The sequence below is a fragment of the Psychrobacter sp. 1176_08 genome (assembly GCF_052850615.1).
Genome location: NZ_VXCU01000002.1, coordinates 288,357 through 403,699 on the forward strand (window position 1 = coordinate 288,357; position 115,343 = coordinate 403,699).

Genomic DNA, 115,343 nt, shown 5'->3' on the forward strand with positions numbered 1-115,343 from the left:
CGCTCGTTAATCTCTTTAAAGATTTTTTCAGCAACTTCGCCTTTATGACCGCCAATCTTGAGGGTTTTATAATAATCGGCAGCGTCTCCGATAGAGAGCTTAACGATTTCGGCAATGGTTTGGTCGTCTACACGCACGTTGCGAGAGATTTCATTCAGACGCGCGCCATCACAGACATTACAAGTGGTATCAGCCAGATATTTGGCCAACTCATCACGTACAAGGTTACTTTGTGTCTTAGCATAACGACGCTCTAAGTAAGGCAGCACGCCTTCGAATGGTACGGTCTTATTAGTCTTACGACCGCGCTCATCGGTAAAGTTAAAGGTGAGTTTTTCTTTACCAGAGCCATGCATGAGGATGTCTTGCTGCACTTTTGGCAAGTCATGCCATGGCGCATCCATGTCAATCTTAAAATGATTGCAGACCGTAGACAGCAAGCCAAAGTAATAGGCATGACGCTTGTCCCAACCATTAATGGCGCCTTGGTTAAGCGATTTTTCATGATGAGTAATGAGTTTTTCGGCAGCAAAATACTGACGTTTACCTAGACCATCACAGCTTGGACACGCCCCGTATGGGTTGTTAAAACTGAACATACGTGGCTCAAGCTCAGGCACTGCTCGGTCACAGATAGGGCATGAGTGCTTGGCTGACATGACTTGGTTGTCATCACCACCTTCTTTTGGATTGCCATCCATAAAGTGCAGCGTGACCAGTCCTTGACCCAAACGTAGTGCCGTCTCTAAACTCTCTGCAACGCGGTTACCTAAGTCATCACGGACTTTAAAGCGATCTACCACCACTTCAATAGTATGTTTTTTCTTTTTATCGAGTGTTGGTAGCTCATCGGTATCGTACACGTCGCCATCGACACGTACACGGACAAAACCTTGACCAATCAGCTGCTCAAGTAAAACAGTGTGCTCACCTTTACGCTCACGAATTACGGGTGCCAAGATCATAATCTTGGTGTCATCAGGCAATGCCATGACTTGATCGACCATCTCGGTGACCGACTGTGCGACCATGGGTTCACCATGTTCAGGACAATATGGCGTGCCGATACGCGCATAGAGCAGACGCAAATAGTCGTAAATTTCGGTGATGGTTCCCACCGTTGAGCGTGGGTTATGGTTGGTCGATTTTTGCTCAATCGCAATCGCAGGTGATAAACCTTCGATACTATCGACCTCAGGCTTTTCCATTTGCGAGAGAAACTGGCGCGCATACGCCGACAAGCTCTCGACATAACGGCGTTGTCCTTCAGCATAAAGCGTATCAAATGCTAGCGAAGACTTGCCTGATCCAGATAGGCCAGTGATTACCACAAATTTGTCTCGGGGAATGTCTAAGTCGATATTTTTTAGATTGTGGGTGCGTGCACCACGTATTGCAATATGGTCATGTGCCATCGTTTATGGGTTTCCTATTTGCTAAAATGGTATGTAAAAAGATGTCGAAAATATAAAAGGGTCAATGAAAATACATTCATTGATCAGTCAAAAGTATGAATGGTTGTTTTTATTTTAATTTTACTGAACGAATTTAAATCAAATAAGGGTTAAGTAACAGGAGGTGTTTGTTATAGATTTAAACAAACAGTGTCATTTTATCGGGGTATTTGTCATAGGCAGTATTTGGCAATAATGCTTACGACGCCTTACTTTATGGTCATGATGGGTACATTATTCAAGGTGTGATGACGTACCAAAGGCACTTGGTAACAAAATTATTCTGTTACGTTTATGGTTTGGCATAGGTCTAGCCGTGGGCGTTGTATTGGCCATGGTATAAAGACAAAAGTCTCGGCAACATGGCGACGAATACCTTATACTAGGGAGCTTGATTTTTAGGGTGATGCCTTGATAAAGCAGCAGTGCCAGTGTTAAAACATCAATGTAAAGCCAGTAGTGTTAAACCAGCGATGATCAATCAGTGAGGCAAGTATGAATAGCGTAGAAAAGCGAGCAATCCTCGGGGTCGGCGGTATTTTTGCCTTGCGGATGATTGGCTTGTTTATGATTGTGCCCGTGTTTTCTGTCTACGGTAACAATTATGCGCATGCCACCCCGTTTTTGATTGGTCTGGCAGTTGGTATTTATGGCCTAGGACAGGCAATCTTTCAGATACCGATGAGTCTGGCGGCTGATAAGTTTCCGCGTAAACCCATTATATTTTTGGGGTTAATCTTATTTGCTGTCGGCGGTATGATTGCGGCAAATGCGACAGATATTTATGAGGTTATCATCGGTCGTGCGCTGGCAGGTAGTGGTGCGGTCTCTGCTGTATTGATGGCACTATTGGCAGATGTGACCCGCGAAGAGATGCGTACCAAAGCAATGGCGACAATGGGTTTGACCATTGGTACCTCTATTATGCTTGCTTTCGCTTTTGGTCCCCTGTTAGTGGGTGCGCTTGGCATCTCAGGATTGTTTTGGCTGACCTCAGGTTTCGCTGTCTTAGCCATGGTGCTATTGCTCATGGTTCCCACGCCTTTGCGTGTGCTCAAGCACAATCTAGACAACAAGTCGATTCGTGAGCAGTTAGCGACTGTCCTTAAGATAGGCGATTTAAACCGCTTACATATCGGTGTCTTTGCGCTACATCTAACCATGACCGCGATATTCGTCATACTACCGCACCAGCTCAAGGACGTCATGGGTTTGTCGGTGAGTCAACAAGGCATGGTTTATTTGCCGCTCTTGTTTGTTGGTTTCGCAGTGGCGATTCCTTTTATCATCATTGCCGAAAAAAAACGTAAAATGCGCCAGGTATTTTTGAGCGCCATTGCAGTAATGACTGCAGCCTTGGCATTTCTTGCCTTTGGTAGTCAGATTGGTGTTGGTATTATTTTTGGATTGCTGCTGTATTTTATGGGGTTTAATCTGCTTGAGGCCACGATTCCTTCATGGATCTCTAAGCGTGCGCCCGTTGCCAATAAAGCGACGGCGATGGGGTTAAATTCATCGAGTCAGTTTTTAGGCGCGTTTGTTGGTGGTGCGATGGGTGGGTTGCTACTCAGTCAGCCCAACTTGGTGGCATGGGGCCTGCTGGCAGTTGTCATGGGCGCTGCGCTATTTTTGATTATACCAATTGCTCAACCACCTTATTTGTCCAGCACGACGGTGACGATTCCCAAAAACATCAATATTCAAGACTGGTCACGCCAGATATTGGCGGTAGAAGGGGTGGATGAGCTGGTGGTTATGGCAAAAGAGCAGGTCGCTTATTTAAAACTCGATAAGGCGCAGTTGACCGATGATTCGCGACAAGCACTGTCGCATTTGGCACAAAAACCCCTAGATATCTAATATGCTTTATAGGGAACTCATTTTAAAAAGAGAATAGTTCTACTGAAGTCAATTTTGCGTAGCCTCTGTCTGAAGGCACAGCACGCAAGAATATATAGACAGAATTGAGTAGACAATAACACTATAGGTTATAGGTAGCCATTGTTAATAAGTGAACGCCAAGTATTTATCTCTATTTAAAAGGAATTGATATGAGTAAGTTTAAAAAGCTGGCGATGGGTTTTGGACTGTCAGCCACGCTATTGGCTTCTGGCTGCGCCACGCAAAATATTCAGGCCTATCAGAACACTACGCCAACGCTCGATATGCATGAGTTTTTCTCAGGGAAAATTGATGGTTGGGGAATGTTTCAAGGTCGTAATGGCGAGGTCAAAAAACGGTTTTATGTCGATATCAATGCGACTCACGAAGGAGATAATGTCATCGTTTTGGATGAAAAATTCTCGTGGGCGGACGGGTCAAAATCGCAGCGTATATGGCGACTGACTGAGCAAAGTAATGGCGTCTGGGTTGGGACAGCAGGAGATGTCATCGGCGAAGCAACAGGAGAAGTAGTCGGTAATACCTTGCATTGGAATTACGTATTGGCTTTGCCTGTTGAGGACAAAACCTACCAAGTCGATTTTGACGATTGGATGTATCTTATCAATGACGATGTCATGCTCAATCGATCAGTGATGAAAAAATTTGGGGTAGAGTTGGGCAGTGTGACTCTAAGCATGCATCGCAAAGATCCTGACACAAAATAACGTAATAATTAGGATTTTACTTAGAAATGATAAAGGTTGATGGTGTTCATTAATCGCTTAAAATGGCAAAATAGTGGCACTCTCATTTTTTAACCTTTAAATATAATGATATACATATCTAAGCGACATACATTGTCGTCTCCAGCTGATAGTCTGTAGATATTTGAACAAAAATTGGTTAAAGTAACGTCATATCATTAATAGAATTTACGGGTTCTATTAAATAATATTTGAGTAAATTATTCATAAATAAAAGGACGGTATCATGCGCGGAGTTAATAAAGTTATCATCATCGGTAACCTTGGAGCAGATCCTGAGGCACGTCAATTTAGTAATGGCGGTAGCGTGACCAATATTTCGGTTGCGACGTCAGAGCAATGGACAGACAAGCAAAGCGGCGAAAAAAGAGAAGCGACAGAATGGCATCGTATCTCACTATTTAATCGTCTGGGTGAAATCGCTGCACAGTATTTGCGTAAAGGTAGTAAAGTCTATATCGAAGGCAGTTTGCGTACTCGTAAATATCAAGATCCAAATGGTCAGGATCGTTATATTACAGAGATTCGTGCTGAGCAAATGCAAATGTTAGATGGTCAGAGTGGCGGTCAAGACAGCAGTAATTTTGGTGGTCAGAACCAAGTGCAAGGTGGTTATGGCAATCAAGGCGGCCAAAGCAATCAAAATAACTTTGGTCAACAAGCCAATAATCAGCAAGGCGGCTATAATCAAGCAGTTGGGGCGAGCCAAGGTGGCCAGAATAGCTTTAATAACCAAAATGCGCCTGCTCAGCAAAACCAGTTTAACCAACCGACTCAACAACGTCCCGCACAGTCGAAGCCTACTGCCATGCCGGATGGTCCTGTAGACGATGACATCCCGTTCTAACTTATATAATAATAGAATATTGTATTTATAGATATTTAGCTCGTTGATAATATTATCAACGAGCTATTTTTTTAAATACGATTTGCTTAGAAAAACAAGACTCTGCTATTGCAGAGTTTTTTAATGCCAAATGATAAATAATATGAAAATATTTGATTTTAAGTAATTAATAAAATTTATATAGAAAGAAATAAGTTTATATATTTCTTCAAAATTAATAATTTATAGAACATTTGTCTGATTTATTCCAGATAACCGTCTTCTTTTATAAGTATATGTTCATACGTATTTATAGATTATTTAATGTCACTAAAAGATAATAAGTGTTTTATATAAGAAAAATGATAAATATTGTATTGGTGTTTTTTAATAAATTTTGTCTTGAAATTTATAAAAAGTACCTTTCATACGCTATATCAACCGTCTATTCCATTGGTTTCAATTAATGCTAGTAGTTTATTAAAAGTGGTTGATATAATCCTTGTAAATGAAGAGGTTAGAAAATATAAAGATAAGTATTTTTATAAAAGTGTTTTTTAGGGTTAATGAAAACCTACTGTTTTACCATTTAGTGCTAAAACGTAAAATTTATTGGGTGAGAGGTTTACGATAAAGCGATACTCTCTTTATCGTTATTGGTAGGGATAAAGCATGAATAGTAGTGATGTGTTTGTGAAAACGGATTTAGGAAGAGATGAAGTAAAGTCTCAAGGTCTGGGTATATTACCACGAGAAGCAAGAACATTACTCATCATGATTGATGGTAAGAGAGATTATCAAAGTTATCTTTATGCACTAAACCAGAGCAAGATGTTCGCAAGTTTTGGCGGCATAACATCGTTACTCGAATTGCTTTTAGAGCTTGAGTATATTGAGATCGTTAGTGCCAACAGTACCTTGATAGATACTCAAACCCAACCAATAAACCAGTCCTCTGATATCAGTATTGAGTCAGCCATTGATCGTGCTTTCAATCATAAATCTCCCAAAAGAATGAAAGCAATTGGCAATATTTTTAAAACTAAGTTATCTGCGGCAAGATATGAAAACATAAAGTCAGATTTGGCAGTTTATATAGAAAGAAATGCGTCTGCGGCAGAGGCTTGGGGCTATTTACTCTTGCTAGAGCAATGTGTGAATAACTCACAACTGTTGATTTTGGCACAAGAGATACAACGTAAAAGTCATGGCGATCTATCGCTTGGTATGACCAGTTTTATAAAGCGAATTGAGCAATAGTATTGGGGCTATTTCAATCTCAGCTCTATAGTACTTCTAATGGATCTAGTGATCGCCAAAAATAGATAAAAAGTACTTTATAGTTAAATATAAGCATTAAACCTCTTGAGTCAGCTAGAGGTTTTTTATAGATTTATGTTTATTTTATTATAAATAAACTATTTAAAATTAGAGAAAAATCATGCTTGCCAAGTACTGATTTATAAAAATTTATTTTATTTACTTATGTTTGCTTTTTAATATTTTTGTTATATGGTCATAATAGTGCGCTATTGATTTATGATAAGTTTTTGTTTATATTGACGAGCATCATAAAAATGATAATTAATAATTTTTATATATTTAATATTTTAGTGGTTTATTCATTCTTTTAGAAATGAATGAATAATTATTTATCAGTGCTTAATAGCGATTAATATATCTATTAAGTTGATCTTTATTTTATTTTACAGTTGGATTTATTATGAGCAAGAATAACGTAATCGACTTGGACAACCTAAATGTAGATGAGCTACGCGCCATCACAGAAAACGCTCAGCAACTTATTGCCAAAAAGCAACATCAGCGTTTGTATGATGCTTATATGCAGTTCGAGAAAATTTCAGAAGACAGCAATGCGACTATCGAAGAGATTTTGAAAGCGGGCGAAAAGCTAGAGAAAAAGCGCAGTATCAAATATCGTAACGCAGATAACAATGAAGAGACTTGGACAGGACGTGGTCGTAAGCCAACTTGGTTGGTTGAAGCGTTAACGGCAGGTCGTGATCTCGAAGATTTTGCAGTGTAATAGATAATATTGATGCCATCACTTAGGTAGTCATAGGCTACCTTATCTATAAAATCAATGGACACAGCTTAGGTGTAACCAGTAAATTTTATTGTACGCAGTGATAGCGTTTATAATAGACGAAGCCAGTATCTTTATTGCCAGTATTTTGGCAAAAAAGATACTGGCTTTTTTTCTGTCATCTGTATGCCATTGTTTGTTATGATAATGACATTTTCGTCTCATAGAAGAGTTATGCCACTGTGCCCCAAGTTTCTGCATCGTCTCATAAGCGTCCTCGCAAGTTATGGTGGCTGGTTGGGATCATATTGTTTGCACTATTTGCTATCTTGCAGATGCCAGCATCGTGGCTACTAGAGAAGTATGCGCCTGATACGCCTTATGTGCAGCACGTGTCTGGTAACTTATGGCAAGGCTCAGTTATTTGGCAAATGCCTGTGTCAGCGATACCACTCACAGGGACGGCAAAATGGTCATGGCAGCCGTGGCACCTATTATTGGGCAAGTTAGGTGCTGAGGTTGATATTCAAGCAGACCAAACCCGCTTAAACGGACAAGTAAAAGTAGGGGTCAACTCGTGGCAAGTTGATAATATGAGCGGTAAAATAGCACCTGAAACGCTAGCCAGTGTGGTTGATTGGCAGTTGCCCAATACACCCATTCAAGTCAACAACGTATCATTGCAACTTCAGTCTGGCTCAAGTGCAGCAGACAATGAGTCTAATAAGGCACTAGCTGGATTTACTCAAGCGGACGGTCAGTTGACATGGGTTGGCGGTGAAGTTGGCTATCCGAGCGGCGGTAAGATTTTTTATATTACCATGCCAGTGATGCGAGCTGAGCTGAGTGCCGAGCAGAAAAACAATCAGAACCTGCTGCATATCAATTTGCTCAATAACCAAGATAAGCGTTTGGGTGACTTATATGTTGATGGCGATATGATGTTAGATGTCAGTTTGACCCAGCGTCTATTAGAAAATATGCCTGAGTATAAGGGGCAAGCACCGCAAGATACACCAGTCGTCAGCGTACGTCAGCCACTATCGGCTGGACTGGGGATGCCCTAAATGATGAATGTGTCTGCGAACTTCAAGCCTGTTATTAAAACTCTCAATCGCTTCTCGGGTTGGTTGCTATTATTGACCATCGCTTGGTTGTGCTGGACAGCCGCGCGATTATTGTGGCTATTATTAGCGCCACCATTAGCGCCTTCATTGCCGTTAGCGACTTTGCAAAACACGTCTAGTGCCAACACTGATTCTGGTAGTGTATTCGCTATTTTCGCTGAGCCTGATCCCATTGCTGCTGCCGTACAGCCACCACCCAATATTGGTCTGAAAGGCGTATTACTGGCCATACCGGAGAGCCTGTCTTCAGCCATGCTGGATGTTAACGGTGAAGTAAAAAACTATCGCATTGGCGATCGCTTAAAAGACAGTGGCTATACTTTAATTGCAGTCGACTGGAATGAGATTGTCATTGCCGATGCAAATGAAAAACAAACCGTCATTCAGATGCCAGAAGCCATGCCATTAGACCAAAGTGATATGATAGCAGGCGGCATTAGCAATCAGCGTTTGCCGAATAATAACATGCTGCCTACCACGCCTCAGCCTATGGAGAATATGACGCCTGAAGCCCCCGAAACGGGTGAGACAACCAGTCCGCAATCTGCGATAGAAGAAGCCGTTACGGCATTACAGGATAATCCTGCCAGTTATCTGAGCAGAATGGGTGTCATGGCATCTGGTGAGAGCTATCAAGTGACGGCAGCGATGCCTGCTAAATTGCGTAATCGTCTAGGCCTTGAGCCAGGCGATCAAGTGTTGACGGTCAATGGTCAGAGCGTGGGTAGCAATCCTGCACAAGATGCTGGTGTGCTCCAACAGATACAGCAATCGGGCGAGGCGCAGATAGAAGTGCGCCGCGGTGAGCAAGTGATTACGATTCGTCAGCAGTTTTAGAGAAATGCAATGATATTAAGTATCCTATTTAAAAGAAACAAGACTTTGATTAGTGCTATTGTAAGCCACCTGCTAAGGGATCACTTTTAGCACACAATAAGGTTAGTACATCCTAAGCGACATCATTTTGGGTAAACATGAATATGGTAAGTTCTCGTAATTTTTCAGTCACGCCTTTGCACCATGTATTACAGCGTTTGATGCGCCTGTGTCGTCCACTTTGCATTGCAGTGCCACTATGGGCTGCTGGTACTGGTCTTGCAAGTGCTGAAAGCTGGAAGGTCAACTTACAAGATGCTGATATCAAAGCTTTTATCAATGAAGTTGCGACCATCACTGACCAGAACTTTGTTCTTGATCCCCGTATCAATGGTAATGTGACAGTGATCTCTAACAAAGCCTTATCACGGGATGAAATTTATCAGCTGTTTTTGAGTGTGATGCAAGTCAATGGGGTAGCGGCAATTGATTCGGGTACGACCATCAAATTGGTGCCAGACAATGTTGCCAAACAATCTGGCGTGGCCGTAGATTTGCGTGGTAATAGTGTCGGCGAGACGCTAGCAACGCGCGTTATTTATTTGACCAACACCCAAGCAGCAGAAGTGCTGGGCGTTATTCGACCATTAATGCCACAATCTGCCCATGCGGCTGCTGTACCAGGCGTCAATGCTTTGGTCTTGTCCGATCGTGCTGACAGTCTCAACCAATTAACAGCGCTTATTCGCGATTTAGACAGCAATGTTAATGACAGTTTGCACGTGATACCGTTACGCCATGTCGATGCCGAACGCATGATGGACTTAATCAGCTCGCTAGTGATGACAACGGGCGGTGGGCAAGCACAAGGCAGTAGCAACCAGCTTAAGGTTATTGCTGATGCGTCGAGTGACCGACTGTTGGTTAAGGGCAGTCCTGAAATGATTGCCAAAGTACAAGAAATGGTCAATCAGTTAGATACCACGCCATCAAGGCGTTTGAGTGGGTTGCGTGTTTTTCGATTAAAGTATGCCAGTGCGTCTCATATTGCAGAAATGCTACGTGGGTTACTTGCCAATCAATCCATCAATAGCGCTGGGGCAGCTTCTTCATTAGAATCAGCATCATTGAATGATACGCCTAGTACAGGCGCTGCATTAACTGGCGAGACGGGTGGTATCAATACCAGTGCCGCCAATTCAATTGCTGCTAGCCCAAGTTCAAGTGGAGGCAGTGGTTCGGATGTGGGTGGTCGACCCTTTAGTATCATCGCGGATGAAACTCAAAATGCGGTCATCGTCAATGCCGCACCTGAGCTGATGTTTGAAATTGAAGACGCCGTTAATCAACTAGACAATCGCCGTGCGCAAGTCTTAATTCAAGCCGCTATCGTAGAAGTGTCTGGTGATGATGCGACCCAGCTTGGGGTACAGTGGGCACTTGGTAACGCCAATAGTGGCTATGGTGTGGTTAACTTTAACAATGTGGGCGCAAGTGCCGCTTCGCTTGCCGCGGCCGCTTTATCTGGTGGTGGATCAGCGGGTATCAGTGCAGCAGCAGGTTCGATAGCAGGTGCTCTGATTGGTATTGGCGATAGTAGCAAAGACAGTCGAGGAAATACCCAGTTTTATGGGGCTATCTTGCAAGCGCTTGATTCCTCTACCAGTGCAAATCTGCTGTCTATGCCGTCTATTCTGACATTAGATAATGAAAAGGCCAGTATTCTAGTTGGTCAAAACGTGCCGTTTGTGACAGGTTCTTTCACTACCAGCGGCAATAACTCAAATAACCCCTTCCAGACCATCGATCGCCAAGACATTGGTATTAATCTGAACGTTATTCCGCATATTGGGGATAATGGCACGGTACGGTTGGAAGTCTCACAAGAAGTGTCATCAGTTGTACCAGGCAGCACAGGCAATGCTAGCGGCTTAATTACTAATAAAAGCCTCATCAATACGACCATCTTAGCCGATGATCAACAGACCATTGCGCTAGGGGGACTTATGCGCGATAACACCACCACGCGTCAACAAAAAGTACCGGGTTTGGGTAATGTACCAGTCATTGGTCGATTATTTCGCTCTGACAATGATTCCACTCAAAAAAGCAATTTGATTATATTTTTACAGCCAACCATCCTTCGTGATGGCGGCGCAGTCGCTAGCGTTACAGAACGCAAGTTCAATCAGATGCGTGTACTACAGCTAGTCATTGACAAGAACGGCACTATCAAACAATTACCGTTGAGTGGTACAGAAGGGTGGAATGGTGATGTCAGTGCAGATTACGAACTAATGCCACTAAACCCCCTTGTCCCTAAGCGAGATCAAACACCACGGGCAGCACCTCAGGGTTTTACCAAAGTAGATGCGCCAAGCACGGGCATAACAACCTATCCTCTAAATCGATAAGCATGCACCATACGGTTTTTCATAACGCGTATATAAAATGACAATGTCTTAATTTTATCTCTTAAATGTACGGCTTATTTAACTCATAATATTCCGTACATTAGCTTGCGTATTCATAACATAGAAAAACATAGCGATTCTTATATCTTAGTATACTAAATAGTATTTAAATACTATTCTATTTAAATACTTGGTGTAAATCGTTGTAGATAAAATTTACAGACTATTATGGGCATATAAAGGTCATGGTAATGGAAATCAGAAATGTTAAAAAATGGGTTACGTTAGCGGGTGCTGCGACAGCATTATTGATCGTCCCAAGACGTAGTAGTCAGAAAGCCAGTATAAAGCCTTCTATTGAACTTGCCGAAAAGAAAAACGGTAAGAAAACTGCCGAACACGATTAAATAATTACGATATACTGCTAAAAATAGGTAGCCATTTATTTTTATTTGTGAAAATATATTATATTGATAATAAAATAATTATTTATAGATAGTTTTCTATTTAATGTTTCTAAAAGATAATAAATAATGAAGTATTCGGTTAAAAAATAAAAAATTTGGAGTCTATGAATGACTCTTGTAGGTTTTTCTACTATGTCTAAAATGAATGAAACTAATTCCTATCCACTAATTGATACTCATACACATTTTGATGCACCAGTGTTTGATGAGGATAGGGCGCTGCTCACACAAAAAGCTTATGAGAATGGCGTCCAGCATTTGATATTGGTCGGCTACTTGTATCGGTATTTTGAACGTATGTACAAGACCAGGCAACGCTATAGTAATCAACCGAACAATAAAGAGCAGATCAAAACGCTATCACCGCGCTCTACGCAACAAGACGTTAGTCAGGATGAGGCAAGTACCAATATTTATATTGCTTTGGGCTTGCATCCTTTTTATATTGAGCAGCATAGCGATGCCCACCTTGAAGATATGGCAAAAATGGTTGCTAAAGATCGACCCATAGCGATTGGAGAGATTGGGTTAGATACGTTTACCGCGGCCATGAAGGTGCCAGAGGTTTACGCCAAGCAGGAGCGGTTTTTTAAAGCGCAATTGGATATCGCAGTAGCACATCAGTTACCAGTGATGTTGCACATTCGTAAAGCACACGCAGAAGCATTGGCGATATTAAAGGCGCATGATTATAACGCCCATAAGCTTGGTGGTATTGCCCATAGTTTTAGTGGCGGTGTACAAGAAGCAAAAGCATTTGTAAAACTGGGCTTTAAACTTGGTGTGACGGGACAGGTAACCAATCCTAACGCCAAAAAATTGCGCTCAGCAATTCAAGCTGCTGTTCAAGAGTATGGCATTGAGTGCTTGGTGATTGAGACAGATTGTCCAGATATGATACCTGTTATGTGCCGGACAACGATAAAAGAGTCATCAACACTTGAGCAAGGCTTACAGCAAAAAGACAGTAGTGCACCTATTCAAGATAGAAATGTACCAAGTAACCTACCATGGGTACTAAAAAGCTTGAGTAAGTTACTCGATATTTCATCTGATGTGCTTGCTAAGCAGTTATGGTCTAACAGTTGCGCAGCTTTACAAATGACATGGAATTATCCAAAATGAGTGATAGTACTATTAATGGTTGTCGCTAATCGTTAAAGTAATTGTAAAGAATAACTGCGTTAATATAAGAGAGTATATAATTGGTATGAGTGAAACACGACAATTTGAGCCATTACTGACAGTGCCTGTCGCTACTGAGAGTGCCGTTATAGAAGACGTTGGTGAAGCCAATAGTGATCAATATGATCGTCGTTTTCAGGGTACAAAAACGCTTTATGGACAGTCGTCAGTTGATATATTTGCAGCCTCCCATGTTTATATTATTGGTGTAGGGGGGGTCGGTACTTGGGCAGCAGAAGCCTTGGCTCGAACGGCAGTAGGTACTATTACTTTAATTGATTTGGACGTATTGGTCGCCTCAAACGTTAATCGGCAGCTGCCAGCATTGAACAGTACCTTTGGCCAAAGTAAAATTGCAGCGATGGCATCACGTATGCGCGAGATCAATCCCAAAGTGACCTTAAATTTAATAGATGACTTCTTGACAGTAGATAATGTAGAAACGCTATTGCCAAGCCGTCAAGACGCAAAAACAGCTGCTGCTCAGGGTAAGCCTATTGTGGTGTTAGACTGTGTAGACGATATGAATGCTAAATTGGCCATTGCCCTTCATTGCCGTTTTAATAAGCTCAAGCTGGTTTGTGCAGGTGGAGCAGGTGGTAAAATTGACCCAAGTCAAATTAGAGTCAGTGATTTACGTGAGAGTTATCAAGATCCATTACTGGCCAAACTACGCAACAAGCTCCGTCACGAAAAAGGTATCAACAGTACACTAAAAGAAAAATTCGGTATCAAGTGTGTTTATTCTACAGAGCCCCCTCGCGTGGATAAGAGCTGTCAGACAGGTGGACTGCACTGCGGTGGTTATGGCTCAGCAGTGGTTGTCACATCGGTGGTAGCGATGATAATGGTAAGCGAAGCATTACAATTGCTGATAGCACAGGCAAACATAAAATCGGGTGTCTGATATTATTTAAGGGAGTCTATCTTGTCTATACTTAACTCACCTAGACACAGTTACCCAGTGGCGGTAGATGAGGCAGAGCGTATCAATAAGCTGAAAAAATACCAAGTGCTCAATGACAATGATGAGCCAGCATTTAGACGCCTTATTGATCTTGCAGGGCTGTTTTTTGATATGCCTATCATTACTATTGCCTTCATGGATGAGGAGACGCAGTATCTAAAATCAGCTCATGGACTTGGGGGTATTTGCCGGACACCACGTGAGATATCTATTTGTAATTATACGATGCTGTCTGATGAAGTCTTTATTGTGCCAGATTTGGCTCAAGACAGGCGTTTTAGCCAAAATCCATTGGTGACAGAAACGCCTTATTTACGATTTTATGCTGGCGCGCCCATTATTTTGCATGAAGATAATATTACCTATCGTTTAGGCTCTTTATGCGTAATGGATACGAAGCCTAATCATAGCTTTGACGAACAACAGGCAAAGATATTGGCTCAATTTGCAATGATAGCTGCAGATGCCTTGCAACTACAGGACAAGCAGCGTGATGCCAAACGTGCCAATGAGATTAAATCAGACTTTTTGGCCAATATGAGCCATGAAATCCGTACACCGATGAACGGTATTATTGGTATGGTGGAGATGCTAGGCGACACGGATCTTAGTGTTGAACAGCAAGAATATATAAATAATATTAAAGTGTCTAATGAACACTTGATGTCAATCATCAATGGTATTCTAGACTTATCCAAAGTAGAGTCTGGAAAAATGACAATTGACACGGTACCAGTCAATTTATCGGCTTTATGCAATGAAGTTGTCAGTCTCTTTGCGATTAAAGCGCGTCAACGTGGATTAATTTTGGATTATCATTATACAGAGTCGTTATCGCCTTATATAAAGGGAGACCCTGTCCGCCTTAAACAAATTTTGGCGAATCTTGTCAATAACGCAATTAAGTTTACGCGTGAAGGTGGGCGCGTGAGTATCGATGTTAAGCATTTGTTAAACTGCGATGATGAAGACATAGATACAAACACGGACTCCGACGATGTCATGACACTGTGTATTGAAGTAAAAGATACGGGCGTTGGGATCAAAGCAGATTCGTTAGAAGCAATATTTGATGCCTATGATCAAGCAAATAAGTTCACACATCGCCTTTATGGTGGAACTGGTCTTGGACTCTCTGTCTGTAAGTCTTTAGTCGGCTTAATGGGTGGTTACATCGAGGTAGATAGTGAAGTTGGTGTGGGTACTACGTTTAGCGTCTTGCTGCCTTTGACTATCATAAGTGCAAACCAGTACGAGACGTGGCAAGCGTCAAACGACTTTACTTTGATTGAACCCAGTCATGAACGAGCCGGTCATATCTTATTGGTAGAGGATGATACAGTGAATGCCATTATCGCCAAAAAGGCTTTGACCAATAGTGGGCATATGGTCACACATGTCACAGATGGACAGCAAGCTATTGATATGTTTGCTTTATTCCCTAACCGCTACGATGTGATTTTGATGGATCATCATATGCCTATCTTGGATGGCGTACAGGCCACCATCAAACTGCATGAGCTGTATGATCCTAAGTCACTGCCGCCTATTATTGCTTTGACTGCCAATGCGATGGATGGTGAACGCGAAAAGTACTTAAAGGTTGGTATGCAAGATTATTGTACCAAGCCTTTTAAACAAGAACAGCTCAATGCATTGGTCCAGTATTGGCTTATCCAAAAGCAGCTAGATGAAGACGAAGAAGAATAATGTTTTAACATTAGCTAATGATGAGAGCTGCAAACGTATATCATGAGATGATTCTGTTGATTGCTATAGAGAATTTATAGACACAGCAGTAATGATCATTATAAATACAAAAAAGCTGAACCGCTTTATAAGGGGTTCAGCTTTTTTATGGAAAAATAAATAGTGACTGTCTTATAGAAATCCATGGTTTTGAGACAATGCTCTCAAAACGATGCTCTTGAAACAATGTTTTGACCGCTATCTATCTTTTGTAGATATTAAGCTTTATATACGCTGGGCTTCATAAATACTTAGTTGACACGAGTTTGGTAGTCACCAGTACGGGTATCAACACGTACCACTTCACCTTGCTGCACAAATAATGGCACACGTACCACAGCACCAGTTTCTAGCTTAGCAGGTTTACCGCCACCGCCTGAGGTATCACCGCGTACACCAGGATCGGTTTCAGTGATTTGTAGCTCAACAAAGTTAGGCGGAGTGACTGACAAAGGCGCGCCATTGAACAAAGTAATGGTACATAATGCATTACTGTTCTCTTTTAGCCATTGTGGGGCATCACCAATGGCGCTTTTATCCGCTTGGATTTGCTCAAAGCTTTCAGGGTGCATGAAATGCCAAAACTCACCATCGTTATATAGATAGTTCATTTCCGTATCCATCACATCAGCGGCTTCTAAGCTGTCACCTGATTTGAACGTTTGCTCTAACACTTTACCACTACGAAGATTACGCAACTTGACGCGGTTAAAGGCTTGACCTTTACCAGGTTTGACAAACTCGTTTTCAAGAATGGCGCATGGATTGCCATCGAGCATAACTTTTAGACCAGCTTTAAATTCATTAGTAGAAAAACTTGCCACAAGAGACTCCTAGGGGTTGTAAATATGATGATAAGTAGCGCTTACTGTACAAAAAGCTGCTGTTACGCCAAGTGCTTAAAGGGTAACGGGTATACTTTGATAGGGTACACCTTAAAGGCGTATAATACCGCCTTTTAGGCACAGATAGTAGGCTGTCATGATAAACCATTTAATCACACAAAAAAACTGGCAAACGCAATTATCCGAAGCCATTACGTCCATCGATGAGCTATTACATCTCTTAAAGCTTGAATCATTACGTGCAGATGTCTATGTGCCTAAGCATTTTGAGCTACGCGTGCCGCGTGATTTTGTGGCAAAAATGAGAGTTGGTGATCGCAATGATCCTTTATTAAAACAAGTATTGCCAGATCAGCGTGAACAAATGAAAGTAACAGGCTATGTGGCTGACCCATTAAGTGAAAATACGCAAAACCCAGTCAAAGGTATGCTACATAAATACCAGTCAAGGGTGTTATTGACCATTACGGGTGCTTGTGCGATTCATTGTCGTTATTGCTTCCGCCAACATTTTGACTATAGTGCCAATATGCCCACAGCGGATGCAAAAGAAAACATCGTCAACTATATCACGGCGCATCCTGACATTAATGAGGTAATCTTGAGTGGTGGGGATCCATTAAACGTCACAAACAGGCGTTTATTCGCTTGGTTAGATACGCTAGAGTCCATACCGCAATTGACTACCATTCGGTTGCATACTCGCTTACCGTTGGTGATTCCAGCCCGTCTAGATGAAGCATTACTAGGAAGGTTGTCCCAAAGTCGCTGCCATATTGTGATGGTGATTCATTGTAACCATGCCAATGAAATTGATGCATTTACCTCGGAGCAGTTGCAACGCGTTCGTAGCGCAGGAATTACTTTATTAAACCAAGCTGTCCTATTAGCAGGAATTAATGATAGCATCGAGGTACAAAAAAAATTAAGTCAACGTTTGTTTTCCGCAGGTGTTTTGCCTTATTATCTGCATGTACTAGACAAAGTTGCTGGCGCAGCTCACTTTGATAGTGACGAGCAGACGGCAGTTGAGCTTTATTGGTCGCTGTTAGCAGTGCTACCAGGTTATCTTGTACCAAAGTTGGTCAGAGAGCTACCAAATAGGCGCTTTAAGGTACCAATCGATATTTACAATAGATCGTAATGTAAACACGGTAGTTTATTAAAAAACGTATAAAAAAATAATGATTGTGGTAGCGTAGGAGAGTCATTGTTTTTGAATGCATTTTCTATTTTAATTATCAGTTTTATATGTGATTTATAAAGGTTGGCTGGCAGGTGTTTTTGATGGTTTTAACGTAGGATATTTAGGGATGATCAGATATAGACATTCATTTCATCCAGCCAAAACCAGCTCGGTTTGTGACAAGTAAAATAGTGTTAGGTATTGGATGATACGCAGATACTGTCTGCGATTCTATTGAAGTTCGATTAAAATCTGTCTTATTTTATGGAAAAAATGAGGCCATACCCTAGTTCTTAGGAATACCGATGATAACTTTATCAACGTTTCAAGAATATCTGTCTTCTAAAAAGTCCATTTCTCAAGCGCAGCCACCTTCTATGAGTCAATCGGCCAATGGTCAAGAGCACTATTTGCTCAAACTGTTGGCAACTTTGCCTTCTCAAACGCCTATACAGCAAGCAGAACAGCTAGAAAAGATACTCACCGTATTACGTGAGGTCAATATCAAGGAGCAACAACGTCTCAAACTACTAGCGCAAGTGATAGATGCCTCAGATCAACTCATTGCCACGCTAAGACAACACTATATTTATGAGACTGGTGCGCTAAATGACGTGCCGTTGTCTCATATGGATCAGGTAAAGTCATTATATTATCTCATTATTATGGCTTATGACAGAGTGATACATGATAAGCAAGCATTGCTACAAAACCGGAAGAAGCCTCCTTCTAGCAAAGTCTGGAAACGATATTTCAAGGTTAGTAATGATTCATCGGTATTGCTTGCTACTGCTATTTATCAGACGTTGTTAATGTACCAAAAATTACTGGGCGAAGAGGTGATCTGTTATCAAAAACCATCACCTTATTTGTGGTACAAAACTAATCGGTTATATGCTCTTGCTCATCAACATCACGTGTTGACTGTTAATCATATTGAGACTACAGGCAGTTTGCGTGCCAGTAATATACATCAATTGTATTGTCAAATTTGTCTGCACAGTTTGTTAAATATGCGTGCCATGCAACGCCAGACTGTTTTGCTTGTCCAACGCTTATTGCCTGAATGGGGCAAATATATTGTTGCAACGATAGAGCCAAAAACTGAGACACGGGTATTCGTTGATTTACATAGTGATAAGCCGCCTGCCTATTTAACGGCCAACTCTGATATCAATCCTTATGAAGATCACCATCATTGCTTGTTTATAGAGCTTGGACCATTGCTCGCGTATTTTGAAGCACGCGTGCAAGCTTTGATTGTAGAGGGTAGTGAAGGCGCTGAATGCTATTTGTTAAATAAACTATCGATGACAATGAGGTATCGATATTTGCAAACACCGCTCACACCAGCGACCAAATATGTTATCAAAAAAGAAGCTGTACTAATCACGGGCTTCAATAATATTCATTATCGCGTTAGTGGGTCACAAAGTTTTGCCAATCTGATTGCTGTGAATGATTTGCCAGAGGAGCAGCGCCCTCGCTATGAGACAGGCAAACATAAGCGGGGCGGCGATGAAACCGTCATTCACGAGATTTTAAGTAATAGTGACACGTCTTTATTTCGCAGATTACAATTGGTATTCCCAGCAGATCATTCGCAGGCGACAAATAAAGAAGCTATATTAAATAAAGACACCATATCAAACTATGGTGAGATAGTGACAGATAGTGGCATTGCCCAGCTTAAAGAGTTGCCCAATCAAGAAGGCGTTGATCTAGGCATTGTTGACCCTAAGTGGACGATGACAGCACCGCTATTAGTATCTACTATGAGTCTTTTTTTAATTTGTCGTTCTGATAGAAATGCATCAACTGATTGGTCAATAGGCGTGGCACGCTGGTTGAATCCTGATGACAAAAACCTAGAAGTTGAGTGGCAGGTGCTTGGACATGCAGTCGTTGCTTGCGGCATACGTTTGGAAGGTAGAGAAACGCGCAGTCAACATTTTGTACCAGCATTTATCCTTGGTGGGGATGAGCAGCTGCAAACGGCAGGTACACTAATAGTACCAACCGCTTACTTCCAACCGCATGACAGAGTAACGATGCGTATCAACAATAAACAAACGCCTTTGCGTTTGGAAAAAAGAGTATTATTCACGGATGAATTTAGCCAGTATGAGATAGTAAAAATATAACTGGCTTGTTTTATCATAAAAATAGAGACGCAGACATGTGTAAAAATTATTACTTATATTTTTATTTAAATAGTCTGACTAAACAATGAAGCGGGTAAGTTAACCTGCAACCCATTAAATTATTGTCTATAATGACGATGATGGTTACCCTAATCTATGTGATACCTTTGGCTCCTGAGCCTGACATTTTAAATCAAAAAAATATCAGAATCATAAAAGCCGCTAAGCCCATTCTTGATAGTACGTTCTATATGATTGTATTTTTGGAAAAGGTGTATGGTATCTAACGTCCGATATGAAAATAACATCACAAGATTCAAAAGGCTTCTTTATGCGCACTCAATCCATCTTAAATCTATTAGTCATCGATGATGACCAGCTTTATGCTGAACGTCTCGTAAGTTTACTAGAGGGGTATTATGACACCGTAAATTTGGGATTTTTGGATGACAAAGAGGAGTTTTTGAAGGCGTTACGGCAGCCTTGGGACACTTTGGTATTCGGTAAAGCTTATGATATGAGCTTTACGGATGCGGTAGGCATCATCCAAGAGCAAGGCGTAGATCTGCCCATGATTTGCCTACTGACCGAAGAGGTGTCAGCGACAGCCAATAACGAGCAAGGTTTGCCTAGCGTTATCAGTGGCATCATGGTGAAAGCGCTGCGAGCTGATCAAGAAATGGCAGTGGTGATGTCTATTTGTTTGCAGCACGATAATTTGCGCAGTCGCCGCGAACTCAAAAATTTACGGCATGTCATCTCTGAAGCGGAGCAGCGCGCCAATGTATTGATCAAAAACTCTAAAAGTGCGGTTGCTTATATCGATCAAGGGGTTCATATTTTCGCTAACGACCCTTATCTCCAGCTTTTCGGCTTTAATTCAATGAGTGAGGCTATCGGTGTGCCCATTATTGATCTGATTGCAGGCGGCGATAACGTTAAAGGTTTTAAACAATTTTTACGTCAATTTGATAAAGGCAGTCGGCAAGAAGTAGAGTTTAAGTTTGAAAGTGTGCGTACAGACGGTAGCACCTTTGAAGCAAAGTTGCAGCTGGCGGCAGCGACTTTAGAAGGCGAGCCTGTGACTCAGGTTATTATCCAACAAAACCACAATAATAGTGCAGAAGTGGCTAAGCGTTTAGCGGCCGCTGAGCGTCAGGACAGTTTGACTGGGATTGATAACCGCCGCGGTTTTGAAGAGCAAATAGAAATCGTATACCAGCAGGCGCAGCAAGGGTTACTGACCGCAGCATTATTATATGTTCAGCTGGATAATGTCGGTAAAATTAGTAGCAGTTTGGGATTGCAAGGTATCGATGCGACCGTCAAACAGGTGGCTTATACATTGGATGAGATGGTGTCAGATGGGTATGTGAGTCGTTTTAGCGATACCGCTTTTACTATATTGGTAGAGAATAAGACAACGTCAGAGTTAGAAGATCTGGCAGAAAATATCGGTTCTCGAATTGGCGATATGCTGATTGAAGTAGATAAGCGTACGATCAGTACCACCGTCAGTATTGGTATTACCAAGATAGAAAGAAATACCGCAGAACCTGCTATCTTACTAGAACGTGCGATACATGCCATTAGTCAAATCATGATAGAAACTTCCAATCATGGTGGTACGTATCATCTGTACGATCCAAGCGAGCATGCCAATAGTGACGATCATGCCCTTGCTGAGTCATTGATTGATGCCATTGCCAACAACCGCTTTGAGCTGTCGTTCCAGCCGATATACGACATCAATCATGATCGCAGTGACTTTTTTGAAGTATACCTACGTCTGCCATTAGCAGATGCAGACAATACAGTATTGACCCCTGATCAATTCATGGCTGTTGCCAAGTCACACAAATTGCTCGAAAAAATAGATCGTTGGGTATTGATCAATGCTTGCAAAAAAATCAATGACATTCGCAAAGTCAGTTCTCAGGCCAGATTGCTTATACAATTGACCAGTGCCTCTTTAATCGATAAGAAGTTACCGGATATTGTGAGTCAACTTATAAAAGCAGTAGGGGGTGCTTCTGGTATGCTGACCATACAGTTTGTTGAAAACGATATCTCAGACCATTTGACCTTAGCAAAAAATCAGTTCATCGCTCTAAATCAAGTTGGTTGTCAGATTGGCATCAATAATTTTGGTTCTTCTGCCAAGTCGGTAGAAATTGTCAGCTTTGTGCAGCCTGATATGGTACGTTTGGCTCATAACTATGTAGAAGGTATTGAGTCAGCGGAAAACCTAGAAGCGGTCAAATCTCTTATTGGTCGTACCAATGAGGTTAAGGTTGATGTACTCATGCCTTATATTGAAGATGCAGCAACGATGTCCGTTGCATGGAGTGTGGGTGCGCGCTATTTACAAGGTTATTATTTAGAAGAGCCGAGCACCACGATTAAGCTTGCGAGTTAACGGTTTTTTTATTTGCTTATGGTCTAGATTATCGTGACGCTATGAGCATTTTCTATTGATATGAATGCCTATAGACAACGCTATGTGTTTATAGGCGACTATGATTGACTTGATACTATTTATATTTACTCCTACGTTGTAGCCGATAGTATTTATCGTAGCTGACACCCTTCAACCAAAGATTGTTAAAAATGCCTATCTCTAGTAAATGTTACATCAGTGGTCTTTTTTCTGCCATTTTATTACTGACTGCGTGCGACCATACACCACCTGACCACCGCGCCCCTGTCACATTACCTGTGTATACCAAAGGTGATGCACGTAAAGGGGCTACCATCTATAAAGAAGCTTGTGGCCAATGTCATCAGCTCAATGCAGGTCTCAACAAAAAAGGCCCGCAGTTGATGAATATATACGGTGCACCAGCTGCTCAGTTAAAAGATTATACTTACAGTGAAGGTTTGGCGCAGTCCGGTTGGGTATGGAATGCAGAAACGCTAGATCCCTATATTGCTGATGCCCAAAAAGCGATGCCAAATTCAAAAATGCTCTCAGATCCTATGCCAGATATCAAAGAGCGTACTGATTTGATCGCATATTTATCAACGCTTCGCGCCGCAGCACCAGTAGTAGAAAATAATAAAAACAACTCCTGATCTACCATACTATCCCTATAAAAATGAGCCAATACATTACTATGACCGATTCAGCGACCGACTATCTTCACAATCAGCAGAAAATTGCACAGATGATGATACAGTTAAACCAAATTGTGCTGGATAAGCCGCAAGCAGTCAAACTGGCGCTCAGTGGCATATTGGCAGGTGGGCACATATTACTGCAAGACTTGCCAGGTATGGGAAAGACGACTCTGGCACAAGGGTTGGCACAACTGCTGGGATTGAGTTTTAGTCGAGTTCAGTTCACCAACGATATGTTGCCAGCAGATATTTTAGGGATGAGTATCTACGATCAAAGCAAACAAAAATTTGAGTTTAGATCAGGACCTATTTTTACGCAACTGTTACTTGCTGATGAAATCAATCGCTCTAGCCCTAAAACACAAAGCGCGCTGTTAGAAGCGATGGAAGAGCGACAAGTCACGCAAGACGGGCAAACTTATCGCTTACCGCAGCCCTTTTTTGTGATTGCAACGCAAAACCCTTTACAGCAAGCGGGCGTATACCCTTTGCCAGAGTCGCAGCTTGATCGGTTCTTGTTGTGCTTATCACTAGGGTATCCTTCTCCTACAGCGGAGCGTGAGCTGTTAAAAGGTCAGGACCGCCGTGAGCTGTTAAAAGATTTGGATGCTATGCTTGATACAGAGACTGTGATATTGGCTCAGCAAGGGGTCAAACAAGTTTATGTTGCTGATGTGGTCTTGGACTATCTACAGCGTTTGGTGGCAAAAACTCGCTCAAGCCAAGAGTATCACGGTCTCTCACCACGTGGCGTATTGTCGTTACAGCGTGCGGCTCAAGCCCATGCATATGTCTCTGGTCATATGGAGATAACACCTGAAGACATCCAAGCGGTGTTTGCCGCAGTCACTGATCATCGTTTGGGTCAGCGTTTTATACCAGCCCATGTGACAGGTGGGGGACAAGCGCCGCTGACTATCGCTCAACGTATCTTGGCAGAAGTGCCTGTTATTGCCTAAAAGCCTATTTAGCAAAAATGACTATTCAAAATGTTTGCTGAATGCTCGTAATTCTTTTAATTCTATGGTGAGGATAGGGCAACTATGCGCCTTTTGCCAAAAGCCTTAACGGCTCCTATCACGTCGATATTACGCCGTTGGTTTGACGCGCGGGCACCCAAAAGTGATAGCGCAACACTCAATTTACGTAATATCTATATCTTTTTTAGCCGTGAAGGCTTGTTGTTTGCAGTCTTACTAATCATCACTTTCATTGCTGGTATCAACTATGGCAACAATTTGGTACTAGGACTGTGTTTTTATCTTGTGAGCATTTGGTTGATTAGCTTTCATGTGACGTTTGCGCACATCTCAGGATTAAAAGTGGTTCTACTAGAAGTGACGATGACAGAAGCAGGTACGCCTGCTTGGGTCACATTGCAACTACGTAGTGATAGTAGGCAACCAAGGCGGCAGCTATTATTTGGTTTTGAGCAATCCGATAAAGAAACCATAAAATCTACGGACAAAAAAAGCCAAAACAACCATGAGGGTCAGCATTCTGTACTGGTCACTCAGCTTCAAGGCGAGCAAACAATTCGCCTGCCTGTTCAGACAGATTTTCGCGGCGTGCTTGAACTGCCACGATTAACCATCAAAACGGTATATCCTTTAGGTATCATGCGCGCATGGTCTTATGTGTATTTTGCCCGCACCGCTTGGGTGTATCCGAAGCCAGAAGTATTTGATTGGCAAACGTACTATTCAGAAGCAAGTCTAGAAGATTTGCCAACAGGTGGGCAGTATCGACAAGGTCAAGATGAGTTTGAGCGTCTCGATAACTACCGAGAAGGGGAGTCGCTTGCGCGTGTGTCTTGGGGGCATGTTGCGCGCGGTCAAGGTATGTTTACCAAGCATTTTTCTGATCCTGTCGGTCATGAGCAAACTTTAGACTATATGGATATGCCGGCCGCACACCATGAACAAAAGCTTTCACAGCTGGCCTATGGCGCGATGGCACTGGGTCAATTGGGCGTGCCGTTTAGAATGCGCTTACCACATGATGCGCCCTCGGCAACCCCACTTGGTGAAGGCGACAACTTTGCGCAAACGTGCTTACTCAGATTGGCGAAAGCACCATGACGGATTCTCAACGCTTAGCTAAGCGCTCTTCGGTTCACTCGTCTACAGATAGCGTAAACGCTGCCAGTTTTGAGTATTTGGCCGTAGGTCGGTATATTGATACTCAGGATAATCTTGTCAATAGCAATAAATGGTACCGCAAATTATTGGCGTTGCCAGCCTATTATTGGGTATTACTGGCTCAAGTCATTGTTGTTTTGCCTCATGCCGCTCACTTGCCATTGTGGTTGATAGGCTTTGCCGTCGTCAGTATTTGTGCTCAGTTGCCAAACATAAAGGCGCGATTTAAAGAGAGACGGCATCTAAAGCGGGTGTATCAAGGCATGCAAATGCTGGGTTTCTTGCTGGGATTGGCAGGGTTGTGGCTGACTTACAATACCGCATTTGGACTGGATATGGGGGTGGCGTTTTTGGTGCTGTGCCTCGTTAGTAAGCTGTGGGAGTTATATAAGCGCCGTGATGCGTATGTATTATTAAATCTATCCTTGTTTGTGCTTGCTGCGCTATTTTTGATGGATCAAGGGTTGGTAACGACGCTAGAAGTGGTCATTGGCGTGATTGTCGTGTTATTGGCATTTATTGCGCTCAATGATGATGGCAATGCTCGCGGTGACGGTCGTCTGCGTACGCTCGGCGTTTTGGGTATTGGGGCATTGCCGCTATTGGTTGTGCTGTTTTTGTTTTTTCCTCGGCTGCCACCTTTATGGTCAGTGCAGCTATCAAGTGGACAGGCGACCACTGGCGTGTCCGACAGCATGTCGCCGGGTGATTTTGCCAATTTGGGACAATCCACTGAATTGGCTTTTCGAGTAGAATTTGCGGATAATCGTCCACCGCAGCAGGAGCTGTATTGGCGAGGATTGGTGTTTAGTGATTTTGACGGTGTGACTTGGCGGCCAAGCCTGCAACAAAGACAATGGCGAGCGTCACCGCAAATGCCGACTTGGATTGAAAATGCCTTTGCCACGGTGCCTGACGCAGCAAAACAGTCACCTACAAATTATACGGTAGTTTTAGAGCCTACTCAGCAAAACTGGCTATTTGGACTTGATTATCCTTTTACTCAGCAGCAAGACATCAGTGTGACATCAAATTTTACCTTACGAAAAGATGAGCCCGTTACTCAGCAGCTGCGTTATGAAACTCTACAATTCACGCCAATGCAGATCGACTCTATTTTGACTGATGAACTGCGGCAACTCAATCTTGCATTGCCAGCTGAGGGTAACCCCAAAGCGCGGGCATTGGCCAAGGAGTTACTTGTACAGTCGGGGTCAGATCCTATTCGTTATATGAATGCTATCGAGCGCTGGATCAATCAAACCGAATTTCGCTATACGCTATCACCGCCGCGATTGAATGATGATCGCATTGATGAGTTTTTATTCGACACCAAAGCGGGGTTTTGTGAGCATTATTCCTCAAGCTTTACTTTTATGTTGCGAGCCGCAGGGATTCCAGCGCGGGTCGTGGCTGGATATCAAGGTGGCGAGCTGAGCCGCGGTGGCAATGTCTGGGAAGTGCGACAAAAAGATGCCCATGCTTGGACTGAAGTTTGGCTTGAAGGCCAAGGTTGGGTAAGGGTTGATCCAACAAGCTTTGTCGCGCCTGAACGCGTAGAGCAGGGGATGAATGCGATAACAGAGTCACGAGGCGCGGCCATGTTTGGTGATGGCGCTGGTGCTCAAATCAGTTATCAGCAGTATCAGATGCTACAAGCCTTGCGGCGCTTATCCGATCAGGCCAGTTACTACTGGCAAAAAGATGTGGTTGGTTATGACCAAGATAAGCAGGCCGATTCGCTATTGAAATGGTTTAATATTCGCTCAGTCATGGGGCAGATTATTTGGTTGGCAACCAGCGCTGTTGTTGTGATGGCTGTCTTGGTATTGCTGATTTGGCAGCGCCGCCGTAAACGCTGGCATCCAGCAGACAGGCCATTGGCTCAGCTCTCAAAGCGTTTGAGTAAACGCGATAAGTTGCTGGCACGAGCAGAGGATGAAGGTCCGCTTTCTTGGCTTGATCGTGTGACAGCAACGATGGATGGTCAACAGAATCAGGTACATACGCAGACTGATACTAATCACCATCATCAGCCGATAAATAGAGTGGATTTAGACACGCTACAAGCAAAAATTACGTCTATTAAGCAAGATTATCGACAGCTGCGCTATGGACGATTGAGTACATTAGATCATAGTCATGCTGAATACCAACACGTACTGGCGCAGTTAAAAAAGAACGTGCGAGAATTGTTTTAACAGTTTGAAAGATAAGAGGGGTAAGTCATGGCGATATATGTGGACTTTGTATGTATAGAGTTTAGAGGCCATAAATGGTGTCATATGCTGGCCGATACCTTACAAGAATTGCATGAGTTTGCGGCATTGATTGACGTGGACAAGCGCCTGTTTCATCGTAACGCCAGCTATCCTCACTATGATGTGACGGTACAAATGCGAGAAACTGCAATCGAGTACGGCGCACTGCCTGCCGATAGAAGAAAAATTATTGAATGCGCGAAGAAGCTAAAAATAGAATTACATAGTAATGTAACTTAATGGCATTTTAAGCCAAATGTGCTGCTAAATAATCCACGAGCAGCCTGATTTTTGGCGATAGATGACGGTTGTGCGGATAAATGGCCCAAATACTTTCTTCAGGTTCTCTATGGCTGTCCAATATACTAACGAGCTCGCCTGATGCCAAATATTTTTGTACATAATAGTCAGGTAACTGGACAATACCTAGACTTTTTAATGCCGCATCAACCAAGCCATGACCGCTGTTATATTGCACGGTTCCTGTTACCTGTAGATTTTTTTCTTCGCCTTTTTCAACAAAATGCCAATAATCGCGTGTGCCTAATAGACAATTATGCTGACCAAGATCCTTTAACGTACGCGGCACACCGTATTGGCTAAGATAAGCTGGTGTTGCACAGACAAAGTTGGTGCGACGACTGAGTTTTTTTGCCATCATCATCGAATCGCTTAATTTACCAATCCGAATGGCCAAATCATAACCACCCTCAACCAAGTCTATTTTTTGATTACTCAAAAAAGCAGTCACTTCGATATCAGGATACTGCACCATAAAATCATTGAGTAGCGGGACTATTTGTTGTTCGCCATAAGTCACAGGAGCCGTCAGTTTGATCCGACCTTGCGGCTTTGATTGCAAATTACTGACTGCTTGCTCGGCGGCGTCCAAGCCATCGAGCACACCGCGACAATGCTGATAAAACACGCGGCCTTCTTCTGAGAGAGATACTTTGCGCGTTGTGCGGTACAGAAGTTTAATGTTCAGGCGCTTCTCCAGCGCACTGATCTGTCGACTGACTTGCGCGGTGGATATTCCAAGCTCTTTTGCCGCACGCGTAAAACTCTCGTACTCTGCCACATAAACGAATTCGCTAATACCATCCCAACGCATGATTATTACCTGTGTGTAAAAGATATTTGCAAATATAGCATATTGTTATCGTTACAGAAAAAACTATAATGGTCATTATCATGGCAAAGAGAACAAATCCATTGCCTCGCCGCTTGCCTACACTGGGTGAGCAAGATAAGCTAGCGGAATGATCATTTGAATCAGTCAGTATAGGTATTTCAAAATAAAATCGATACATTGATAGTTAAAAGCGATGATAGTCACAGGCGACTGGTATAAATGTTACTTACTTGCTGCTAATCTATAGGCGGCGCAACATTCATTCCAGTCGCTCTTAAAGTGAATCGACTACTCCCCATAAAAACAATTTATTAAAAACAATCCATTAAAAAGAGAATATGCATATGTCAGATAAATTTATCAAATCTAAAGCCGCCATTGCGTGGGGCCCGAACGAACCACTGTCTATCGAAGAAGTGGATGTCATGCTACCCAAAAAGGGCGAAGTGTTGGTCAAAATCGTGGCAAGTGGCGTTTGCCATACGGATGCGTTTACCTTGTCTGGTGAAGATCCAGAAGGTGTTTTTCCAGCAATCTTAGGTCACGAAGGCGGCGGTATTGTTGAGCAAATCGGCGAAGGTGTGACCAGCGTGCAAGTTGGCGATCACGTGATTCCTTTGTACACAGCAGAGTGCGGCGTTTGTAAAATGTGCCGCTCAGGCAAAACCAATCTATGCTCTGCAGTACGCGAAACACAAGGTAAAGGCTTGATGCCAGACGGCACCACGCGCTTTTATAAAGATGGTGAGCCAATTTATCATTATATGGGCTGCTCAACTTTTTCTGAATATACCGTTTTACCAGAGATTTCTTTGGCCAAAGTTAACAAAGAAGCCCCGTTAGAAGAGGTTTGCTTGCTTGGTTGCGGTGTGACTACCGGCATGGGCGCGGTCATGAATACGGCCAAAGTCGAAGCGGGTGCAACGGTGGCTATCTTCGGTCTTGGCGGTATTGGATTGTCAGCCATCATTGGTGCTGAGATGGCAAAAGCCAGCCGTATAATTGCCATTGATATCAATGAAAGCAAGTTTGAGCTGGCCAAAAAATTGGGTGCAACCGACTGCATCAACCCAAAAGATTACGACAAGCCAATCCAAGAAGTCATTGTTGAATTAACCGATGGCGGTGTTGATTATTCATTTGAATGTATTGGCAACGTCGACGTCATGCGCTCAGCGCTTGAGTGCTGCCACAAAGGGTGGGGCGAGTCCGTCATCATCGGTGTGGCAGGTGCGGGGCAAGAAATCTCTACCCGTCCATTCCAGTTGGTTACCGGTCGCGTGTGGAGAGGTTCAGCATTTGGCGGTGTGAAAGGCCGTTCAGAATTACCAGGCTATGTTGAGCGTTATTTGGCAGGTGAAATCCCACTGCAAGATTTTATTACGCATACCATGCCATTAGAAGACATCAACGAAGCGTTTGACTTGATGCACAAAGGCGAGAGTATTCGTTCTGTGGTTCATTTTGCAGAGTAAAAGGTAGCCAACGTACAACGTACCAGAATTACAAAACAAAAATGCTACTCCAATAATAAGGGTAGCATTTTTTTTGAAAGATATTTTGAATGACTGTTTTTTAAAAGTTATAAAGTTGCTGGTCTAAGGTAAAGTTAATATAGCCAGTCCTATATAATATAGATACGTCGATTAGTACGCGCTACTAGAACAAATTTTCCTTGCTTGCTATGCCTTCGCAGACAGAGGCGGCGAAAATATATCGTTGGCAGTCCAGTATCATTGCTGTATCTTCTTTATTCAGGATTAATGATACCTAACTGACCAATATTAAATGAGCAGAGTCACCAGTTCCCAATTAGTTATTGAAACTCTTTACTACTGATTATTTGCTCTGCAAGGCTTAACAGGTCTGACGCCACAAAGTTAGGCTCTGGCACATTGGCTGCTGGTAGCATGGTGTTATGTGGTCTTGTAACAAAGGCGGATTGACAACCAGCTGCTTGCGCACCAATGGTATCCCAAAGATGACAGGCGACCAGACACATATCTGATAAGTCTACTGTCAGCGTATCAGCAACCAATTGATAGGTTTCAGGCGCAGGCTTGAACTTGCTGACGGCTTCAATACTAAAATGATGCTCAAAAAAATCGCTTAACCCTGCTTTTTCTAGTGGCGTGGGTGACGCGCTGCTCGGAGAGTTGGTTAAGGTCACCAATCGAAATCCAGCCTCACGCAAGCGAGTGAGGGCTGGTATAGCATCAGCATGGGCAGGCATATTGCCCATACGATCTTTTAACTCATCAATATCGCTTTCTGTCAGTGTTATCTGATAAATATCGGCAATCATACTTAATGCGCCGACACCAATGTCACCAAAAGGTGTATAAAGACCAGACAACGTCATGGTTTGTGAATACAGCACGAGTTGGGCAAACCACTCTCTAAAAATAGCCTGATCATCAAAAAGACGAGTGAATAAAGGGGTCAGTGTAGTGATATCGAGCAGTGTCTCATTAACATCGAATACAAGGATGTTTGGACTGTGAGTCGAAGACATAAATAAGCCTTTTTATTTTAAACAATGGATTAGTCAGACATAGTGGCCAATTGCTCTAAAATACTTATGTAGTTATCGACGCCTTGGGCACCGCTAACCAGATGACGCTCATTAAAGATAATCGCTGGCACACTTTGAATACCTTGCTGTTGCCAATGCTGCTCTTCTGTACGAACTTCTTTTGCAAAAAACTGACCTTCCAACACCGCCAAGGCCTCACTACGATCAAGTCCTATCTCTGCTGCAATGTCAGCTAGCACGTTGATATCAGAGATATTTCTATTGTTGGTAAAATGCGCCTCAAACAGTGCTTGTTTTAACTCGTGCATACGTCCTTGCTGATCAGCGAAATGTAAAAGCTGATGCAGATTAAAGGTATTGTGCATACGCGTGTCGTCATTGAAATTGAACTCAAAACCCACCTCTCTTCCAGCTTCCGTCATTCTCTCACGGCTGGCATCAGACTCTTCTTTGGTAGAGCCATACTTTTCAATAATGTGCTCACGTAGGTTTTGTCCCTCGGCTGGCATACTCGAATTTAACTCAAACGGATGCCAGTGAATACTATGAGCGGTGTTCGTTTGTTTTAGGGCTTCAGCCAGCTGGCGATAGCCAATGACGCACCAAGGACATACAACATCAGAGACGATGTCTATGCGTAAGGGTTTTTCTAACGGTTTCATAATGCCTCGCAGGATTCGTTTTTTATTTTGGATAGCTATTGTTTAATGCCTTAAATGATATAAAGCTTTAAGCCATGCTAGGAGAATATTAAAGCGATTGCAATGTAGGCTAAGTGACGACTTCAGTTACCTACTGTAACTTTGGTAACGAGCATAGTGGTATAACAATAATGTAGGTAGTCATTGCATTGACCTGCTAAGAGTCAGCGCGTTTTTGGTGACTAGATATCGTGAATTAAATGATACACAGTAAGACGAAAAAAACGAAGATATTGTCATCTTAAGACGACTTTGGATTAAAAACTACACTCTAATGACTACAAAGTCAGAACAAAATAACTCGTCTGTTCAGTCATAATAAATTCATTAATACGGTTGTGAAAAGCGTTTATAGCCATTCTTTTATGTTTACCTGCCAGCGAGAAGCCAGCATGACTACCTTAACACTAACAATAAATAAGCGGGATTATCAATTCGATAATCTCGACACACGAACGACATTGCTCGATGTCTGTCGTCAACATTTACAAATTACTGGACCAAAAAAAGGCTGTGACCACGGTCAGTGTGGTGCCTGCACAATGCTCATCAATGGGCAGCGAGTCAATTCTTGCCTGACCCTTGCAGTAATGCATGAAGGTGATGAGATTACAACGATTGAAGGTATCGGTATGCCTGAATCGTTGTCAGCATTGCAGCAAGCCTTTGCTGATAATGATGCCTTTCAGTGTGGCTACTGCACACCAGGACAGATTTGTTCGGCAACGGCCTTGATAGAAGAGGTCAAGCAAAATTGGCCAAGCTATGTGACAGCCGACTTAAAAAATCCTGATGGGCTGCTCGTACAAGAGATTGCAGAGCGTATGAGTGGCAATATTTGTCGCTGTTCTGCCTACCCCAATATTATTAAAGCCATCTCGCAAGTGCTTGAAAGCCAAGTTTCGGAAAAGTCTACCACAGACGTTTCTACAACCAATGCAAAGAGTGGAGCACAGGTTACGGGTATTTGGTCACCGCCACCGAGCCAGACTCAGCTTGGTAATGCTTCAAACCGTCAGCAAGCAGCCAACACACAAGGAGGGCGCTCATGAGACGCTTTGAGTATAGCCGTGCAGATGCACCCGAGCAAGCTGCTATGTCAGCGAATGCCAAAGATGCCTCTTTTATAGCGGGCGGTACCAACTTATTAGATTTAATGAAGCTTGAGATTGAAACGCCTACCAAACTTGTAGATGTAACACGCCTAACGTTAAAGCAAGTAGAAACCACCGACGAAGGTGGATTGCGCATCGGTACGCTGGTCACCAATAGTGATTTGGCAGGCCATCCTGACGTGATTGCCAATTATCCTGTACTGTCACGAGCTATTTTGGCCGGAGCTACAGGGCAATTGCGTAATAAGGCAACCACAGGCGGTAACTTCTTGCAGCGCACGCGTTGCTATTATTTTTATCAGACAGACAGCCCGTGCAATAAGCGTGAACCCGGCACAGGTTGCCCAGCTATAAACGGCGAGAACCGTGCCCTTGCTATCTTAGGTATTAGCGACGCTTGTATCGCTCAGCACCCATCTGACATGGCAGTTGCCATGCGTCTGCTCGATGCAAAGATTGAGACGGTCAAAGCAGATGGCAGCACACGTACCATTCCTGTTAGCGAGTTTTACTGTCTACCAAAAAACACACCGCACATCGAAAATGTTTTAGAGAGTGGCGAGCTTATCACGCATGTCGTACTACCAGCGCCTATCAAAGGTATGCATACTTATGACAAAGTACGTGACCGTGCCTCCTATGCATTTGCGCTAGTATCATGCGCTGCTGTCATAGAGGTTGGTGATGATGGTCATTTAACCGCTGTACGTTTGGCCTTTGGTGGAATCGGTACCGAACCATGGCGCAATGAAGCCGTTGAAGCCTTGTTAGTAGATACAGATGGTAATGATGAGGTGATCAAACAGGCCGCCGACTTGTTATTGCAAGACGCAAAAGGCAATGGGCAAAACGATTTTAAAATACCACTGACACGTCGTTTATTAAAGCAAGTCATTCAGCGTGCGTTAGCTGGCGAAGGAGCATAATCATGTCATTATTAGACTCAGTACTTCCACCAGAACCTACTAAAAAAATGACAATGAATGAGCCGGTTGACTCTTCGTTTACTAATACAACAAATAACCTAGTGGGCAAAGCGATCAACCGTGTTGATGGCCCATTAAAAGTGAGCGGTCAAGCGCCTTATTCGGCAGAAATTTATCGTGACAATCAAGCTTATGGTGTTTTGGTAAGTGCCAAAATCGCTAAAGGGCACGTCGAAAGTATCGATAGCAGTGCTTTAGATGACATCCCAGGTATTATTAAAGTGGTCACCGACCCTAAGCATTTTTTGCGTAATCCGCAGCAAGGAACAGCAACCAAAGCCCCCACTCAAGGCGCTAGCGAGATTTTTTATCATGGTCAGCCTATTGCCGTTGTGGTCGCTGAGACGTTTGAAGCCGCCACAGAAGGCGCTCAAGCAGTTCGTGTGACTTACAAAGATGAGACTGAACAAGCAGCTTTGGATTTTGCTAAAGAGTTATCCAATGCTCATGAAGTAAATGAAAAAGAAGGGTCAGACAAGAATGCAGTGAACGGTGACCCAGAGCAAGGTCTGGCAGATTCGCCCGTGACCATTGAGCGTTTTTATCATACCCCAAACCAAACCAGTGCTGCGATGGAGCCGCACGCGACCTTGGCGTATTGGGAAGAGGACAAACTGATTCTTTATACGTCGAATCAGATGATTGCATCATGTAAGCAGCAAATCATGGACGCTTTAGATCTCAATAAAGATCAGGTACAAATGATTGCTCATTACGTTGGTGGTGGTTTTGGTAGTAAGTTAGGCATTGCCCCTGAGTCGATCGCCGCTGCTATTGCCGCTAAAGAGTTAGATCGTCCAGTATTGGTTTGTATGACTCGTCCGCAAGTTATGGAGGCGACGGTCAAACGCTCAAACACTCGTCAGCGTATTGCCATTGGCTGTGATGAGCAGGGGGTGATCAACACGTTGATTCATGATTCTATCAGTAGCAACTTACCTGATGAAGGGTTTTTTGAGCCTTCTGCTTTATCTACCCATTATCTGTACCGCGGCGAAAACCGCCAAGTAAATTATCAACAAGTTGATATGAACCAATTGCTTTCTGGCTCTATGCGTGCGCCTGGTGAAGCCGTAGGTATGATCGCGCTTGAGTGTGCCATGGATGAACTTGCCACACAGTTGGATATTGACCCAATAGAGCTACGCCGCCGCAATGAGCCAGAAAAAGATCCTAGTCAAGATATTCCGTTTTCAACGCGTCAACTGATTGCCTGTATGGAACAAGGCGCTGAGAAATTTGGCTGGAGCGAGCGTAATGCTAAGCCTGCCAGTCAGCTAGATGGCGACTGGTGGATAGGTACTGGTATGGCCGCATCCTCTCGCGGCAACTCGCTACAGCAATCAGAAGCGCGAGCAACGCTACAAGTAGATGCTTCAAAAGAGCTTGGCGTCAAAGCTGTGATTGAAACAGATATGACGGATATCGGTACGGGTTCTTATACGGTGTTTTCGCAAGTGGCAGCCGATTTACTAGGCTTGCCCATCGACCATATTGAGATGAAGTTGGGTGATAGCGAATTGCCACCAGCGTCTGGTTCGGGCGGTAGCTTCGGTGCAGCAAGTTCTGGTAGTAGTATTTATCTTGCTTGTGAGCAGCTACGTGACATGATAGCCGCAAAAATTGGTCTGTATGCAGATACGATTCAGCTTGATAACGGGTATATCAAGCAAGTCGGTACCCATAATCCGAGCAAGACAGATACCGCGATTGAGACAGTCAAAGTACAAGCAGAAAGTCTCAAAGACAAAATCTCTGAAAAGACAGGGTTTGTGCTACCAAAGTCAGAGACCAGCAAATACGATTTTGACGGCTTGAAATCTTATGCTTTAGCAGAAGTGATCGCTGACTATGATGAGCAAAAGCTGAGCGCAAAAGGCCAAATCAAACCGGGCAAAAATGGCAAAAGTCATCGCCAAGCTTCTTTTGGTGCTAACTTTGCAGAAGTTGCCATACATAAGGTCACAGGTGAGATTCGGGTTAAGCGTATGACAGGAGCCTTCGCAGCAGGTCGTATCCTTAACCACAATACGGCCACGTCACAATGTTATGGCGGCATGGTGTTCGGTATTGGTTCAGCCTTGATGGAAGAGGTCATTCATGACAAGCGCGATGGTCGCCTGTGTAATCACGATCTCGCTGAGTATCACGTGCCAGTCAATGCGGATGTACCACAGTTGGACGTCATCTTAGTGGAAGAAGATGATCCATATACCAATCCAATGCACATTAAGGGTATCGGTGAGACCGCCATTTCGGGTGCGGCTGCCGCGATTGCCAATGCTGTCTACAATGCAGTTGGCGTTAGGGTATATGAATTTCCGATTACGCTTGATAAGTTACTTTATGAGATGCCAGAGTAATTTTTTATACGTTTAAACAAAAACCCGCTTTATTGGCGGGTTTTTATAACTTAAATATTGACTAAAATAGGTCAAAAAAGAGGCATTATGAATCAAATTGCTGACATTCTTAAGCTGGCAGGCGAGGCTCAGCAGCAAAATGTCGATGCTGTATTGGCAACGGTTGTCCACACCGAAGGATCGGCGTATCGCCGTGCTGGTGCGATGATGCTGATCTGTGAGGATGGGCGTTCCGTTGGGATGATCAGTGGTGGTTGTTTGGAGCCACATATTATCAAACGGGCATTTTGGCTCACGCGTCATGGTGCCAACGTCCAAGTCTATCAAACAGGCGAAGACATTGAGTATACAGACAATGGAGAAGCAAAAGAAACAGAGCAAAGCGCTCACGTAGCGAACGATGAGTTTTTGGGCGATAACACATCTAATGATTGGGAAGATGACATCAACGAGCTGGATGAGATGAATTTTGGTCTAGGCTGTAATGGTCGGGTTCATGTGTTGTTCGAGCGTTTAGCAAGTGCAAAACCATTGTTAAAAACGATTACTCAAGTTCGCCGTACTCAAGAGCCTGTCACCATTGCTACTTTGATTCGTTCTAACAGTGAACAGCAAATGCCTGATTTGCAAATTGGTATGCGCATTATTCTGAATAAAGCCAGTGAGTCAGGACAGTTAGGCATTATTATGCCTGAGCAAGCGCTATCTCTCACGGAACCTACTGTGTCAAGCACACTTGCCAACATGATTGACGCATTAGCGGAATATGAGATCTCTAATAAAAACACTGAGTACATCGTTTTGAAAGATGCAGACGTATCAACAGAGTGGCTCGTACAACGATTGCAGCCACAAATCCGTTTGCTCGTTTGCGGAGCAGGTAACGATGTGATGCCGCTGGTCACGATGGCAAAACTGCAAGATTGGCATGTGACGGTTGTAGATAGCCGTGCGCAATATGCGACGCGTGCGCGATTTTCTCAAGCAGATGTTGTGCTGCATTTGCCATTAGAGGAGACGGAGAAACTGCTTGAATTGAGTCGTAATGCTGCCGTTGCTTTGATGTCGCACAGCCTGAGTCAAGACCGTGCGCGTTTGGATGTGTTGTTAGAGCATCCCGAGCAGTATCAGTATTTAGGGCAATTGGGTCCGAGCTATCGCACCGAGCGTCTGATTAACGAGATTAGCGCCACTAAGGCTGATCCTCAAACTTTGGTCAATGGTATTCGTAAGACACACTATCCAATCGGTTATAAATTAGGCGGAGACGGTCCTGAAGCCTTGGCACTTGGGATTTTGGCACAGATTAATGCAGTGATGCATGAGCAATCGCCACCTGCCGAATTTTCAAAATCTGAACTGACTTCTTCGGCGTTTGCAAATGCTTGATCATTCACTGACATCCAATCATGCCGTTATTATATTGGCAAGCGGGCTTAGTCAGCGTTTGGGTCAAGCAAAGCAACTGCTGAGTAAAGAGGGCGAAGCGCTTATTCGTGTTATGCTCAAACTGGCAGTGACCACACAGCCGCAAGCCATCATCTTGATTATTCCTGGTCATCATCACACGATAATGGATGCTGTTGCTGACTTGGCTGCGCAATATCCTATTATTCAAATGGTTGTAAATCCACAGCCAGAGACGGGAATGGCACACAGTTTGTATTTGGGCATTGAGGCGTTAGGTGATACAAACGTGCCGGTTGAGCGAGTATTAATCATGGGTATCGATCAGATACTGCTCGATGAGTCGCATCTGACGGCACTGCTGGCTGGTGAGCCGTCTGTGGTGGCGAGCGGGTATCATAGCTGGGCGCATACAGATAAAAGGCACTTAGATGATGATGCTTTAATCAATCCATCAGTAAAAACTATCGCTGGATTGCCACTAGTTATTGATGAGGGTCTGCTTAAACAATGGAAATCAGCATTGACGGGTGATAAAGGGTTGCGCCACTTCATCAGAGCGCTGCCGCCGAGTCAAATCAGTACAGTAACTAATATCCAGCTCAACTATGATATCGATACGCCCGAGCAGCTGGCTTATGCCCAGCAAAAAGGCTGGCTTGACTGAATCAAAATAGTATCAATCTTAAGAGACAAACATGTCCCATATGATAGAAACAGACCGTTTATGCCTTAGACAGTGGCAAGCAAGTGATTTTGCAATATTTGCGGAAATAAATGCCGATCCTGAGGTGATGAAATACTTTCCCAAGTTGTTATCAAGCACGGTGAGCGATACGATTGCCAAAAAATGCCAGCAGCTTATTGAAGAAAAAGGCTGGGGGTTGTGGGCGGTTGGTTTAAAAAATGGTGTAGAAAAACGGGATGATTTTATCGGCTTTGTCGGTTTAAACGAGACACATGCAGATATGTCGTTTGCGCCTGCTGTCGAAATCGCTTGGCGACTTCACAAAGACTACTGGGGACAAGGCTATGCGACTGAAGCCGCGCGTGCAGCATTAGATTTTGCTTTTACCGAGCTGGTACTTGATGACGTTGTCTCGTTTACCGCTGTCATTAATAAACGCTCACAACTCATTATGCAGCGCATTGGTATGACAAACACGCAGGACAATTTCTATCATCCTGCGCTGGCTGCGAATCATCGACTTGCTGAGCATGTACTGTACAAGATAACTCGGCAAAAATGGCAAGACATGGTCAGCTCTTGATTCTATTTACTTACAGCTTGTACGCTATTTAACCTGCGTCATCGCGCGAAAACGTCAAAATGTGTCCTTTAAACGGTATCTCAAGATAAGTTGTATTTTCAGGTTTGACATGCTTGCTACTAAAACCAAACTCGGTCATTTTATGGGTCAGCTTATTTTTACGGCCGCGGCCAGGATCGACGACGATGACTTCACACTTTGGCTGCGCATGACGCTCAATAAATTCGGCCAAAATATCGATATGTTGGTCTTCATACAGTAAATCGCTACCGATAATGATATCGAATTTCCCAAGATGACTATTGTCCTCTGCCCAATCTAAGCGCTCAAAATTGATTTCTTTATTATTATTCAGCGTGGTGTTGCGATCGAGGAAATATTCTACCGTTGGATGATAATCAGTCGCTGTGATATCGGCATGTCGGTGATTGAGCAGCAAGCTGGATAACGCCATGCCGCAGCCCACCTCCAATATTCGTTTGCCCGCAATGTCATAATTGAGCATATGATTGGCAAGTACCAAACTAGATGGCCATATCACCCCAAACATCGGCCAAGAGGCAGAGCAGATACCTAAATTCAATGCTTCATCATCAGGATCGCTAAATTGTTGATTGTCACGTAACGTACAAATGTGAATGTCGGTGTTGCCAATTTCAATCGTTTGATAACGCACGCGCACAGTGGTCAGCGAAGTCATAAACTGTCCTAAAAAATAAGCAAGAATGCAAGGTTTGGCAAAGGTTGCCACTTTCGATGAGGGTAGTTGGTTAGGATATGGTTTGAGCGTTTGAAATTTTTGATAGAAGGAAAAATGGATTTAAATAGTGAATACAGTATGACTTAACCTTTGCTAAGTTTTTGTTAATTTTCAGCGTATTCTTATTACTAAGAAAATTACTTTACTAAGCAAGTTACTACGCAAAGATTGATTATCACAGAAGAGCGAGTAACTCTTGGTACCCATCAAAAGACAGCTAATATGTTGAAGGAAGAGAGCACGTCTATTTAATGACTAGAGGTATTCATAAGGGATAAAAGAGAGAGCTAAACGATAGAATAGCCAGAGCCAACGCCTAAATCATATAACAGAGTTAGTTAATAAACCTTAAGCCAGATGTTTTTAGTGCCCATACCAATTCTACAAAAGCACGACTATTAGTCAAAGGCTCACCATCAATAATAAGTACGTAGCCTGCACCATCAATCCATAAAAACACAAAGCTGGTTTCAGGAATGAGTAAATCGACTTGCTGAAAAAACGAGATGGCTTGGCTTTCTACTGCCCATCCGCGCTGCTTTTGCCGGAGCATAAAGCCTGAAAAATCAGCGGCTGCCACACTTAGCATGTCCGCTTCTTCTTGACTATAACCAATGCGTGCCAAACAAAATCCTTCGTCAGAGCCAATGGCGGCACGACGTTTACCTGATAAGCTGGCAACCACATAAGGCAAAAATTGATCCAGTGGCAGATTGGGAGCAGGTAACAGAAGGGATAGTTTTTCAATCAAACCTTGTTCTATAAAGCGCTGTAACCACGTATCAGAATAGCGCGCAAGCCAATCTGCGGCAAGCAAGGTCTGGGGAGAAGATAGCAGGTTTTGTAATGACAGCTGCTCATCAGTGGGTTCACTTTGTGAAAATGCCTCAAAAATACCCGCTGGTGTCAGAGTCAGATAGGTTTTATCAGCATTTAAATAAGAGGACATAGCGGCTACCATTAGGATAAAAGTGTGAGATAACAAATGAATTAGGGTTGAGCGGTTTGATCAAGATGCTGCTGACAGTGGTTCCAGCGCTCATCAAATTGCCAGTCGCTTTTTCCCAAACGAAACCAAACCAAAGAGAAAGCAAGGCGGTCATGGCGCGCGATACAATGGGCAAAAAATTCATTTTCGATTTGTTCTATCGTGCCCCAGTCTTTGCTATCCCGCGCTTGCATCAGCTCGCTTGTGATGTCTTTGGATATCTCTTTGGCATCGTCGCTACTGATGCGTAATCGCTGTTTTTGGTCATTGAGCGAAGGCGAGACCAAAACACTCCAGCGGGTTGCTAGCATGCTATTGCGTTGAATATATCTTTTTTTATCAATACAATCGCGGAACCCTTGCTGGACGTGCGGATACAAACGATCCTTGATACGCGTAAAAAGATTATTTACATCATAGGGAATGTCATACCAGCAACCATAAAAAAAGTCAGCAACCGCCCCTTGTAGTGGTTCTTTTTCAGTCAGGAGTAGAGCAGTATTAATACGTTGTTCATGAAAATGACGGTTGTTGGGTGCCAAAAATACTTTACGCGAGTACAAACGAAATACTCGGTGTATTTCCTTCTCATTTTCTTTGATCAGATCGACATCAGACATAATTAATAGCATCCTCTCAATCATAGCCATTGTGACCGCTTTGGCTGGTATGAGTACAATAGACTATGATTCAACGTAGAAAAAACTTATCAATGAATGGCTAGTCAAGCAAGGTTTGCATCAAGTCGATCATAAATTCGCCATCTTCTTCACTCATGGCCTCAAACCCTTCAGGCATACCAAGCTCAGCCAGGGCCTCTTTGCCATCATCATCGTTATGCAAATTGAGAATGGCCTCGATAAAAATCTGTGTATCAGGAAACCCTTCTTTGATGAGCAGCACATGGCTAATATCAGCCAGATCGCTTTCGATAAGGACGGACAATTGGGTTTTGGTTAAGCGTGAAAAGCTATGAAAAATCTCTGCCAAGAAAAAAGCGGCTTGTGCCTCTCTTTTGATAACCTTACGCGCGGCTGCTTGGTAGGTTTCGGTGATGTCCCAACTCAGATCAGCTTCTTCAAGATCCACCGCTTCTAATAATCGTAAGCCGATCAATTTGACATCGCGGTTGTCTGCCATGGCGATAGTCGCGCCCGCCTGAATGTCTTCTAAGCGACTGATATCGCTATTTGCAGCCGACGCAATGACCATTTCATCAGACTTGCCGATGGGACGAGCGACGGCGCGATATCCTTTTTCACGGATCAAAGTGGCTGCGTCAAAAGGATTGGCATAAATGATTTGAATGTCACCTGCATCGATGATCTGTGTTTGCTCAGCATGTGACGCTGGTATGTTCAGATGCATATTGAGATTGGCACGTTTTTGTATCAAGGTGTTGAACATGTGCCAGCCTGCAAAACGTTCAGGCGAGAAATCAGGGGCGATTAACATATTGTGTGTCGTCATGATTTAGCCTTCCTCATTTTGTTTCATTTGGGCGTACTGAGTCATCGCCGCGTCAATTTTACTGCGTGATGGCTTGCGGCGTACTGAGGTGTAGCCGACGGTTTCACCGCGACGAATGTTTGGCACGACCGTCGCATAGACCCAATAATGGCTGCCATCTTTGCATAAATTTTTGACATAGCCATGCCATTTTTGTCCAGAAGCAGCGGTCTGCCATAGGTCTGTATACGCCGCTTTTGGCATGTCAGGATGACGCAAAATGTAATGCTGCTGGCCGATTAATTCATCGATATCGTAGCCACTAATCTCAACGAAGGCATCGTTGACGTGCGTGATAACACCGTTTAAATCCGTACGCGATACAATCAGCTTGCCATCAGGATAGGCACGTTCGACGCCAGTATCATAGACCGTGCGCGAGTGGCCATCATAATAAGTCAAGGTAACCTGCTCAGCAGGCATATCAGGCTTGTGTGCATCAGGAATGGGAGCGCCCATAGTATATCCTTCAGTTATCGTTATGTTCATCATGATCAAAAAACCAATCTGCTGGGGTGTTTATCGATAAAAACCTAAAAACACTTATCAGATAAGTTTTGCAAGGGCTTCTGAGGCGCGTTTGATGTCTAAAAAAATCAAACCGAGCTTCGCATTTGGTTTTGCCATAATGGTGAGTACCGCTTCTTCTCCCGATGACGTCATAATCACGTAACCCTTTTCCCCTTGAATCATAATACGGTCGATACTACCGCGTGCCAATTCTCGACCAGCGCGATCACCCAATGACAATAAAGCCGCTGACATCGCGCCAACGCGGTCTTCGTCAATGCCAGTTGGCAGTGCTGAGGCGATCATAAGACCATCGTTAGAAATTAGGGCAGATGCTTCAACATCCGCTGATGAGCTGTTTAAATCTTCCAAAATTTGCTGGAACGAATCTGTACGCATATCGCTTTCTCTGTACTGGTTGTCGGTTTGTATTTATAAAATAATAGCGTTAGCCAAAAATACCCTCATTATTAATAGGGTATTGTAATTCCTTACTAATAATATTGATATAGTAATTTTCAATTTAATTGGAAAATTTTGACATTTTTTACCGTTTATCTTTTATTCGTTACCTTTAAGTCTATTATTTATAAGAGAAAACTGAGAGAAAATAAGGAGTTATATGAGTAGGGTGTAGATCATTGTAGGACTTGTATTCGCTCTTCTTACCACCTAATTTTTAGCAATATAGTTAGTTCAGAATACAATCGATGCGTGATGCATTATGGGGCTAAATACGGTATTGGCTTTAAAGTAAATTCACTGTGGCCTAGCAAAAATGTACGGTTTTGTGTAAATAAAAAGCCCCAATCATTTAGTGACTGGGGCTTTTTGAATGACTATGGTCAATCAAATGTAAAATACATACAGTGCTACCGACGTCATATTTGCTCGCTTGCTAAACCTTCGCAGACAGAAGCTACAAAAATATATCGTTAGCAGTCCATTATCATTGTTGTACCTTTTTTATTTAGGACTCAATATATGCATAAAACGCTATTGATCATACTTTTTTGCGCCATTGACCTTGAGACATTATGCCTGCACTAGGATTGAGTCCTATTTGATACGCCAGATCGGCAGGGCGAGTGATGTCCCATAGCACCAAATCGGCATCGCAGCCAACTTCTATCCGACCTTTTTGAGTTAACCCTAAGGCTTGTGCCGCATGAATGGTTGCACCTGCCAATACTTCTTCAGGGGTGAGGTAAAACAAGGTGCAGCCCATGTTCATTGCTAATAACAGCGAGGTCAATGGTGACGTACCAGGATTGCAATCGGTTGAAATAGCCATCGGTACGTTGTGTTTTCGCAGGGCATCAATCGGTGGCAGCTTGGTGTCGCGCAAGGTATAAAATGCGCCGGGTAACAGCACCGCCACCGTATTGCTGGCCGCCATTTTTTTGATATCGTCCTCCGATAGGTGCTCTAAGTGGTCACTAGATAATCCCTGGTACTCCGCAACCAACGCGCTACCACCTATGTCTGACAGTTGCTCAGCATGCAGTTTAACTGGCAAATCTAACGAGCGCGCGACTTCAAAAACGCGTCTGATTTGATCGCTACTGAACGCAATATTTTCACAAAACCCATCAACCGCATCAACCAATCCTTCTGCATGCAAGATTGGCAGCCACGCGCAGACTTGCTCGATATAGTCGTCCGCACGGTCCTGCTTGTTAGACTTGTACTCAGGCGGTAAGGCATGGGCGGCCAGATAAGTCGTACTTACATGAATGTTGTGTTTTTTACCAAGCTGGCGCGCAACGGTGAGCATTTTGCGTTCAGTGTCCAAATCCAAGCCATAGCCGGACTTGATTTCGATACTGGTGACGCCTTCTTTTATGAGTGCAAGCAGGCGTTTTTCACTTTGGGCAAATAGCGATTCAATACTGGCCGCGCGGGTGGCGCTGACCGTTGCGACAATACCGCCACCTTGAGCGGCGATGTCTTGATAACTGGCACCATGCAAACGGGCTTCAAACTCATTACTGCGGTTGCCGCCGTAAACGATGTGAGTGTGACAGTCGATCAATCCAGGGGTTATCCAATGACCATCTGCGTCTGTGACTTGGTTCTCTTGATAATGAAGCAGATGAGTAGCGATTTGCTCATGAGCCCCAATCCATGCAATCTTGCCGTCTTTAATACCGATGGCGGCATTCTCTAACTGACCGTATGGGGTACTATCAGCATGCTCATTGGTATCGATACCAAAACCATACTGTGCTGAAAACGTGGCAATATTGGCATTGATAATAAGGTGATCAAACGAGGTTATAGTGTCATCACTGAGTTGCTGTGTGTGTGAGTTGGGCATAATAAGCTCCTGCTTCATACTGATCGTCAGGTGAAATATAAAAAATACTGAGCGGGACTAGAGTAAATTTTTATCGCTTCTGTTTGCGAAGGCACAGCAAACAAGAAAAATTTGTACCAGTCCTGCATTCTAATGTCGCATATCAATGTTATTGAGTATCGACTATAACGTGAGCAGATGTTGCTCGCTAATGGTCGCCAGCAGTCGAGCAGCGACCTTACAACTACGATTATCGACATCAAACGTAGGATTGATTTCAGCAAGGTCTGCTACTTTTACTTTGCCTGACACCATGATATGTTTGACGGCGCGCTCAACAAAACTGAGCGCAATGCCATAAGCGGCTGGCGCACTGACACCAGGGACAACGCTTGATGGTAGGCAGTCCATATCAATGGTCATGTAGAGCACATCGACTTTACTAATAAACCTATCAATTTGCTCGGCAAGACTATCCCATGTCTGCTGATGACAGTCTTCATCACTGATAATATGTACACCCAATTGCTCGGCACGATCAAAGAGGGCAGCCGTGTTCGAAAATCGGCTGACACCAATGCAGCAATAATGGAACGGTTGACCGTGAGCGTCAAGATGCTCTGCAATTTGGCGAAACGGTGTGCCAGAAGTCGCCACATCAGACTGACGAATATCAAGGTGCGCATCAAAGTTGATAATTCCAATAGTCGGCGCTGTGTGTGTGCTGACAGTCGTACCGTTTGTCTTTTCTAACGCTTGCCACAATCCCAAAAAACTGCCATAAGCAATGGCATGACCACCGCCAAGCCCAATCGGCAAGCCGCCTTGTTCAATAATGTGGCTGACCTTATCGGCATATTTGATTTGGGCTTGCTCAAGTGAGCTCTCGGCAAAGCCGCCATTATCATGACAATGAATATCGCCAACATCACCCAGTAATGAAGGCAGTTGACTATCAAAACGTTGTTGCAAGGCAGAAATGACTGGCAGCGCAGCAAAGGCCTGACGAATCAAAGGCGGCGCTGCTTTGGCACCCACACGCCCCTGATTGCGTCTGACGCCTTGGTCACAGGCAAAGCCAACCAGCCCAATGTGTTGCTGATCATAAGGCTGGGCCAGTTGATACCAATAGCGGGCGCGGTCGGTCTCAAATGGCTCTGCGCGCCCTGTCCATCGGTTCATATCGGCGACAGTGTGGCTAACTGCTGCTATGGTCATCAAAGACCTCCTTTTTCTAACATAAACTTAACGACTTTTTATTTTGATTCGTACCAGTCACTACGCAGTTCTTGCCAATGCTCAGCAAGCGTACCGTCTAAAACCAGCTGTTTTGCCGCTTCAATATCAGGTGCAAGGTAGCGGTCTTTATCATAAAAGGTAACTTGTTCGCGTAGCTTTTTATGTGCTACTGCTAAAGGCTCTGACGTCTCAAGCCCACGATGGAAGTCGATACCTTGACCTGCTGCTAGTAGCTCAATACCGATGATGGTGGCCGTGTTTTGTGCCATCTCATATAGGCGGCGTGCGCAATAGGTTGCCATCGAGACATGGTCTTCTTGATTGGCAGACGTTGGAATGCTATCAACACTGCCTGGATGAGCGATAGATTTATTCTCTGAGGCGAGCGCTGCTGCAGTAACGTGAGCAATCATAAAGCCTGAATTCACACCCGCATTATCAACCAAGAATGGTGGTAAGCCACCCGATAAAGTCGCATCAATCAGTAACGCAACTCGGCGCTCAGACATAGAACCAATCTCGGCGATTGCCAAGGCTAAAATATCAGCGGCAAAGGCAACGGGTTCAGCATGGAAGTTACCACCTGAAATAGCGACCGGACCATCTTCGTTATTAAAAATAAGCGGATTGTCTGTTACCGCATTTGATTCGATGAGTAGTGTTTTCCCTGCTTGGTTGATGATATCAAGACAGGCACCCATGACCTGCGGTTGACAGCGTAAGCAGTAAGGATCTTGTACTCGATCGTCTTGTTCACCATCATGCGAGGCACGAATAGCACTGCCTTTGATAAGCTCGCGGTGTGCTTTGGCGATTTCAATTTGACCATGATGACCACGTACGTCATGAATACGAGCATCAAACGGCGCATCCGAGCCTTTTGCCGCATCGATAGACAGTGAGCCGACGATGGTTGCTGTCTCAAGCAAATCACGCGCTAAGAAATAGCCACGTAGTGCCAGCGCCGTTGATACTTGCGTACCATTAATAAGGGCAAGACCTTCTTTGGCAGCTAGTGTGATTGGCTCAAGTCCATGCTGAGCTAAGGCATCAGCGGCAAGAATCTTTTTGCCATCAACATAGACATGACCTTCGCCCATCATCGCAAGCGTCATGTGTGACAAGGGAGCCAAATCACCAGACGCGCCAACGGAACCTTTGGCTGGGATATTGGGTGTAATCTGATTGTTGATTAAGCCAAGTAAGCTATCAACCACCTCACGACGTACGCCAGACACCCCTTGTGCTAGGCTAGCAACTTTCATTACCATGATGAGACGAACCACGTTGTCTGGCAACGCGTCACCTGTGCCCACAGAGTGAGAGACAATCAAGTTACGCTGAAGCAGCTCAAGTTGATCGTCACTAATACGTGTCTTCGCTAGTAGACCAAAACCCGTGTTGATCCCATAAGCGCTTTTGTCGCGGGCAATGATGGTACGTACATCTTCGTGTGACGCATCTATCGCCTCATAAGCGCTGTCAGGCAAGGTCAGAGCGACTGGATGATCGTAGATATCGCGTAGCATCTTAAAGCTAAGCTGGCGAGGGTTTAGGGTTAGTTGTTTGATAGCAGTCATGAGGATAATCCTAATTTTATAAGGGATATTAATAATATTTTTTATTGATACAAGGTTTATAGCAAATACAATTTAGACAGAAGATAAGTGTTACTGGGATAAATTTTGCAAAGCTTCTGGCTTGTTTTAACCAATCCAATTCATATACATAGCCAGTTGTCCAAAGGCGGCAGCCAACAAGATGCTAAGAACCACGCGTTCAAACCAAATGATAACCATCTTGCCCACAGAGAGGGGAATTTCGGTCGCCAGTACACACGGAATCATAGCGGAAAAAAACAGCACACTACTAATGGAGATAACGCCAGCCACATAACGTGTCAACATATCAGCTTCACTCAGCAGTAGAGCAGGCAAGAACATTTCAGCCAATCCCGCTGACATACCTTTGGCCGCCACAAGTGGTTCTGGCAATCCGCCTAACCACGTAAATGGATAGAGCAGCAACCCTAAGGCGTCAAACACTGGCGTATACTTTGCCAACAATAGACCTGTCAGGCCGACCGCGATAATAGATGGCACAATGGCTGCTGCCATGATCAATCCATCACGAAAGTTGGACCATAAAATATGCTTAAGATCAGTTGCGCGACGAGAGGTGGACAGACCCAAATCAAATGCTGCTGCTAAACGTTTGCCACGTTCGTGATTGAGGTCTGGACGATCAACGTTGTCATCAAAGAGGCTAATTGGTGGAATACGAGCGGTAATGGCAGTGACGATAAAGGTAATCACCAGCGTTGACCAAAAAAACAGATTCCAAAACTCCATCAGACCGAGTGTTTTTGCCACAATCACCATAAATGCGGCCGATACCGTAGAAAAGCCTGTCGCGATAATAATGGCTTCACGCGCAGAATACTGTTTTTGTAGATACACGCGATTGGTGATCAGTAGACCAATCGAGTAGCTACCCACAAAAGAAGCCACCGCATCGATGGCAGATGCGCCAGGCGTTTTCCAGATAGGTTTCATAATGGGCTGCATTAATACACCCACCATCTCAAGCAAACCAAAACCGACCAAGAAAGCCAGAATCAATGCCCCAAGCGGCACAATCATACCGACAGGTAAGGCCAGTTTTTCAAATAAAAACGGCAACATATCCGCTTCCATCATAAAGGCAGGCGCGGTACCTGTGATATACATTACTGCCAAAATGAGACCTAAAATCTTAAATACAGTCAAAATTTTATGCGTGATATTTTTACGCCATGAGCCATCTATAAAAGGCTTGCTAACCCCAAAAATCATCAACAAAAATAACAAGGTGACAGATAAGGTATGCTGCTGATTGACAAGATAGGTCGCGCCATGATCGAACAAGATCGTGCTTTTTTCGCCGATGGTAAAAGGCACAAAAAACATTACAAGTCCAATGGTACTAAATATAATAAGCTGTATCAGTGCTAAAGACTTGGATAACAGTTTTTCAGGTGGAGGCGTTGTCCCATCATTGAGGTGGGCAGCCGTATTTTGTTCAATCATGTTATCCTCCTTGATAAAATGTTTTGGATGCTTTATTTGATCATGGGTAAGTTGAGACCGTAATCTTTTGCTGTTTTGATGGCCAGCTCATAGCCTGCATCTGCATGACGCATGACACCTGAGCCGCAGTCATTGACCAGTACACGTGACAAGCGTTTGGCGGCTGCATCTGTACCATCAGCGACGATGACCATGCCTGAATGCTGCGAGTAACCCATGCCAACACCGCCGCCATGATGCAATGATACCCACGTGGCGCCGCCCGCGACATTGAGCATACCGTTTAGGAGCGCCCAATCAGAGACTGCGTCTGAGCCATCTTTCATGCTTTCAGTTTCGCGGTTTGGACTGGCAACAGAGCCGGTGTCCAAATGGTCACGACCAATGACGATAGGGCCTTTTAGTTCGCCGTTTTTGACCATCTCATTAAACGCCAGACCTGCTTTGTCACGCTCGCCAAGACCTAACCAACAGATACGGGCAGGTAATCCTTGGAACTGAATGCGCTCTTTTGCCATATCAAGCCAGCGATGAATATGTTGGTTTTCAGGGAACAATTCTTTAATTTTTTGATCCGTTTTATAGATGTCTTCTGGATCACCAGAGAGCGCTACCCAGCGGAATGGGCCTTTGCCTTGGCAGAAGAGTGGACGAATATAAGCAGGGACGAATCCTGGGAAATTAAAGGCGTCTTTGACCCCTTCATCAAATGCTACCTGACGGATATTGTTGCCATAATCAGTCGCTGGAATATCCATCGCTTGTAGATCTAAAATCGCCTGTACGTGTGTGGCGCAAGACGCTGCTGCCGCTTTGGTGAGTGCGGCGTGTTGCTCTGGATCTTCTTGTGCGGCCTTCCATTCTTCAACCGTCCAGCCACTTGGCAGATAGCCATTGATCAAGTCATGGGCTGAAGTTTGATCGGTGACCAAATCAGGTTTCATGCCGCCAGCACGAGCGCGTTTGACCATCTCAGGCAAGATGTCTGCGGCATTACCAAGTAGAGCGATTGAGACGGCTTCACCCGCGTCAGTATGCTGCTTAATCAATTCATAAGCATGGTCAAGATCGTCCGCTTGTTTATCGACATAACCAGTACGCAGGCGGAAATCGATACTAGACTGCTGGCACTCGATGTTCAATGAGGTTGCGCCAGCAAAGGTTGCCGCTAGTGGCTGTGCGCCGCCCATACCGCCAAGTCCCGCAGTCAAAATCCAGCGTCCTTTCCAGCTGCCATCATAATGCTGACGACCTGCCTCAACGAAGGTTTCGTAAGTACCTTGCACGATGCCTTGCGTACCAATATAAATCCAGCTACCTGCTGTCATTTGACCGTACATAAACAAGTCTTTGCGATCAAGCTCATTGAAGTGCTCCCACGTTGCCCAGCGCGGTACAAGGTTTGAGTTGGCAATCAAGACACGCGGTGCGTTTTCATGCGTTTGAAAAACGCCGACGGGTTTTCCTGACTGCACCAACAACGTCTCGTCATCTTCTAATTCTTTTAATGACGCTAGGATTTGATCATAGCTTTCCCAGTTACGAGCAGCGCGTCCAATACCACCATACACCACAAGACTTTTTGGGTTTTCAGCGACATCAGGATGCAGGTTGTTTTGTAGCATGCGATAAGGCGCTTCGGTCAGCCAGCTTTTGCAATGAAGGGTGCTGCCAGTGGGGGCAGCAATATCACGACTTTCATCACGGCGGGTAAATTCGTTGTTTTTCACTTCTGCGTTTTCGCTGTTTCCATTATCGGTCGTCATGATCGTTCCTTGTGTTATCAATACAGTTTTATTAATGCAGGTTTTGAGTGCGATTATTCGAGGTCACTCATAAGTTGTATATACAAATTATCAAAGATACTTTTTTCATGCAAGGATTTTTTTATAAAAATTAGAGTTAATGAAAAAAGGAGCATAACTGATAGAGTGATATGAATAAGAGTTCGCATGATTGTCATGATATTATGGCGCTACTCTTATTAGCGGAACTGACGGTTTAAAACGAATATGACAAAAACAATCCCAGCGTATCAGCGGATTAAAAATGCGATATTAGACAACATCCATTCTGGTAAATGGCAAGCAGGCAAAGCGATCTCGACAGAAATGGCACTAGCAAAAGAGTTTGGTGTATCACGGATGACGGTCAACCGTGCGCTAAAAGAATTGAGCGAAGAGCGGGTATTGGAGCGTCGGCAGGGGTCAGGCACATTTGTCGCCCAGCAGCAGTTTAATCATACCTTTGTAGAAGTACGCAATATCGCTCAGGATTTAAAATCCGCCAATCGTGATTATCAAGCGCAGGTGGTAAGCAAACGTGCCATTACCGCCAATATGCTGGATGATGAGCTGCGCCGTAAGTTTGGTATTGAGACAGCAGAGACATTGTCCGCTCACAGTAAGAATGATGACGTGGCGAATAGCGCTGACGCGACTGTATTGTATGAAGTAAAAATTATTCACTTTGCCGATGGTCAGCCGATTCAGTTTGAAGAGCGCTGGGTCGATGCCAAAAAAGTCCCTGAATTTATTGAGCAAGATTTTAGCGTGGTCAATACCAGTGATTACTTGATTGCCAAAAGCCCGCTAGAGCGCGGAAGCTACACCATTCGTGCATTGGCAGCACCAGAGGAGATTGCGACTTTTTTGAAAATCGCACCGCAGTCGCCAACGTTGGTACTGCGTCGCCAGACCTACTCAGCGGGTCAAGTCGTCACCTTTGTAAAAATGTGGCATGCTGGCGATCGGTATCAGTTTTCAGGCGAGCTTTGATAAATTGACGCATACTCACTATTTTTGTACGTTTATTCTTTCTGAAGTACGCTACTATATGAACACATTGCGGTCTAGGCGACCGTTATAGGCTCAAAATTTGCTATAAAATCGTCTAAACGATTAAAATAATGTAGAAACAGTATTGAAAAATATACTGAGAACCCTTAAATCGGGCAACCAAAGCAAAATAATACGATTCAGATATGCATTGTGATATCTGTCTGCGTGAGGTTTAGATTATTTGCTGGCATTATGACATTGATATAACAGTCTCGACTCATCCATTCACTCTTATAAGGACGTCTTATGAAACGTCGTACTCTCTTAGCCCTTGCCGCTAGTACAGTCCTGCTTGCCGCTTGTGGTCAGTCAACTACTACTGAAACTGATACCAAAGCGACGGACAGTACCGCGACAGGCGGTTCTGATTTGCTGCAACGTATCAATAACGGTGGCACTATCAACGTCGGTACAGAGGGCACTTACCCTCCATTCACGTATCATGACGAGAGTGGCAAACTCACAGGTTACGATGTAGAAGTGACACGTGCCGTTGCTGAAAAATTGGGCGTCGATGTTGAGTTTAAAGAAACCCAATGGGATGCGATGCTGGCAGGTTTGGACTCAAAACGTTTCGATATGGTGTCTAACCAAGTTAGCTTGACCACGCCAGAACGTCAAGCGAAGTATGACAAAACCACGGCTTATAGCTGGTCAGGCGCAGTCGTCTTGGCACCGACCGATGACAACCGTTATAGCTCTTGGGAAGGTCTAAAAGGCCTACGTACCGCTCAGTCGCTCAGCAGTAACTATGGTGAGTTGGCCCAGCGTTATGGTGCAGAAATCGTCCCTGTCGATGGTATGGCGCAAGCCGTTCAATTGGTCAAACAAGACCGTGCTGACTTTACGATGAATGACAATCTGGCAGTATTGGATTATCTAAAAAAATTCCCAGATTCAGGTCTTGAGATTAAGCTGACTGCGCCTGCTAGTGAGCAAACTGGCTCAGGTTTGGTCCTTATCAAAGGCGATGATGCTGTAGTAGCAAAATTGGATGAAGCGATGGCAGAGCTACAGGCTGATGGCACGCTGACCAAATTGAGCGAAGAGTTCTTTGGTGCTGATATAAGTAAACAAAAATAATGCTAGGATCTATAATGTCAGTGTCGTGGTTAGCTGAATTATTGGCGTTGTTGCCATTTATGAGCCCTGATCGGGCGCAGATTGTCATCTCGTCTTTTTGGCCGATGCTCAAAGGTGGTATTTATTATTCGATACCACTGGCATTGATTTCATTTACGATTGGTATGATCATTGCGCTGACAGTGGCTTTGATTCGTATCGTGCCACGTACTGGCTGGTTCCATCAGATCATTTATAGGCTTGCTCGTATCTATGTGTCTGCCATTCGCGGGACACCAATGCTGGTGCAGCTATTTATTATTTTCTATGGACTGCCAAGCGTTGGGGTTAAGCTTGATCCTTTTCCCTCCGCCATTATTGCCTTTTCACTGAATATTGGTGCCTACGCATCAGAGACGGTACGTGCGTCGATTTTGTCGATTCCAAAAGGGCAGTGGGAAGCAGGTTCGACGGTTGGACTTACGTATCTGCAAACGTTTCGTCATGTTATTTTGCCGCAAGCGCTTCGGGTATCCGTACCACCATTATCCAATACATTTATCAGTTTGGTGAAAGACACGTCGCTTGCCTCATTGGTCTTGGTGACAGAGCTGTTTAAACAAGCGCAGATTATCACCGCCCGTAACTATGAGTTTATGCTGGTTTATACCGAAGCGGCGATTATTTATTGGGGTATTTGTCTGTTCCTCACCTTTATCCAAGGTAAGCTTGAAACCAGACTGGATCGTTATGTGGCGAAGTAAAAGCCTATAAACGGTACGAGTATATTTGTCATCACGTGTTATTGCGATTAGCAAAGCAGCTATCAGTACAACAGGAATTTTCATGATCAAAGTCACTAATATTCATAAAGCCTTTGGTAGCAATCAGGTGCTAAAGGGCATCGATTTGACCATTAATAAAGGCAAGGTGGTCGTCATATTAGGGCCTTCAGGATCAGGGAAGACCACTTTTTTACGCTGTCTTAATGCATTAGAGATTCCTGATTCAGGGGTGATTGCCTTTGATGATGGCAGCCTGACCGTTGACTTTGCCACTAAGCCTAAGAAAAACACTTTGCTGGCGTTACAACGTAAGTCGGGTATGGTGTTTCAATCTTATAATTTGTTTCCCCATAAGACGGCGCTTGAAAATCTGATGCTTGGGCCGACAGTGGTACAAGGACAAAGTAAAGGGCAAGCACGTGAACAGGCGCTGGTATTGCTCGATAAAGTCGGTCTGTCAGATAAAGCTGATCTTTATCCGTTTCAGTTGTCTGGTGGTCAGCAGCAGCGTGTCGGTATTGCACGCGCACTGGCGATTGAACCTTCATTATTGTTGTTTGATGAACCAACCTCTGCGCTTGATCCAGAGCTGGTGCAGGATGTCCTTGAGAGTATGAAGCAGCTGGCCTCTGAAGGCTGGACAATGGTTGTGGTGACACACGAGATAAACTTTGCTCGTGATGTGGCGGATCATGTGGTCTTGATTGAAGATGGGGTGGTTGTCGAAGAGGGCAGTGCCAAGCAATTATTTGAGGACTCGCGCCATCCACGTACGCAAGCATTCTTACAGCGTATTGAGCAGTAAACTGTTTATACTGTTATAACGTACTTAGTTATAAAAAAATCATCAGTCGCTTGGCTGGTGATTTTTTTTGTCTATCATTTGAGCTTAATGATTATAGTAGGAGGTAAATTAATATCTATAGCAGGGCTATTCTTTTGTTTTTTCCATAATTGAAAGGTTCATAATAATCGTTAGTGAGAACTTGAACATCAAGCAGTAGGCTGACGATCTCCTCGTTTTGACTTGCTAAAATAGTCACAATGTACTGTATGGTTTACCTATCTAGTAGATTAATCACTTTCTATCTCAATGTCTAACATCTATAACCAGTCTTGTTTGAGCAAGCTCATCAAGATATTGGTCTATGATTTGGGTATTTTCTTTATCCAAATGTGCATCCCATTCATCTAGCATGACAACTGTACTTTGGTCGTCCTCTCTAATTTCTTGAATTTGCTTGATGAGTTGTTGTCCTGTTGAGCCTTTATGGGTTTGATCTGTTTTGTAATTAAAATACAAATTGTGCTTGGCAGGCAAATAGTACGCTTGTTCTTGGTAGTGGTCTTTTAGCGTAAGCAACATACAAGACTTACCAACACCATTACTACCAATCAGCGTTACCCTCCCTTTCTTGGGCAACTGTGTTGAATTAAAAATCTCTCCTGTTTGCTTCACACGTATTTGGTCTGCCTAAATGTAGGTATCTAAATCCACATTGGTCGGTTGTAAAACCTCCAAAATACCATCTAGCATCGTTTTAATAACGCCGATACTGGTATGGTAGCCAATCAAGGCATAGCACATTTGCAATAGCTGAATTTGTCTTGGCAGCGTGGCAATTAGCACCGCCATCGTCGCGGCGTCATTCCAATTTTTATTAAAAATAAAGCCGGTGATTACAAAAACAGGCAGCATGAGTATGATCATGCCTAGGCTTGAATTAATGTGCTGGATAGATGTGGATTTGACACTATTATTCTTTGCGGTCGTAAAGCTTTTTTGAACGATATTATTATAGAGCGTGTAATTATGCTTGTTGAAAATAACAACGTTATCCCAATTGTCAAAAAGTTTAGCGGTTAAGTTCAACCGTGATTGCTGATCTGTTTTGGCAGCGGTTTTTAAAGTATGTCGTCTGAAATGCACAAACATAGAAGCAAAGACAATACCTACTGCATAACCAAGCATTAATGTACCATCTAAAAACCAAGCAATAACGAGCACATTAAATAAGACATTAAAAACCAACGCTGAAATGTCAAAGATACTATCAATGACGGTTTCAAGCGTATAGTTGCTTTCCTGAACAAGTGTTGTCGTTGCTGTACTCTGTAACTCATCGCTTGATAAAAAATAGGTCTTACCTAAAAAAACAGTATGGAAGGTATCGTTGTATAGCTTATGAGCGTCGTACTTAGCGCGCTCCGTATTGGTGACACAGAAATACGCAGGTACATAAACGACCACCAAAGAGGCAGCAAATAGCAGCATATAAGGAAATAAAGGCCCATTTTCAGCAAAACTTTGTGCCAATCGAGCAATAAAATACGTTGATGACGCTACAATAATTTGCTGAATTACCAAAAATGTTAATGCTATACGCAGATACTTGTTTGAGATAACTTTATAAATCAAGATTTTTCAATATTCCTTAAGACTGACACACATAAATCTAGCAAATAACAGATGCTTACTGACGTACAATCTGCTGGTTAACTTTTATGGCTCTTTAAGTAGACTCTCAAGTGTTTAAAAATAATGATCAGAAAATCTGGCTATGGATACAACTCTTTATTAATAGACTATTATCGATTAAAATAAGTAATTCTACAATGGAAATAATACTTTTTAATGTCAGAGTCAACTTTAATAATCAGCTCTTATTACCCCAATAGAGACTTGAGTCTCCAGAGCAAATGACTGACAATCAAGCTAGATTAAGGTTTAAATATTTAGAGTATTGATGACGGAAATAATAATTTTTTAATTATAAGTGTCGATAATAGTCAACATACTCATTACAAAGTGATTCATCTGTCAGGATAAATATAATGAAAATTGAAATACGTCATGCCGAGCCAGAAGATGCAGACGCGTTGCAAGCCATTCATGCCGATGAGGCCTTATATACAAATACTTTGCAGTTGCCTATGCCGTCCAAGACCCTATGGCGCAAGCGACTGGCAGATATACCTGACAATATGCATATGTTAGTGGCTGAAATTGAAGGTGAAGTGGTGGGAAGTCTCGGGCTTCAGATTATGACATCAAAGCGTCAACGCCATGTAGCAAGCTTTGGGGTCAGTGTAAAAACAGCTTCACAAGGCAAAGGTGTGGGTCGAGCGCTTATAAACGCAGCGCTGGATTTGGCTGATAATTGGTTAGATATAAGGCGTATCGAGATTACTACTTATACTGACAACACTGGAGCCATCAGTTTATATAAAAGCTTGGGCTTTGTAATAGAAGGTGAGATGGTGGATTATGCTTATCGCAACGGTGAGTATGTCAATGCTTATCAGATGGCAAGAATTCGAAAAGTTAAAAATGGATAACACTGATAAATATCGTTTCTAAAATAGCTTACTTCCGTATTATTGATAAATATAAAAAGCCACCGTAAAAAATATTTACCCTAATAGTTAACTATGGAGTGCCACATGTTTTTTACGCGTAAGGCAACCCAGAGTGATGTATCAGATATTGCTCACATTCACTTTGAAAGTTGGAATGCTACGTATTCGAACCTTTTACCTAAAACGTATAGAGACAAAGAAAATAACTTATCTCAAAAAATGGAAATGTGGGAGAAGCTGCTACCTAGATCTGATGTGAATACATGGATAGTATATGATGCTGAGGATACAACTGTAGGGTTTATTTCTTACTTTAAGAAAGATCACAAATGTGAAATAACTACTTTGTATCTTTTACCGCAATACCAAAATTTAGGGATAGGTACTAAGTTAATGAACGCAGTCCTAATTGACGCTTCTCAATATAATAGCTGCTCTAGTCTATCTTTATGGGTGTTAAGAACCAATCTATCTGCGATCAGGTTCTATGAGAAATTTGGTTTTGAGTCTGACGGCCAATGTGACGAAGAGCTATATGAGGACGCCAAAATAATAGATATTAGAATGGTAAAACTACTTTAGTATCTATGATTTTGTGTAAGACTGTATCTACAATAAAGTACTTATTATCAAGACTCTCTGAGAAACAGCCTAAATGAATACACTTAATCAGCCCAAAGAACTTTTTTCTTATACTGAAAATCTTACTTCAGACATTATCCCAGCATCATTTAATCTTATATTGCGAAAGCTATTTGAGCCAGCAGGATATGCAGTTGAAGACGTTGAGCCTGAAATGGAAAGTATAGAATATGGAGCACTTAAGTTTACACTGAATGGCCAGAGGGTAATTTATCGACAAGCGAAAACTACACCAAAAAAAATTGGTCAATTTGTGACAATATGGAAGCGTGAAAAATCTGATAGTGAGATTTCACCAATTGACCTGAAGGATGGGGTAGACTGGTTGATTATAGCTGCCAACGAGGGTACTAATTTTGGAGTTTTCATTTTCAGTGCACAACTTCTAGCTAGAAAAGGTGTATTCTCAGAAGAAGCAAAGGCTGGTAAAAGAGCGATGAGAGTATATGCTCCTTGGACAAACCCAACCGCTGTTCAAGCTAAACGAACAAAAAATTGGCAGACGGAGTGCTTTCTTGACTTTAAGAGTAGCGATGCAGATTTAAAGTCTTTTACTAAAAAACTGGAGCGATAATAAAAAGTATTCCAACCCCTTGATCTATCGAAATATAACAAACTCCCAATACGTGATTATTTAGATTTTTGAAGTACACCCCAAGAGAACTAGCTATTTTACCCCTTAAGCGTATTAATAGACCACTATCATAGAGCCATTTATATCAGAGTATTACCAATACTAAAATTGCGTTACTCATCTTGCTAAGTCATCAATGTATATAATAAGTCTATTCTCAAGATTAGGATGCGCTCTAATCAATCCACAAAAAGTAATCTTGTCCTCGACTGTCATTCTGCTGAATAAAGCAGACTTTTTCGGCTTGAGTTCTTGGTTGATGCTGCGCATTTGCACCGCAGTCTTTTGAGCGCTGTTTGATCCACTGAATCTGCTCTTGCTTTAAGTCAGCTTCCATATGCTCATCGTATAACCGTCTGACTTCATTTCGCGTTACTTGATAGCTTTTATTTAACGCTTTATCGGATGCAGTATATTTACTATCAATAAGAGCCGCTTGCGAAACCAATGGTAGATAGGTCGAGTTTTCTTTATAAGTGACGGAACTACCATCTAGCGTCCACTCATTGCCTGCACGTATCTTTTTATCGATAGGGTTTATAAAGCCTCTGATACCGTTACCTTCAAACTGATAACCCTGAAAGCCACATGGCGTCATGCCATCATTACATAAGCTATGCTTGGTCTTAGCAGGGTAAAGTTTGACGCTATAGGGCGACTTATCGATACTCTTATCGTATGGCTTTATATGCCACAAGCGCTGCAAATCAGGGGCAACCAGTAGCATGTTATCGCACGTCACACTGCCTTCTTCGCAATCTTCATAAAGGTTTAAGCGTTGACCTTGTACGTCCATTCCTAATACAAAGTTAGTCTCTGTAGGTACTACTGCTGCACTAAAAGACGCGGCTAATAAAAGACTGACACTAACGCCAGCCTGTTTTAATAAGCGCAACCTACATCGGTGAAAGACACGCATCATGGGTTCATACCTGCTGTAAAAAGTTCGTGAGCAAACGTTTGGCACCTTCAGTTGCAAAGGATTCAGGATGAAATTGTACCCCTTGAATGGGATGGTCTTTGTGCTGTAGTCCCATAATCTCGTCACCAGCCAGTGCCGATTCACTCAAGCTGAGAGTGTTATGATCGTCATTGGCGACGACAGCAGTGACTGTCAAACACTCTGGTAAGGTATTTGCTTGTACCATGAGTGAGTGATAACGCATGATCTCAAGCTCTTGTGGCAAGCCTTGGTAGATACCAGTACCATCATGGCGAATCGATGAGACCTTGCCATGCATCGGTAGGCTGGCACGAACCACGTCGCCGCCAAACACATGAGCGATGCCCTGCATCCCTAAGCAAACGCCCAATAATGGCGTCGTCTTGCCCATGACTTCGATCACCTCGCTACACACACCAAAATAAGCAGGATCGTCTGGCGCACCAGGGCCGGGCGAGATAATGATTCGGTCCAAGTTCATCGCTTGCACATCGGCTAAGGTAATCTCGTTATTGCGTTTGACGATGACGTTTGCCGCTTGACTGTCATCCATGGTTTGTAGAATCTCACCAATGTATTGATAAAGATTAAAAGTAAACGAATCGTAGTTGTCGATAATTAAAACATTCATGGTTGATAAACTCTTTGTGAAATGTGGTCAATTTATGGGTTCATAAAGCTGTCTAAGACCACTTTCATCGCTGACAGTTTACGCTGAATTTCTAAATACTCATCGGCTGGATTGGAGTCGTAGACATTGCCGCCGCACGTTTGCGCGTAGGCCGATTCGCCATTGATAAACAGACTGCGAATAGGAATGGCAAAAATGCAGTCACCGTTAAAATTGAATGAGCCTAATGCACCGCCATAAGCACCGCGACCGTCTGGTTCCAGCTCGTTGATCACTTTGATGGCCTCAATTTTTGGCGCCCCTGATAGAGTGCCTGCAGGGAAATTGCTGGCAAGCGCACTGAACATATCTTCATTGGGATGTAAGATACCAACAATTTCAGAGGAGATATGTTGTACGTGCGAGAAGCGCTTGATGTCCATCAGACTGCGCACTTTTACCGTGCCAAATTGTGCCACGCGGCCAATGTCATTGCGATGCAAGTCGACCAGCATATTGTGCTCAGCAATTTCTTTAGCATCATTGAGTAGTGCGCGAGCAAGCTTGCGATCTTCGATCACATCGACGCCGCGCTTGGCTGTGCCTGCTAGAGGATAGGTTTCCATCTCACCTTGACGCAAGCGGAACAATAGCTCAGGAGATGCCCCAATGATGCATTGCTGGCTAAATTTCATAAAGTACATATGCGGCGATGGATTAACAGCGCGGAGTTTTTCATAAATGGGCATCTTGTCGCCAGCGATATGGTACTTGGATTTAAATCCCACTTCACACTGAAAGATACGCCCAGAGATAATGTCTTCTTTGACTTGCATGACCGCTTTTGCATGTTCTTCTTGACTCATACCATCACCCAAAAACTCGACGCTGGGCGGCTTGTAGCTTGGTATGGGTGCATCAAGTAGGTTTTTGATTTGCTCGATGCGATTGTCTTGCTGAGCGGTCGGGTAATAAAAATAGAAAATCTCACCTGTCATTTTGTCCAGCGTCAAACCATCTAAATACACCCCAAACTTGAACGGTTCAAAATCTTCGCTCGACTTAGCATTGAGACTGGGCTCAAAGAAATTCACACAGTCGTAGCCCAAATAGCCGACAAGACCGCCGCTTTGATCACGTGCAATTACATGCTGCGGGGTGATTTTACGCAGTAGCTCATAAGGATTGTCAGTCTGATAGTGCGTGGTTTCAGCCGTTTTATTGTCAATAATGGCAAGCGTGGTGCGATCAATAGCCGCAATGGTCATAATAGGATCAAAACCAATGGCATGGTGGCGTGAAATATGACTGTCTTCGCCCAGTGACTCAAGCAAATAACAGGTATCAAACTCGCGCTCAATACGTTTGAATAGCGCAAAAAAATCGATATCTTGCGTAAGCTTTATTCGTTGCGGCTTACTAGGAATATCAATGGGTGCGGGCTGCACAGGTGTAGCATGAAAAGAGCTCATAACGACTTCCGGAATAGTTCAAATGGGTAATAAATAAAATAAGAGAAACGGGGAGAGTATGGTTTAGCCCCTTACTGACTCTGTCTGTGTGTGGCTAGTAAAGCGCTGACATCATGGTGTTGAATGGCTTTGGCCCCTCGTGAGACGGTCGCAATACCAACGCCCAATTGCTCAGAAATATCACGCTGGGTGACACCGCGTTCGAGCAAGTCAAAAATACGGATACGATTCGCAATCTCGTGCTGCTCTTTCTCCGTCAGTAGCGCTGTCAATAATACTTCGATATCAGACTTGTCGTGACAAGTGGCTAAATGAGTCAGAAGGCTTTGATAGGGATCAGTATTCATAATATTGGGTCTTAATAAAAAAGAATAACTATCTTGTATCAGTATTCTAGTACAGTAGTACAAAAAACGCAAGTGATAAGCAAACTGGAGTACGATGTCAACAGTGGCTGAAAAGATGTTCTGGTAGTAATTAGATGAGAGAGAGCGTTAATAACAGCAAGGTGGTCGGTGTTTGGCTTTAAAACCCAGCCCTTTACACCGTATCGACAATCACTGGCCGACCTTGATGATTTAGGACGGTGACATCAACGTTATAGAGCGCTTTCATGGTCTCTTTGGTCAGAACATCGACGGGCTTGCCAACCGCCATCACTTGTCCTGCTTTCATCGTGACTACGGTATCAGCAAATTGTGCCGCTTGATTGATATCATGGAGAACAATCACCACGGTTTTTTGTTGACTATGACTGACCTCTCGTAGCTCACGCATCAAACGGCCCGCATGATACATGTCCAAGTTATTAAGCGGTTCATCTAGCAACAAATAAGGCGTATCTTGGCAAACGATCATCGCAATCAATACCCGTTGGCGTTGACCACCTGACAAGGTCGATAAAAAACGATCAGCCAAAGCGCTCAGCTCAAAGCGCTCGATGATTTCTTGTACCTTTTGCTGGTCGTTAGCAGTGGGCTGCCCCTGATGATAAGGATAGCGTCCGAACATCAGTAGCTCATGCACACGCAATCGCCCTTGTACCTGATTCTCTTGTCCAAGCATCGCAACCGTTTTAGATAATGTTCTCGCATGGCAAGTGGCAATATCGTGTTCACCGAAGCAGACCTGTCCTGACTGTATAGGTTGCAAGCGTGACATAACAGAAAATAAAGTAGATTTACCCGCGCCATTGGGGCCAATCAATGCGATGACTTGCGCGCTTGGCAAAGACAATGTCACGTCATTTAAGATTTGCTGTTTGCCAATATGGTACGAGATATTATCTATTTTAATCATAGGGATTCTTGTTTTAGCGAATAGTAAAAATTTTACGTTGATAATGAGTTATTCATTACTAACGACACGGTTCTTGTGGCGATTGGTTTTGACGGCTATTTTTAATGACGCTACCTTTAACGATGTTTGGTCATAAAAATCAATAATAAAAATACCAGACCGCCTGCTAGCTCAATGACAACCGACAGTACGCCTGCCATACCCAGTATTTGCTCAAATATGGTTTGACCAAGCACCAGACAAATCATCGCAACTAAGCTGACCAATATTAATCGCTCACTATGATACATATTGCGAGCAAGACGATTGGTAAGAGCACAAACCAACAAACCAAAAAAGGTCACTGGTCCGACGAGTGCAGTAGCCGTAGCGACTAATACTGCGATGACGGTAAGCAGACCAAAGGCCAGACGTTGATAGTTAATGCCAAGATTGGTGGCTTGTGCTTTGCCTAGCATTAATACATCGCATTGATAACGCCAACGCCAAACAAACAAGCCCGTGATGCCGCAGATAACCACGCTGATGCCAAGCAGTTGTGAATTCACAGTATTAAATTGGGCGTAGCTGGCCGACTGTACTACGACGAAATCATCAGGATTAATCAGCCGTGCAATCAAGGCTGACAAACTACGAAACAACACACCAAAGATAACACCTACCAATATCAGGCGCGTCAAATCTTGGCTGGTTTTTGAAAATAATAGTTGGAACAACAACATGGATGCGCCAAACATGAGAAAAATCTCAAGCATAAATTTGGCAATAGGATCGATACTGGTGAAGCTGATAGCACCCAAGAAAAAAACCAGCACGCTTTGCAGCAAGACATATAGGGAGTCGAAGCCCAATAGAGAAGGCGTCAAAATAGGATTGTGTGTCAAGGTTTGAAACAGTAAGGTTGACACGCCGATAGCGTATCCGACCACAATCAAAGCCAGCAGTTTTTTACCGCGTAGGGGTAGGGCAAAATCCCAATATCCATTAACGTTGAGTGTCAAAAATAACGTCATCGCAATCACTAATATGATAGAGGCGACGGACTTTGGATGATCAACTATGAACGCCCAAAATTGAGCAAGATGTTTTTGCCAAGTGGGAAAAGCGCCATGATGCTTGTCTGTGTCGCTCTTTTGTGCAGCGCTAGGCGTAGACGATGAAAACATGGATAAATCCTATAGTGTCACGCTTATCTAATCAGATAAAAGGACAATGACAGTCATAAAATAAGTCATAAGACCTCAAATAATAAGGTCTATGCATAGAGTATTTGCTATGCGATGTAGAACGAGTCAGGTATTACAATCACTGATAAACGATTCATTCGCTAAGTACCGCAAAAAACATAGTTATTGCTCAGCAGGGGCGCGCAGCAGCAACCATAAGAACAGCACCGTACCGACCACGCCAAACACAGTCGCGACAGGCACTTCAAATGGATAACGAATAGAGCGTCCGATAATATCGCACAGTAGGACGGCTGATGCCCCCAACAAGGCGACGGCTGGTAAACTGCGACGTAACTTATCCCCCATCAATCGGCTGACGATATTGGGCACCACCAACCCAATAAAGGGAATCATACCAACAGTCACCACGACCACCGCACTCATCATGGCCACCATACCAACACCAAGCCAAGTGACTTGGCGCTTGCTAATGCCTAGGTTCAGCGCGATGTTGTCACCAAGCCCGACGATGGTCAGTTTATCAGCGATAATATAAGCAAGAACGCACAACCCACCAGTCAGCCATAGCAACTCATAACGACCTGCTAAAACACCTGAAAAATCTCCAAACTGCCAAACGCTGAGCATCTGTAATGTCTCGGTTTGATATGCAATAAAGGTCGTCACAGCCTCAATGATACCGCCAAAAACGATGCCAATGAGTGGAATCATTAGAAAATCAGTGGGCGGAATACGGTGAATGAGCGCCATAAAAACCATCATGCCAATGACGGCCGAAAAGGTAGCCACGCCCATTTTTATGATGAGGGCGCTCGCTGGGAACAATAGGCTGACTACCAATAACCCAAGAGCTGCACTTTGGGTAGCACCGACCATAGAAGGCTCAACGAAGCGGTTTTTTAGTACCACTTGGATGATCATTCCAGCCACTGCCATTGCAACCCCTGTCAATATAATGGCAAGGGTACGTGGTATCCGGCTGACAAGAAGAAGCGAGCTATCAGAATTGGCGCTATGGTTGAGTAAGCTGTGAAAAATACCTGACCACGAAAAATCTGCCACGCCGATAGATAAACTCAATAAAACCAAAAGCCCCATAAAAATGAGGCTACCTAGGTTGATTAACCAAGGTGGTATGGCGGCACGTCGAGGGTTGGTAATTAAGGCTTTATCAGCCTCTCTTTGCCAGTTGGATGAAGCTGCTGACAAAGGTGAGCTGGGTTTCACGCTGGTATGAGCACGATGTGAAAATAACGACATAGTGGCTACTGGCTTAGAAAGTGAAAGATTGTAACTAAAGTTTAGAGCCATGGCTCAAACAGTAATTACGTTTATTTGGCAGCAGCAAACGCATCTTTAATCGTGGTCAAATCTTTAATCCACTGGTAATAGCCACCAAAAGCAAGATAAGAATCTGGGCTAAGGTAGACCACTTGGTCCTTACTCCACGCATTGGTTTGCGCAACCAATGGATTGTCTAATACGGCTTTGGCACCTGCACCATCTTCACCAATGGCGGCACTACGATCAATGATAAATAACCAGTCTGGATTGGTCTTTTGTAAATACTCAAAAGAGACAGGCTGACCATGACTGGCATCTTTAATCTGATTATCTGCCATAGGTACACCCAGTACGGTATGTATGAAGCCGAAACGTGATTTTTCACCATAAGCGGACATTTTATTGCCATTGACCATCACAACCAAGCCTGTCCCTTTATCCTTGGTCAAGACTTTAGTTTCATCAATAAGGCTGTCAATGTCTCCTTGCAATTTTGCCGCTTGATCACTTTTGCCAAACAAAGCACCCAAGTCATGCAAACGCTGTTTACTGGATTCATAGATTTTTGTTGTATCAATGGTCATATCAAGTGTTGGAGCGATACTTGACAAGGCATCATATTTTTCGGCCATACGTGAGCCAACTAAAATAGCTTGTGGCTTCATCGCGTTCAACGCTTCAAGATCCGGCTCAAAAACAGTACCGACACTTTTGGGTTCAGGCTGTGTTTTTGCCTGTAAATTATCCAATCTCAGGTTGCTTGGCATACCATCAACGGCCACATCAAGTGCGGCCAAATCTTGTAACAGACTCATGTCATAAACAACAAAGGGTGAAGGGTTGATCGCCAAATCAACCTTTCCTTTTACCGTGTCTACTGAGACAGTTTGAGCAGAAACAGCATCATTATTAGCAACATTCGAGGCGGCATCAGCAGTCGGGTTTTCAGTGTTGGCATCTGCAGGCTCAGAATCGTTAGACTCAGGTGAACTACAGCCTGTCACACTAACCGTTGCTATGAGTGCTGTTATAACCACAGTCAATAACGGACGCTTGAATAAAGGAAGCGGGGAGCGATTAGAAAACAAAGTAAGAGACATAGATAACTCGGCATATCGGATAGTTAGGCAATAGGTGAATAACGTATTTGCCAATAAAAATAAAAAAATCTGCTTGGTATGATGTAAAACGAAGCAAGATCAGAAATAGGGTGTTAAGAATTATTGGTTCTATTGTTAAAGTTTGCTGCCGCTCATATTTTTAGTAACTTAAAGATCTGAACCTAACAATAGGGACAACGAATCAGTGGCCATGATAGATTAATTGAGATTCATTATCAACGGTAATGATAATGATTTTTATTAACACTACGAACGTTATTTTTTTATGTTATTGTTAAATAGAAAGTTTTGATAAAATAACAGAATTTTAATGTACTGCTTTTCTTTAACACATTCAGACTGTATTCGATATTAATGGTAGGTTTGAGTAAATTATCATAAATTATTATTGATAATAATTATCGTTTGCATTATTATCTACACCATTCTATTTTGGTTAATTAATATTAGGGTGTTATGAGTTCAACGGATTTAGAAGCGCCATCACGTAAACTGTTATTCGCAGCTATCATTATAGTTTTGGCGTTGCATGTGTTGACGGTGATCGCATTAGCGGCTATCAAGACTCCTGAATTAAAAGTTGAAAATAAAAATGACGCATCACCTATTGAGATAGAGCTTGTATCGTTACCAGCTGAAACGGCGACACCAGTGGCAGAAGTAAAGGCTGCTCCTAAGGAGGAACCGAGACCTCCAGTTGTAGAGCAGCCGCAGCCAGAACCTAAGCCTGTCGAACAACCTAAGCCAAAAACCCCAGCAAAGCCGGTAGTGACAGAAACGAAGGTTCAGCCTAAAGCAACGCCTAAAGAACCAGTAAAAAAACAAGAAACTAAAGAAAAGCCAAAAGAGCCATTGGTAGATCCCAAGATCGCTGAGGCTGCTGCGAATGAGCAACGCAAACTCATCGCTGCACAAGCAGAAAGAGCCGCTCAACAAGCACAGGCGCAAGCTGCTCGCGAAGCCCAAGCAAATCGTGACGCGCAAGCGCAAGCTGCCCGTGAGGCTCAAGCCCAAGCTGCTAGAGATGCGCAGGCTGCTAGAGCTGCGGCAGAGGCAAAAGCTGCAAAAGAAGCCGCCGCGCGTGCACAGGCTGATGCCGCCGCTAAAGCAGCAGCTGCAGCCAGTAATACACCAGTGAATTTTACCGCGACCAATGCCAACTGGGCATCTGCACCAAACTTCAGCTTCCCTGATCGCGCAGCACGTAGAGCCAGCCCAGGTGATGTGCTAGAAGTGGTCTTGGTATTAAGAGTGAATAAGCAGGGCGGTATTGATAGTGTCAATGTTGCTAAGTCATCAGGTAACACGCTGCTAGACAAAGAAGCCCAGCGCCAAGTACGTTCTGGTAAATTTAAACCATTTATGAAAAATGGTGTACCAGTTGTCGGCAACGTGACACTACCGATTGCTTATAAAGTACCGTAAATACAAAATCATAATAATAGCCACTTTATGCGTGGCCAAAATATATGCAGTAAATCAAAAGCAAAAAATACTCAAGTCATAGCAATGAAATAACAAATCAAGGAGTCTGACATGGACTTTATGCAATACTGGCAATATAGCGACATGGTGACAAAAAGCCTGTTCTTTGTGCTCTTAGTCCTGTCCATCGTATCGTGGGTCACTGGTATCATTCGTGTGCTACAAAGCCGTAAACTGGCGACGAGTGTGGCAGATGATTTAAGTCAGCAAATCCAGCCAACACAAGCAAACCTAGCAGATTCAGATGCGGCTACACGTCGCTTGGTTACTGAACAGACCTTGCTCAAGCATATTGGTCGTTATCGTTTTGCTAGCGAGCGTGGGTTGCCTATTCTTGGAACCACAGCCGCAATTGCACCATTTATCGGTTTGTTCGGTACCGTATGGGGTATTTTCCACGCATTGCATAATATCGGTATGAGCGGACAAGCAGGGTTGGGTCAAGTAGCAGCACCAGTCGGTGAGGCACTTATCATGACAGGTCTTGGCATCGCGGTGGCCATTCCAGCAGTGGTATTCTATAACCTTGCTGTACGTATTAATCGCCGTGTGATGTACCATGCTAATGATAGAGCACATGATCTATTGGCAAACTCTGTTCGAATGGTAGACAGCGCACAGGCCTCAATAACTACTAAACCTGCCATGACTCAAACGCCAATCGTAAAAGAGTCACATGCAAGTGCTGAAAATATCCAGCAGACCAGTCATTATCGTAACTCAGCCTCATCACAGCCTTGATAATGAGTAACCAGTAAGGTTGTCAGTTAAGAAAAAACAAAGCCGGCGCACAAGGGCTGGCTGTATTGAGAATAACCAAACGTATTGAGAATAATTATGGCATTTCAATTGGGTGATGATGACGTTCAAAGTATGAATGAGATGAACCTCATTCCACTTATCGATATCATGCTGGTATTGATGATTATATTTTTATTGACGGCTACTGTGCTAAATCCGACAGTACCATTAGACTTGCCAAAAACCAGTGCAGTGGTGAACGATACGCCGCCAGAAGCCATTCAAATTAGCATCGATAAAGACGCAGGAATATTCTGGGATAGCGATCCGATCAGTATGGAAGAGCTTGAAACACGACTGCAACAGCAAAGCGTGGCTGGTAAAGATCCTTCTGTACAATTACGTGCTGATAAAGAAAGTAAATATGACACGGTCGCTCAAGTACTGGCTGCAACCAGTCAGGCTGGACTCACGAAGGTTGCCTTTGTTAACGAATAAAGTCTACTCAGGCGTATGATTGACAAAGCACCATACATAATGGGATAGAGGCTGTCATAGCTCTTATACGACTAAAGTTTTTATACCAATAAGCTGACCAGCATTACCAGTAAGCTTATTAATAAAAAAATTACTAGAATAACAAGAAGAAAAATTAGAATAATAAATCTCTCCTTCCACCTCGCTTGGGTAACCTTGTGAGGTTTCCTTTATTATAGCGTGTGCAATGGCTTCGTCACTTTATGATAAGAGCATTGTAGAAGTAGTAAGATATAATCTAAATCGACTGCGTCATCAAATAACAACCATAAAGACTTTACGTTACCAACCATAGCCAAATGGACGATAGCCATAACCAAAATGACCGGGCCCATAGCCAAATGGATAAGGCGAGCGCAGATAGTCAAGGTCACGCTGACGAATATAATAGTAGCGCCCTTGAGAGTACGCTTCTTCTAGCTTCTCGATACCTTCAAGGGGACAAACAGGTTGCCAATCGTAACCTTCGCGTCCAAGCTTATAAGCATTAAGCTCAGTACAGTAATTTTTGAGCCCCTGCTGACGTCCTTGTTCCCACTGTATACGATTGGGCGTTGCGCCGCCGACGCTTGCACAGCTATTGGCATAATGTCCAAAATAAGCGCCTGAGCGTCCTCGCAAACCATCTGCATAACCAACTTCTTGCCAGTTACTCTCTTGACACTGCTGCGGCGTCAGACTCTGGGTCGTCGCACAACCTGATAAAGTTAATACGGCAGCGCCCATAAGAGATAAGGTAATGCCAGAGTGAACAGTGAGTTTATCAAGCAGTTTGCTAGCGAAACCAGCAGTCGATGAGTTATGTTTAATAAGATAATTCATAATAAACCTGCGCGCGTTTAAAATTATGGTTTATCATAGCACTTTTTGCTAGCGACAACTTTTTATATCTGATTATTATATTTGTTTTTAGTTGCTCTAAGTATTTGATATGACAATATAAATATCAGCCAAGGCACAGATAAGAGCGCGAGGTTTTCACTGATTATGCAGATAGGCTGCTTGATTTTTAATGGTTAGCGCTCATTATAAACCTCTACATACCAATCATTTATCTATTCACCGCTCTTTACATGTATAGCTGTGTCAGCTGGGTAGTTGTATTTTTAGCAGTAGTTTCATTTAGTTAAAAGGTCAGACCATCATGGGAATATTGATTGGCGTTATCATTGTACTATTCGTATTAGGGAGTATGATGGCGCTCAAACCTAACGGTATCGATCAGCGTTTGGATAATCTGCGCATGACAGCGCGTCGTTTGCAGCTGAATCCAAAGCTGGTTACTTGTCCTGATTGGATAAAAGGCCGTGACAATGAATACGGGCGCGGCATGATGGGGCAGTACTGCTTAGTATTAGAAAACACGCAGTTGCCGCATACACGCTACCAAGTGATTGATGGACAGTGGCGCCCAGACAGCAGTTTTGTAGATACAACTAAAGATGATATCAAGCTCAATATTCCAAGTGCTATCCGTTCTACTCAAAGTAGTCCAGACACTGCTATTAAGAAGACCAATTTTAGCTTGGATAAAGTGCCGCTAGACTTACCAGTGAGTATCGAGCCTTCCGTCAAAGGACTATTAACTAAGGCAAATAGCATCATTATTTATTGGGAAGATATTGCTTACGTACGTCCATCGACTAACCCAAAATATCAGCAAAAAGCGATTGAATCCGATTTATTGGTGCTAAAGGCAAACCTCGAAAAATGGGCATTACAGATGCAAAAAACAACAGCAAAGTAGTAAATGGTTTTTCAATCTCCATTTATAGACAATAAGCAAGTGCTTCTTGCAAACGCTAAGTTCATTTATTGTTGACAGCTGAACGTTTAGCAGTGTAACGTCTTTATAACTCTATTTTTACTCTATGGTTATTGTTTGTGTTATAACCATTTTCATAAGCAGCTGATTACTACAACAATTAATGGGCGATTATAAATTGCCATGCTGCTGAATTTATCCTTACTTTTAATTTACTTATATTATGGTGTCGTCACATATGGCAAAAACCACAACCAAAAAAAGTTCAGCATCTGCTGCTGACAGCCCAAAAGGCAAGTCTTTGGTGATTGTAGAATCACCAGCTAAGGCAAAAACGATTAATAAATATCTTGGTGATGACTTTATTGTACGCTCAAGTATTGGCCACGTTCGCGATTTGCCAGTGGGTGCTAGCAAAAGCGCTAAAAAAGCGACGGTTTCTAAAAAAGATGAAAGCCTGAGCAAAGAAGAAAAGGCGCAACAGGCGTTGGTACGCCGCATGGGTATTGATCCAGAGCATGATTGGGCAGCAGTCTACGAGGTGCTACCAAACAAGACCAAGGTGATTAAAGAGCTAAAAGCATTGGCCAAAAACGCTGACCAAATCTATCTTGCAACGGATATGGATAGAGAAGGAGAGGCGATCGCTTGGCATCTAAAAGAAGTCATTGGCGGCCCTGATAGTAAATATCAGCGTGTTGTCTTTAATGAGATTACCAAATCTGCGATTCAAAATGCCTTTAAGCAGCCATCAAAGCTCGATATCGATCGTGTTAATGCACAGCAAGCGCGTCGGTTCTTAGATCGAGTGGTTGGCTTTATGGTATCGCCACTCTTATGGCAAAAAATTGCTCGGGGCCTGTCGGCAGGTCGCGTACAGTCAGTTGCTATGCGCTTGGTTGTTGAGCGTGAGCATGAAATTCGCGCCTTTATTCCAGAAGAGTATTGGCAGATTCATGCAGACACGCATGTCGCTAACAGCAAAAAAGATGCCGAGAAAATTGGCATTCGTTTAGAGGCGACCAAACAAGCTGGCAAGCCACTCAAACTGGTCAATAAAGAGCAGACAGATAAAGTATTAGACGTTCTAAAAGCCAGTGAGTTTATTGTCAAAGAGCGTGAAGAAAAACCCACGCAGTCACGTCCAAGCGCGCCATTTATTACCTCAACTTTGCAACAAGCAGCCAGTACACGATTGGGCTTTTCGGTTAAGAAAACCATGATATTGGCGCAGCGTTTGTATGAAGCGGGTCACATCACTTACATGCGTACTGACTCGACCTTTTTGTCTGGCGATGCATTGACTGCTGTGCGTGGTTATATTGAAGACAGCTATGGCACAAAATATGTGCCAGAAAAGCCCAATTTTTATGGCAACAAACAAGGTGCGCAAGAGGCACATGAAGCCATTCGTCCTTCTAATGTCAATATGAAGTCAACCCAGCTAAAAGGGGTTGAGCGTGATGCTATTCGTCTATACGAGCTGATTTGGCGTCAGTTTGTGGCTTGTCAGATGCTACCAGCAAAATACTTGTCAGTGAATTTGTTTGTTGGTGCAAACGACGTTGAGCTAAAAGCGCGCGGCCGTACTCTGGTGTTCGATGGTTATACCAAAGTCATGCCGCCGGCCAAAACAGACGATATGTTGTTGCCTGATGTCAAAAAAGGCGATCACTTAACGCTTGATAAGCTTGATCCAAGCCAACATTTCACCAAGCCACCACCGCGTTATACGGAAGCCAGCTTAGTAAAAGAGCTTGAGAAAAAAGGTATCGGTCGTCCATCGACTTACGCCTCTATTATTTCAACTATTCAAGATCGCGGTTATGTCAAACTTGAAAACAAGCGCTTATTTGCCGAAAAAATGGGTGATATTGTCACCGATAGATTGACCGCCAGCTTTCCAGACTTAATGGATTATACCTTTACGGCTGCGTTAGAAGACAAGCTCGATCATGTAGCAGAGGGCGAGCAAGATTGGAAAGACGTGCTGGATAACTTTTATGGGGAGTTTAAAACAACCCTTGAGCACGCCAAAGAAAAAGACGGTATGCGTCCCAATGATCCGACCGACGTACCAGATGTGCATTGCGACATTTGTGATCGTCCGATGCAATTGCGTACTGGCTCAACAGGGGTGTTTTTAGGGTGTACTGGCTATAACTTACCGCCAAAAGAGCGTTGTAAAGGCACTAAGAATTTGATGCCAGTCGAGGCTTTTGCCAATCTTGATGAAAGCGACGCGGCTGATGAAACGGCTGAAGTTAAAGACTTGATGGAAAAAAAGCGTTGCCCGAAATGCGGTACGGCAATGAATGGTTATATCGTCGATGGTGGTCTCAAGCTGCACGTCTGCGGCAATAATCCTGATTGTGATGGCTACATCTTAGAAGAAGGCAAGTTTGAAGTACCAGGTTCTGATGCGCCAACGATCGATTGTAATAAGTGTGACGGACAGATGGAGCTAAAGACAGGGCGTTTCGGTCCTTATTTTGCTTGTCAAAAATGTGACAACACACGTAAAGTACTAAAAACAGGCGAAGCTGCACCGCCGCGTATGGATCCGATTCATCTGCCAGAGTTAAAATCAACTAAGCACGATGATTATTTTATCTTACGTGAAGGCGCTGCTGGTATGTTCTTAGCGGCGTCTAAGTTCCCAAAAGTTCGAGAAACACGTCCGCCAAAGCTTGCCGAGCTAAGAGAAATTAAAGATAAAATGGAAGATAAATTCCAGTATTTGTTCGAAGGGCCAGATGAAGATCCTGAAGGCAATCCAACGATTTTGCGCTGGTCTCGTAAGAAAAAAGAGCAATATATTGGTTCTGAGAAAAACGGTAAAGCCACGCGTTGGGGCGTTTACTGGCGCAAAGGTGAGTGGGTAGAAGAATAATTTTTCTATCGACAATAAAAAAACCTCTTAGCATGGCTGAGAGGTTTTTTTTGTCTAAAAATATGAATAATAATTAGGCTTTTTCGATAATACCACAAGCGACGCGGTCACCAGCATTACCAGCAGGCTGGCTCTTATAGTCATCAGCATTGGCATGAACAATGAATGCTAAACGATTGACGCTATATTTGCCCGCTTCAGCTGCTGAGATTTTTTTATTTACGTAATTGATGGTAGCAACACCATCTTCATTGGCTGTCAAGTTTGGTAGATCACCGGCATGACCATTCATATCATCTGGATTTGAATGTGGCTTATTGTCTGGATTGAAGTGACCACCTGCTGCTTTACCCATATCTGCACAGCTACCTGTTTCATGAATATGCAAAGCAACGGTTTTGCCTGGTTGCAAGTTCATGAGCTTACCATATACCTGAACACCGCCATCGACTGGACGCAAGAACATTTGTCCTACTTCTTTTTCTTTACCATCTACAGTCTTAATCGTTGACTTTAGAGCAGGTTGATTTAAAGGGTTACCCGTTTGCATTTGATTTTCGACAGTTTGGCAACCTGTCATTGCCAACGCTGAACCACATAGTAGCGCACTTGCAAGCATCGTCTTATTCATTGTTATCTCCATTTATATTTAATTTAATCGTTATGATGAGTATATTTAGCGATAGTTTTATCTGAAATATTCAAGAATTACTTAACTTCCCAATCAGTATAGCTAAGGATAAGAAGTAGATATTCATCAAAAGCGCAACAATCAGTTAATAAATGTAAATAACGTATGGGTTTGAATAGTATATAAAAGAATGTTGTATGAGAAGAAATGCCATTACGTATTACTATACTGATTCTATAAAAAATATTTTAATATAGTGTATAAAAAAAGCCGCCCATCATTGTGATGAGCGGCTCTTATTTCTTGAGAGCTTAATCTCGAATAATCAACTAGTTATGTAGCGCTTTACCTGACGTTTTATCGACCGTCACTTTGGCAGGTTTTAATGGTTTTGGCATACTGACCAAAGCAACTTTTAATATCTCGTCAATCGTTGCCACAGGTTGAATGGTCAAACCCGCTTTTACATTGTCAGGGATATCGGCTAAGTCACGCTCATTTTCTGCTGGAATCAGTACATGCTTGATACCGCCGCGATGGGCTGCAAGTAGCTTTTCTTTGAGACCGCCAATACGCAGGATTTTACCACGCAAGGTAATCTCACCTGTCATCGCGATGTCTGGACGAATGGCGATACCTGTCAAGGCGGATACAAGTGCTGTCGTCAGTGCGCCACCAGCAGAAGGCCCATCTTTTGGTGTGGCACCTTCTGGCATGTGGACATGGACATCTTTTGTTTTAAACGTCTCATAGTCAATACCAAGAAGATCACCGCGAGCACGAACCACGCTCATGGCAGCGCGAATAGACTCTTTCATCACGTCACCCAGTGAACCCGTAAAGCTAAGCTCACCTTTACCTTGCATGGCAACCGCTTCGATGGTCAATAACTCCCCACCAACTTGTGTCCACGCTAGACCAGTAATACGACCAATCTCTGGTTCTTCTTCCGCCAGCCCATAATCATACTGATGGACGCCTAAATAGTCATCGATGTTTTTGTCATCGACCACGACCAGCTGACGCTCTGCTTTTTTCGGAGCGCGGGCACCATGTGACTCGACTGAACCGCGAACCACTTTACGGCAGATTTTATTGACTTCACGCTCAAGGTTACGTACACCTGCTTCACGTGTATAACTACGCACGATACTGTGCAGCGCTGCTTCAACAATCTCAATCTCACCTTCTTTGAGACCATTTTGCTTAATTGCCTTTGGCACCAGATATTTTTGGGCAATGTTGACCTTTTCTTCTTCGGTATAGCCCGGTAGACGAATGACTTCCATACGGTCAAGCAGTGCTGGCGGAATATCCATGCTGTTAGCCGTACAGATAAACATCACTTGTGACAGATCTAAGTCCATATCTAAATAATGGTCGTTAAACGTGTCGTTCTGTGAAGGATCTAATACTTCAAGCAATGCCGATGCTGGATCGCCACGGAAGTCTTGCGCCATTTTGTCTACTTCATCGAGTAAAAACAGTGGGTTTTTGACTTCTACCTTCGCAAGTGATTGCACGATTTTACCTGGCATCGCGCCGATATAGGTACGGCGATGACCACGAATCTCAGCTTCATCACGCACGCCGCCAAGCGCCATACGGACAAACTTACGACCTGTGGCACGAGCGATCGATTCACCTAGTGAGGTTTTACCCACACCTGGAGGGCCGACAAGGCAAAGAATCGGACCACGAAGTTTTTTCACGCGTGACTGTACGGCGAGGTACTCTAAGATGCGATCTTTTACATCTTGTAGTCCATAATGATCTTCATCTAAGACGGTTTTGGCTTTGTCTAAATTGATCGAAACCTTGGTCGTCGCATTCCACGGCGTATCCAAAATCCATTCAATATAGTTACGCACTACGGAAGATTCACTTGACGCAGGTGGCATCATTTTAAGCTTTTTAAGCTCTTGATCTGCTTTTTTGCGCACATCTTCTGGCAAGTCAGCGTCTTCTAAGCGCTGCTCAAGCTCAGCCACGTCATCTTCGCCATCGAATGCACCGTCATTCATGTCTGACAGCTCATTTTTAATGGCTTTCATCTTCTCATTTAAGAAGTATTCACGCTGATTATCTTCCATTTGCTGACGGACAGCGTCTTGAATATCTTGTTCGATGTTTTGTTCGGCACTTTGCTTAACCAAATATTCGGTCAAGGTATTGATGTGCGTTTTGATATCGTCTTCTTCTAAGAAAGACTGTTTGATATCAAGATCCATCGAGACACGGGTTGAGATGAAGTAGACCAATTCAAGCAAATCATCGATACGCTTCGCCACACGCGTCAGCTCACGGGCATTACGCAAGCGTGCATCTGCATAGCCTTCAAACAATGTGGTCAAAGCTTGTATGGTGTTTTGTTGTTGTCTCTCATCCATACTCACATCGAGATCAGCACGTGTAAATCTTGCCATCAATAGCTCATCGTGGTTTTCGATGTTATCGACGCGCGCACGATACTGGCCTTCAATCAATACTTTGATGCAGTTTTCATCACTGTCATGTGGCATAGTGCTGACAATGCGGCAAACCGTACCATATTGATATAGGTTTTCTTGATCAATATCTTCAGTCAGTGAGTCTTTTTGGGCAACAACCAGTACTTTATTGCCGTATTCGGCCTGTGCCAACTCGACCGCTTTGACTGACGGTGCGCGGCCTACAAATAAGGCGATTTGCATGTGCGGATAGACGACGACATCTCGCAGGGCGAGTAACGGTAAATAGTCTTCCGCCTTACTGTCTTTGTCACTGTCATCAAGATTATTATTTTTGACAGTAGCAGACGCTGACTCTGATGGAGTATCAGATGAGATGTCTTGCTCGTTGTCTTCTGCAACAGTAGATGAAACGTTGACATCGATGTCGATATTGTCTTGTGCTATTTTATGTTCACTCATAGATTCTTCCTCGTTCACCAGACTTGTAAAGTCAAGTTCGTGGTTCATGTTAGATAAATGGTGCTCGCAAAAAAAATTGCAAGTCTCATGAGCAAAGTGACTGGTTTATCTTATTAAAATAATCCTATTTAAGTGGCTATCGTCATGCGTATCGTCATCAGTTTTATCGATGATAAACCAAAGACAATGCGAATAAATCATTAATATAGTTGAATTATCATAAAATCAATGTGCGGGACGCATTGGTAGCAATCTACTATAGCCACAAATGTTTTGATCTACTAATCGAATAGGAAATAAACGCTACAAAAAATGTATGGCAGCAGTTCGATGCCTTTTTATTATGTTGCACACAGTGTCACCTAGCTGATAACTATTGGGTTCTATACATAGGTTTTGTAGGCAAAATAAGGTAAACTGACGCGCGTCTAAAACAGGGCTTTTAGCGCAAAATGTGTTTGAGCGCTTTTTGGACAACCAAACCCTATTTATAAATGCTACAACATTTGTAGGTCACAACCAGATCAGATAGAAAAAGGCGCAACATATGGCAATCAATGCGGTACTGCTGGCAGTCATCATCATGCTAGGACTGTCACTTTCGCGAGTGCACGTGGTGCTCAGCTTATTAATTGGGGCATTGGCAGGTGGTCTGCTAGCGGGTCTTGGTATCACAGATACTTTAGCAGCTTTTCAAGAAGGTATCCGCAACGGGGCACAGATTGCACTTTCATACGCCTTGCTGGGGGCGTTTGCGGTCGCTATTGCACATTCTGGATTACCGCAATCATTGGCGGGCGCTGTTATTAAGCGTATTGATGCAGGCGGTACCAGTGGTGTGATTAAGTATATGCTGTTTGCAGGCCTCATCACCATGAGCTGTTTTAGCCAAAACTTAATCCCTATTCATATTGCTTTTATTCCACTGCTTGTACCACCGTTACTGCTTGCTTTTAATCGCATGCACATTGACAGACGTCTGATTGCTTGTTTGTTGACCTTTGGTCTTGTGACCACTTATATGTTTATTCCGTATGGTTTTGGCGATATTTATCTTAATCAAATCATGCTAAAAAACGTGGGTGAAGCAGGCATTGATATTGCTAATATTTCTGTCGTAAAGGCAATGGCAATTCCAGCTTTGGGTATGTTGATTGGTTTGCTAACGGCGGTCTTTATTAGTTATCGCAAACCGCGTCAATACCAGCAAGTAGAAATAGATCAAAAAGCTCATGATGCAGTAGTAGAGGGCGATGCGCTTAGTAAAACGGCTGCTGATGCGCAAACACAAAGTAAATTAAAAACACTGGTAGCATTGGCTGCTATCGTGACTGCTTTCGTCGTGCAGTTATATACTGACTCGCTACTACTTGGCTCGATGTTTGGCTTTGGTGTCTTTATGGCGACTGGAGTTGTGAAGTGGCGTGATGCTGATGGTGTCTTCAATGATGGTATCAAGCTGATGGCGATGATTGGCTTTATCATGATTACGGCGCAGGGTTTTGCTGAGGTCATGAAAGCCACTGAGCAGATTCAGCCACTCGTTGATGGTGCCGCGTCACTGTTCGGTGGTAATAAAGCGATGGCGGCATTTATCATGCTGCTGATTGGTCTAATTGTGACCATGGGCATTGGTTCGTCGTTCTCAACTATTCCTATTTTGGCTGCGATTTATGTGCCGTTATGCGTCTCTTTAGGGTTCTCACCATTGGCGACTGTGGCAATTATTGGGACAGCTGGTGCGCTGGGCGATGCGGGTTCGCCTGCGTCAGATTCGACACTTGGGCCAACCTCTGGTCTTAATATCGATGGACAGCATGACCATATCAAAGACAGTGTAGTGCCGACTTTCTTACACTATAATATTCCGCTACTGGTCTTCGGTTGGATAGCGGCGATGGTGTTGTAATCAGGTCTACTGTTGATAATGATGTGAATGGCTAAATTAGCAGAAAAAGGCGAGCGTAGATATAAACTAGGCTTGGCTTTTTTCATTTCTATTCGTCGATTAATCGATGAAATTTTTAACACTCATCATTAAAATCTTTTATCTCACTATTCAAACTACTCAAAAATGCATCACTTTGTGCGAGCAACGCATTTAAGCGTTCTTCATTGACGAGCCTTGTCATCTCATCAGCACTAAACGGTTGCTCTTGACTGTAGTAACGTCGCTCTCTAGCGTCCTCATTACCTAACGTTTGTAAATACTCATCCACATTATCCGCGCTAGAGTCTTTTTCAGATTGTTTATTATCTTTCATTAAAACCACCTTATGCCATTTGGCGTAATCAAACCATCTAATGGTACATCCCAAGGCTGACGCGCTAATTGCTTAACTAACTGAAAATCATAACACCAGCCAATTTTTAACGGCCTTGAAGCCCCTGATTGATAGCTTTTGCCAAGGGATGTATCATAAAAGCCGCCACCCATACCCATACGATTACCGTTTAAGTCTACCGCCACTAACGGGCAGATAATCACATCTAACTCTGACGCCCATAGCAGGCGGCGATGATGGTTCTGTTTCATACCCAGTCGGTGAATGCGGGTAGGGATATTTAATAATTTGGAATGATGAATTGGTACAAAGCGCAATCGCTTATCGTCATGACCTAATGAACCAACAACAGGCAAATAGGGTAAATAGCCTAAGCGTTGACACCAATCCAATAGCGGCTGAGTAGGCAATTCACCAAAGCCATCGTAATATAAACCAACACGCGCATTGATTGGCAAGCGCTGTTGTAATTTTCTCAAATGCAAACTTGCTGACTGCGCCAAGTTTCTACGTTCACCATCATTTAACTGGCGACGCTGGCGCGTAAATTGTCGTCTGGGCGGGTTGCTGACTTGCGCATTTTTTAGCTCAAGACTTTTTGGTTCAGGAGACATAGCAATACTATCCGATGATATATTAAATTGATAAAGGCTGGTATTTTTAGAGGTTAGCAAAGATTATTTGTGAATATTCAACACGTCCTAGTCATGCTATCATAACGCCACTTTATATCGTATTCTCCTTTATGTGCAGCGGATGTTGCATTTTTTAGAGCAGTCATAAAACAACAAACCATCAAAGAGGGTAGTTATGTCGACACAGAATCAGGCAACTCGTACCGAAAAAGATACTATGGGCAACGTAGAAGTCCCAGCTGACGCTTATTGGGGTGCCCAAACTCAGCGTAGCCGCGAAAACTTCAAAATCGGTGGCGAGACATTGCCGCGTCCAATGATTGAAGCGATGGCATTGGTCAAAAAAGCCGCTGCCATCACCAATGCAAGCCTAGAGCGTATCGACGGCGACAAGCGTGACTTAATCGTACAAGCTGCTGACGAAATCATCAATGGTGGTCTGGTCGATCAGTTCCCATTGGTCGTATGGCAGACAGGTTCTGGCACACAGTCAAACATGAACATGAACGAAGTACTAGCTAACCGTGCCAATGAAATCGCGGGTTCTGAGCGCGGTAGCTACACGCCAATTCACCCAAATGACCATGTGAACCATGCACAATCTACCAACGATAGCTTCCCAACGGCCATCCGTGTGGCTGCGGCTCGTCAGATCAACAGCTTATTGATTCCAGCGGTACAAGTGCTACGCGATACTTTGGACAAGAAAGCCAAAGAATTTGATAGCATCGTAAAAATTGGTCGTACGCATTTGCAAGATGCCACGCCTTTGACCCTAGGCCAAGAGTTCAGCGGCTATGTAAGCCAGCTTGACCATTCATTGACTCGTATCGATAACGCGCTACAAGGTCTATATGAGTTGCCACTAGGTGGTACTGCGGTTGGTACTGGTCTAAACGCCCATCCTGATTATGCGGTAAAATCAGCTGAGCAACTATCGACATTGACTGGCTTGCCATTTGTCACATCACCAAACAAATTTGAAGCACTAGCCGCTCGTGATGCTGAAGTATTTGCTTCTGGCGCCCTAAAAACATTGGCAGCGAGTTTAAACAAAATCGCGAACGACGTTCGTTGGTTGGCATCAGGCCCTCGTTGTGGTCTGGGTGAGTTGACTATTCCTGAGAACGAGCCAGGATCATCTATCATGCCAGGCAAAGTGAACCCAACGCAGTCAGAAGCAATGACCATGGTCGTCGCTCAAGTCATGGGTAATGACGTGGCTATCAGTATGGCGGGCGCATCAGGTAACTTTGAGCTAAACGTGTATAAGCCAGTGATCGCCTTTAACTTATTGCAATCCATCAAGTTGCTTGGTGATGCGTGTAACAGCTTTAACGAAAACTGTGCGGTTGGTATCGAGCCAGTAAAAGACAAAATCGATGACTTCTTGCACAACTCATTGATGCTAGTGACGTCGTTAAACCGTCATGTTGGTTATGAAAATGCAGCAAAAATTGCTAAGACGGCGTATAAAGAAAACAAAACGTTGAAGCAAGTCGCGGTTGAGTTAGAGCTATTAACCGAAGCGCAGTTTGATGAGTGGGTCATTCCTGCGGATATGGTACATCCTAAGTAAGTTATTAAAGACTTCTTAGCATAGAAAAAGACCTTGCCACGTGGCAAGGTCTTTTTTTATTGGTTATTATGACTACATTGAATACTTTTTATTTAATATCTACAAATTTGGATCAATGCTTTTATGAAAATATACGTTATTTTTAGGTATGAAAATATCTGACAGCTTCCAATTATCATGTAACATAACACTAAATGTGAAGTCTTCGTCTGAGGCTTTTATATAGCTACCATTACCCAGTTCAAACAACTGAATTGAACACAAGCCTCTTATCCAGCACGTCAATATAAAATTTAAATCGTTGTCAGAAATATAATTGATGTTAAGTTTAACCAGTTCTTGCAGTTTTTTTTCAACGTTGCTTAAACCGAAGAGGAATTCATTTTCAACATTTTCTAAGCTAAAGACATGCATACCAAAACCCAACCAGCTCATGCCGTATTCTTTTTGAGGTCTTGTAGATAGATTAATATAGAGCATTCTTAAAAATTCAACAAAATCATTTTCAACTGATAAATAGTCTTCAATCTTTTCGACACTAAACCTTTCTATAAAGTTTGATATATTTGTCCACTGTCTATCGTTCAATACTTCATCATCTTCAAATCTAGAAATTTCATAATAACTAAAGCTCATAGTCATTTTTCTCCTCTAAGCTATTGTAATTAAATCAGAAAAAGTAATAGATATTATTAAGGTGAATTCTACAAAAAAGGCCGAGCAAACTGCTCGGCCTTTTTACAATAGTTCAAACTTACTTAAAACTTATAAAGCAAACCAAGCGTGGTTGTTGCATCCGTACGTGAGTTGACCATTGGGCTATCGTATTGCTCATTTGGCAAATAACTCAAGCTTTGATTGGCAAATCCTGCCCAGTTTTCATTGAAGTCATAGTTGGCGCTGATATTGATATACGGGTTCAGACTGTTGTTAGACTTATATGGTTCAACGCCTGATTTTGCTGACTCAGCCTCAGTCACACCATAGTAGTAATCGTTGTAATCTTCATCGAAGTACTCAAAACCAAAGCTTGGATAGATGGTGAGCTTATCTGCACTGATTCTGGCAAGATATGACAGGCGAGCAGTGTTACCACCACTTTTATCCAAAACGTCTGTCGCTATTTGAGCACGAAACGCACCGATAGGCGTACGGCGCTGATAGCTCACACCTGCCGACGCTGAGATTTTACGCTCGTCCAATTCCGCCAAATTGCCACTGGCATCATCAGGATCAAAACTGTTGCCAGACGGTTGCGCATAGACTGACAACTGATTGGTGCCGTCATTGATTAGATAGGCACCCGCTTGTGCCCCGCGCGCGTAGACTCTATTGTTATCATAAAATACGCCTGGCAATACACGGAACTCGGTATTGTCATCTAAATTGTAGGCAGACTTTACTGCCATGACATTGACACCCACGCTGAGGACAGCATCTTTGTCAGTTGGCAGGTTTTTATCAAGAAAAGGAATGGCACTAGAAACGCTAGCCACACTGAATAATGCAGTAGCGGTTAACACGCTGAGTGAGGCGCGCGTATAGATATTGGGTCGCGCTGCAAGTTTAAACATAATCAAGTCTCGTGATTGAGTGGGAATGGTCGAATAGTACCACTAAGCAGAAATAATGGGGTAGGGTAAGTTAAATGAGTATGCGGTTTTTATAACATTTCAGCAATGATAAATAAGTATGACCGTTTACTCAATGGTTTTTAGCACTTCTACGATTTGATAATGGATATCTTGCCACCACCAGACAAAGCCAATACTGATCAATAGCATTACAATCCATGGAAGTAGTGTCCAAAATAATGACGGCTTTGCTTGGGTTTTGTGGCTGATCGCTGTGTTATGCACCGTACTAAAATTCATCTCTAAAGTACTGGTATCAAACTCAGCGTTGGGATCAGATGGGTAAGACGTATCGACATCAGAGGGCTGATCAATATAATGGGTTTGATAAGTGTCTTGGTCATGAGCTCGATACGGGCTTGGTTCGTTCATCGGGTAAGGATGTTGAGGTATGGGCATATTTTGCTGTGCGATGACCGTGCGCTGACGATAGGCGATGGCAAATGCCGACGCAATTATTAAGCCTGTCACGGCACCACCAATATGGCCTGCATTATCAATACCAGGTACAGCAAAGCCATATACCAAGTTAATACCCATAATAAAGAGTAAGCTTCTCAAGTTGAGCATCAAACCATTGACCGATATCTTAAAAAATGCCGCTACCAATAAAGCCGCACCGATACCCATAATACCGCCAGATGCCCCAGCCGACAGTCCCGCTTGCCCATTTCCGTCCAAAATACCTTGCCATGTCACATAGCTGTTGAGTAAGTTGCCACCGATGGCTGCCAACAAAAACAGTGCCAAAAACTTGGCTGAACCAAACATCGGCTCAGCGATTTGTCCAAAAAAATACATGGCAAAGCCATTAAATAATAAATGCATCAAACCAATATGCAAAAACGCGCTGCTGACCAAGCGCCATGGCTCATTATCCATGGTAAAAGGCAGAGCATTAGCGCCCCATTTGATGAGCATTTCAGTCGATGGATTATTGGCATCCGCGCCCGTTAGGACTTGTACGACAAATAGCCCGATAAAGCTGATCAATAATAAAGTAGTGACAGGCGCTGTTTTTAATAATTGTTGGATGGTCATAAAAGCTAAAATTCAGTAAAGATTGTAGGATAAGTATAAAGGGTCTTGTTAGAAGATGTTATCTATTAGCTAGCAAGCATTGCAGTCAATTGAAAATAAAAGTGGTATATATAGTCATCGTGTTCTACTGGTAAAAATTTTCCTCGCTGTCTGCTTAAAAGCGTGACAGAGGCTTCGAAAAATTTACCCCAGTAGAACCGTACTCTGTTTGAAATAGCTTGATTATATTTCAGAAAAATTTATTTTTAAAAATGGTTTGTTTTGAGATTCTCATAAGTACCCTTCACCAAGATATTGTCCGTGACGGTATTTATATCAGTATGACCACAAAACGCCATGGATATATCACATTCTTTGTAGATGATCTCAAGCGCACGGCGCACGCCATCTTCACCATAAGCGCCCAACCCATAAAGAAAAGCGCGACCGATCATGGTGCCTTTAGCGCCTAGAGATAGCGCTTTTAATACATCTTGACCGGAGCGAACACCGCTGTCGAGCCATACTTCGATATTGCTGTTTTCGGCATGAATCGCTTGTACGATGTCTGCAAGGGCAGAGATAGAGGAGAGTGCCCCATCTAATTGACGACCACCATGGTTTGAGACCACCAATGCATCCGCGCCGCTGCGTGCTGCCATGATGGCATCTTCAGGTTCCATAATACCTTTGATAATCAGCTTGCCGCCCCACATATCTTTGATACGAGCCACGTCGTCCCAGCTAAGCGCAGGATCAAACTGCTCTGCTGTCCATGCCGACAGCGAAGACAGATCCTCAACGTCTTTTGCATGACCGACGATATTGCCGAACGTGCGCCTCTTAGTCCCAAGCATATTGAGACACCACTCAGGCTTGGTCATCAGATTCAAAATATTGGTCAGCGTTGGTTTGGGCGGAGCAGAGAGACCGTTTTTGATGTCTTTATGCCGTTGTCCAAGCACTTGTAAGTCCGCAGTCAAAATGAGCGCAGAGCAATTTGCTTCCTTAGCACGGCGAATCAAATTGGCCATAAACGCCTGATCTCGCATCACATACAGCTGAAACCAGAACGGCTTACTGGTATGGGCAGCGATATCTTCGATAGAGCAGATACTCATGGTAGATAAAGAGAAAGGCACGCCAAATTTTTCTGCTGCTTGCGCGGCTTTGATTTCGCCATCCGCCCACATCATACCTGTAAACCCAGTAGGCGCAATGGCGACTGGCATTTTGACCCGCTCACCGATCATGGTCGTTTCCAGACTACGATTTTCCATATTGACCAACACACGCTGGCGCAGCTTAATCCGATCAAAATCGCTTTCATTGTTACGATACGTGGTCTCAGTCCATGAACCTGAATCCACATAATCATAAAACATACGCGGCACTTTGCGCTCAGCAATCTGACGTAAGTCTTCGATGTCTGTTACTTTTTCTAGATTCTTCATAGCTGTTTCACCTCGGCGTTTTATCAATCAAGCGTTTTTCATTATGATGTTAGCAGTTGCTGTAAATCCATGACTGAAAAAGGATAGTCTAAGCGTTTTGATGACGCCAAAATAACAGGAATACTCGTGGCAAAGACCATCATCAGCGTCTCATCAAAGTCGGCAATATCGATTTTTTCATAGTCAATCGGTTGTACCGCTTGAAACCGATGGATAAGTTGCTCGGCAATGTCACACAAATGACAACCTGCAGTACCCAGTAGCCACCATTTATCGATTTTTTCAGGTGTGCCAAGATGAGGATTTTCGGCGATAATACGTGCTCGCAGTGCAGTCGTATGATTATCATGTGCGGTGTCAATGGGCATATTTATTCTCTTATCTTAAGACTCATTACAAAGTATTTGCGCTAAAAAAATCAATTAAAAAACCTAAATACTGTTTACCCTTTACGACATGATAAAGAAATGGGGTAAATAATGACAGCGATTGTGAGATTAGGTAAGATGATCTGCATTTTTAGTTTACTGATTTATAATCATTGCCTTATCGCTTATTATTGATCGTGTTCTTTTATCGATAGTGCTCTTTTATCAAAAGTAACTTCTTATCGGTAATGGCTTACTTTATCTTATTGCGCTTTATCTTATTATTTTTTCAATCACTTGGGTATCTCACATGGCAAGTTTTAGCAAATTTATCAAACGACTATTATTGGCATTGATAATGATAGTGGTCGCGTTCCATGTGTTGGTTGCTGGATTACTGTTGATTTGGAAGACTCAACCTATTAATAATAGTATGTTTATGCTGACACATCGCCTAACCGGTGGCACGGTCACACAGACTTGGGCAGAGTATGACGCCATCGCAAAATCTGCCAAACAAGCCGCGATAGTGAGTGAAGATTCGACGTTTAGCCAGCATAATGGTTTTGATTTCAAAGGCATTGAAGCAGCACGTAAGAAAAATGAAGAGACAGGTAAAATGTCTGCTGGCGGTTCAACCATCACTCAGCAGTTGGCAAAAAACCTATTTTTGACCTCTCATCGCTCATACGTTCGTAAAGGTGAAGAGGCGGTTATTACGTTAATGCTCGAAACGTTTTGGGACAAACAGCGCATCCTAACCGCTTATCTAAATGTGGCAGAGTTTGGTAATGGCATCTATGGTATCGAAGCTGCCGCTCAGCATTATTTTGACAAATCTGCTGCCAAACTGAATCGCGATGAATCTGCTTTGCTTATTGCTATGCTGACCAATCCAAAATATTATCAAGACAATCAAGGTGATAGACGTCTACGTAACAAACAGCGTATTATCAAAAAACGTATGAAAAATGCAGTCTTACCGCAGTCGGATTGATTGTTTAGTTGTACTCATCTTGAACAACATAGATTGTGGACAGCAACGGTATGTTTTGTCATAAATAACTGCTATAAAAAAGGGTAATGCAACCACACCAAAAAGCAACAACGCATAAAAACAGTGCAAAAAATGATGGCGTATTGATAACGTAAAAGGAGTAGTGACGTGGCAGATGTGTACGATCAGAAAAATAAGAATGAGGATGTGAATAACGCTATCAGGACTAATGAGACAATGAATATAAATGATGTTACTAACGTAAATAATGATATTGATACAGAAAGTCGTGGTAAAGAGTTGGCTGAGGTCGAGTGGCAACGCTCAGAAGATGGCAGCTATTCACCCAGCAGCTATATCAATCGCGACTTGTCATTATTACAGTTCCATTTGCGTGTCTTGGCACAGGCCGCCAGTCCACACCATCCGCTGCTTGAGCGTTTATTTTTCTTAATGATTTTTTCCTCAAATATCGATGAGTTTTTTGAGATTCGTGTGGCGGGTATCATGCAAAAATTTAGCATGGGAGATGTGTCGACCAGCGCTCATGGTATGCGTCCTAGCGAGTTGCTCAATGAAATCTCTACCATTACCCATGATGCTATCGATGAGCAATATCGTATTCTTAACGAAGATATTTTGCCCGCCCTTGCCCTCGAGGACATTCGTTACCTAAAGCGTGATGAGCTCAACGCTGAGCAGTCCGCTTGGATGAAGCGTTACTTCATTGAGCAAGTATCACCCGTATTGACACCGATTAGCATTGATCCTGCGCATCCGTTTCCACGTCTGGTCAACAAGAGCCTAAACTTCATCGCAACCTTGGAAGGCAAAGACGCTTTTGGTCGTGATATCAATCTAGCTATTGTGCCAGCCCCGCGTAGTCTGCCGCGAGTGATCCGCTTGCCGGACGAATTGACAGGTGGTAAAGAGCATCATGTAATGTTATCAGCCATCATTCATGAACATATTGGTGACTTATTCCCTGGCATGAGCGTAACAGGTTGCCATCAGTTCAGACTGACACGTAATGCTGACTTGGATTTGGCTGATGATGTTGAGGACATCGCCAAAGCGCTAGAAGGCGAACTAGAGAACCGTCGTTTTGGTGATAAAGTACGTTTGGAAGTTACCACTGATTGCCCCGTACACATCAGTGATTACTTACTTGATGAGTTCGAGTTACATGACAATCAATTGTACCGAGTCAATGGCCCTGTCAATTTAACGCGCTTATTGTTTGACTTCAATATTCCTGCGCTGCGTTATCAGCCCTTTACTCATGTCGTGCCAAAAGAGTTCCGCCGTGAGATGGACAAGCTGGACAAGGCGACAAGCATGTTTGCGGCCATGCGTAAAAGCGATGTGCTTGTACACCATCCGTTCCATGCGTTTTCGCCCATTATCAATTTGCTGTGGCAAGCGGCAAGCGATCCAAAAGTGCTCGCCATCAAGCAAACGCTGTATCGCTCAGGCACCAATTCAGAAATTGTCAAAGCATTAGCAGCGGCGGCTCGTAACGGTAAAGAAGTGACTGCCGTTATCGAGCTGCGCGCGCGCTTCGATGAGGCCTCAAATATCGCTGTAGCAAACTATTTACAAGAAGCGGGCGCGATAGTGGTGTATGGAATCGTTGGCTACAAGACGCATGCCAAGCTGATGCTTATCGTGCGCCGTGAGGATGACCGCATTCGCCGTTATGTTCATTTAGGCACAGGTAACTATCATGCCGCTAATGCTAAAGTGTATACCGATTATGGGCTGTTTAGCGCAGATCCTGACATCTCAGAAGATATACACAAAATCTTCCAAGAGCTGACAGGTATGGGTAAACCTGCCAACCTTAAAAAACTACTGCATGCCCCTTTTACATTACACGAAAAACTCATGAGCTTTATCGACGATGAAATTGCTCATGCAAAGGCCGGCAAACGCGCGCATATTATCATCAAAGCCAATGCCTTAACTGAGCGTCGATTGATTGGCAAGCTATATGATGCTTCACAAGCGGGGGTCAAGGTTGAGCTGATTTTGCGCTCTATGTGTTGCTTACGTCCGCAAGTCAAAGGCTTGTCCGAAAACATCACGGTGCGCTCTGTGATTGGTCGCTTTTTAGAGCATACACGTATTTATTACTTTTATAATAATGGAGCAGAGCGTTTATACTGCGGTAGTGCTGATTGGATGGATCGTAACTTATTCCACCGTGTGGAAGTGGCGTTTCCGATTGAAAATAAAAAGTTGTTTAAGCAAGTGTATGAAGACGGTTTACTCAATTACCTACACGACAACACACAAGCGTGGGCACTGCAAGGCAATGGGGTTTGGCAACAGATACAGCCAGCAGCTGGAGAAGCTCCGCACACAGCGCAAGCGCATTTGCTCAAAACCATCAATAGTGTAGAAGAGCCGACCACTTATGTTCAATAATAATGATCTAATTTGAGGTGGTTATTAAAGGTGATAATTAAATAATTACCTTCAATATCAAAATTTTACTTCTCTGACCGAGCGTTGTGATTTTCAACGCTCGGTTTTTTATTTTTACAAAAACATTGGCTGTCAAAGTTACAAACTGTCTTGTAACCTCACATTTATTCACATATTGATACGGCACCACACTGGTAGCAACCATAATATTCTCCCTATACTACATAGGGTAAACGGTAGATTTGTCGAAGCAGCATTCGTCTACGGACTATGTTTTAAAAAATTCGTAGATCTACCACTATAGTTCAAAAATGATATATAAAATCATAAACTTAGAAATAATAACAATAGGGACAGATTATGAGTAATACTAATAATGATAGCTCAGATATTGATAAAGCAGCGGCGCAAGCACACAGTCAGAAAATTGCAGATAACCTTGAAGAAACCAAAGAAGTAAATAAGCCTGAATCGTTAAGCGAAGAAGAGCAAACACCATTTATTGAAGATGACTTGCGTACAGACAAGTAGCTTTACTGGTTTTTTCTTAAGTAATTTTCTTTTAAATGTAATGTGAGATTTAACCATTTAATGAAATTTTGCGCTATAAAACTGAGGAGCGAATGATGTCAATCAATAATCATCCAAACGATGAAGAAGCTGTACCAGTTAGAGATCCAGCTGCGTCGCACATCGATAATTCTAAAGACAGTTATGAAGGTCGAAAATATCAGCCAAATATTGACGGACCTGAGCAAGACTCACAAGAGACAGATGAGATATATGTAGATCCTCGTAAAGAAGAAGACTTACCCGCAGGTGGCAAAAATGTTGCCGATTTAAACGCTTATGATTTAAGTCAAAAAGGTAATGAATAACAAAAGCATATGATGAGCCATGCATGTGATAAGTCATAAAAGTGCGCGAGTATTTCAAACGTATGAACAACCAGATCTAATAATAATGACAAGGATATAATAATGGAAACCAAAGACCCTGCGCTAACCAAATCTCGAATTGCAGAAACTGAGGCGCATCAAACAGTTGATGAAAGCCATATTGGGAATACTCATCCTAGTAATCATAATGAGATTGATGAAAATCTCACTGAGAATAAAGGCACAGATACCTTTACAGAAGATGTGGTTGATTCAGAACATGTGAATGATAATGATAACCCAGCTCGCCAACCTGACCGCCGCGATCAAGATGGTAATGGTTTTGATGATAATATCAACGAAACGACAGTGGGTAGTGAAGCCCCTGATAGCTACAATGTTAATGACATGAATCGTTATGCCAATATCGATAATGCTCAGACACGCGTACTTAATCCTGATCAAAAGAATAGCAACAGATAACGAAGAATAGGATTTCGGTAAGAAGCCATATCAACATGGAATACACACTAAGGAATAAAGATGAGCTTACCCGATGATGATAAACAAGAAAAGAATACTAGCCATCAGTTAAAAGATGCGGATGCCAATAATGGTATTGTTCCTGATGATGCATTGCAAAAAGTAAACCCAGCAGCGGCTGAGAGAGCTACTGAAGATCATGACCCGCATCATATTGCCAAAGACCATAAGCAGTATGACAGCTCGTTGATGGAAAGTGATAAGTAACCGCGCACTATCTAGCAGTCTCTCTATTTTGTAGTATAACCAATTCATTATGTACTGATATATAAAAGGTGTAGTCACCATTTCGAATACGTCGTTCGAGATAGTGACTATACCTTTTTTAGTTACATTAATAATAAACTAGCTAAGTGTGAGCTCGGCAGGTGCGCCACTATGAAAGCGTAACTCAGTATCGGGGCTTGATATCAGTTCCGCCTCTACTTCTTTAAAGAAGGCCACACGCTCATCGATACTATCTTCTGACAGCGATTGCGCCAATGCCAGATAATCCTCAAAATGACGACTCTCTGATTTTAATAAGTAGCGATAGTATTTTGCCAAACGCTCATCATTGATCACTTCCGCTAACGCTGCAAACCGTTCGCACGAACGCGCTTCGATAAATGCGCCAATAATAAGGACATCTATCATGGCTGCTGGCTCGTAAGTACGCTTATGTTTTAGCATTCCTTTGGCATAACGCCCAGCGCTGAGATATTCCCATTCTTGTCCTCGATCATTCATGATACCGAGCACTTGCTCATAATGTAGCATCTCTTCTCTGATCAATTGCGCCAACTTACATTGCAAATCATAAGAAAACTCATAGCGGAACATCATATTCATTGCGGTACCAGCTGCCTTTTTTTCACAGTTGGCATGATCTTGTATGATCAAAGGCAAATTTGCAATCGCTGCATTGACCCAAGACTGCGTGGTTCTAGTGCCCAAAAAGTCATAAACAAAAGACAAATTTACTTTGATGGGCGTGCGCAGTTTTGCGATATCGACACTATCTTCTGCTAGATCATTGCTGGTATCAACTGCGTTATTCATACCATTGTTAATGATGTTAACAGGGTCAGGCCTTACATTTTTGCTTTCTTTATTCATAGTATTGGTCATAGTTGAATGTATTTATGTCGTAATCGAGTGCAAATATTGAGCAAAGTATATTTCAGTAGGAATTGCACTATCAATGATGATTCGCTTTACAGCTATGTATTAATTTTCGACCGAAGAGTACGGGTAAAACTCTTTAGGACAGATGATGCATAGAGTATCATTAATATACAACCCCAATATTTACTTGGTGAATGGTGTTTTCTTGTTTATTTCTTTATTTGATAGTAGGATGAGATTTTGCTCTATTGTACTTAATTTTATTAATGACGTACTTTAATTGCTAGTCATATAGACTGATTAGTAGTCATGCAATAAGGAATGGTACATATTATAGCAATTGCCACTGCGATATAAATAGCAGACAGCAGGATGAGATCTGCTTATATTTATGTGAGTCAGAGCAATAGGTGCCATCTAAAGTAGAAACCACCGTCAAATATTTAATAGGGTAGTAGCAATTCGTATTAATACACTTCATGAATAGATAAGGATAACAACATGAGTCAGTCTTCTAACGCCAATCGTATTCAAAAAGGCATTCTTGCCATCGACCAGCAGCTATATGACTTTATTGAAAACGAAGTACTGCCAAAAGTCGGTGTTGATTCAGAGAGTTATTGGTCAGGTTTTGAAAAAGTTATCAAAGAGTTTACGCCACGTAATAAGGCTTTGTTAGAAACCCGCGACAAAATCCAAGCACAAATTGATCAGTGGCATGTACAACACCCTGCCAAGGATGGTCAAATCGATTATCCTGCCTATAAAACGTTTTTACAAGATATTGGTTACTTACTGCCAGAAGGCGATGATTTTGCGGTTAGTACAGAAAACGTCGATGACGAAATTGCACATATCGCAGGACCTCAGCTGGTCGTACCAGTACGTAATGCTCGCTATGCTCTAAATGCCACCAATGCACGCTGGGGCAGCTTATATGATGCCTTATATGGTACAGACGTTATCAGTGACGACAATGGTCAGGAAGCGAAGGGTAGCTACAATCCAACTCGCGGTGCTGCTGTTGTTGCTTACGCCAAACAGTTTTTAGATGACAATTTTACTTTAGCATCAGGCTCATACGTTGATGTAACAGGCTTCAAAGTGGCTGATGGTCAACTTGAAGTGGTTCAAGGCGATAGTCGTACGTCATTAAAAGATTCTGCGCAGTTTGTTGGTTTTGTTGATGAAGCAGAAAATCCAACAGGTATTTTGCTAAAAAATAATGGCCTGCATGTAGAGATTCAGATCGATGCCAGCCACCCAGTCGGTAAAGACGATCCGGCTAATATTAATGATGTGCTCCTTGAGTCAGCGATTACCGCGATTCAAGATTGTGAAGACTCAGTTGCTGCGGTCGATGCAGAGGAAAAAGTAGAGGTATATCGCAACTGGTTTGGTTTGATGAATGGCGACTTACAAGAAACCTTTGAAAAAGGCGGCAAGACTCGTACACGTAAGCAAAACCCAGACCGTGAATATAATACACCAGACGGCGGCAAGCTTATCTTGCCAGGTCGCTCATTGCTATTGATCCGTAACGTCGGTCATTTAATGCAAAACCCTGCTATTTTAGTCGATTTGGGTGATGGTTTAGAGGAAGTATTCGAAGGTCTGATGGATGGTTTGGTTACCCCACTATTGTCGCTCAATGATCTTAACGGTAGAAACGAGTTATCGAATTCACGTAAGGGTTCCATGTATATCGTTAAACCAAAAATGCATGGTCCAGAAGAAGTCAAAATGGCCAATGATTTTTTTAATGCCTCAGAGGATTTATTAGGCTTAAAACGTCACAGTCTTAAAATTGGAATTATGGATGAAGAGCGCCGCATGACGGTCAATCTAAAAGAGGCCATTCGCCAAGCGAAAGAGCGTGTAATCTTTATTAATACAGGCTTTTTAGACCGTACTGGTGATGAGATGCATACCAGCATGAATGCAGGTCCATTTGTGCCAAAAGGGGAGATGAAATCACAAGTTTGGCAACCAGCCTACGAGCAATGGAACGTCGACATTGGTTTAGAGACAGGTCTACAGGGGCATGCTCAGATTGGTAAAGGAATGTGGGCAAAGCCTGATGAGATGAAAGAGATGATGGAGAGCAAAATGGCGCATCCTCAATCAGGCGCTACGACGGCTTGGGTACCATCACCCACAGGGGCAACCTTGCATAGTATCCATTATCACCAAGTAAATGTTGCTGACGTACAGGATCGCTTAAAGTCGCGTGAGCGTGCAAGTTTGGATGATATCTTGACCATTCCATTGGCAAAAGACACCAATTGGACAGAAGAGCAAAAACAGCAAGAATTGGAAAACAATGCCCAAGGGATTTTGGGTTACGTTGTACGCTGGGTCAATCAAGGGGTTGGATGCTCTAAGGTGCCCGATATCGATGATGTGGGGCTAATGGAAGACCGAGCGACTCTGCGCATCTCAAGTCAGCATATTGCCAACTGGTTGCATCATGACGTGGTGAGCGAGCAGCAAGTGATGGAGACGATGAAGCGCATGGCCAAAGTCGTTGATGAGCAAAATGCAGCCGACAGCGAGTATCAACCAATGGCAGACAATTTTGATGGCTCTTATGCTTTTAAGGCCGCTTGCGATTTGATATTTAAAGGACGCGAGCAACCTAGCGGTTACACTGAGCCACTATTGCATCAAGCTCGTCTCGATTTGAAGGCAAACTGCTAAGCTTATTTTCCTTTATTGCACCTAATAATAAAATATATCGTTTTCGTTAGCGCTATTTATTCGTATATAAATAGCGTGTTATTTACGATGGTAAGGGTATATTCGTTAAGGTGGTTTCAATTTATTAGTAATAATATTAATCAATAGAATCCTTATCTAGTTGACTGGATAGGGATTTTTTTTGGCGCTTTGATTATTGAGTGATAATTTTATGATGATAAATTGATAAGTTTAAAAAGCGAAAAAATATGTTGCAAATTATGTCAAAGTTGTTATGCTTGTAATCGAAGTATGAGTTTGGTAACGGATGTTACGCAACAGACCGATAAAGACCTAAGTTTACATGGCAGTTACTTTTTTAATCCCAGTTATGTAAGTCATGGTTTTTTTCATCTTACTGTAATAGAACTTCGCCACACTTGTTTCTGACTAATCTCGGTAGCCAGTTACACATTATATCTTTGAGGATTTGTGACGATACCATTGTGAGCACCAGCTAATAATAGCTCGCTTATTACTAAAATTGTAAAGTGGAGATACCCCATGAAAAAACTACTTTTAGCTACAGCAGTTGCTGCCCTATCTGTATCTGCAGCCAATGCAGCACCTACTGTCTATGGTAAAGCATTCTTAGCGGCTGATTATGTTAATACCGATTTTGATTCAAACACAGGTTTTCCTGCTTTCAACTATGATGAAGATACAGTAGAGATTAACTCTCATGCTTCACGTATCGGTATCAAAGGCTCTGAAGCCATGACTGCTAACACTGATGTTATCTATCAGTTAGAGTATGGCACGCGCATCGATGGTGATAACAATGGTTTCACTAACCGTGATACGTATCTTGGTGTTGTAAACAAGCAGTTTGGTGAGGTCCGTGTTGGTAAAAACCAATCAAGCTTAGCTAGTATTGACAATGTTGTTGTTGGTCAAGGTTACTGGGATAACCTAGGTACTACACAAAATGAAAACGAAGCTGTTGATGCATTGAACATGGCGGATAGTAACCGTATCCCAAGTTCAGTGATTTGGACTGCGCCTAAGTATGATGGCCTACCATTACAATTTACAGCAATGTATAGCTCTGACGATGCAAACAACAATGACAATGCTGGTTTCGGTGTTGCTGCTATGTTTGATCAAGGCACAGGCTTTACTGCTGGTATTGCATATGACAAAGATCAAAACATTGAGGGTGATATCATCCGTGCTACAACTAGTGTTGATCTAGGTAAATATATCGCAGCGCCTGTAACACTTGGTGTTTTATATCAAGTAGCTGATTATGATGGTGTTGATAACTCAAGCGATAGTAAGAAAGAAAAAGGTTTAATTGTTAGTGGTCAAATGGGCTTAACTAACTTTGCTCGTCCAGCTTCTATTTATGCTCAGTACAACAACACTAGCAACCTAAACGGTTTTAATAACTCTGATTCAGACCAAATCGTTGTTGGTGGTAAATACTTCTTTAAAGACAACATCATCATGCATGCTTATGCTGGTATGAATAAAGCTGATAATGCTGCTTATACATGGACTGATAGTTCACGTGAAGAGAATGATCAATTAGTTCGCACGTCTGGCGATGCTAAAGTAGTTGTAATTGGTACTGGTCTAGAATACAAATTCTAATCTAACCATTAGAATCTGATTATAAAACTCATCCTTCGGGGTGAGTTTTTTTTGTTATGCCTGTTTCCAATAGTGAATACGTTATAATAGCGACGGGTTGAAAACGAAGAGTTTTAAAGAGTTTGTGTTTTGCTCTATATTTTATGACGTATTTTTAGTAAAATCCTTCTTTACCAATTACCGACAGAATACTATGACCAAGTTTATATTTGTGACCGGTGGGGTAGTGTCCTCACTAGGAAAAGGTATCACCGCAGCCTCTCTTGCAGCGGTCTTAGAAGCACGTGGCGTGACCGTCACAATGACCAAGATGGATCCGTATATCAACGTTGATCCAGGTACGATGAGCCCGTTTCAGCATGGCGAAGTGTTTGTCACCGAAGATGGTGCAGAGACGGATTTAGATTTGGGTTATTACGAGCGCTTTTTACGTCATTCAAAAATGAGTAAGAGCAACAACTTCACCAGTGGTCGTATCTACCAAAATGTTCTCAATAAAGAGCGTCGTGGCGAATATCTTGGTGGCACGGTACAAGTTATCCCTCACATCACCGATGAGATTAAAAATAAAATCTTAGCCAGTGGTGAAGGTTACGACATTGCTATCATCGAGATTGGTGGTACTGTCGGTGACATCGAATCGTTACCTTTTATGGAAGCAGTGCGTCAAATGCAAGTAGAGCTTGGTCGTAATAGAGCCATGCTCATGCATCTAACGCTGGTTCCTTATATTGCAAGTGCAGGCGAAACCAAAACCAAACCAACGCAGCATTCAGTAAAAGAATTGCGTTCTATTGGTTTGCAGCCAGATATCTTAATCTGCCGCTCTGATCACCATATCTCGCAAGACAACCGTCGTAAGATTGCTCTATTTACCAACGTTGAAGAGCGTGCAGTCATCATGTGTGAAGACGCACAAAGCATCTATCAAATACCGCGCACCCTTCATGAGCAAGACCTTGATGATCTAATCTGTGAGCGCTTTGGTCTTAATGTACCAGAAGCAGATTTGAGCGATTGGGATAAAGTAGTCGAAGCTCAGCTCAACCCTGAAGAGACAGTAACCGTGGCAATGGTTGGTAAGTATGTCGAGCTGCCTGATGCTTATAAATCTATCAACGAGGCGTTGTTACATGCAGGTATCACTCATAAGCTTGATGTAAAAATCGACTATATCGATGCTGAGCTTTTAGAAAGCGATGACAGTCTGTTTGCTCGTTTGAGCCACGCTGATGCAATCTTAGTGCCAGGTGGATTTGGTGAACGTGGTACCAATGGCAAAATAAAAGCCATTACTTATGCACGTGAAAACAAGGTTCCCTATCTAGGAATCTGCCTTGGTATGCAGTTGGCTGTGATCGAGTACGCTCGTAATGTGCTTAAAATTGATGCCAATTCTTCTGAGTTTGATCGCAAAACCGCAGAGCCTATTATCGGTCTTATCACTGAATGGTTAGATGAGCGCGGTGAGCTACAGATTCGCAGCGATGATTCTGATCTTGGTGGTACAATGCGTTTGGGCGCGCAGCAAGCCGAATTGGTTTCTGGTAGCAAGCTAAGCCAAATTTATGGTGCTAACAATATCACTGAGCGTCATCGTCATCGTTATGAGATGAACAACCGCTACATAGAGTCACTAGAGCAATCAGGTATGACGATTTCAGGGTATTCTGCTAAGCAGCATTTAGTAGAGTCTGTAGAGATTCCTGAGCATCCATGGTTTATCGCGGTACAGTTCCATCCAGAATTTACCAGCTCACCACGTGGTGGTCATCCACTGTTTAATAGCTTTGCAAAAGCAGCAAAAAACTTCAGCGACACTAAGTAATTGTAGAATATAAACAACCCTTAGAATTGTATCGCTCTATGTATATTAAAAAAGACTGATCTTCGGATTGGTCTTTTTTTGTGGGTGTATTTTTGTATTTGGGACAGAGGTTTTGATTTTAAATCAGCAATAATGGCGAATATTGGGTAATTACGCTTGTACACTTTTTTTAACGACGCTATCGGTTACAATATGGGATAGAAATATTGATAACAATAAAGAGGAAACTTTTTAATGGAAAATTCATTAACGGCACAATCACACATTGACCTTAACACGCCTGACAACAAGACCATCCGTATTGGTAACGATCAGCCATTTGTATTGTTTGGCGGCATGAATGTTTTGGAGTCAAAAGAGCTAGCGTTTGAGATCGCTGAGCAATACGTCGAGATATGTCAGCGTTTGGGTATCGGCTATGTTTTTAAAGCCAGCTTTGATAAAGCCAATCGCTCAAGCTTGCACTCTTATCGTGGTCCTGGACTCGCGCAAGGCATAGATTGGTTGGGTCAAATCAAAGAAAAATTTCAAGTACCCATCATCACAGATGTGCATGAACCACATCAAGCGGCACCAGTCGCTGAAGTGGCTGATATTATTCAGCTTCCAGCGTTTTTGTCACGTCAGACAGATTTGGTACATGCGATGGCTAAGACTGACGCCATTATTAATATCAAAAAAGCGCAGTTTTTAGCGCCTCACGAGATGCGTCATATTGTCAATAAATGCCTTGAAGGCGGTAACAACAAGCTCATACTTTGTGAGCGCGGTAGTGCCTTTGGTTATAACAATCTGGTCGTGGATATGCTGGGCTTTGATACGATGAAGCAGATGGATATACCGGTATTTTTTGATGTGACGCACAGCCTACAGCAGCCAGGCGCACGTAGTGACAGTGCGGGCGGTCGCCGAGAGCAAATCACAACATTGGCACGCGCAGGTATGGCCACAGGATTGGCAGGGCTATTTTTAGAGGCGCACCCAAACCCAGAAGACGCAAAATGCGATGGTCCTTGTGCGTTGAGAATGAACCAGTTAGAGCCATTTCTGCGTCAGCTTCAGCAAATTGATGACTTGGTCAAAGGTTTTGACGTTCTCGATACGCATTAATGAAGTAGGAGATGACACCATGGCAATAAAAATTGCACAGGTAAGTATTGAAAACATCGATGATGCTAAAGGCTTAGACAGCGTGATGACAGCCTTGAAGAATATCTCGGGCGTCACGGACATTGAGCTGGATACAGTGAGCCACATGGCTCATGTACGCTACGATGATACAGACACGAGCATTCATGCTTTGACTGCTGCCATTAGTATGGTGGATTATGTCACTCAGCCATTTCCCATCGATGCACCGCAAAACCCACACTATAATGATTGAGCCTTGTGTTACTATCAATACGACTGATACTGGTTTAGTAATAGTATTAATGAATACGTAAAAAAAGATTATTTACCAAGAAAAATAAGGAGCCTACTATGGCAGACCAAACGCGCATTATTAAAATCGAAGGGATGACTTGTGGTGGCTGCGTTGCAAGCGTTCACAATGCTACCGCAGATATTGATGGTTTAAATGATATGAGCATTGAGCTTGCTGACAATCAAGCCACAGTCACCTTTGATGATAGTAAGACAAGTGCAGAAGCGATAGCTGCGGCTATCGATGACGCAGGCTTTGATGCAACCGTCGCTAATTCATAAGTTTTGTCCTTTATTTAAAAACCAGCTGTCGTGGCTGGTTTTTTAGTGATTAAAAATTGGCACTGCCTGTTTATTTCTTTTAAGACGAATTGACTATAAACCGTTCAAATAAAACCGATAGTTTGAGAATGTAATAGTTGTTTGATTTAAATCTCTCCACCCATTGTTGTTTTTATGGCTTATACCTTGTGTAAACGCCATAACGAGTCCTATTTATGAATGATTCCCATACTGATAACTATCACACCTACGACGTCGATACCGATATTCAATCCAATACAACGCTCACGCCGCAGCGTGCCCATCTACAACTTGCGATTGAAGGTATGACCTGTCAGGCATGTGCCTCACGCATTGAAAAGGTGCTGAACAAGAAGCCCTCAGTACATGAGGTCAATGTGAATTTTGCAGGCGAGACGGCAAATGTGGACTATGATCCTACGCAGACGACGCCAGAGCAGATCACAGAATGGGTGAACAAAACGGGTTTTGTTGCCAATCTGCAGGCAGCTGATAGTCTTTTTTCACAAACGGATGAAGATACAGCGACGCAGTATCCATGGCGCTTAATTGGGCTATGGATTTGCTTGTTACCTTTTTTAGTTGGTATGGCTGGCATGCTGACAGGTCAGGGGATGGCATGGATGCCAGCTATTTGGCTTCAGTTTGTTTTAGCCACGATTGTACAGTTTGGTTTTGCTCTACCGTTTTATAAGAGTGCGTGGGCCTCAATTAAAGGCGGTCTTGCTAATATGGATGTGTTGGTGGTCATTGGTACAGTGACCATTTGGGCGTACTCAACTTACTTGTGGCTCACTCATGGCGACGGTAGCTTAAATAGCTTGCTGCAAACCAGTCATGCAGTTGGTCACGGCATTGACCACGGTCCTGCTGTCTATTTTGAGGCGGGCGTGATGGTTATTGCCTTTGTACGGACAGGTAAATATCTGGAAGAGCGCACCAAAAAGCACAGTTTAAACAGCATTGATTTATTATTATCATTGACACCTGATAAGGTCGAGCGCCAGCAGCCTAATGGTGAGTTTCATTCTGTTGTACTCAAAGACATTCAAATAGGCGATATTCTGCGCGTCAAGCAAGGTAGTCGCGTAGCCACTGATGGTACGGTTATCGATGGAAGCGGCTGGTGTGAAGAAAGTCATTTAACTGGTGAATCGGCGCCACTCAAAAAAGATGTGGGCGATGGTTTGCTGGCAGGGGCGTTGCTAGAAAATGGTAGCTTGCTGTATCGCGTCAGTGCCAAAGGCAGCGATACCAAATTGGGGGACATGGTACAAGCATTGAGTGAAGCCCAAGGCTCAAAAGCCAATTTGGCACGTCTTGCAGATAAAGTAACCGCCATCTTTGTTCCTGTCGTGGTTGCCATTGCTTTGGTTACTTTTGGACTGACATGGTGGTTGACAGGAATGATGGACACGGCCTTGATGCATGCCGTATCGGTCTTGGTCATTGCTTGTCCTTGTGCATTAGGGCTGGCAACACCAGCCGCGATTATGGCTGGTATGGGTGTCGCTGCGCGCCATGGTGTTTGGTTTAAAGATGCTCAAAGTTTGGAGGCCGCTGGTAATATCGATACGGTGGTACTTGATAAAACTGGCACCTTGACGATGGGTAAACCTACCATTGTCGATCAAGTGATGGTAGATAAATCATTAGCCGTCGACGATGTCTTACAAATTGCAGCCAGCGTTGAGGCTAATGCCAGTCATCCGCTAGCGACAGCACTAATCAACGCAGCTGCCAAACGTGATTTGCCATTACTACCTGTGACTGATATCAATGTTATTAAAGGGGCGGGCATTCAAGCACAGATCGATGGGCTTGGACTGGTCAAGGTGGGTACAGCAGAGTTTGCAAGTCTAACGCTACCCAAGTTTATGCCAAAAGCATGGCAAATTGCCAGTACAGTGGCAGTCAGTATTAACGATGAACCCCTTGGTGCGTTTGCGTTGGCTGATGATTTAAAAGCCGATACGCCGCAAGCCATCACTGCATTACAAGAGTCTGGCCTTCATGTGATTTTGATGAGTGGTGATAAGCAATCTGTCGTTAACCATGTCGCAGGGCAGCTAGGTATCGAACAAGCATACGGTAGAATGAGTCCACGTGACAAAGCCAGCCAAATTGCGCGATTACAAACCGCCGGTCATAAAGTGGCGATGGCAGGAGATGGGGTAAACGATGCGCCCGCGATGGCAACTGCAGATGCCAGCTTTGCTATGTTTGAAGGGACAGATGTGGCACAACATAGTGCTTCCGCTCGGTTGATGGGTGAGTCGCTCATGCATATTGATGCGGCTCAAAAAATTGCGCAAGCAACGCTGCGTAATATCAAACAGAACCTATTTTTTGCTTTCATTTATAATTGTCTGGGTATTCCGCTTGCTGCATTTGGTTTTTTGAATCCTATGATTGCAGCGGCCGCGATGGCACTTAGTTCCATCTCAGTACTAATGAATGCATTACGGTTGACACGGTTTAAAACCAAGGTGGAGCTCGACAATACTGTCTCTGCTACTCATACTAAGACAAATCATCCCAAAATAGCCTGATGACGATGCTTTTCTGAATAACGAGTTGTATTGAAAACAGATCATAACAGCAGACCTTTCGGTTTGCCTAAGATACTTATATTTAAAATTAGGGCTGCAAGTCAGTGTAAGATAAGGGAAGTTTGATAAAAAATATGCTATGATGCCAAGCAATATAGCTGGCTGTCATGGTACTAAACAGCGTTTAGATGCTGCTTAAACGGACCAATTTTGCCAATGCGAAAGACGGTCTTAGATATAGGTGCTATAGGGCAGTTTGCTTTAACTTTTTTGTATTCTATTTGCCGTTATTTATCCCATAAACTTGGCATGACCAAAGGAATTAACAGACATTATGTACGCTGAAGAAACCAACAACGTCACCGCAATTAAAGACATTCGCGCTCGTGAGATTTTAGACTCGCGCGGTAACCCAACGATTGAAGCTGATGTTATTTTAGCTGACGGTACCATTGGTCGTGCTGCTGCTCCAAGTGGGGCATCTACAGGTTCACGTGAGGCACTAGAGCTGCGTGATGGCGATCAAACTCGTTACATGGGTAAGGGCGTTAAAAAAGCCGTTGCCAACGTCAATAGCCAGATTCGCAGTGCGTTGATGGACAAAGACGTGACCGAGCAGCAAGGCATTGATGATGCCATGATTGCATTAGATGGCACAGAGAATAAAGACAGCCTTGGTGCTAACGCTATGTTGGCAGTTTCCTTAGCGACAGCCAAAGCCGCTGCAAAATCACAGAGTCTGCCGCTGCATCAATATATTGCCAATTTGCGCAATCAGACGTCGCTCACGATGCCTGTACCAATGATGAACATCCTAAACGGTGGCGAGCACGCAGACAATACTGTTGATATTCAAGAATTTATGATTGAGCCTGTAGGCTTCACGAACTTTTCAGAAGCGCTACGAGCGGGTACAGAGATTTTTCATAGCTTAAAGTCTGTTTTAAAGTCTCAAGGCTTAAATACAGCGGTCGGCGATGAAGGCGGTTTTGCACCCAACTTACGCAGTAATGAAGAAGCCATTACGGTAATTTTGCAAGCGATTGAGCAAGTCGGTTATAAAGCAGGTGAAGATATCCATCTTGCTCTAGACTGTGCGGCCAGTGAGTTCTATAAGAATGGTCAGTATGTTTTGGCGGGCGAAGGCAACAAAGCGTTTGATAGCCAAGGTTTCTCAGACTATCTAGTAGGATTGGCACGTCAATATCCTATTATTTCTATCGAAGACGGTCTTGATGAGTCAGATTGGGATGGTTGGAAGTATTTGACCGAACAAATTGGTGATAAAGTCCAGTTAGTCGGTGATGATTTATTTGTGACCAATCCTACGATCTTGCAAGAAGGCATTGATAAGCACATTGCCAATGCGATTTTGATTAAGTTCAATCAGATTGGTACCTTATCAGAGACGCTAGATGCGATCTATCTGGCAAAGAAAAATGGCTATGCGACTATTATTTCGCACCGCTCAGGTGAGACTGAAGACAGCACCATTGCAGATTTAGCCGTTGGTACTGCTGCAGGTCAAATCAAAACAGGTTCATTGTGCCGCTCAGACCGCGTTGCAAAATACAATCAGTTGTTACGTATTGAGCAGCAAGTACGTGCAAGCTATCGTGGCCGTGAAGAGTTTATCGGTCTGCGTGGTTAAGAAGCAAGTTTATAGCTAATGTTAGGCGATAAGGACTCATTGATATGAGGATATATCGCTTAGCAGTTTTAGCTAATAATAAGCTTGGCTTACTTTTATTTTAAAAATTTTCTGTTGTTTGGCGTGATTACATGAAATACTTTAGCCAATTTATGTTACTTGCTTTAGCGGTTGCAGTGCTGTTAGGACTGCAATATCAGTATTGGCTGGGTGAGAATGGACGATCTGGGCATAATAAATTATTAACTCAGATTGAAGAGCAGCAGCACCTAAATGATAATCAAGTCGCTGCTAATAATTTATTACGTACGGATGTCTATGACCTCAAAAACGGTCTAGAGGCAGTTGAAGAGCATGCCCGCTTGGACTTAGGATTGATTAAACCAAACGAGACGTTTGTTCAGGTATCTACTGCGCCAACGACACATACTCGTTATTAATCTACCAAGATACGACAATACTATAAGGCACTCTATTTCTTACAGTAGCGGTGTATTTCGTATGTAATTCTATCCTAGCTTTTACTCACATTTCTTTTTAATCATACTGTCATGGGCCACAGCCCTAAGTATTATCTTATGAATCCTCTTCCTCGCACCTATGCCATGATTGTCGCTGCTGGCCGTGGTAGCCGCTTTGGCGCATCCGTTGCCAAACAATATACTCAGTTACAAGACCAGACATTGCTACAGCTTAGTGTGGCAAGACTTGCGAGTAGCAAGTATATCAATCAATGTTTATTGGTGGTGGCCGAAGATGATATCACGGCACGAACACTCGACTTTGCCATACCTGTTTATTATGCTATTGGCGGTGCTGAGCGTTGGCAATCGGTTCAAGCAGGAGTGTCAGCGATTGGGATTACAGGGGCTGATGACTCAGACTTGGTACTGATTCACGATGCGGCACGTCCAGCTGTACCTAGTCATGACATTGATCAAGTCATTGAAGCTGCATTGCTAGAGCCTTATGGTGCTATCTTAGCAACCCCAGTAGCGGACACTCTCAAAACCTCGTATATCAAGTCTGTAACTACAGACAATCTATCAGATAAAAATAATCAGCGCTATTATGCCCAACGTACTATAGATAGAGGCAGCATGTGGCAAGCACAAACGCCGCAAGTATTTCGATTGGGAGCGCTTAAAAAAGTATTGGATTATGTGGCTGAGCATCAACTCACTATCACAGATGAAGCCAGTGCTTTTGAGTATTTAGACTTACCCATCCGTCTTGTTACTGGCAGTCGCCAAAACATCAAGCTTACTTATCCTGACGATGCTTTATTGCTATCCGCCATCCTTACCGCTCAATCTGACCAGCCCTAATGTACTTTAAATAACGGTAGACTTCTCTTACCCTAAATTGTCTAAGTTGACGCGATATAGATACGATTTGAATCTGTGTCGAATTTTGTCTCATTCAATAATCGCGTTTCAAACAATTAATGTTTTGTCATCATTTTTAGAAAATAATGTTTGCTCAAGCAGCTAATAGCTGTCAAAATCAATAATATGTTTTTTCTAAAAAAATGTTTACTTATAACACTTACCAATTTTATATAATCATAAGTTGCTTTGATGACGAAATTAGCCTATGATGTAACCAACTTAATACAATTAATATAAACATTTATAAAATCAATAATATACCAAACCGATTTGATACATTCAAAGGTTTAGTTTCTATGTTTTTTCTAAAGTTATTATAGTTGTCTTAGCTACATTTACCTGATTATAGGGGAAGCTGATTGTCAACATTCAATGATTCTACAAGCCCAGTAACGCCAGATCTCTGCCAGCTTGTATATCTGAGCCATATTACTTCGACTGGCCTGTCAAATGCCAGCACGCTTAATGACATTGCAGAAGTCGCTATTGAGCGTAATACAATAGAAAATATTACTGGTATTCTTTGCTACGGCAATGGCTACTTCTTACAGTGTGTAGAGGGCTCTGAAGCAGCCCTGACCAATCTTAAAAATCGCCTGATATTGGATGATCGCCATAAAGATTTAAAAATACTGGATTTTTCAGCAATTACTGAGCGTCGTTTTTCTGGTTGGTCTTTACGTTCTATCACGCTCGAGCGTTGGATGACAAATGAGCCTAGACTTAAATCGTTTATGCCATTTAAGCCTGACAGTTGGGACTCTAATGAACACAAGGAATTTTTAGATATTTTGAAAGACTATTACGATGAGCAGTTAGAAAGCGGTGATATCGACACCCAACCTATCAAATACAGTACGTTAGGTCTCACCTTAGGTAAAGTAGTAGGGCAGCACCAAGCATTCTTGTTGATCCAAGCCATCTTGGGTGGATTGATTATACTAGCACTCATTTGGCTAATGTTATAAAAGAGGGTGTGGTTGTTTTTACAAGAAAATAGTATCTACTCATAAAAGCCAGCATTTAATGCTGGCTTTTTTAATGAACGTTATAATAATGACATCAAAGGCGTCAATCTAAATTCAAACATAACAAGCGTTTGAACACTGATAATAGCGACATTAATCGTTATATACATGGAATCGCTTAAACTAAATTCTGAAATCGTAATTATAAAACTTGCGAATATAAAAAAGCCCACATCACAGTATATTGTGATGTGGGCTTTTGATGGTACGCTTATTAGTCTGATTTGATGCTTGGTAGCAATTTTGCTAATAAGTGACGCCGAATAGTGGCGTCCCCAGGGGGATTCGAACCCCCGTTACCGCCGTGAAAGGGCGGTGTCCTAGGCCTCTAGACGATGGGGACTAGTAACAACACTTCAACTGCTTTCACCATTTATGCTGAAGTGGTGCGTATTCTAATAGCCTCTGCGTTTTCTGTCAAGACTTTTTTTCCGCCTTTTTGCAATTAAATATCTTTTTTTGAGTGCGCGACGAGGATGTAGGTCTTTACGCTTTAAATGATACCGAATCCATAAAGAAGTACAAGTACTGATAGTCAGCGCGAGCAACATATAACCGATGATGGTGCCCCATAACTTAAATTGTGGATCCATGATAACGTCCCTCCCATTAAGTCTGCATATTTTTCTTCGCTCAAACCAGTGCTGCCAACTTAGACCTCTATAAAATTATTAAGTATTACAAATAGCATTATTATGCGTGGTTAGCAATATATGATGTGTGAGAGTGCCTCATTCCTCTTCATTATCTGCTGATGACTCTTTGGTAGGCTCAGCATGCATCATATTCGATAGCATGGGATAATGATTGAGAATGTAGCAGAATAGCTCAGCTGTCTTTTGTGTGTCATATAGCGCCGAGTGTGCATCTTTACCATCAAAATCCAGTCCTGCGGCTTTACAAGCGCGTGCTAATACAGTTTGACCAAATGCCAGTGCTGATAATGTAACGGTATCAAACACTGAAAAATTATGAAAAGGGTTATGGCTTTTACTATTGGTACGTAGTACTGCGGCATTCAAAAAAGACAAATCAAAGTGCGCGTTGTGTCCGATTAAGACGCATTGACGGCAGTCTTCTGCGCGGCGTACTTCTTTTAGTCCCTTAAAAATACGGCGTAAGGCTGTTTTTTCATCTTCAGCAATTGCTTTACGCATCGGATTGGTCGGGTCGATACCTGTAAAGGCAAGAGCGCTTGGCTCTAAGTTTGCACCTTCAAACGGCTCGATATGAGCATTAAACGCATCGCCCGGATAAAACACGCCTTCTTCATTTAATAAGATAGGAATACAGGCAATTTCTAACAACGCATCCGTTTGTGCATTAAAACCTGCTGTCTCTACATCAACCACGACTGGCAAAAACTTACGAAAGCGGTCTTTTAAGCTCAGTGGCGCTTGTTCTTCTGTTGCAGCATCTTCAGTAAGGATACTTGAGTCGTTATCAGGTTTGCTATTTAAGTGGTGTGTTGAATGGGTATCAGGTAAGGCGGCATCATTTTGAATGGTCATATCAGGTTAAATCGCTTTTATCAGTCGTACTGTTATATTAAATAAACAAAGAGATATCCTACGATAAAAGTCATATTCCTTTATATAAGGAGATTGCTCCTATCGTAGGATAAAGTAAAAATATCTTACTAAGTTTGCTTTACGCTTTGATAGACCAAGGTAACGTTTCACCAGCCATAAGTGGCGTTAGTGAACCGCCGTCAAAATAAGGATAACTTGCAGGTACTTGCATTGGCGTATTGACAAGCGTTATTTTACTTTCGTTTAGGGGTAGGCCATAAAACTGCGCCCCAAAACGACTGGCAAAGCCCTCTAGCTTATCTATCTTGCCCACACTATCAAAAGCGGTGGCATATAATGGTAAAGCAGTCTCAGCACTGTAACAGCCAGCACAACCGCACGCCGCTTCTTTTTTGTCTGTCGCGTGCGGGGCGGAGTCAGTTCCTAAAAAGAACTTAGGATTGCCACTTGTTGCAACGTCTAACAAAACTTTCTGATGACTTTCACGCTTCAAAATAGGTAAGCAATAAAAGTGTGGTTTGATGCCACCGACCAACATATGGTTGCGGTTAAACATTAAGTGTTGCGGTGTGATAGTAGCAGCAATATGATTGCCTTGAGCCAATACAAAGTCTGCCGCATCACTTGTGGTAATGTGCTCCATGACGATTTTTAATGTAGGGAATTTGGCAATAATTTGTCCCAATACTTCGTCCAAAAAGCGCTTCTCGCGGTCAAAAATATCCACATGATCTTGAGTCACTTCACCATGGAGTAGCAGGGGCAGATTGTACTTTTCTAACGCTTCAAAGACATCAACACAGGCATTAATGTTAGTCACACCATCAGATGAGTTGGTCGTGGCTCCAGCAGGGTACAGTTTGACTGCCTGAACGATTCCTGACTTAGCCGCTGTTTCGATATCTTGTGCCGTCGTATTGTCTGTCAAATACAAAGTCATGCGTGGATCAAACGCTGTTTTTCGCTCAGCACTCAGATCACTGGCTTGTAAATGCGCCAAGATGCGAGTGCGATAGGCAAGTGCCTCATCAGCGTTCTTAACGGGTGGTACTAGGTTTGGCATACAAATTACGCGATTAAAGCTATTGGCTGCATGCGGTACAGTAGTGCTCAACGCTTTGCCATCACGCAGGTGAATATGCCAATCGTCTGGCTGGAGGAGGGTCAACTCTCTAATCGAATCAGTCATAATGTCGTCGCGCTCTATATCGTCATATATGGAAGTAAAAAGGAGGGAGTACTGTAGTGCTATCATAACAGATTTGCCTACTTGACTAAATATGCGACCAAATATAGGTAGATAATTCGTTTAGCTGTCTTTTATGTATCTTTATGACATATGGTTTTGACAAAGTCGTCCAAAATGTAATGCTTGAATTTAAACCAAAAGCGAGCGCCTAATGGCAGTTAGACTTTTGCCTATAGTAAATATGATGTACACTGAGCAAGTAATTCATCTTTTGATTCAACCTTAGCGCTTTCCCTAACGCTACATTCTCATAATAGGAGTTGTTCATGGCTCAGCTTGATCCAAAAAATATTAATAAAATCGTATTGGCATATTCAGGTGGCCTTGATACCTCAATTATCGCTAAATGGCTACAAGAAACTTATGATGCCGAAGTGATTACCTTTACCGCTGACATCGGTCAAGGTGAAGAAGTCGAGCCAGCCCGAGCTAAAGCCAAGGCCATGGGTATTAAAAATATTCACATCGAAGATTTGCGCGAAGAGTTTGCTCGTGACTATGTGTTCCCAATGTTCCGTGCCAATGCCATTTATGAAGGCGAGTACTTACTAGGTACTTCTATCGCGCGCCCATTGATTGCTAAGCGCTTGGTTGAAATTGCTAAAGAACACAATGCCGATGCCATCAGTCATGGCGCGACGGGTAAAGGCAATGACCAAGTACGTTTTGAGCTGGGTGCAGTTGCTTTGTCACCAGATGTGGTAACGATTGCGCCTTGGCGTGAGTGGGATTTGTCTAGCCGTGAAAGCTTGATGCAATATGCCAAAGAGCATGACATTGCGATTGATTATGCAGGTAGCACAAAAAAATCTCCTTACTCAATGGATGCCAACTTACTTCATATTTCATATGAAGGCGGCGTGCTAGAAGATCCGTATGCTGAAGCCGAAGATGATATGTGGCGCTGGTCAGTCAGTCCAGAGGAAGCACCTGACGAAGCACAATACTTAGAGCTTGAGTATAAAAAAGGCGATATCGTTGCAATCGATGGCGAAGCGCTTAAGCCTTACGAAATCATGATTAAATTAAACGAGATCGGTGGTAAGCACGGTATCGGTCGTTTAGATATCGTTGAAAACCGTTACGTTGGCATGAAGTCACGTGGTTGCTACGAGACGCCAGCTGGCACAATTATGCTAAAAGCGCATCGCGGTATTGAGTCATTGACGCTAGATCGTGAAGCGGCTCACCTAAAAGATGAATTGATGCCACGCTATGCAAAAATCATCTACAATGGTTATTGGTTCAGCCCTGAGCGTATGATGTTGCAAGCATTGATTGACAAGTCTCAAGAGTACGTAAACGGTACTGTGCGTGTCAAACTGTACAAAGGTGCTGTGAGCGTAGTCGGCCGTAAGTCAGATGATTCATTGTTTGACGAAAAAATCGCGACTTTTGAAGATGATGCAGGTGCCTACGACCAAAAGGATGCAGAAGGTTTTATCCGTCTAAATGGTCTCCGTCTTGCTATCGAAGCCAGCCGTGGTCGTGACTTATCAAAATAAGCTTTTACACGACATTATAGTTGAGTAGACGTTAATCAATAAAAACAGAGGTGCTATTTATAGTACTTCTGTTTTTTTATGGGTAATAGATCGTTAGCAAAATGAGTTTTCATTTTTTTTCTTTAGTCGCTATATGGCATCATTTGTCTGTTGCTATTTCTTCAGTACTAGATTCATCATCTACTCTGACAATGGCCACATCTTGCTGCTGACGTTCCTTAATGACTTCCTGCTCTAATACTTCTTCTGTCGCAAGAATGTGACCATTGGACTTTTGAGTCTGATATTTAAGAGTGGCAAGCGCACCCAGCGTACTGATGACGAGGATAATGATAAGAATGACCGGATTTTTCCAAAGCGGCGTTGCGGCATCGTATTCAATCGGTTTTTCACTGATCGTTGCAGGAATGTTGTCGCTGTTACCACCAATCAATCCCAAGTTAACCAGTGGGGGTTTGGGTGGATTGACAGGCTCAGAATTCACGCGTAGTCGGTTGCGACTAAGGTAGATATCAGATATTTTTGCCAACTGTAATAACCAACGTTGATGCGGTAAGGCAATGGCTGGCATGTCTGCAAATACCAACATGTCATTATGGCGTCCTTGCTGTAGATTATCAGGAGAGCGACCGATGGCTTTTAGATAATTGCCTGTTGCCATCTGCATGTCTTGTACAGGTTCCTGATTTTCAGGTTTGAATGAGGTAAGCTCATACCAATAAGTGTCAAAAGCGGGCGGGGTATCTAACAGCTGCTCATCCTTTAGAAGGGGTAGATCAGAAGCGTTTTGTTCTGTGTCCAAACTACTCTCTAATAGTGTGGATTGTTCTATGCTATCAGGGCTGACGGCTACCGATTCAGCTAATGCTAAATTTGGCTGACTCACATCAAAACGTTTCGCTGACAAAAACTGTGGCTGCAAGGCAAACCACTTATTAATCTCATCATGATCAAGTTGACTGTACTCTGTCAAAATAGCCAATTCACGCAGCACGACCACACACAAGGATGTCAATAAAATTTGAACTTGCGGTATTTTTGCATCAATGTTTGAGGCGATGTGTTCACTGGCTTTGATTACGCATTCATTGTCATGAAAGATAGCATCGGCGGCGTCCTGACGATGGTATAACGTCGCATTGATGGTCACAAAATTCATAGAATTGTATTGCCGCAGTTCTTTGACCGCTGAGCGACCAAATAGTTTTTTACTGACGGCTTGCCCTTTATGATGCTGTTGATAAACAAGTAAGGCGCTTACAATAGCCTGTAAACTGGCATCCATGGCTAGACGAGCTTGAGGGAGTGAAAGCTGCGCCGCATCTGCCAATAGTGAGAGCATAGGCTTGGTATCTTGATATAGAAAATCATACATCGACACACGTGTCGGTGAAATAGTCGTCATAATCTGCTAGCATCAAAAAGTGTGCCTCTATCTTACGGTGCCAAAAGCCTGGTTACAATCCCTTGATAATAGAAATTTTCACAGATTTTTATCAAAAATGTCGTAAGTCATACTATCGATAACCACTGGACGTGTTTATGAATTATCATCAAAACTCTGATAAACAATTAATCATCAATATTGCTGAGCAAACATTGACGGTATATCAGCAACAAAAAAAAATACTAAAGTACCCAGTCTCTACGGCTAAAAACGGCATTGGTAGCCAAGAAGATAGTGGTTGTACGCCGTTAGGTCAGCATGTCATTGCAAAAAAAATAGGGGGTGACTCTCCTATAAGCTCTGTGTTTGTTGGACGTGTACCTACGGGTGAGAGATATGATGCAGTGCTTGGCGAGCTATATCCTGAGCGTGATTGGATACTGAGCCGTATCTTATGGTTAAGTGGTCTTGAGGAGGGTGTAAATAAAGGCAGCAACGCTAAAGGCGTGTGTGATACTTATCAGCGCTACATTTATATTCATGGAACCCCAGACACCGAGCCGATGGGTGTACCACTCTCACATGGCTGTGTACGTATGCGCAATGAAGACATCGTTGAGCTGTTTGAACAGGTAGAAGAGGGCATGTCCGTGACTATCATGGCGGGTTAAACTGAGTTTAGGCAATCAAATATTAAGCAGCAAATAACACTTAGCGACAAATAGTACTTAAAAAAAGACAGCTCCTATAAAAGAAGCTGTCTTTTTTATAGCATGGGTTATTTATCCATATCTATATTTACCAAAACTTTTTTCCATCTTTTAGTTTCGTTAAACGTTTTTCAGCACGTTGGTGGTCTTTTTCTAAGGCAGCTATTATCCAACCTGCGCCATATAACGCGTTGCTGTCCGATGCGGATTTTAGCTGATAACGCTGCTGGTATTGTGTATAAGCCTGATATTTATTCAAGGCTTTTTGCGCTTTTGTCAGATTCTTGAGCCAAAGCTTGGTTTTCTTTTTAGACGGTTTTTTATGAAATACTGGTGCAGAAAGTTCACTCATATAGCGTAGTGTTTTTAGTTGACGGTACAATTCATATTGAGGATGCTCTTCATCGCTACTTTTTGAATCATCGCTTTTCATTTCTGAAATTTCTGCTTCTAAGCTTTGTGTATCGTCAATCTCACTATTTTCTATATCATCACGTTTTTTATAAAGGTTGAGCAAGTCTTTGTATTGCTGAGACAGAATTTTAGCCAGCTTATCGATGGCCAGTTTGTCATTTTGAGGTTCCAGTTTTGGATCGCTCATGGTGAAGGCTATCAGCTCTAGCAATATCAGCTGAAAGTCATTGGCTTTTACCGCATCCATTGGCTTGATTTTGAGCGTATCAATGTCTGTCGTCCAGTCAGTGGCAGGCGCGCCGAGTTCTTGCAACTGGGGTTCGAGGTGTTCTGCTAGATATGTCAGCTCACGATAGTCATCAAGTAGGGTCAAGGTTTGCTTTAGAATAGGCTGCCAATCAGGATTGATCTCATCAGAGAAGCTTGCAAATGCTGTTATTGCCGTCAGCAAACGGTCGATACCAATGTAAAACTGCAAGACATGCTCATGGTCAGTACTACCGGCGACGATGGCACTGCTGTTGGGTAGAATTTGGAGGAGGCAGTTATGGACAGCTGCGCGCACAAAAGTAGGCAGGCTGGTTTTTCGACTGACGTTTAGCTCATTAAGATTTGCGCCAACCGCCTGGCTATGAGATTGCCCCTTAATTAGTAGCCCACCGCGCTCAGCTTTGGTCACGGTAGAGAGACTGAGCTTATAGCGTTTGCACCACGCTTTGGCTGTTGTAAATAAAAAGTCTAAATCACCTGATATCAATTCAAACTCAATTTCTTGAATGGCTTCTCGTTGGGTGTCGTCCTCACCATGGATAAGTTCTCCTTGATCATAAGCGACCTCGATACAGTTATCTGTACTATCCTCAAGGCCATCACTGTTCTTTTCTGTTAGAAACCGTGTGGTGCGTTGTACATCGGTGACATACCGTTGTGTCAGCTTTTTGGCCAACTCTTTAAGCTTGAAGCCATCAAAAGCAGCGGCAGCGGGCGTATCTTTATAAATGCTTAAATCAGGCATGAGCGCATTGTTATCGAGCATTGCCTGTACCTGTTCGTTATCTAGTATGGCGTTATGTTCTAGACGTGCTGCAATACCATCGCCGCCAGCTTTGAGGGTTTGTACCCAAGCATCCCCTTCTTTGCGAATACGCAAACCAATACCTGCTTTGGCTAGCTGCTGGTCAAGAGTGTCGTAATAATGCGCCGCCAGTTGCGTCAGCTTTGAAGATTTGACTTGTACTTGACGCATCAACCCTTTTAGTCGTGATTCTGGCACCAAAAACTTCAGCTCTATCTCTTGCATAATGGCTCCTAGTAATTCTGAATAATGATTATTAGTCTACCACTCTATGAGTGTTTAAACCGCAACAAAAAAGCCGCTCTATCTTAAGTAGAGCGGCTTTTTTTGTAACGTAGGATTATAGATATTGGTAATTAGAACTGGTTCATCGTGTTTTTGCCGCCGCCTGCTTTTAGCGCGTTGTCACCTGAGAAAATCTCTTTGTGATCATCACCAAGGTCAGAACCTGCCATTGCTTGATGTTTAACACAAGCGATGCCTTCACGGATTTCTTTACGTTGTACGCCAGCTGCATAAGCAAGCATACCTTCTTCAC

The 115,343-nt window shown here is 43.1% G+C and carries 102 protein-coding genes and 1 tRNA gene (2 of these 103 cut by a window edge); 60 read left to right on the forward strand and 43 right to left on the reverse strand.

Going from position 1 to position 115,343, the window contains the following annotated elements; all coding sequences use genetic code 11:
* On the reverse strand, nt 1–1,415 hold the start of the coding sequence (uvrA, locus tag FW759_RS03855) for an excinuclease ABC subunit UvrA (RefSeq protein ID WP_062845293.1). It extends 1,492 nt beyond the left edge of the window; 1,415 of the gene's 2,907 nt are visible here — the first part of the coding sequence; its start codon is at nt 1,413–1,415; the stop codon falls past the left edge of the window.
* Nucleotides 1,416–1,949: 534 nt separating this feature from the next.
* Here uvrA and FW759_RS03860 point away from each other — a divergent pair.
* The 12 genes from FW759_RS03860 (at nt 1,950) to FW759_RS03915 (ending at nt 15,661) form a co-directional block, all read left to right on the forward strand.
* Nucleotides 1,950–3,314 carry an MFS transporter gene (locus FW759_RS03860; RefSeq protein WP_446442243.1) on the forward strand — a complete coding sequence of 455 codons (1,365 nt, stop codon included), beginning with the start codon at nt 1,950–1,952 and terminating at the stop codon, nt 3,312–3,314.
* Nucleotides 3,315–3,505: 191 nt separating this feature from the next.
* Nucleotides 3,506–4,063 (forward strand): DUF3833 domain-containing protein, encoded by a 558-nt coding sequence (locus FW759_RS03865; protein WP_446442244.1) that lies wholly within the window; start codon nt 3,506–3,508, stop codon nt 4,061–4,063.
* Between the two features lie 265 nt (nt 4,064–4,328).
* Nucleotides 4,329–4,949 (forward strand): single-stranded DNA-binding protein, encoded by a 621-nt coding sequence (gene ssb, locus FW759_RS03870; protein ID WP_446442245.1) that lies wholly within the window; start codon nt 4,329–4,331, stop codon nt 4,947–4,949.
* Between the two features lie 651 nt (nt 4,950–5,600).
* Nucleotides 5,601–6,188: a hypothetical protein gene (locus FW759_RS03875; RefSeq protein ID WP_446442246.1), complete on the forward strand. Its 588-nt coding sequence runs from the start codon at nt 5,601–5,603 to the stop codon at nt 6,186–6,188.
* Between the two features lie 463 nt (nt 6,189–6,651).
* Nucleotides 6,652–6,975, forward strand: coding sequence for an H-NS histone family protein (locus FW759_RS03880; protein WP_062845289.1), 324 nt, complete (start codon nt 6,652–6,654; stop codon nt 6,973–6,975).
* A 242-nt stretch (nt 6,976–7,217) separates the two neighbouring features.
* Nucleotides 7,218–8,042 carry a type II secretion system protein N gene (gspN, locus tag FW759_RS03885; protein ID WP_446442247.1) on the forward strand — a complete coding sequence of 275 codons (825 nt, stop codon included), beginning with the start codon at nt 7,218–7,220 and terminating at the stop codon, nt 8,040–8,042.
* A complete protein-coding gene (locus FW759_RS03890) occupies nt 8,043–8,939 on the forward strand; it encodes a type II secretion system protein N (protein WP_446442248.1) in 897 nt (298 codons plus the stop codon).
* 143 nt (nt 8,940–9,082) lie between these two features.
* Nucleotides 9,083–11,332 (forward strand): type II secretion system secretin GspD, encoded by a 2,250-nt coding sequence (gene gspD, locus FW759_RS03895; RefSeq protein ID WP_446442249.1) that lies wholly within the window; start codon nt 9,083–9,085, stop codon nt 11,330–11,332.
* A gap of 251 nt (nt 11,333–11,583) precedes the next feature.
* Entirely contained in the window at nt 11,584–11,739 is a 156-nt protein-coding gene (locus FW759_RS03900) for a hypothetical protein (protein WP_446442250.1), read from the forward strand.
* 192 nt (nt 11,740–11,931) lie between these two features.
* Nucleotides 11,932–12,924: a TatD family hydrolase gene (locus FW759_RS03905; protein WP_446442251.1), complete on the forward strand. Its 993-nt coding sequence runs from the start codon at nt 11,932–11,934 to the stop codon at nt 12,922–12,924.
* A gap of 85 nt (nt 12,925–13,009) precedes the next feature.
* Entirely contained in the window at nt 13,010–13,891 is an 882-nt protein-coding gene (locus FW759_RS03910; RefSeq protein ID WP_446442252.1) for a tRNA threonylcarbamoyladenosine dehydratase, read from the forward strand.
* Nucleotides 13,892–13,912: 21 nt separating this feature from the next.
* Nucleotides 13,913–15,661 (forward strand): ATP-binding protein, encoded by a 1,749-nt coding sequence (locus FW759_RS03915; RefSeq protein ID WP_446442253.1) that lies wholly within the window; start codon nt 13,913–13,915, stop codon nt 15,659–15,661.
* A gap of 290 nt (nt 15,662–15,951) precedes the next feature.
* Here the strand turns inward: FW759_RS03915 and efp are convergent, their stop codons facing one another.
* A complete protein-coding gene (efp, locus tag FW759_RS03920) occupies nt 15,952–16,524 on the reverse strand; it encodes an elongation factor P (protein ID WP_062845283.1) in 573 nt (190 codons plus the stop codon).
* A gap of 157 nt (nt 16,525–16,681) precedes the next feature.
* Between efp and epmB the strand changes: the two genes are divergently transcribed.
* The 8 genes from epmB (at nt 16,682) to FW759_RS03960 (ending at nt 27,637) form a co-directional block, all read left to right on the forward strand.
* On the forward strand, nt 16,682–17,689 hold the full coding sequence (epmB, locus tag FW759_RS03925) for an EF-P beta-lysylation protein EpmB (RefSeq protein WP_446442254.1): 1,008 nt from the start codon (nt 16,682–16,684) through the stop codon (nt 17,687–17,689).
* Nucleotides 17,690–18,036: 347 nt separating this feature from the next.
* Nucleotides 18,037–19,875, forward strand: a complete 1,839-nt coding sequence (locus FW759_RS03930; protein WP_446442255.1) for a hypothetical protein — start codon at nt 18,037–18,039, stop codon at nt 19,873–19,875.
* A gap of 331 nt (nt 19,876–20,206) precedes the next feature.
* Nucleotides 20,207–22,294, forward strand: a complete 2,088-nt coding sequence (locus tag FW759_RS03935) for an EAL domain-containing protein (RefSeq protein WP_446442256.1) — start codon at nt 20,207–20,209, stop codon at nt 22,292–22,294.
* A gap of 191 nt (nt 22,295–22,485) precedes the next feature.
* Nucleotides 22,486–22,950 carry a c-type cytochrome gene (locus tag FW759_RS03940; RefSeq protein ID WP_131392595.1) on the forward strand — a complete coding sequence of 155 codons (465 nt, stop codon included), beginning with the start codon at nt 22,486–22,488 and terminating at the stop codon, nt 22,948–22,950.
* A 41-nt stretch (nt 22,951–22,991) separates the two neighbouring features.
* Nucleotides 22,992–23,954 (forward strand): AAA family ATPase, encoded by a 963-nt coding sequence (locus FW759_RS03945; RefSeq protein ID WP_257011746.1) that lies wholly within the window; start codon nt 22,992–22,994, stop codon nt 23,952–23,954.
* 84 nt (nt 23,955–24,038) lie between these two features.
* Nucleotides 24,039–25,076, forward strand: coding sequence for a hypothetical protein (locus FW759_RS03950; protein WP_446442257.1), 1,038 nt, complete (start codon nt 24,039–24,041; stop codon nt 25,074–25,076).
* A complete protein-coding gene (locus tag FW759_RS03955) occupies nt 25,073–27,337 on the forward strand; it encodes a transglutaminase family protein (RefSeq protein WP_446442258.1) in 2,265 nt (754 codons plus the stop codon). The genes FW759_RS03950 and FW759_RS03955 overlap by 4 nt, the downstream gene beginning before the upstream one ends.
* A gap of 27 nt (nt 27,338–27,364) precedes the next feature.
* Complete coding sequence (locus tag FW759_RS03960) at nt 27,365–27,637, forward strand: DUF4031 domain-containing protein (protein ID WP_443527584.1); 273 nt, start codon at nt 27,365–27,367, stop codon at nt 27,635–27,637.
* Between the two features lie 7 nt (nt 27,638–27,644).
* On the opposite strand, the gene FW759_RS03965 is transcribed toward FW759_RS03960, so the two are convergent.
* Nucleotides 27,645–28,511 (reverse strand): LysR family transcriptional regulator, encoded by an 867-nt coding sequence (locus FW759_RS03965; protein WP_446442259.1) that lies wholly within the window; start codon nt 28,509–28,511, stop codon nt 27,645–27,647.
* A gap of 365 nt (nt 28,512–28,876) precedes the next feature.
* Here FW759_RS03965 and FW759_RS03970 point away from each other — a divergent pair, with 365 nt between their 5' ends.
* Nucleotides 28,877–30,007 (forward strand): S-(hydroxymethyl)glutathione dehydrogenase/class III alcohol dehydrogenase, encoded by a 1,131-nt coding sequence (locus FW759_RS03970; RefSeq protein WP_446442260.1) that lies wholly within the window; start codon nt 28,877–28,879, stop codon nt 30,005–30,007.
* 341 nt (nt 30,008–30,348) lie between these two features.
* Here FW759_RS03970 and FW759_RS03975 read toward each other — a convergent pair whose 3' ends face one another.
* Both FW759_RS03975 and FW759_RS03980 read right to left on the reverse strand, forming a co-directional pair.
* Nucleotides 30,349–31,047 carry a haloacid dehalogenase type II gene (locus tag FW759_RS03975; RefSeq protein WP_446442261.1) on the reverse strand — a complete coding sequence of 233 codons (699 nt, stop codon included), beginning with the start codon at nt 31,045–31,047 and terminating at the stop codon, nt 30,349–30,351.
* A gap of 29 nt (nt 31,048–31,076) precedes the next feature.
* On the reverse strand, nt 31,077–31,730 hold the full coding sequence (locus FW759_RS03980; RefSeq protein ID WP_446442262.1) for a DsbA family oxidoreductase: 654 nt from the start codon (nt 31,728–31,730) through the stop codon (nt 31,077–31,079).
* A gap of 431 nt (nt 31,731–32,161) precedes the next feature.
* Here FW759_RS03980 and FW759_RS03985 point away from each other — a divergent pair, with 431 nt between their 5' ends.
* The 6 genes from FW759_RS03985 to FW759_RS04010 all read left to right on the forward strand — a co-directional run bounded on the left by FW759_RS03985 (nt 32,162) and on the right by FW759_RS04010 (nt 38,911).
* The gene (locus FW759_RS03985) at nt 32,162–32,821 is read left to right on the forward strand and encodes a 2Fe-2S iron-sulfur cluster-binding protein (RefSeq protein ID WP_443531377.1); all 660 of its coding nucleotides are present in this window, start codon (nt 32,162–32,164) and stop codon (nt 32,819–32,821) included.
* Nucleotides 32,818–33,810 (forward strand): FAD binding domain-containing protein, encoded by a 993-nt coding sequence (locus FW759_RS03990; RefSeq protein WP_446442263.1) that lies wholly within the window; start codon nt 32,818–32,820, stop codon nt 33,808–33,810. The genes FW759_RS03985 and FW759_RS03990 overlap by 4 nt, the downstream gene beginning before the upstream one ends.
* A gap of 2 nt (nt 33,811–33,812) precedes the next feature.
* Nucleotides 33,813–36,233, forward strand: coding sequence for a molybdopterin cofactor-binding domain-containing protein (locus FW759_RS03995; protein WP_446442264.1), 2,421 nt, complete (start codon nt 33,813–33,815; stop codon nt 36,231–36,233).
* Nucleotides 36,234–36,320: 87 nt separating this feature from the next.
* Complete coding sequence (locus FW759_RS04000) at nt 36,321–37,622, forward strand: XdhC family protein (RefSeq protein ID WP_446442265.1); 1,302 nt, start codon at nt 36,321–36,323, stop codon at nt 37,620–37,622.
* Nucleotides 37,615–38,307, forward strand: a complete 693-nt coding sequence (locus FW759_RS04005) for a nucleotidyltransferase family protein (protein ID WP_446442266.1) — start codon at nt 37,615–37,617, stop codon at nt 38,305–38,307. Before FW759_RS04000 ends, FW759_RS04005 begins: the two co-directional genes overlap by 8 nt.
* A 40-nt stretch (nt 38,308–38,347) precedes the next feature.
* Entirely contained in the window at nt 38,348–38,911 is a 564-nt protein-coding gene (locus FW759_RS04010; protein WP_446442310.1) for a GNAT family N-acetyltransferase, read from the forward strand.
* Nucleotides 38,912–38,939: 28 nt separating this feature from the next.
* On the opposite strand, the gene FW759_RS04015 is transcribed toward FW759_RS04010, so the two are convergent.
* From FW759_RS04015 to hutU, 11 genes are all read right to left on the reverse strand, one after another.
* Nucleotides 38,940–39,611, reverse strand: a complete 672-nt coding sequence (locus tag FW759_RS04015) for a class I SAM-dependent methyltransferase (RefSeq protein WP_446442267.1) — start codon at nt 39,609–39,611, stop codon at nt 38,940–38,942.
* 394 nt (nt 39,612–40,005) lie between these two features.
* Nucleotides 40,006–40,620 (reverse strand): hypothetical protein, encoded by a 615-nt coding sequence (locus FW759_RS04020; protein ID WP_062845264.1) that lies wholly within the window; start codon nt 40,618–40,620, stop codon nt 40,006–40,008.
* 41 nt (nt 40,621–40,661) lie between these two features.
* Nucleotides 40,662–41,279: a hypothetical protein gene (locus tag FW759_RS04025; protein ID WP_446442268.1), complete on the reverse strand. Its 618-nt coding sequence runs from the start codon at nt 41,277–41,279 to the stop codon at nt 40,662–40,664.
* 100 nt (nt 41,280–41,379) lie between these two features.
* Nucleotides 41,380–42,129 carry a PhnD/SsuA/transferrin family substrate-binding protein gene (locus FW759_RS04030; protein ID WP_443508903.1) on the reverse strand — a complete coding sequence of 250 codons (750 nt, stop codon included), beginning with the start codon at nt 42,127–42,129 and terminating at the stop codon, nt 41,380–41,382.
* A gap of 3 nt (nt 42,130–42,132) precedes the next feature.
* Nucleotides 42,133–42,627 (reverse strand): PAS domain-containing protein, encoded by a 495-nt coding sequence (locus tag FW759_RS04035; protein WP_087039862.1) that lies wholly within the window; start codon nt 42,625–42,627, stop codon nt 42,133–42,135.
* Between the two features lie 87 nt (nt 42,628–42,714).
* The gene (locus FW759_RS04040) at nt 42,715–43,077 is read right to left on the reverse strand and encodes a roadblock/LC7 domain-containing protein (protein ID WP_062845260.1); all 363 of its coding nucleotides are present in this window, start codon (nt 43,075–43,077) and stop codon (nt 42,715–42,717) included.
* A gap of 604 nt (nt 43,078–43,681) precedes the next feature.
* Complete coding sequence (gene hutI / locus FW759_RS04045) at nt 43,682–44,998, reverse strand: imidazolonepropionase (protein ID WP_446442269.1); 1,317 nt, start codon at nt 44,996–44,998, stop codon at nt 43,682–43,684.
* A gap of 162 nt (nt 44,999–45,160) precedes the next feature.
* Nucleotides 45,161–46,195, reverse strand: a complete 1,035-nt coding sequence (hutG, locus tag FW759_RS04050) for a formimidoylglutamase (RefSeq protein ID WP_446442270.1) — start codon at nt 46,193–46,195, stop codon at nt 45,161–45,163.
* 38 nt (nt 46,196–46,233) lie between these two features.
* Complete coding sequence (hutH, locus tag FW759_RS04055) at nt 46,234–47,796, reverse strand: histidine ammonia-lyase (protein WP_062845258.1); 1,563 nt, start codon at nt 47,794–47,796, stop codon at nt 46,234–46,236.
* Between the two features lie 126 nt (nt 47,797–47,922).
* Complete coding sequence (locus FW759_RS04060) at nt 47,923–49,284, reverse strand: YjiH family protein (RefSeq protein WP_443566317.1); 1,362 nt, start codon at nt 49,282–49,284, stop codon at nt 47,923–47,925.
* A 32-nt stretch (nt 49,285–49,316) separates the two neighbouring features.
* Complete coding sequence (gene hutU / locus FW759_RS04065) at nt 49,317–51,050, reverse strand: urocanate hydratase (protein ID WP_446442271.1); 1,734 nt, start codon at nt 51,048–51,050, stop codon at nt 49,317–49,319.
* Between the two features lie 246 nt (nt 51,051–51,296).
* Here hutU and FW759_RS04070 point away from each other — a divergent pair, with 246 nt between their 5' ends.
* The 4 genes from FW759_RS04070 to FW759_RS04085 all read left to right on the forward strand — a co-directional run bounded on the left by FW759_RS04070 (nt 51,297) and on the right by FW759_RS04085 (nt 54,776).
* The gene (locus FW759_RS04070; RefSeq protein ID WP_095569951.1) at nt 51,297–52,061 is read left to right on the forward strand and encodes a UTRA domain-containing protein; all 765 of its coding nucleotides are present in this window, start codon (nt 51,297–51,299) and stop codon (nt 52,059–52,061) included.
* Between the two features lie 309 nt (nt 52,062–52,370).
* A complete protein-coding gene (locus FW759_RS04075) occupies nt 52,371–53,207 on the forward strand; it encodes an amino acid ABC transporter substrate-binding protein (RefSeq protein WP_446442272.1) in 837 nt (278 codons plus the stop codon).
* A gap of 14 nt (nt 53,208–53,221) precedes the next feature.
* Nucleotides 53,222–53,950 (forward strand): amino acid ABC transporter permease, encoded by a 729-nt coding sequence (locus tag FW759_RS04080; protein WP_446442273.1) that lies wholly within the window; start codon nt 53,222–53,224, stop codon nt 53,948–53,950.
* Between the two features lie 82 nt (nt 53,951–54,032).
* The gene (locus FW759_RS04085) at nt 54,033–54,776 is read left to right on the forward strand and encodes an amino acid ABC transporter ATP-binding protein (protein ID WP_443566316.1); all 744 of its coding nucleotides are present in this window, start codon (nt 54,033–54,035) and stop codon (nt 54,774–54,776) included.
* A 285-nt stretch (nt 54,777–55,061) separates the two neighbouring features.
* Here FW759_RS04085 and FW759_RS04090 read toward each other — a convergent pair whose 3' ends face one another.
* Complete coding sequence (locus FW759_RS04090; protein ID WP_446442274.1) at nt 55,062–55,430, reverse strand: ATP-binding cassette domain-containing protein; 369 nt, start codon at nt 55,428–55,430, stop codon at nt 55,062–55,064.
* A 15-nt stretch (nt 55,431–55,445) separates the two neighbouring features.
* Entirely contained in the window at nt 55,446–56,339 is an 894-nt protein-coding gene (locus tag FW759_RS04095; RefSeq protein WP_446442275.1) for a hypothetical protein, read from the reverse strand.
* Between the two features lie 467 nt (nt 56,340–56,806).
* Between FW759_RS04095 and FW759_RS04100 the strand changes: the two genes are divergently transcribed.
* The 3 genes from FW759_RS04100 to FW759_RS04110 all read left to right on the forward strand — a co-directional run bounded on the left by FW759_RS04100 (nt 56,807) and on the right by FW759_RS04110 (nt 58,547).
* Complete coding sequence (locus tag FW759_RS04100; protein WP_179288368.1) at nt 56,807–57,310, forward strand: GNAT family N-acetyltransferase; 504 nt, start codon at nt 56,807–56,809, stop codon at nt 57,308–57,310.
* A gap of 105 nt (nt 57,311–57,415) precedes the next feature.
* Entirely contained in the window at nt 57,416–57,913 is a 498-nt protein-coding gene (locus tag FW759_RS04105; RefSeq protein ID WP_446442276.1) for an N-acetyltransferase family protein, read from the forward strand.
* A 73-nt stretch (nt 57,914–57,986) separates the two neighbouring features.
* Nucleotides 57,987–58,547: a MepB family protein gene (locus FW759_RS04110; RefSeq protein ID WP_446442277.1), complete on the forward strand. Its 561-nt coding sequence runs from the start codon at nt 57,987–57,989 to the stop codon at nt 58,545–58,547.
* A gap of 235 nt (nt 58,548–58,782) precedes the next feature.
* Here FW759_RS04110 and FW759_RS04115 read toward each other — a convergent pair whose 3' ends face one another.
* The 8 genes from FW759_RS04115 to FW759_RS04150 form a co-directional block, all read right to left on the reverse strand.
* Nucleotides 58,783–59,529 (reverse strand): lysozyme inhibitor LprI family protein, encoded by a 747-nt coding sequence (locus FW759_RS04115; protein WP_446442278.1) that lies wholly within the window; start codon nt 59,527–59,529, stop codon nt 58,783–58,785.
* Between the two features lie 4 nt (nt 59,530–59,533).
* The gene (locus tag FW759_RS04120) at nt 59,534–60,181 is read right to left on the reverse strand and encodes an anthranilate synthase component II (RefSeq protein WP_446442279.1); all 648 of its coding nucleotides are present in this window, start codon (nt 60,179–60,181) and stop codon (nt 59,534–59,536) included.
* 32 nt (nt 60,182–60,213) lie between these two features.
* The gene (locus tag FW759_RS04125) at nt 60,214–61,632 is read right to left on the reverse strand and encodes an anthranilate synthase component I family protein (protein ID WP_446442280.1); all 1,419 of its coding nucleotides are present in this window, start codon (nt 61,630–61,632) and stop codon (nt 60,214–60,216) included.
* A gap of 71 nt (nt 61,633–61,703) precedes the next feature.
* A complete protein-coding gene (locus FW759_RS04130) occupies nt 61,704–61,979 on the reverse strand; it encodes a Trp family transcriptional regulator (protein WP_095569960.1) in 276 nt (91 codons plus the stop codon).
* Nucleotides 61,980–62,172: 193 nt separating this feature from the next.
* Nucleotides 62,173–62,931, reverse strand: coding sequence for an iron ABC transporter ATP-binding protein (locus FW759_RS04135; RefSeq protein WP_353670274.1), 759 nt, complete (start codon nt 62,929–62,931; stop codon nt 62,173–62,175).
* 116 nt (nt 62,932–63,047) lie between these two features.
* On the reverse strand, nt 63,048–64,097 hold the full coding sequence (locus FW759_RS04140) for an iron chelate uptake ABC transporter family permease subunit (protein ID WP_446442281.1): 1,050 nt from the start codon (nt 64,095–64,097) through the stop codon (nt 63,048–63,050).
* A gap of 183 nt (nt 64,098–64,280) precedes the next feature.
* Nucleotides 64,281–65,381: an ABC transporter permease gene (locus FW759_RS04145; protein WP_443566308.1), complete on the reverse strand. Its 1,101-nt coding sequence runs from the start codon at nt 65,379–65,381 to the stop codon at nt 64,281–64,283.
* Between the two features lie 71 nt (nt 65,382–65,452).
* On the reverse strand, nt 65,453–66,505 hold the full coding sequence (locus FW759_RS04150; RefSeq protein WP_062845242.1) for a siderophore ABC transporter substrate-binding protein: 1,053 nt from the start codon (nt 66,503–66,505) through the stop codon (nt 65,453–65,455).
* A gap of 477 nt (nt 66,506–66,982) precedes the next feature.
* Here FW759_RS04150 and FW759_RS04155 point away from each other — a divergent pair, with 477 nt between their 5' ends.
* The 3 genes from FW759_RS04155 to FW759_RS04165 all read left to right on the forward strand — a co-directional run bounded on the left by FW759_RS04155 (nt 66,983) and on the right by FW759_RS04165 (nt 69,250).
* Nucleotides 66,983–67,951, forward strand: coding sequence for an energy transducer TonB (locus FW759_RS04155; protein ID WP_353670270.1), 969 nt, complete (start codon nt 66,983–66,985; stop codon nt 67,949–67,951).
* A 111-nt stretch (nt 67,952–68,062) separates the two neighbouring features.
* Nucleotides 68,063–68,752, forward strand: coding sequence for a MotA/TolQ/ExbB proton channel family protein (locus tag FW759_RS04160; protein WP_353670269.1), 690 nt, complete (start codon nt 68,063–68,065; stop codon nt 68,750–68,752).
* A gap of 96 nt (nt 68,753–68,848) precedes the next feature.
* Nucleotides 68,849–69,250 carry an ExbD/TolR family protein gene (locus tag FW759_RS04165; protein ID WP_062845239.1) on the forward strand — a complete coding sequence of 134 codons (402 nt, stop codon included), beginning with the start codon at nt 68,849–68,851 and terminating at the stop codon, nt 69,248–69,250.
* A gap of 321 nt (nt 69,251–69,571) precedes the next feature.
* Here FW759_RS04165 and FW759_RS04170 read toward each other — a convergent pair whose 3' ends face one another.
* The gene (locus FW759_RS04170) at nt 69,572–70,111 is read right to left on the reverse strand and encodes a DUF2799 domain-containing protein (protein WP_446442282.1); all 540 of its coding nucleotides are present in this window, start codon (nt 70,109–70,111) and stop codon (nt 69,572–69,574) included.
* Nucleotides 70,112–70,433: 322 nt separating this feature from the next.
* Here FW759_RS04170 and FW759_RS04175 point away from each other — a divergent pair, with 322 nt between their 5' ends.
* Together FW759_RS04175 and topA are read left to right on the forward strand one after the other, a co-directional pair.
* Nucleotides 70,434–71,036, forward strand: a complete 603-nt coding sequence (locus tag FW759_RS04175; RefSeq protein WP_353670267.1) for a hypothetical protein — start codon at nt 70,434–70,436, stop codon at nt 71,034–71,036.
* Nucleotides 71,037–71,292: 256 nt separating this feature from the next.
* Entirely contained in the window at nt 71,293–73,947 is a 2,655-nt protein-coding gene (topA, locus tag FW759_RS04180; RefSeq protein ID WP_446442283.1) for a type I DNA topoisomerase, read from the forward strand.
* A 73-nt stretch (nt 73,948–74,020) separates the two neighbouring features.
* On the opposite strand, the gene FW759_RS04185 is transcribed toward topA, so the two are convergent.
* On the reverse strand, nt 74,021–74,578 hold the full coding sequence (locus FW759_RS04185) for a superoxide dismutase family protein (RefSeq protein ID WP_062845235.1): 558 nt from the start codon (nt 74,576–74,578) through the stop codon (nt 74,021–74,023).
* Between the two features lie 329 nt (nt 74,579–74,907).
* Entirely contained in the window at nt 74,908–77,490 is a 2,583-nt protein-coding gene (lon, locus tag FW759_RS04190; protein ID WP_446442284.1) for an endopeptidase La, read from the reverse strand.
* 547 nt (nt 77,491–78,037) lie between these two features.
* Here lon and FW759_RS04195 point away from each other — a divergent pair.
* Nucleotides 78,038–79,399, forward strand: coding sequence for a Na+/H+ antiporter family protein (locus FW759_RS04195; RefSeq protein ID WP_446442285.1), 1,362 nt, complete (start codon nt 78,038–78,040; stop codon nt 79,397–79,399).
* Nucleotides 79,400–79,514: 115 nt separating this feature from the next.
* Here the strand turns inward: FW759_RS04195 and FW759_RS04200 are convergent, their stop codons facing one another.
* Together FW759_RS04200 and FW759_RS04205 are read right to left on the reverse strand one after the other, a co-directional pair.
* A complete protein-coding gene (locus FW759_RS04200) occupies nt 79,515–79,754 on the reverse strand; it encodes a hypothetical protein (RefSeq protein WP_446442286.1) in 240 nt (79 codons plus the stop codon).
* Entirely contained in the window at nt 79,754–80,389 is a 636-nt protein-coding gene (locus FW759_RS04205; RefSeq protein WP_446442287.1) for a 5-formyltetrahydrofolate cyclo-ligase, read from the reverse strand. The genes FW759_RS04200 and FW759_RS04205 overlap by 1 nt, the downstream gene beginning before the upstream one ends.
* Before the next feature lie 196 nt (nt 80,390–80,585).
* On the opposite strand from FW759_RS04205, the gene fumC reads away from it, so the two are divergent.
* Nucleotides 80,586–81,989, forward strand: coding sequence for a class II fumarate hydratase (gene fumC, locus FW759_RS04210; RefSeq protein WP_446442288.1), 1,404 nt, complete (start codon nt 80,586–80,588; stop codon nt 81,987–81,989).
* A gap of 99 nt (nt 81,990–82,088) precedes the next feature.
* Here fumC and FW759_RS04215 read toward each other — a convergent pair whose 3' ends face one another.
* From FW759_RS04215 to FW759_RS04235, 5 genes are all read right to left on the reverse strand, one after another.
* On the reverse strand, nt 82,089–82,625 hold the full coding sequence (locus FW759_RS04215) for a hypothetical protein (RefSeq protein WP_446442289.1): 537 nt from the start codon (nt 82,623–82,625) through the stop codon (nt 82,089–82,091).
* A 122-nt stretch (nt 82,626–82,747) separates the two neighbouring features.
* Nucleotides 82,748–83,563: a MipA/OmpV family protein gene (locus FW759_RS04220; RefSeq protein WP_446442290.1), complete on the reverse strand. Its 816-nt coding sequence runs from the start codon at nt 83,561–83,563 to the stop codon at nt 82,748–82,750.
* A gap of 126 nt (nt 83,564–83,689) precedes the next feature.
* Nucleotides 83,690–84,664, reverse strand: coding sequence for a rhomboid family intramembrane serine protease (locus FW759_RS04225; protein WP_446442291.1), 975 nt, complete (start codon nt 84,662–84,664; stop codon nt 83,690–83,692).
* Nucleotides 84,665–84,909: 245 nt separating this feature from the next.
* On the reverse strand, nt 84,910–86,097 hold the full coding sequence (locus FW759_RS04230; protein ID WP_443527627.1) for an alpha-hydroxy acid oxidase: 1,188 nt from the start codon (nt 86,095–86,097) through the stop codon (nt 84,910–84,912).
* Nucleotides 86,098–86,138: 41 nt separating this feature from the next.
* On the reverse strand, nt 86,139–86,465 hold the full coding sequence (locus FW759_RS04235; RefSeq protein ID WP_446442292.1) for a glutaredoxin family protein: 327 nt from the start codon (nt 86,463–86,465) through the stop codon (nt 86,139–86,141).
* 310 nt (nt 86,466–86,775) lie between these two features.
* On the opposite strand from FW759_RS04235, the gene mtgA reads away from it, so the two are divergent.
* The 6 genes from mtgA to FW759_RS04265 all read left to right on the forward strand — a co-directional run bounded on the left by mtgA (nt 86,776) and on the right by FW759_RS04265 (nt 91,520).
* Nucleotides 86,776–87,462 (forward strand): monofunctional biosynthetic peptidoglycan transglycosylase, encoded by a 687-nt coding sequence (gene mtgA, locus FW759_RS04240; protein WP_062845223.1) that lies wholly within the window; start codon nt 86,776–86,778, stop codon nt 87,460–87,462.
* Nucleotides 87,463–87,699: 237 nt separating this feature from the next.
* On the forward strand, nt 87,700–89,892 hold the full coding sequence (gene ppk1 / locus FW759_RS04245) for a polyphosphate kinase 1 (RefSeq protein ID WP_446442311.1): 2,193 nt from the start codon (nt 87,700–87,702) through the stop codon (nt 89,890–89,892).
* A gap of 360 nt (nt 89,893–90,252) precedes the next feature.
* Nucleotides 90,253–90,423: a hypothetical protein gene (locus FW759_RS04250; RefSeq protein WP_446442293.1), complete on the forward strand. Its 171-nt coding sequence runs from the start codon at nt 90,253–90,255 to the stop codon at nt 90,421–90,423.
* Nucleotides 90,424–90,518: 95 nt separating this feature from the next.
* Nucleotides 90,519–90,770 carry a hypothetical protein gene (locus FW759_RS04255; protein WP_353670256.1) on the forward strand — a complete coding sequence of 84 codons (252 nt, stop codon included), beginning with the start codon at nt 90,519–90,521 and terminating at the stop codon, nt 90,768–90,770.
* A 102-nt stretch (nt 90,771–90,872) separates the two neighbouring features.
* Complete coding sequence (locus tag FW759_RS04260) at nt 90,873–91,253, forward strand: hypothetical protein (protein ID WP_446442294.1); 381 nt, start codon at nt 90,873–90,875, stop codon at nt 91,251–91,253.
* A gap of 60 nt (nt 91,254–91,313) precedes the next feature.
* Nucleotides 91,314–91,520, forward strand: a complete 207-nt coding sequence (locus FW759_RS04265; RefSeq protein WP_446442295.1) for a hypothetical protein — start codon at nt 91,314–91,316, stop codon at nt 91,518–91,520.
* 138 nt (nt 91,521–91,658) lie between these two features.
* On the opposite strand, the gene miaE is transcribed toward FW759_RS04265, so the two are convergent.
* Nucleotides 91,659–92,354 carry a tRNA isopentenyl-2-thiomethyl-A-37 hydroxylase MiaE gene (gene miaE, locus FW759_RS04270; RefSeq protein WP_446442312.1) on the reverse strand — a complete coding sequence of 232 codons (696 nt, stop codon included), beginning with the start codon at nt 92,352–92,354 and terminating at the stop codon, nt 91,659–91,661.
* A gap of 567 nt (nt 92,355–92,921) precedes the next feature.
* Between miaE and FW759_RS04275 the strand changes: the two genes are divergently transcribed.
* From FW759_RS04275 to FW759_RS04325, 11 genes are all read left to right on the forward strand, one after another.
* Nucleotides 92,922–95,120 carry a malate synthase G gene (locus tag FW759_RS04275; RefSeq protein ID WP_446442296.1) on the forward strand — a complete coding sequence of 733 codons (2,199 nt, stop codon included), beginning with the start codon at nt 92,922–92,924 and terminating at the stop codon, nt 95,118–95,120.
* A 543-nt stretch (nt 95,121–95,663) separates the two neighbouring features.
* On the forward strand, nt 95,664–96,755 hold the full coding sequence (locus FW759_RS04280) for a porin (RefSeq protein WP_062845218.1): 1,092 nt from the start codon (nt 95,664–95,666) through the stop codon (nt 96,753–96,755).
* A 193-nt stretch (nt 96,756–96,948) separates the two neighbouring features.
* Nucleotides 96,949–98,583: a CTP synthase gene (locus FW759_RS04285; RefSeq protein ID WP_446442297.1), complete on the forward strand. Its 1,635-nt coding sequence runs from the start codon at nt 96,949–96,951 to the stop codon at nt 98,581–98,583.
* Nucleotides 98,584–98,817: 234 nt separating this feature from the next.
* Nucleotides 98,818–99,693, forward strand: a complete 876-nt coding sequence (gene kdsA / locus FW759_RS04290) for a 3-deoxy-8-phosphooctulonate synthase (RefSeq protein ID WP_446442298.1) — start codon at nt 98,818–98,820, stop codon at nt 99,691–99,693.
* A 19-nt stretch (nt 99,694–99,712) separates the two neighbouring features.
* Nucleotides 99,713–99,967, forward strand: a complete 255-nt coding sequence (locus tag FW759_RS04295) for a cation transporter (protein ID WP_446442299.1) — start codon at nt 99,713–99,715, stop codon at nt 99,965–99,967.
* Between the two features lie 98 nt (nt 99,968–100,065).
* Nucleotides 100,066–100,290 carry a heavy-metal-associated domain-containing protein gene (locus FW759_RS04300; RefSeq protein WP_062845214.1) on the forward strand — a complete coding sequence of 75 codons (225 nt, stop codon included), beginning with the start codon at nt 100,066–100,068 and terminating at the stop codon, nt 100,288–100,290.
* Between the two features lie 215 nt (nt 100,291–100,505).
* Nucleotides 100,506–102,863 carry a heavy metal translocating P-type ATPase gene (locus tag FW759_RS04305; protein ID WP_446442300.1) on the forward strand — a complete coding sequence of 786 codons (2,358 nt, stop codon included), beginning with the start codon at nt 100,506–100,508 and terminating at the stop codon, nt 102,861–102,863.
* A 334-nt stretch (nt 102,864–103,197) separates the two neighbouring features.
* Nucleotides 103,198–104,514: a phosphopyruvate hydratase gene (gene eno, locus FW759_RS04310; RefSeq protein ID WP_062845212.1), complete on the forward strand. Its 1,317-nt coding sequence runs from the start codon at nt 103,198–103,200 to the stop codon at nt 104,512–104,514.
* 131 nt (nt 104,515–104,645) lie between these two features.
* Nucleotides 104,646–104,954 carry an FtsB family cell division protein gene (locus FW759_RS04315; RefSeq protein ID WP_062845982.1) on the forward strand — a complete coding sequence of 103 codons (309 nt, stop codon included), beginning with the start codon at nt 104,646–104,648 and terminating at the stop codon, nt 104,952–104,954.
* Nucleotides 104,955–105,092: 138 nt separating this feature from the next.
* Nucleotides 105,093–105,842: a 2-C-methyl-D-erythritol 4-phosphate cytidylyltransferase gene (gene ispD / locus FW759_RS04320; RefSeq protein WP_446442301.1), complete on the forward strand. Its 750-nt coding sequence runs from the start codon at nt 105,093–105,095 to the stop codon at nt 105,840–105,842.
* Between the two features lie 422 nt (nt 105,843–106,264).
* The gene (locus FW759_RS04325) at nt 106,265–106,873 is read left to right on the forward strand and encodes a BLUF domain-containing protein (RefSeq protein WP_095569992.1); all 609 of its coding nucleotides are present in this window, start codon (nt 106,265–106,267) and stop codon (nt 106,871–106,873) included.
* Nucleotides 106,874–107,200: 327 nt separating this feature from the next.
* Here the strand turns inward: FW759_RS04325 and FW759_RS04330 are convergent.
* The 3 genes from FW759_RS04330 to pyrC all read right to left on the reverse strand — a co-directional run bounded on the left by FW759_RS04330 (nt 107,201) and on the right by pyrC (nt 109,654).
* Nucleotides 107,201–107,276: transfer RNA gene (locus tag FW759_RS04330), tRNA-Glu, on the reverse strand.
* Between the two features lie 388 nt (nt 107,277–107,664).
* Nucleotides 107,665–108,444, reverse strand: a complete 780-nt coding sequence (gene rnt, locus FW759_RS04335) for a ribonuclease T (RefSeq protein WP_446442302.1) — start codon at nt 108,442–108,444, stop codon at nt 107,665–107,667.
* A 139-nt stretch (nt 108,445–108,583) separates the two neighbouring features.
* Entirely contained in the window at nt 108,584–109,654 is a 1,071-nt protein-coding gene (gene pyrC / locus FW759_RS04340; RefSeq protein WP_446442303.1) for a dihydroorotase, read from the reverse strand.
* A 326-nt stretch (nt 109,655–109,980) separates the two neighbouring features.
* On the opposite strand from pyrC, the gene FW759_RS04345 reads away from it, so the two are divergent.
* A complete protein-coding gene (locus FW759_RS04345; protein ID WP_443566279.1) occupies nt 109,981–111,219 on the forward strand; it encodes an argininosuccinate synthase in 1,239 nt (412 codons plus the stop codon).
* Nucleotides 111,220–111,358: 139 nt separating this feature from the next.
* On the opposite strand, the gene FW759_RS04350 is transcribed toward FW759_RS04345, so the two are convergent.
* Nucleotides 111,359–112,624 carry a hypothetical protein gene (locus FW759_RS04350; protein WP_446442304.1) on the reverse strand — a complete coding sequence of 422 codons (1,266 nt, stop codon included), beginning with the start codon at nt 112,622–112,624 and terminating at the stop codon, nt 111,359–111,361.
* A gap of 137 nt (nt 112,625–112,761) precedes the next feature.
* On the opposite strand from FW759_RS04350, the gene FW759_RS04355 reads away from it, so the two are divergent.
* The gene (locus FW759_RS04355) at nt 112,762–113,277 is read left to right on the forward strand and encodes a L,D-transpeptidase family protein (RefSeq protein ID WP_446442305.1); all 516 of its coding nucleotides are present in this window, start codon (nt 112,762–112,764) and stop codon (nt 113,275–113,277) included.
* Between the two features lie 127 nt (nt 113,278–113,404).
* On the opposite strand, the gene FW759_RS04360 is transcribed toward FW759_RS04355, so the two are convergent.
* Together FW759_RS04360 and FW759_RS04365 are read right to left on the reverse strand one after the other, a co-directional pair.
* Nucleotides 113,405–115,030: a CYTH and CHAD domain-containing protein gene (locus FW759_RS04360; protein WP_446442306.1), complete on the reverse strand. Its 1,626-nt coding sequence runs from the start codon at nt 115,028–115,030 to the stop codon at nt 113,405–113,407.
* 131 nt (nt 115,031–115,161) lie between these two features.
* A protein-coding gene (locus FW759_RS04365) for an isocitrate lyase (protein WP_095569997.1) crosses the window boundary here: on the reverse strand, nt 115,162–115,343 show its 3' end. Its footprint extends 1,405 nt past the window's final position; only the last 182 of its 1,587 coding nucleotides appear in the window; the start codon falls outside the window, past its right edge; it ends in the stop codon at nt 115,162–115,164.

Excerpts from the sequence above, each read along its gene's own strand:
- FW759_RS03860 (WP_446442243.1), top strand. The coding sequence starts at position 1,950 with ATGAATAGCGTAGAAAAGCGAGCAATCCTCGGGGTCGGCGGTATTTTT.
- FW759_RS03865 (WP_446442244.1), top strand. The coding sequence starts at position 3,506 with ATGAGTAAGTTTAAAAAGCTGGCGATGGGTTTTGGACTGTCAGCCACG.
- ssb (WP_446442245.1), top strand. The coding sequence starts at position 4,329 with ATGCGCGGAGTTAATAAAGTTATCATCATCGGTAACCTTGGAGCAGAT.
- FW759_RS03875 (WP_446442246.1), top strand. The coding sequence starts at position 5,601 with ATGAATAGTAGTGATGTGTTTGTGAAAACGGATTTAGGAAGAGATGAA.
- FW759_RS03880 (WP_062845289.1), top strand. The coding sequence starts at position 6,652 with ATGAGCAAGAATAACGTAATCGACTTGGACAACCTAAATGTAGATGAG.
- FW759_RS03890 (WP_446442248.1), top strand. The coding sequence starts at position 8,043 with ATGATGAATGTGTCTGCGAACTTCAAGCCTGTTATTAAAACTCTCAAT.
- gspD (WP_446442249.1), top strand. The coding sequence starts at position 9,083 with ATGGTAAGTTCTCGTAATTTTTCAGTCACGCCTTTGCACCATGTATTA.
- FW759_RS03900 (WP_446442250.1), top strand. The coding sequence starts at position 11,584 with ATGGAAATCAGAAATGTTAAAAAATGGGTTACGTTAGCGGGTGCTGCG.
- FW759_RS03905 (WP_446442251.1), top strand. The coding sequence starts at position 11,932 with ATGTCTAAAATGAATGAAACTAATTCCTATCCACTAATTGATACTCAT.
- FW759_RS03910 (WP_446442252.1), top strand. The coding sequence starts at position 13,010 with ATGAGTGAAACACGACAATTTGAGCCATTACTGACAGTGCCTGTCGCT.
- epmB (WP_446442254.1), top strand. The coding sequence starts at position 16,682 with ATGATAAACCATTTAATCACACAAAAAAACTGGCAAACGCAATTATCC.
- FW759_RS03930 (WP_446442255.1), top strand. The coding sequence starts at position 18,037 with ATGATAACTTTATCAACGTTTCAAGAATATCTGTCTTCTAAAAAGTCC.
- FW759_RS03935 (WP_446442256.1), top strand. The coding sequence starts at position 20,207 with ATGCGCACTCAATCCATCTTAAATCTATTAGTCATCGATGATGACCAG.
- FW759_RS03940 (WP_131392595.1), top strand. The coding sequence starts at position 22,486 with ATGCCTATCTCTAGTAAATGTTACATCAGTGGTCTTTTTTCTGCCATT.
- FW759_RS03945 (WP_257011746.1), top strand. The coding sequence starts at position 22,992 with ATGACCGATTCAGCGACCGACTATCTTCACAATCAGCAGAAAATTGCA.
- FW759_RS03950 (WP_446442257.1), top strand. The coding sequence starts at position 24,039 with ATGCGCCTTTTGCCAAAAGCCTTAACGGCTCCTATCACGTCGATATTA.
- FW759_RS03955 (WP_446442258.1), top strand. The coding sequence starts at position 25,073 with ATGACGGATTCTCAACGCTTAGCTAAGCGCTCTTCGGTTCACTCGTCT.
- FW759_RS03960 (WP_443527584.1), top strand. The coding sequence starts at position 27,365 with ATGGCGATATATGTGGACTTTGTATGTATAGAGTTTAGAGGCCATAAA.
- FW759_RS03965 (WP_446442259.1), bottom strand. The coding sequence starts at position 28,511 with ATGCGTTGGGATGGTATTAGCGAATTCGTTTATGTGGCAGAGTACGAG.
- FW759_RS03970 (WP_446442260.1), top strand. The coding sequence starts at position 28,877 with ATGTCAGATAAATTTATCAAATCTAAAGCCGCCATTGCGTGGGGCCCG.
- FW759_RS03975 (WP_446442261.1), bottom strand. The coding sequence starts at position 31,047 with ATGTCTTCGACTCACAGTCCAAACATCCTTGTATTCGATGTTAATGAG.
- FW759_RS03980 (WP_446442262.1), bottom strand. The coding sequence starts at position 31,730 with ATGAAACCGTTAGAAAAACCCTTACGCATAGACATCGTCTCTGATGTT.
- FW759_RS03985 (WP_443531377.1), top strand. The coding sequence starts at position 32,162 with ATGACTACCTTAACACTAACAATAAATAAGCGGGATTATCAATTCGAT.
- FW759_RS03990 (WP_446442263.1), top strand. The coding sequence starts at position 32,818 with ATGAGACGCTTTGAGTATAGCCGTGCAGATGCACCCGAGCAAGCTGCT.
- FW759_RS03995 (WP_446442264.1), top strand. The coding sequence starts at position 33,813 with ATGTCATTATTAGACTCAGTACTTCCACCAGAACCTACTAAAAAAATG.
- FW759_RS04000 (WP_446442265.1), top strand. The coding sequence starts at position 36,321 with ATGAATCAAATTGCTGACATTCTTAAGCTGGCAGGCGAGGCTCAGCAG.
- FW759_RS04005 (WP_446442266.1), top strand. The coding sequence starts at position 37,615 with ATGCTTGATCATTCACTGACATCCAATCATGCCGTTATTATATTGGCA.
- FW759_RS04010 (WP_446442310.1), top strand. The coding sequence starts at position 38,348 with ATGATAGAAACAGACCGTTTATGCCTTAGACAGTGGCAAGCAAGTGAT.
- FW759_RS04015 (WP_446442267.1), bottom strand. The coding sequence starts at position 39,611 with ATGACTTCGCTGACCACTGTGCGCGTGCGTTATCAAACGATTGAAATT.
- FW759_RS04020 (WP_062845264.1), bottom strand. The coding sequence starts at position 40,620 with ATGTCCTCTTATTTAAATGCTGATAAAACCTATCTGACTCTGACACCA.
- FW759_RS04025 (WP_446442268.1), bottom strand. The coding sequence starts at position 41,279 with ATGTCTGATGTCGATCTGATCAAAGAAAATGAGAAGGAAATACACCGA.
- FW759_RS04030 (WP_443508903.1), bottom strand. The coding sequence starts at position 42,129 with ATGACGACACACAATATGTTAATCGCCCCTGATTTCTCGCCTGAACGT.
- FW759_RS04035 (WP_087039862.1), bottom strand. The coding sequence starts at position 42,627 with ATGGGCGCTCCCATTCCTGATGCACACAAGCCTGATATGCCTGCTGAG.
- FW759_RS04040 (WP_062845260.1), bottom strand. The coding sequence starts at position 43,077 with ATGCGTACAGATTCGTTCCAGCAAATTTTGGAAGATTTAAACAGCTCA.
- hutI (WP_446442269.1), bottom strand. The coding sequence starts at position 44,998 with ATGCCCAACTCACACACACAGCAACTCAGTGATGACACTATAACCTCG.
- hutG (WP_446442270.1), bottom strand. The coding sequence starts at position 46,195 with ATGACCATAGCAGCAGTTAGCCACACTGTCGCCGATATGAACCGATGG.
- hutH (WP_062845258.1), bottom strand. The coding sequence starts at position 47,796 with ATGACTGCTATCAAACAACTAACCCTAAACCCTCGCCAGCTTAGCTTT.
- FW759_RS04060 (WP_443566317.1), bottom strand. The coding sequence starts at position 49,284 with ATGATTGAACAAAATACGGCTGCCCACCTCAATGATGGGACAACGCCT.
- hutU (WP_446442271.1), bottom strand. The coding sequence starts at position 51,050 with ATGACGACCGATAATGGAAACAGCGAAAACGCAGAAGTGAAAAACAAC.
- FW759_RS04070 (WP_095569951.1), top strand. The coding sequence starts at position 51,297 with ATGACAAAAACAATCCCAGCGTATCAGCGGATTAAAAATGCGATATTA.
- FW759_RS04075 (WP_446442272.1), top strand. The coding sequence starts at position 52,371 with ATGAAACGTCGTACTCTCTTAGCCCTTGCCGCTAGTACAGTCCTGCTT.
- FW759_RS04080 (WP_446442273.1), top strand. The coding sequence starts at position 53,222 with ATGTCAGTGTCGTGGTTAGCTGAATTATTGGCGTTGTTGCCATTTATG.
- FW759_RS04085 (WP_443566316.1), top strand. The coding sequence starts at position 54,033 with ATGATCAAAGTCACTAATATTCATAAAGCCTTTGGTAGCAATCAGGTG.
- FW759_RS04100 (WP_179288368.1), top strand. The coding sequence starts at position 56,807 with ATGAAAATTGAAATACGTCATGCCGAGCCAGAAGATGCAGACGCGTTG.
- FW759_RS04105 (WP_446442276.1), top strand. The coding sequence starts at position 57,416 with ATGTTTTTTACGCGTAAGGCAACCCAGAGTGATGTATCAGATATTGCT.
- FW759_RS04110 (WP_446442277.1), top strand. The coding sequence starts at position 57,987 with ATGAATACACTTAATCAGCCCAAAGAACTTTTTTCTTATACTGAAAAT.
- FW759_RS04115 (WP_446442278.1), bottom strand. The coding sequence starts at position 59,529 with ATGATGCGTGTCTTTCACCGATGTAGGTTGCGCTTATTAAAACAGGCT.
- FW759_RS04120 (WP_446442279.1), bottom strand. The coding sequence starts at position 60,181 with ATGAATGTTTTAATTATCGACAACTACGATTCGTTTACTTTTAATCTT.
- FW759_RS04125 (WP_446442280.1), bottom strand. The coding sequence starts at position 61,632 with ATGAGCTCTTTTCATGCTACACCTGTGCAGCCCGCACCCATTGATATT.
- FW759_RS04130 (WP_095569960.1), bottom strand. The coding sequence starts at position 61,979 with ATGAATACTGATCCCTATCAAAGCCTTCTGACTCATTTAGCCACTTGT.
- FW759_RS04135 (WP_353670274.1), bottom strand. The coding sequence starts at position 62,931 with ATGATTAAAATAGATAATATCTCGTACCATATTGGCAAACAGCAAATC.
- FW759_RS04140 (WP_446442281.1), bottom strand. The coding sequence starts at position 64,097 with ATGTTTTCATCGTCTACGCCTAGCGCTGCACAAAAGAGCGACACAGAC.
- FW759_RS04145 (WP_443566308.1), bottom strand. The coding sequence starts at position 65,381 with ATGTCGTTATTTTCACATCGTGCTCATACCAGCGTGAAACCCAGCTCA.
- FW759_RS04150 (WP_062845242.1), bottom strand. The coding sequence starts at position 66,505 with ATGTCTCTTACTTTGTTTTCTAATCGCTCCCCGCTTCCTTTATTCAAG.
- FW759_RS04155 (WP_353670270.1), top strand. The coding sequence starts at position 66,983 with ATGAGTTCAACGGATTTAGAAGCGCCATCACGTAAACTGTTATTCGCA.
- FW759_RS04160 (WP_353670269.1), top strand. The coding sequence starts at position 68,063 with ATGGACTTTATGCAATACTGGCAATATAGCGACATGGTGACAAAAAGC.
- FW759_RS04165 (WP_062845239.1), top strand. The coding sequence starts at position 68,849 with ATGGCATTTCAATTGGGTGATGATGACGTTCAAAGTATGAATGAGATG.
- FW759_RS04170 (WP_446442282.1), bottom strand. The coding sequence starts at position 70,111 with ATGAATTATCTTATTAAACATAACTCATCGACTGCTGGTTTCGCTAGC.
- FW759_RS04175 (WP_353670267.1), top strand. The coding sequence starts at position 70,434 with ATGGGAATATTGATTGGCGTTATCATTGTACTATTCGTATTAGGGAGT.
- topA (WP_446442283.1), top strand. The coding sequence starts at position 71,293 with ATGGCAAAAACCACAACCAAAAAAAGTTCAGCATCTGCTGCTGACAGC.
- FW759_RS04185 (WP_062845235.1), bottom strand. The coding sequence starts at position 74,578 with ATGAATAAGACGATGCTTGCAAGTGCGCTACTATGTGGTTCAGCGTTG.
- lon (WP_446442284.1), bottom strand. The coding sequence starts at position 77,490 with ATGAGTGAACATAAAATAGCACAAGACAATATCGACATCGATGTCAAC.
- FW759_RS04195 (WP_446442285.1), top strand. The coding sequence starts at position 78,038 with ATGGCAATCAATGCGGTACTGCTGGCAGTCATCATCATGCTAGGACTG.
- FW759_RS04200 (WP_446442286.1), bottom strand. The coding sequence starts at position 79,754 with ATGAAAGATAATAAACAATCTGAAAAAGACTCTAGCGCGGATAATGTG.
- FW759_RS04205 (WP_446442287.1), bottom strand. The coding sequence starts at position 80,389 with ATGTCTCCTGAACCAAAAAGTCTTGAGCTAAAAAATGCGCAAGTCAGC.
- fumC (WP_446442288.1), top strand. The coding sequence starts at position 80,586 with ATGTCGACACAGAATCAGGCAACTCGTACCGAAAAAGATACTATGGGC.
- FW759_RS04215 (WP_446442289.1), bottom strand. The coding sequence starts at position 82,625 with ATGAGCTTTAGTTATTATGAAATTTCTAGATTTGAAGATGATGAAGTA.
- FW759_RS04220 (WP_446442290.1), bottom strand. The coding sequence starts at position 83,563 with ATGTTTAAACTTGCAGCGCGACCCAATATCTATACGCGCGCCTCACTC.
- FW759_RS04225 (WP_446442291.1), bottom strand. The coding sequence starts at position 84,664 with ATGACCATCCAACAATTATTAAAAACAGCGCCTGTCACTACTTTATTA.
- FW759_RS04230 (WP_443527627.1), bottom strand. The coding sequence starts at position 86,097 with ATGAAGAATCTAGAAAAAGTAACAGACATCGAAGACTTACGTCAGATT.
- FW759_RS04235 (WP_446442292.1), bottom strand. The coding sequence starts at position 86,465 with ATGCCCATTGACACCGCACATGATAATCATACGACTGCACTGCGAGCA.
- mtgA (WP_062845223.1), top strand. The coding sequence starts at position 86,776 with ATGGCAAGTTTTAGCAAATTTATCAAACGACTATTATTGGCATTGATA.
- ppk1 (WP_446442311.1), top strand. The coding sequence starts at position 87,700 with ATGAATATAAATGATGTTACTAACGTAAATAATGATATTGATACAGAA.
- FW759_RS04250 (WP_446442293.1), top strand. The coding sequence starts at position 90,253 with ATGAGTAATACTAATAATGATAGCTCAGATATTGATAAAGCAGCGGCG.
- FW759_RS04255 (WP_353670256.1), top strand. The coding sequence starts at position 90,519 with ATGTCAATCAATAATCATCCAAACGATGAAGAAGCTGTACCAGTTAGA.
- FW759_RS04260 (WP_446442294.1), top strand. The coding sequence starts at position 90,873 with ATGGAAACCAAAGACCCTGCGCTAACCAAATCTCGAATTGCAGAAACT.
- FW759_RS04265 (WP_446442295.1), top strand. The coding sequence starts at position 91,314 with ATGAGCTTACCCGATGATGATAAACAAGAAAAGAATACTAGCCATCAG.
- miaE (WP_446442312.1), bottom strand. The coding sequence starts at position 92,354 with ATGAATAACGCAGTTGATACCAGCAATGATCTAGCAGAAGATAGTGTC.
- FW759_RS04275 (WP_446442296.1), top strand. The coding sequence starts at position 92,922 with ATGAGTCAGTCTTCTAACGCCAATCGTATTCAAAAAGGCATTCTTGCC.
- FW759_RS04280 (WP_062845218.1), top strand. The coding sequence starts at position 95,664 with ATGAAAAAACTACTTTTAGCTACAGCAGTTGCTGCCCTATCTGTATCT.
- FW759_RS04285 (WP_446442297.1), top strand. The coding sequence starts at position 96,949 with ATGACCAAGTTTATATTTGTGACCGGTGGGGTAGTGTCCTCACTAGGA.
- kdsA (WP_446442298.1), top strand. The coding sequence starts at position 98,818 with ATGGAAAATTCATTAACGGCACAATCACACATTGACCTTAACACGCCT.
- FW759_RS04295 (WP_446442299.1), top strand. The coding sequence starts at position 99,713 with ATGGCAATAAAAATTGCACAGGTAAGTATTGAAAACATCGATGATGCT.
- FW759_RS04300 (WP_062845214.1), top strand. The coding sequence starts at position 100,066 with ATGGCAGACCAAACGCGCATTATTAAAATCGAAGGGATGACTTGTGGT.
- FW759_RS04305 (WP_446442300.1), top strand. The coding sequence starts at position 100,506 with ATGAATGATTCCCATACTGATAACTATCACACCTACGACGTCGATACC.
- eno (WP_062845212.1), top strand. The coding sequence starts at position 103,198 with ATGTACGCTGAAGAAACCAACAACGTCACCGCAATTAAAGACATTCGC.
- FW759_RS04315 (WP_062845982.1), top strand. The coding sequence starts at position 104,646 with ATGAAATACTTTAGCCAATTTATGTTACTTGCTTTAGCGGTTGCAGTG.
- ispD (WP_446442301.1), top strand. The coding sequence starts at position 105,093 with ATGAATCCTCTTCCTCGCACCTATGCCATGATTGTCGCTGCTGGCCGT.
- rnt (WP_446442302.1), bottom strand. The coding sequence starts at position 108,444 with ATGACCATTCAAAATGATGCCGCCTTACCTGATACCCATTCAACACAC.
- pyrC (WP_446442303.1), bottom strand. The coding sequence starts at position 109,654 with ATGACTGATTCGATTAGAGAGTTGACCCTCCTCCAGCCAGACGATTGG.
- FW759_RS04345 (WP_443566279.1), top strand. The coding sequence starts at position 109,981 with ATGGCTCAGCTTGATCCAAAAAATATTAATAAAATCGTATTGGCATAT.
- FW759_RS04350 (WP_446442304.1), bottom strand. The coding sequence starts at position 112,624 with ATGACGACTATTTCACCGACACGTGTGTCGATGTATGATTTTCTATAT.
- FW759_RS04355 (WP_446442305.1), top strand. The coding sequence starts at position 112,762 with ATGAATTATCATCAAAACTCTGATAAACAATTAATCATCAATATTGCT.
- FW759_RS04360 (WP_446442306.1), bottom strand. The coding sequence starts at position 115,030 with ATGCAAGAGATAGAGCTGAAGTTTTTGGTGCCAGAATCACGACTAAAA.